This window comes from Streptomyces sp. NPDC097129, from assembly GCF_055668065.1.
Map to the genome: position 1 here is coordinate 1 of NZ_JBVOQE010000019.1, position 82,314 is coordinate 82,314.

Here is an 82,314-nt window from a genome sequence, read left to right on the forward strand (position 1 = left end):
TGAGTTCTCAAGGAACGGTCGCTTCCTTTGTACTCACCCTCTCGGGCTTTCCTCCGGGCTTCCCTTCGGTCTTGCGTTTCCGACTCTATCAGATCCTTTCGGATCCGATTTCCGGTCGGCGCCACCCCGCGCTAGCGGGATATTGGCACTGTCTCGGGGTTTTCGGCTTTCGCCGTCCGCCCTTTCGACATTCACTACGTTAGCTCATTCTCTCGGCGACTCATAATCGAGCCTCACGAGTTCGAATTCGGGTACGCGGACGCACCAGAATCGACCCCGCCGAGGGGCTGTAGCTAGGTAGTGGGTTGGCCGCTCCGGCTGCAGGCGATCGCCGTACCCGGTTCAGCGGCTCGGGCCACATTACGCACCTTCGCGTGCTGCGTCAACTGCGGCGCCGCCTCGGGACGTGCGCCCGGTACGGGCTCACCGTCGGGTCGTTGGCCACCCAGTAGCGCCAGGGGTGGACGTCGCCATTGCCACCCTCGCCGGCGACGCCGGTGCGGGGGCCGTTGCATACCTGGTCGGAAGGGATGGGCGTACCCGTCAGCATCCGCAGCGGGGTCTCGCCCTCCGCGCAGGCGTCCGTGCTGTCCAGGGCCCGGCCCACGTCCAGGGCCGTGGCGAGGCGGGCGGGGCCTTTGGCCAACTCCTTGTCGTTCTTGGCCGACAGGCGTCGGGTGCGGGCCAGTTCGGCGCCCTCGACGATCTCACCGGCGCGGAGCAGGACAGCGCCGGCTCGTCCCACAGGGCCGCACACCAGGTTCATGCAGTGCCACATGCCGTAGGTGAAGTAGACGTACACATGACCGGGCTCACCGAACATCACGCTGTTGCGGGCGGTCTGACCACGGTAGGCGTGGGAGCCGGGGTCGTTCGGGCCGTCGTAGGCCTCGACCTCCGTCAGGCGCAGGGCGATCGGGCCGTCCGGGGTGGTGCGGACGAGGACGCGGCCGAGGAGGTCGGGCGCTACCTCGAGGACGGGCCGGTCGAAGAAGGCGCGTGGCAGGGGCGTACGGTCGGGGCTCGCGATCATGCCCTCCGAGCGTACTGGAGTCGGCCGGTGCGGTGGGGTGGCCAGGGGGCGTGCGGCTTGCCAGGGTGAGGGCCCGGAACCGGTCCCGGCCGGATCGCGTTTGTAGGGATCAAGGACGCAGTCGCCGTCGTCGCAGTCGTATGTAGTTGTCGTATGTAGGTGAGGAGAGCCATGGCGTTCAAGAAGCTGCTCGCGAGCCTGGGGGCCGGCGGGGCCTCGGTCGAGACGGTGCTGACCGAGGTGAACGTGGTGCCGGGTGGCGTGGTCCAGGGTGAGGTGCGGATCCAGGGCGGGTCCGTCAGCCAGGACATCGAGGGTCTGTCGGTGGGGCTCCAGGCCAAGGTCGAGGTGGAGAGCGGCGACCAGGAGTACAAGCAGGACATCGAGTTCACCAAGGTGCGGCTCGGCGGCGCTTTCGAGCTGCAGGCGGGCGCCGTGCACGCGGTGCCGTTCGGGCTGGAGATCCCCTGGGAGACGCCGGTCACCATGATCGACGGGCAGGCGCTGCGCGGGATGCACATCGGGGTGACCACCGAGCTGGCGATCGCGCGGGCCGTGGACTCCGGCGACCTGGACCCGATCAACGTGCATCCGCTGCCGGCGCAGAAGGCGATCCTGGACGCGTTCATCCAGCTGGGCTTCCGCTTCAAGGACGCGGACATGGAGCGCGGCCACATCCGGGGTACGCGGCAGAAGCTGCCGTTCTACCAGGAGATCGAGTTCTACCCGCCGTCGCAGTACCGCGGTCTGAACCAGGTGGAGCTGAGCTTCGTCGCCGACGGACACGGCATGGACGTGGTTCTGGAGATGGACAAGAAGCCGGGTCTGTTCAGTGAGGGCAGCGACACCTACCGGTCCTTCCAGGTGGGTCTGAACGACTGGCAGGGGACCGACTGGGCGGCGTATCTCAACCAGTGGCTGTCCGAGGTCGGCTCCAAGCGGAACTGGTTCTAGGCTCGGAACGACTGAACGCAAGCGATCAGGAGGTACCGAGGTGACCGAGCTCAAGAGGCGGCCGCTCCCCCACGACTTCCATCCGCCCGTGGCGTCCTTCACGGTCACGAGTGAGGACGTCCAGGAGGGTGCCACTCTCAAGGACGCCCAGGTCTACGCGAAGGGCAACACCTCGCCGCAGCTGCGGTGGGAGGGCTTCCCGCCGGAGACCAAGAGCTTCGCCGTGACCTGCTACGACCCGGACGCCCCGACGGGCAGCGGGTTCTGGCACTGGTCAGTGTTCGACATCCCGGCCTCGGTCACCGAGCTGCCTGCGGGTGCGGGCAGCGGCAAGTTCGAGGGCCTGCCCGAGGGTGCGGTCCACGTGCGCAATGACTACGGCTCGAAGGACTTCGGCGGTGCCGCGCCGCCGCCCGGCGACGGACCGCACCGGTATGTGTTCACGGTGTACGCCGTGGACCAGGAGAAGCTCGGTCCGGATTCCGACGCCTCTCCTGCCGCCGTCGGCTTCAACCTGCGGTTCCACACGATCGGGCGGGCGCAGCTGATCGGTGAGTACGAGGAGCCCGCCCAAGCCTGACGTTCACGGAAGGTTTGCCCGCCTCTGGTCTTGGAAGTGATCGGAGGCGGGCATTTTTATTGCGTTGTCCATCTCGGCGCGCCCGTCCAGAGTTGATCCAAGCCCGCCGGGGGGTGGGCCGGTGCACACGGGAGGTGGGCTTGATGCGGGACACGCTCGTTCTGAACGCCAGCTTCGAACCGTTGTCGACGGTGACGCTGAACCGAGCCGTCGTTCTGGTGCTGCAGGACAAGGCGGTCGTCGAACAGGCCCATCCCGAGCTGCGTATGCGCGGTGCCGATGTGGACATACCCGCGCCCCGGGTGATCCGGTTGTGCCGGTACGTACGGGTGCCGTTCCGAAGACAAGCGCCGTGGTCGAGGCGGGGTGTGCTGGTGCGGGACCGGCACCGGTGCGGGTACTGCGGGCACAGGGCGACGACCGTGGACCACGTGGTGCCTCGGTCGCGCGGTGGGCAGGACACGTGGCTGAACACGGTGGCCGCGTGTGCGGAGGACAATCACCGCAAAGCGGACCGGACGCCGGAAGAGGCGGGGATGCGGTTGCTTCGGCAGCCGTTCGAGCCGACGCCGGCCGATGCGATGCTGCTGACGCTGGGGGCGGATGATTTTGCCGCTCTTCCCGGGTGGCTGGCCCGGGATGCGGCCTGACTCTTCGCCGTAGGGCTTTGTGTACGTTGCCGGCCGCGGGATTCGTCGTGGCTTGTCGCGCCCGCGCGGCGGCAGCCGCATGTCGACACGGCCCCGCGGCCCTGTAGGTGGGTGCGGGGAACGTTGCGTTTCCCGTGCTCTCAGTCGATCGACGGCTTTTCGCGGCGTTCCGAGCCGCCGCCGTTGCCCGAACCGCCGTTGCCCGAACCGCCGCCCATGGCGCCGAAGTTGCCCATCGCGCCGGAGAGGCCCTTGAGGGCGTCGCCGATTTCGCTGGGGACGATCCAGAGCTTGTTGGCGTCGCCCTCGGCGATCTTCGGGAGCATCTGCAGGTACTGGTAGGACAGCAGCTTCTGGTCGGGGTCGCCGGCGTGGATGGCCTCGAAGACCGTGCGGACGGCCTGGGCCTCGCCCTCCGCGCGCAGTGCGGCGGCCTTGGCCTCACCTTCGGCGCGCAGGATCTGGGACTGCTTCTCACCCTCGGCGCGCAGGATCTCGGACTGCCGGACACCTTCGGCCTGGAGGATCGCGGCGCGCTTGTCCCGGTCGGCGCGCATCTGCTTCTCCATCGAGTCCTGGATGGAGGTGGGCGGTTCGATCGCCTTGAGTTCGACGCGGTTGACGCGGATGCCCCACTTGCCGGTGGCCTCGTCGAGGACGCCGCGCAGGGCCGCGTTGATCTCCTCGCGGGAGGTGAGGGTGCGCTCCAGGTCCATGCCGCCGATGATGTTGCGCAGCGTGGTGACGGTGAGCTGTTCGATGGCCTGGATGTAGCTGGCGACCTCGTAGGTGGCCGCGCGGGCGTCGGTGACCTGGTAGTAGATGACCGTGTCGATGTTGACGACCAGGTTGTCCTGGGTGATCACCGGCTGCGGCGGGAAGGGGACGACCTGTTCGCGCAGGTCGATGCGGTTGCGGATGGTGTCGATGAACGGGACGACGATGTTGAGGCCCGCGTTCAGGGTCCGCGTGTAGCGGCCGAAGCGCTCCACGATGGCGGCGCTCGCCTGTGGAATGACCTGGATGGTCTTGATCAGGGCGATGAAGACCAACACCACCAGAATGATCAGGACGATGATGACCGGTTCCATCGTGGCTGCCCGTACCCTTCTCCGCCTCGGCGCTTTCGGAAGATCTTATGGCTGTTGAAGATCTTGCTGGTCGAGTCTGACAGACCGTCGGAGGGCTCGTGGGGTGTTCCGCCGAGTCCGTGCCGGGTCCTCGTCTGTCGCGTCGTACGAGGTCACATGACGATCGCGGTGGCCCCCTCGATGTCCACGACGTCCACCTCCTGGCCCACTTCGTAGGCGTGGTGGGTGTCGAGGGCGCGGGCCGACCAGATCTCCCCGGCGAGCTTGATACGGCCGCCCGAGCCGTCGACGCGTTCGAGGACGACGGCCTGCCGGCCCTTCAGGGCGTCGATGCCGGTGGCGAGTTGGGGGCGCTGGCGGCTGTGCCGGGCCGCGATGGGCCGGACGACCGCGATGAGGGCGACCGAGACGGCGAGGAAGACGAGCACCTGGACGACGACGCCGAGGCCGAAGCCCGCGGCGACCGCCGCGGCGACGGCGCCCACGGCGAGCATCCCGAACTCCGGCATCGCGGTGACCACGAGCGGGATTCCGAGCGCTGCCGCACCGACGAGCCACCACACCCATGCGTCGATGTCGTTCACACGGCAATCGTAGGGCCGCCGGTCCGGTTGCCGACAGGGCGCCGGGCGGGGCGCACGGGGTCAGGACAGGGGCAGGCCCTGGGCGGTCCAGCGGTCGCCGAGCCGCTCGACGACGAGCGGGAGGCCGAAGCACAGGGAGAGGTTGCGGGAGGTGAGTTCGAGCTCCAGCGGGCCGGCGGCGAGGACCTTGCCCTGGCGGATCATGAGGACGTGGCTGAAGCCGGGCGGGATCTCCTCGACGTGGTGCGTGACCATGATCATCGAGGGGGCGATCGGGTCGCGGGCCAGCCGGCCCAGACGGCGCACCAGGTCCTCGCGGCCGCCGAGGTCGAGGCCGGCCGCCGGCTCGTCGAGGAGCAGCAGTTCCGGGTCGGTCATCAGGGCGCGGGCGATGAGGGTGCGCTTGCGCTCGCCCTCGGAGAGGGTGCCGAAGCGGCGCTCGAGGTAGTCGCTCATGCCGAGGCGGTCGAGGAAGGCGCGGGCGCGCCGTTCGTCGATCTCGTCGTAGTCCTCGTTCCAGCTGGCGGTCATGCCGTAGGCGGCGGTGAGGACGGTCTGCAGGACGGTCTGGCGCTTGGGGAGCTTCTCGGCCATGGCGATGCCGGCCATGCCGATGCGGGGGCGCAGTTCGAAGACGTCGGTGCCGGGCTTGCCGAGGGTCTCGCCGAGGATGGTGGCGGTGCCCTTGCTGGGGTAGAGGTAGCTGGAGGCGACGTTGAGGAGGGTGGTCTTGCCGGCGCCGTTCGGGCCGAGGATGACCCAGCGCTCGCCTTCCTTGACCGACCAGGAGACCTGGTCCACCAGCGCCCGGTCCTCGCGGACCACGGATACGTCCTGAAGCTCCAGAACATCGCTCATGAGCGCGTTGTCTCCCCTTGCAGTGTGGCCGGTCTCGGCTCGCGTACGCCTGTGGCTCTGTTCGCCGCGCCGGTGGGCGCGGCCCTGAACGAATCTACGCCACCGGCCGGGCGAGCCGTTCCATCGGTCCGGTCCTTAGGGTGGGGGGCATGCTCGTGGAACCGCGCGCCGGCCGCCTTGCCGCCTGGGGAAATGCCCTTCTTGCCGGACTTGCCTCTCCGGATGACGCCGTGCTCGCCATCGTGGGCGAGGACGCGGTGCACCGGGTGGAGGGACTGCCGGGTGAGTCGGCTCCGGTCGGCCTCACGCTCGCGCTGGGACGGCTGCGGTCGCTGGGGGTGAGCGGGCTGCGCGTCGCGCTGCCGGCGCCGGGGCATCCGCTGGGACTGAGCGGTCCGCCGGAGTTCAACAAGCGGGCACTTCAGGCCGAGGAGGCGGTGGTCTGTCACGGGGGCGCGCTGGGTCTGGTGCCCGAGGTGTACGAGGCCGGGCCCGACGGTGATGTGCATGTGGAGGTCGTCTGGCACTGCCTGCCGGTGCGGGAGGCTCCGCCGGCCGATGTGCCGTCGCTGGGTGAGGCCGAGCGGGAGCTGGCGGAGGCGTTGCGGGAGGCGACGGCGGCGCTGACGCGGCTGGACGTCGCCGGGTCGGGGCCGGTCGCGCAGGCGGCGATCGACGCGTACCGGGCGCGGGCGGAGCGGGGGCGGGAGGTACTGGCGCCGGGGTATCCGCCGCGGGCGGTGCGGGTGCTGGAGCTGGCGCAGCGGGTGGCGATGCTGGTGTCGCTGGCGTCGGAGAAGGGGCACGGGGGTGCGGTGAGCGCCGGGGAGATGTTCGCGCGGGCGGAGGCGTTGCGGCCGGTGGAGCGGGTGGCCCGGCGGGCGCAGGTGGCCGCGTACAACGCGTATGTGGAGGAGCGGGAGCGGTGAGCCTGCGGCGCGGCTGGAGGGCGCGGTGAGCGTTCGCCCTTCCGCCCGGCGGTGCTGGGAGGTCGGCTCAGCGGGGTGCGTCGCCTGGTGACCGGTCTGCGTCGCGGGGCTGCCCCTGGCGGGGGGGCCTGCACGATCGCGGTGGCGTCGGTCCGGATGTGCGCCGGCCTCCCGGATGTGCCCGGGAGGCCGGCGAGGCACCGACGGTGGTCGGAGATGTCAGTGGTTCAGGCCGAGGTTGCCGAAGGCCGGGTTCAGCGCGCCGATGACGTTGACGCTGTTGCCGACGACGTTGACCGGCACGTGGACCGGGGCCTGGATGACGTTGCCCGAGACGACACCCGGCGAGCCCACGGCCTTGCCGTCGGCGTGCGCGCCCTCGGTGGCGGAGGCCATGCCCGCACCGGCGGCGATCAGTCCGCCGGCCACCATCGTCACGGCCGCTGCCTTCTTCAGGTTCTTCACTTTCAAAGCCCTCCTCGCGATTGCCGCGGCAGTCGCCGCAGCACGCACTGGAGAACGGCGGAGATCCACGACGGGATACGCCATCCGGGGGACATTCCCACGACGGTATGAATCTCAGTCCGGAAGGGAACCTTCCGAGTTGCCGATCATCCGTACAGACCATGACGAACGGCCCACAGCGCGGCCTGGGTGCGGTCCGCCAGGTCGAGTTTCATCAGGATGTTCGAGACGTGGGTCTTCACCGTCTTCTCGGACAGGACCAGCGCGCGGGCGATCTCGCGGTTGGAGCGGCCGTCCGCGATCAGACCGAGCACCTCACGCTCCCGCTCGGTGAGCGAACCGCCTCTGCCCTGCCCGGAGTTCGTCTCCTCCTGGGAGAGCAGCGCGGTGGCGACCTCGGGCTGGAGCAGCACGTGCCCGGCGTGCACGGAACGGATGGCGCCGGCCAGCGCGTCGGGGTCCACGTCCTTGTAGACGTACCCGGCGGCGCCTGCGCGCAGGGCCGGGACCACCGTGCGCTGTTCGGTGAAGCTGGTGACGATGAGCACGCGCGCGGGGTTGTCCAGCTCACGGAGCCTGCGCAGGGCCTCCACGCCGTCCATGCCGGGCATCTTGACGTCCATGAGGACGATGTCCGGCTTCAACTCCTCGGCGCGGGCGACGCCTTCGGCGCCGTCGGCGGCCTCCCCGACCACCTCGATGTCGTCCTGGACCTCCAGGAAGGTGCGCAGGCCCCGGCGGACGACCTGGTGGTCGTCGACGAGCAGCACCCTGATTGCGTCAGCCACCGGGGACCTCCATCTCGATCGTGGTGCCCTTGCCGGGCGCCGATTCCACGGTCAGCCTGCCGCCGACGCCGTCCGCCCGGTCGCGCATGGAGACCAGGCCGAGGTGGCGTCCGGCGCGGCGTATCGCCTTCGGGTCGAAGCCGGTGCCGTCGTCGGTGACGCGCAGGACGGCGCCGGGGCCGAGGCGGTCCAGGGTGACGTCGACGTGTTCGGCAGCGGCGTGCCGCAGCGCGTTGTGCAGGGCCTCCTGGGCGACGCGCAGCAGGGCCTCCTCCTGCGACGAGGGCAGGGCGCGGATGCCGCGGGCGGCGAAGGTCACGCGGGCGGAGTGGGCGCGGTCGAGGACCTGGATCTGGGTGCGCAGGGTGGCGACGAGGCCGTCCTCGTCGAGCGCCGCGGGGCGCAACTCGACGACGGCGGCGCGCAGTTCGTCCGCAGCCTCGGCAGCGAGGGCCGCCACCTGCTGCAGCTCGCCCTTGGCGCGGGCGGGGTCGCGGTCGACGAGGCGGGCGGCGGCCTGGGCGGTCAGGCGCAGGGAGAACAGCTTCTGGCTCACCGCGTCGTGCAATTCGTGGGCGAGGCGGGAGCGCTCCTCGGCGATGGTCAGCTCGCGGCTGCGTTCGTACAGGCGGGCGTTGGTCAGGGCGATCGCCGCGTGCTGGGCGAGGAGGGCGAGCAGTTCCTCGTCCTCCTCGGTGAAGCCGCACCGTCCCGCTGCCCTGGGGCAGTTCTTGTTGGCCAGGAACAGCGCTCCGATGACCTCGTCGCCGTCGCGGATGGGCAGGCCCAGGAAGTCGGCGAGCTCGGGGTGGGCGGAGGGCCAGCCCTCGAAGCGAGGGTCCTTGCGCACGTCGGCGAGGCGCTCGGGTCTGGCCTCCTGGAGCATCGACGCGAGGATGCCGTGCTGGCGCGGCAGCGGGCCGATGGCCTTCCACTGCTCCTCGCTGATGCCGTCGACGACGAACTGGGCGAACCCTCCGTGGTCGTCCGGGACGCCGAGGGCGGCGTACTGCGCGTCGAGCAGCTCGCGGGCCGAGGCGACGATCGTCTTCAGGACGTCGCGCACCTCGAGATGCCTGCTCATGGCCAGCAGCGCGGCGCTCACCGCGGCGAGGCCGGACCGGGGACCGTGACTCATGACCTCACGGTACCGGCGGGGCCGGACATCACGGATCCGACCAGTGGCGGCCGCCGCCTGGGACTCGGGACGTAGGCCCTGCCGGTTGGACCAGTCCGTCGTCAGGGGGCCTCCACGCGCGGGGACGCGGCCGACGGGAGGGGGAACTGCGCGAGCCGGACGGCCGACGGGCTACGCGTGCGCGTGCGGGGGCGCGCGCCTGCGGGTGCCTCCCTATGGCCGCTACGCGCATGCGGAGCGGGACCAGCCGCTCCTCGCCCACCACACCTCCGGCCCGTGCGAGGGCCCTCACACACTGCATTGCTGACGCAACTGGCCGTGAGACCGGCCGGCCGCCGGTGTGAGCCCGCGCATAGGGCCCACATCACGTACGAAGGGGATTAGGAGGACAAGCACCCCCACATGAACGGCACAGACAGTCCAGTCTGTCCCGTTTTGCCATTACCTGATCCACTACCTGGCTTCGTACGTCACACCTTTGCCACGCGATTTTGCGGCCGCTAAGAATTGCTTCGTCGCTCAGCGCCGCGGGCTCACCGTCCGCGGCGTTCGTGCGGGAAGTGCCCGTAGTCCCCCGCCGGACGTGAGCGACCTCCGCGCTATTCGAAGAGGTCCGTTACGCATGCCCAAGAACTTCTCCACCCGTCTCTATAGTCGCTCGCTGACCAAGCACCACAAGATCGCGGTCGCCGGTGTCGGCGTCCTCGGTGCCGCCGCGATCGCCATGTCCGCGGTGCCCAGCAGCGCCGAGACCAAGACGGCCGTCACCAGCGAGGCCGCAGCGCCCGCGAAGGTCGCCTACAGCACCGAGCAGATCAAGGACGTCAAGGCGAGCATCACCGACCAGCTCGCCAGCGCCGACCTCAAGGCGCAGCAGATCGCGGCCCAGAAGAAGGCCGAGGCCGCTCAGAAGGCCGCCGTCGCCAAGGCCGTCGCCGCGAAGAAGGCCGCTGCCGCCAAGGCGGCCGCCGCCGCCAAGAAGGCCGAGGCCGCCAAGAAGGCCGAGGCCGTCCGCAAGGCCAAGGAGGCCGCGAGCCGCGCCGCCAAGCGCCCCGCCCTGAAGCCGCACGTGGTCAAGAGCTACCCGAACAACCTCGACGGCTGGATCCGCCAGTCGCTCGACATCCTGAAGAAGCACAAGATCCCGGCCAGCTACTCCGGCATCCACCGCAACGTCATGCGGGAGTCCTCCGGCAACCCGATGGCCATCAACGACTGGGACATCAACGCCATCAACGGCATCCCGTCCAAGGGCCTGCTCCAGGTGATCCCGCCGACCTTCAAGGCGTACCACGTCCCCGGCACGTCCTGGAACATCTACGACCCGGTCGCCAACATCACCGCCGCCTGCAACTACGCGGCCGACCGCTACGGCTCGATGGACAACGTCAACAGCGCGTACTGAGGTCGGCGCGGACCTCTTCACGCACAGGCGACGTCTCGCGAAGACACGGATCTCGCGAGCACAGACGCCGAAGGGCGGCACCCTCCTGACGGGGTGCCGCCCTTCGGGGTCGTACGGCCTACTTGCGCATGACCTCCGGCTCGTGGCGGCGCAGGAAGCGCGCCACGAAGATGCCGCAGACCACGCCGAGCGCGATCAGCGCGACCATGTCCAGCCCCCAGGCGCCGACCGTGTGGTCCCACAGCGGGTCGGTCTCGCCCGCCTTCTCCGGCGGGCTGATCTTGTTGAAGTCCAGGGTGGCACCGGCGGCGGCCACCGCCCAGCGCGACGGCATCAGATACGAGAACTCGTTGACGCCGATCGAGCCGTGCAGGCTGAACAGGCACCCGGTGAACACCACCTGGATGATCGCGAACATCACCAGCAGCGGCATCGTCTTCTCCGCGGTCTTCACCAGCGAGGAGATGATCAGGCCGAACATCATCGAGGTGAAGCCCAGCGCCATGATCGGCAGGGACAGCTCGACCAGCGTGGCGCCGCCGAGGACCAGGCCCTTCTGGGGGATCTCCCGGCTGGCGAAGCCGATCACGCCGACCAGCAGGCCCTGGAACACGGTGATCAGGCCCAGCACGAAGACCTTCGACATCAGATACGCCGACCGGGACAGTCCGGTCGCGCGCTCCCGCTCGTAGATCACCCGTTCCTTGATCAGCTCACGGACGGAGTTGGCGGCGCCGGCGAAGCACGCGCCGACCGCGAGGATCAGCAGGACCGTGGTCGCGGTGCCGTTGGGGATGATCCGGCCGCTCTGCGGGTTGACCGGGTTGGGCAGCAGCCCGCGGTCGTGGTCGATGAGCAGGCTCACGGCGCCGAGGACGGCCGGCAGGATCACCATCAGCGCCAGGAAGCCGCGGTCGGAGACGATCACCGACATGTAGCGGCGCACGAGCGTGCCCCACTGCGACATCCAGCCCTGGGGCTTCGGCGGCTTCATCGCCTGCATCGGCGGGACCTGTACGGCCTGCGGGGCGACGGCGTCGAGGTCCGCGGCGTACATCTGGTAGTGCTGCGAGCCCTTCCAGCGGCCCGCCCAGTCGTAGTCGCGGTAGTTCTCGAAGGCGGAGAACACGTCGGCCCAGGTGTCGTAGCCGAAGAAGTTCAGCGCCTCCTCCGGCGGCCCGAAGTAGGCGACCGAGCCGCCCGGCGCCATCACCAGCAGCTTGTCGCAGATCGCCAGCTCGGCCACCGAGTGGGTGACGACGAGCACGGTGCGGCCGTCGTCGGCGAGGCCGCGCAGCAGCTGCATCACGTCGCGGTCCATGCCCGGGTCGAGGCCCGAGGTCGGCTCGTCCAGGAAGATCAGCGACGGCTTGGTCAACAGCTCCAGGGCGACCGAGACGCGCTTGCGCTGGCCGCCGGAGAGCGAGGTGACCTTCTTGTCCTTGTGGATGTCGAGCTTGAGCTCGCGCAGCACCTCGTCGATACGGGCGTTGCGCTCGGCGGTCGTGGTGTCGGCCGGGAAGCGCAGCTTGGCCGCGTACTTCAGGGCCTTCTTGACGGTCAGCTCCTTGTGCAGGATGTCGTCCTGCGGGACCAGACCGATGCGCTGGCGCAGCTCGGCGAACTGCTTGTACAGGTTGCGGTTGTCGTACAGCACCTCGCCCTGGTCGGCGGGGCGGTAGCCGGTCAGCGCCTTGAGCAGCGTGGACTTGCCGGAGCCGGACGGGCCGATGACCGCGATCAGCGACTTCTCCGGCACGCCGAACGAGACGTCCTTGAGGATCTGCTTGCCGCCGTCGACCGTGACGGTCAGGTGGCGGGCGGAGAAGGACACCTCGCCGGTGTCGACGAACTCCTCCAGCCGGTCGCCGACGATCCGGAACGTGGAGTGGCCGACGCCGACGATGTCGGTGGGGCCGAGCAGCTGCGAGCCGCCCTTGGGGATCGGCTGGCCGTTGACGTACGTGCCGTTGTGCGAGCCGAGGTCGCGGATCTCCATGCGCCCGTCGGGCGTGGCGTGGAACTCGGCGTGGTTCCGGGAGACCTGCAGGTCGGAGACGACCAGCTCGTTCTCCAGGGCACGGCCGATGCGCATCACGCGGCCGAGCGAGAACTGGTGGAAGGTGGTCGGGCTGCGGTCGCCGTACACCGGCGGCGCCCCCGCGACTCCGCCGGGCGTGTGCTGTGCCGGGCCCTGCTGCTGCGGGATGCCCGGGGCGGACTGCTGCTGCCAGTCGGCCTGCGGGGCCTGGGGCTGCGCGGCCTGCGGCTGGGGCGGCTGCTGCCAGTCGGCCTGCGGCGTCTGCGGGTGGCCCCAGGCCGGGTTGGCGGCCTGCGCGGCGTGCGGCTGCTGAGCCACCGCGGCGGCCGCGCCGGAGAGGTTCAGCAGCGGGCCGTCGGTGGCGTTGCCCAGGTTCACCGACGTGCCGGCGGCGAGTTCCACGTGGTGGATCCGCTGGCCCTGCACGAACGTGCCGTTGGTGCTGCCGTGGTCCTCGATCACCCAACTGCGGCCGTTGAAACTGACCGTGGCGTGGCGCCAGGAAACCCTGGCGTCGTCGAAGACGAGGTCGCCCTGCGGATCGCGTCCGAGGGTGTATGACCTGGACGGATCGAGCGTCCAGGTACGTCCGTTTGATTCCAGTACGAGTTCCGGCACTCCATGCCCCACTGAGTTGTCCCCCGAATTGCCCCCGTCGCGGGGAGTCTAGGGATGTCGAACATCGGGGGGAACTATTTCAGGAGCGGCCCCCTGACCGAAAGTCGGGCCTTGTGAAGACCGCGCACGAGCGTCTCGGCCGGTTCCGTTGACGGGGTGTGAACCGGGCCGGGAGTGGCAATCCCACGCGAGACAGACAAGCGTGGCAGAAGCCGCGGCGCGGATCGGGGGCCTGCCAGGGGGGCTCAGCTGCGAAGACCGGAGGCGCGAGGTGCTGCGCCGAAGTGCCCTGAGGCGGGGCCCTGTTGTCCGCGATCGCCGTCGCTCGGGGCGGGTGGTGCGGGTCCGCCCGTCCGGGATGCGTCCGCCTTGGGGGTCCACGGCGCCGAGGTCCCCACGGCCATCGAGATCACGCCACTGGGGGTGCCTGGTCGGCGCGTTGCCGCTGTCGTGGGTCTTCTTGCGGTCCTTGTTTCGTGGTCGACGTGACGCCGACGCTTCTCGGCGGGCTCGGCGGGCTCGGTAGGTTCGGCGGGCGGGCAGGTGTGGCTGCCGTGGCCGAAAGACCGGCGGTCGGCGTCCCGGCCCGGCGACGTGACGCCTCCGTCGCCGCACCGGCCGCTCCCCCGCCGCTCGGGTCCAGGAGATCTCGCCGGGCGGGGGCGTCCCGGGGGTGCGGGGAACCCGCGTCAGCGGTGGATGCAGCCTCGCGCGCCCGCGCACGCCCCTGCGCACGCCCCCGCGCGCCTGCTCCACGCTCCCGGGGTGGGGGCCCCACCGGCCCCCGCCGGCCCACGTCGGACTCCTCCCCTTCGGCCCGGTGTCACCTGGATGTCGTGCAGTGTTCCGTGTCCGCCAGGCGGACCTCGGGGGCGCGAGGCACTCGGTGCCGGATACGGTGGGAACACCATGAGTGCTTCGCAGACCTCGACTCCCGGGACTCCCGAGATCCCCGAGTCCTCGGACGTCCCCACCCTCCTCGTCAAGATCTTCGGCAAGGACCGGCCGGGCATCACGGCGGGACTCTTCGACACCCTCGCCGCCTACTCCGTCGACGTGGTCGACATCGAGCAGGTCGTCACCCGTGGCCGGATCGTGCTGTGCGCGCTCATGACCCAGCCCCCGCAGGGCCTGGAGGGCGACCTGCGGGCGACCGTGCACAGCTGGGCCGAGTCGATGAAGATGCAGGCCGAGATCATCTCCGGCCGCGGCGACAACCGTCCGCGCGGGCTCGGCCGCTCCCTGGTCACCGTGCTCGGCCACCCGCTCACCGCCGAGGCCACCGCCTCCATCGCCTCGAAGATCACCAAGGCGGGCGGCAACATCGACCGCATCTTCCGCCTGGCCAAGTACCCGGTGACCGCGGTGGAGTTCGCGGTCTCCGGCGTGGAGACCGAGCGGCTGCGGACCGCCCTGGTGACGGACGCGGCGGCACTCGGTGTCGATGTCGCGGTCGTCGCGGCGGGTTTGCACCGCCGGGCGCAGCGGCTCGTGGTGATGGACGTGGACTCGACGCTGATCCAGGACGAGGTGATCGAGCTCTTCGCCGCGCACGCCGGCTGCGAGGACCAGGTCGCCGAGGTGACCGCGGCCGCGATGCGCGGGGAACTGGACTTCGAACAGTCGCTGCACGCGCGCGTGGCGCTGCTGGAGGGCCTGGACGCGTCCGCGGTGGACAAGGTGCGCAGCGAGGTGCGGCTGACGCCGGGCGCGCGCACGCTGATCCGCACGCTGAAACGACTCGGCTACCAGGTCGGCGTGGTCTCGGGTGGTTTCACCCAGGTGACCGACGACCTCAAGGAGCGGCTGGGTCTCGACTTCGCGCAGGCCAACACGCTGGAGATCGTCGACGGCAGGCTGACCGGCCGGGTCACCGGCGAGATCGTCGACCGCGCGGGCAAGGCGCGGCTGCTGCGCCGGTTCGCCGCGGAGGCGGGCGTGCCGTTGTCGCAGACGGTGGCGATCGGTGACGGTGCCAACGACCTGGACATGCTGAACGCGGCCGGGCTGGGGGTCGCCTTCAATGCCAAGCCGGTGGTGCGGGAGGCGGCGCACACCGCGGTGAACGTGCCGTTCCTGGACACGGTGCTGTATCTGCTGGGGATCACCCGGGAAGAGGTCGAAGCGGCGGACACCGTCGCCGGGGAGTAGACCGAGGGACACCGTCGCCGGGGAGTGGGCCGGCGGACGCGTCAGGGGCCCGGCACCGCGAAGGTGCCGGGCCCCTGTGCGTCGGGGTGTGCGTCGAGGACGGGGTCCCGCGGGGGTGGGTCAGTCGGCGGGCGCCCAGTAGTCGGCCAGGGTGGCCACGCCCGGCTCCAGGGACTTCCAGGGGGCGTCGAAGGTGAGGGCGGCGAAGGCGGCGGCCGGGAATCCGCGCCGGCTCATGCTCGCGCGAGCGTCGTCCTCGGCCGCGCCGGCCAGGATCTCGGCGAGGCCCTGGACCCCTGGGTTGTGGCCGATGAGCAGCAGGCTGCGCACGTCGTCCGGGGTCTCGTTGAGCAGGGCGATCAGCTCGCCCGGGGACGCCTCGTAGATCCGCTCCTCGTAGACCGTTTTCGGCCGGTGCGGGAACTCGTGCGCGGCGAGCTTCCAGGTCTCGCGGGTGCGGGTCGACGTGGAGCACAGGGTCAGGTCGAAGGGGATGCCGGTGTCGGCCAGTCTGCGTCCGGCTTCGACGGCTTCCTTGCGGCCCCGGTCGGCGAGCGGCCGCTCGTGGTCGGGCACCTGTGGCCAGTCGGCTTTCGCATGCCGGAAGAGGACGATCCTGCGGGGTTCTGCGACGCTCATGCATCCCAGCTTCGCATGAAACAGGCCACGGGTCGCAGGGAGTTGACCGGCCTGCCCACCCTGGGATTCCTAGCGCGCGAGGAGCGCCCGCAGGTGCTGGAGCAGGTGGGTGAGGAGCGCCGGCTCGCCGGTGGCCGCCTGGGCGTCGGTGGGGTTCAGTATCAGCACGAACAGGGTGACGAAGGCGAGGGCGGGCAGGGCGAGGGCCCACCAGGGCAGCCGGGTCTGGACGCCGCCCGTGGTCGCCGGGTGGGGCGGGGTGTGCGAACGGGCCGGCATGAGTGCCTCCGCGGTCGTCGAGCGTGCCGTGAACGGTCGTGATCCGCCGTTCGGCGGCCACGTCTCGACGCTACGGAATCCGCGGACCGCGGCCCATCCGGTGATCCACCCACTTGACCCTGACCCTCGCCCCCTAGGGGATGGTGGGGACAGCCCCACCATCGGCCGGGGCGGGGTTCAGGGGGCGGCGATCGTCGCGATGACGGCGATGATCACGAAGATGGCGAGGAACGAGCCGAAGACGATGAGCATCTTCTTCTGGCCGTTCTGGGGGTTCGGCTCGAGCACGGGCATACCGTCAGTCTCGCACCCCGGCTCGGAACGCCCGGCTCCGGGGTCGGGGTCGGCCGGCGGGCGCGGTCACTCGGCGTTCAGGGTCACCTCCGGGCGGACGCCGTCACCGCGCGGCGGCCGCCTCCTCCTCCACCGTGCGGTCGCGCCCGGCGAGGAAGCCCACCGCCATCTGCGGCAGCATCAGGGCCGCCATCAGCGCGATCGGCACGCCCCAGCCGCCGCTGCTCTGGTACAGCACGCCGACGAGCAGCGGTCCGGGGATGGAGATCAGATAGCCGGTGCTCTGGGCGAACGCCGACAGCTGGGCCACGCCAGCGCCCGTCTTCGCGCGCATGCCGACCATGGTCAGGGCGAGCGGGAAGGAGCAGTTGGAGATGCCGAGCAGCACGGCCCAGGCCCAGGCGCCGGCCGCCGGCGCGAAGTACAGCCCGGCGTATCCGGCGAGGCCGCAGACGCCGAGGGCGAGCACGATGGAGCCCTGGTGGGGCAGCCGGGTGGCCAGTCGTGGGATGACGAAGGCGAGCGGCACGCCCATCACCATGGTGACGGCGAGGAGCAGGCCCGCGGTGCCGGCCGAGACCCCCGAGTCACGGAAGATCTGCGCCATCCAGCCCATCGTGATGTAGGCGGCGGTGGCCTGGAGGCCGAAGAAGACGGCGAGCGCCCAGGCGGTGCGGCTGCGGGTGATGCGCAGCACGGGCGCGGGCCCCTCGGCGGGTGCGCTCTCGCGCGGGGCCGGGGACACGCCGGGCTCGGTGGTGCCGCGTTCCCGCAGCACGGGCAGCCAGGGCAGTACGGCCGCGACGGCCAGGAAGGCCCACACGGAGAGGCCGGACTGCCAGCTGCCGCCCAGGGCGCGGGTCATCGGCACGGTCGCGGCGGCCGCGATGGAGGTGCCGAACGCGAGGAACATCGAGTACAGGCCGGTCATGGAACCCACCCGATCGGGGAACCAGCGCTTGACGATGACCGGCATGAGCACATTGCTGACGGCGATGCCCATCAGGGCGAGCGCGCTGGCCGCGAGGAAGCCGGCCGTGCTTCCGGTGTACGGCCGTATGACCAGGCCGGCGGCGATGGCGGCCATGCCCGCGCACACGACGGCGACGGGGCCGAAGCGGCGGGCGAGCCGGGGCGCCGTCACGCCGAAGACGGCGAAGCACAGCGGGGGCACGGAGGTGAGCAGGCCCGCCACGCTGCCGCTCATCCCGAGCCCGTCGCGGACCTCCTCCAGGAGGGCGCCGAGGCTGGTGATGGCCGGGCGGAGGTTGAGCGCGGACAGCATGATGCCGAGCACGACCAGGCGCGTCGCCCACGCGCGCGGGGTGGTACCGCCGGTTTTCCCGCCTGCCGCGGGCTGGGTCGGGGTCGTCATCGTCCGGGTTTCCTCACTAGCCATGCCGCCCATCATAGAATCATGGGATGATTGGTTGTCCATTTCCGGTCGGTCGGCCCCGGCCGCGCGCGTGCGAAGGTGTCCCATGCCCCTGAGCCATCCCCGACGCTCGGTGCTGTCCGAGCAGGTCATCGCCGAGCTGCGTGACCAGATCACCTCCGGCGAGTGGCCGGTCGGTTCGCGCATCCCGACCGAACCCGAGCTGGTCGAACAGCTCGGGGTGGCGCGCAACACCGTCCGTGAGGCCGTGCGCGCCCTCGCGCACAACGGCCTGCTGGACATCCGCCAGGGTTCCGGCACGTACGTGGTCGCGACCAGCGAGCTGGCCGGCGTGATGCACCGCCGGTTCGCCGGCGCCGATCCGCAGCACGTCGCCGAGCTGCGCTCCACGCTGGAGTCGAGCGCGGCCAGGCTGGCGGCGCACCGGTGCACGGAGAAGGACCTCAAGCAGCTGGACGCGCTGCTGCTGCGGCGCGAGGAGGCGTGGGAGTCGGGGGACGCGGAGGCGTTCGTGACGGCGGACGCCACCTTCCACCTCGCGGTGGTCTCGGCATCCCACAACGAGGTGCTGAAGGCGCTCTACGCCGACCTGGGCGAGGTGCTGCGCGACTGGCTGCGCGAGGACGTCGGCGGGCAGCTGACCCCGGAGACGCACATGGACCACCGGCGGCTGCTGGACGCGCTGCGCACGGGCGACGCCGAGACGGCCGCCGAGGAGGCCGCGAGCTACCCGTTCCTGTGCCGCCCGGGCCGGTTCACGCCGCCGGGCGGCTGACGGGCCCGCCCGCACACGTCGTGCCGCTCACGCCTTGTCGTGGCTGATCCACACCGCCTCGACCTCCTTCCAGCACCTCCCGGTCAGCCGGACGGTCGTGGCCGGTCCGGCGTCGACCGGGGCGGAGTCGGTGTCGATGTCCCACCATCGGGCGCACTCGATGTGCAGCGCGACGCGATCGGTGTCCACATAGGGGTTGTGGCACCAGGCGACGACCTCGGAGCCGTGGACGCTCGTGCGGCAGTCGGCGCCGAAGGGCTGTGGGGAGGCCGGGCGCGCCGCACGCGCGTGGGGCAGCGCGTCGTACGGGAGGCAGAGGACGACGGCGGCGGCGACGGTCACTGGGGCGAGGCTGCGGAACAGGCGCACAAGCAGACCTCCTCGGCCGTACGGCTGCGGGGCGGCGCCCTTCCAGCGTGCGTGGTGAGCGCCGCCCTCCGCCCGGCCGGTGAGCCGAACGGGTGACGCGGAAAGGGCCCGCACCCGGGGGGTGCGGGCCCTTCACGGACGGTCGTGACCGGGTCGGCCGTGATCAGGCGCCGATGGCGTGCAGACCGCCGTCCACGTGGACGATCTCGCCGGTGGTCTTCGGGAACCAGTCGCTCAGCAGGGCGACGATGCCGCGGCCGGCCGGCTCGGGGTCCTTCAGGTCCCACTCCAGCGGGGAGCGGCTGTCCCACACCGAGGCCAGCTCGCCGAAGCCCGGGATGGATTTGGCGGCCATGGAGCCGATCGGCCCGGCGGAGATGAGGTTGCAGCGGATGTTCTGCTTGCCCAGGTCGCGGGCGAGGTAGCGGCTGGTGGCCTCCAGGGCGGCCTTGGCCGGGCCCATCCAGTCGTACTGCGGCCAGGCGAAGGACGCGTCGAAGGTGAGGCCGACGACCGAGCCGCCGTTCTGCATCAGCGGCAGGCAGGCCATGGTCAGCGACTTCAGGGAGAACGCCGAGACGTGCATCGCGGTGGCGACGGACTCGAACGGCGTGTTCAGGAAGTTGCCGCCGAGCGCGTCCTGCGGGGCGAAGCCGATGGAGTGCACGACACCGTCGAGGCCGCCCAGCTCCTCGCCGACCAGGTCCGCCAGCCGGCCGAGGTGCTCGTCGTTGGTGACGTCGAGCTCGATGACCTTGGTGGGCTTGGGCAGCTTCCGGGCGATGCGCTCGGTCAGGGTGGGCCGCGGGAACGCGGTCAGGATGATCTCGGCGCCCTGCTCCTGCGCCAGCTTGGCCGCGTGGAAGGCGATGGAGGACTCCATCAGCACACCCGTGATCAGGATGCGCTTGCCCTCGAGAATTCCGCTCATGGTGATCAGTGACCCATTCCCAGTCCGCCGTCAACGGGAATGACGGCTCCAGTGATGTACGAGGCGTCGTCCGAGGCGAGGAACCGCACCGTCGCGGCGATCTCCTCCGGCTGCGCGTACCGGCCGAGCGGCACCTGCGCCACGATGCTCTGGCGCTGCTCGTCGGTGAGCGTCTTGGTCATGTCGGTGTCGACGAAACCGGGCGCGACGACGTTGAAGGTGATGTTGCGCGAACCCAGCTCACGGGCGAGGGAGCGCGCGAAGCCGACGAGGGCGGCCTTGGAGGCGGCGTAGTTGGCCTGCCCCGCTGAGCCGAGCAGCCCGACGACGGAGGAGATCAGGACGACCCGGCCCTTCTTGGCGCGCAGCATGCCGCGGTTGGCGCGCTTGACGACCCGGAAGGTGCCGGTGAGGTTGGTGTCGATGACCGAGGTGAAGTCCTCCTCGGACATGCGCATCAGGAGCTGGTCCTTGGTGATGCCGGCGTTGGCGATGAGCACCTCGACCGGACCGTGCTCGGCCTCGATCTCCTTGTAGGCCTGCTCCACCTGCTCGGGGTCGGTGATGTCGCACTTGACGGCGAGGCAGCCCAACGCGGTCAGAGCGGCCGGCGGCTCCCCCGAGCGGTACGTGATGGCGACCTTGTCGCCGGCGTCGGCGAACGCGCGGGCGATGGCGAGGCCGATGCCCCGGTTGCCTCCGGTGACGAGAACCGAGCGGCTCAACGGATCACCCTTTCGATTGCGGTCGGACACCCGCCCGAACAGCTGGAATGACAGGCGGCTTCCCGGAAAACCTATCGGTCCGCCCGGGCGCGCGGGCAATCGGGCACCAACAGCGGCATACGGCACTGACTGTGGGGTCCCTACAGAAAGCGGCGCACGTCAGCCGCAAACGTGTGGTCCGCGACCGGGCGGGCGCGACATGATCGGGGCAACGACAGGCCACGACGACAGGTCACGACGACAGGAGAGACCTCGGTGCCTCATACGATCGACGAAGCGTTCACGGCCCTGCCCCTACGCGCCCTCGCCGACGCCGCGCTCGCACGCGCGCGTGCGCTCGGCGCCGAGCATGCCGACTTCCGGCTGGAGCGGGTGCGCAGCGCCTCCTGGCGGCTGCGGGACGCCAGGCCGGCCGGGTCGTCGGACACCACCGACCTCGGGTACGCGGTGCGGGTCGTGCACGGCGGGACGTGGGGGTTCGCCTCGGGCGTGGACCTGACGATGGACGCCGCCGCCAAGGTCGCCTCCCAGGCGGTGGCCATGGCGAAGCTGTCCGCGCAGGTCATCAAGGCCGCAGGGTCGGACGAGCGGGTGGAGCTGGCCGGTGAGCCCGTGCACGCCGACAGGACGTGGATCTCGGCGTACGAGATCGATCCGTTCTCGGTGCCGGACGAGGAGAAGGCCGGGCTGCTGACCGAGTGGAGCCGGCGGCTGCTGGGCGCGGACGGGGTCGACCACGTCGACGCCTCGCTGCTCACCGTCCATGAGAACAAGTTCTACGCCGACACCGCGGGCACCGTGACCACACAGCAGCGGGTGCGGCTGCACCCCGTGCTCACGGCCGTGTCGGTGGACGACTCCAGCGGCGAGTTCGAGTCGATGCGCACACTCGCGCCGCCCGCGGGGCGCGGCTGGGAGTATCTGACCGGCACCGGCTGGGACTGGGACCGGGAGCTCGCCGAGATCCCGGAGCTGCTCGCGGAGAAGATGCGCGCGCCGAGCGTGGACCCGGGGCTGTACGACCTGGTCGTCGACCCGTCCAACCTGTGGCTGACCATCCACGAGTCCATCGGGCACGCCACCGAGCTGGACCGCGCCCTCGGCTACGAGGCCGCCTACGCCGGCACGTCCTTCGCCACCTTCGACCAGCTGGGCAAGTTGCGGTACGGCTCGGAGCTGATGAACGTCACCGGCGACCGCACCGCAGAGCACGGGCTCGCCACGATCGGCTACGACGACGAGGGCGTGGCCGCGCAGTCCTGGGACCTGGTGAAGGACGGCACGCTGGTGGGCTACCAGCTGGACCGGCGGATCGCGAGGCTCACCGGTTTCGAGCGGTCCAACGGATGCGCCTACGCCGACTCCCCCGCGCATGTGCCAGTGCAGCGCATGGCCAACGTGTCGCTCCAGCCGGACCCGGCCGGAATGTCCACGGAGGACCTCATCGGCTCCGTGGACCGCGGGATCTACGTCGTCGGGGACCGGTCCTGGTCGATCGACATGCAGCGGTACAACTTCCAGTTCACCGGTCAGCGGTTCTTCAGGATCGACAACGGGCGCATCACCGGGCAGCTGCGGGACGTCGCCTACCAGGCGACGACCACCGACTTCTGGGGCTCCATGGCGGCCGTCGGCGGCCCGCAGACGTACGTCCTCGGCGGCGCCTTCAACTGCGGGAAGGCCCAGCCGGGGCAGGTGGCGGCCGTTTCCCACGGCTGCCCGTCGGCCCTGTTCAAGGGCGTCAACATTCTCAACACCACCCAGGAGGCGGGTCGATGAGCGCCGCGACGAACAAGCCGCACGAGATCGTCGAGCGGGCCCTGGAGCTGTCCCGGGCGGACGGCTGTGTGGTGATCGCCGACGAGCAGTCCACCGCCAACCTGCGCTGGGCCGGGAACGCGCTCACCACCAACGGCGTCACGCGCGGGCGCACGCTCACCGTGATCGCGGCCGTCGACGGCAAGGAGGGCACGGCGTCCGGCGTGGTGTCCCGGTCCGCGGTGACCGCCGACGAGCTGGAGCCGCTGGTGCGGGCAGCCGAGGCCGCCGCGCGCGGTGCCGCGCCCGCCGAGGACGCGCAGCCGCTGGTCGCCGGGGTCCCGCAGTCCGCCGACTTCGCCGAGCCGCCCGCCGAGACCTCCTCGGCCGTCTTCGCGGACTTCGCTCCGGCGCTGGGCGAGGCGTTCGCACGCGCGCGTGCGGGGGGACGGGAGCTGTACGGCTTCGCCAACCACGAGCTGGTCTCGACGTACCTGGGCAGCTCGACGGGGCTGCGGCTGCGGCACGACCAGCCCACCGGCACGCTGGAGCTGAACGCCAAGTCGCCCGACCGCGCCCGCTCCGCCTGGGCGGGCCGCGCCACGCGGGACTTCAAGGACGTCGACCCGGCGGCGCTGGACGCCGAGCTGGCCGTACGTCTCGGGTGGGCCGAGCGGCGCGTGGAGCTGCCCGCCGGGCGGTACGAGACGCTGCTGCCGCCGACCGCCGTGGCGGATCTGCTGATCTACCAGCGGTGGTCGGCGTCGGCGCGGGACGCGGCCGAGGGCCGGACGGTGTTCTCCAAGCCGGGCGGCGGCACGCGCGTGGGCGACAGGCTCACCGATCTGCCGCTGACCCTGCGCAGCGACCCGCACGCGCCCGGCCTGGAGTCGGCGCCGTTCGTGATCGCGCACTCCTCGGGCGGGGACCAGTCGGTGTTCGACAACGGTCTGCCGGTCCAGGACACCGAGTGGATCAGCCAGGGTGAGCTCAGGCACCTGACCACCAGCCGGTACAGCTCGGGCCTGACCGGGCTGCCGGTCGCACCGGGCGCGGACAATCTGATCCTGTCCGGCGGCGAGGACCGCTGTCTGGACGAGATGGTCGCGAGCACCGAGCGCGGGCTGCTGCTGACCTGCCTGTGGTACATCCGCGAGGTGGATCCGGCGACGCTGCTGCTCACCGGTCTGACCCGGGACGGCGTCTACCTCGTGGAGAACGGTGAGGTGACCGGCGAGGTGAACAACTTCCGGTTCAACGAGTCGCCGGTGGGCCTGCTGGGGCGGGCCACCGAGGCCGGGCGCACGGAAAAGACGCTGCCGCGGGAGTGGAGCGACTGGTTCACTAGGGCGGCGATGCCCGCCCTGCGCGTGCCGGACTTCAACATGAGCTCGGTCAGCCAAGGCGTCTGAGGTGTCGGTGGTCCCCCATAGACTGGGGGGACCCGCCCCTTCGGGGCACTGTTTTTTCTTCGTTTTTCCTTCGTTCGAGGAGACATACGACCGTGACGGACATCGTCGACGAGCTGAAGTGGCGCGGGCTGTTCGCCCTGTCCACCGATGAGGACGCATTGCGCAAGGCTCTCGCGGACGGTCCGGTCACGTTCTATTGCGGCTTCGACCCGACCGCGCCGTCGCTGCACGTGGGACACCTCGTGCAGGTGCTCACCGTGCGCCGGCTCCAGCAGGCCGGGCACCGGCCGCTGGCGCTGGTCGGCGGCGCGACGGGCCTGATCGGCGACCCGCGCCCGACCGCCGAGCGCACGCTGAACGACCCGGAGACGGTCGCCGGCTGGGTGGACAAGCTGCGCGGCCAGATCGAGCCGTTCCTGTCCTTCGAGGGCGAGAACGCCGCGGTCATGGTGAACAACCTGGACTGGACCGCGGGCCTGTCCGCGATCGAGTTCCTGCGGGACATCGGCAAGCACTTCCGCGTCAACAAGATGCTGACGAAGGACTCCGTGGCCCGGCGTCTGGAGTCGGACCAGGGCATCAGCTACACCGAGTTCAGCTACCAGATCCTGCAGGGCATGGACTTCCTGCAGCTCTACCGGCGCTACGGCTGCACGCTCCAGCAGGGCGGCAGCGACCAGTGGGGCAACCTCACGGCCGGCCTGGACCTGATCCACCGGCTGGAGCCGGACGCCACGGCGCACGCGCTGGCGACGCCGCTGATGACCAAGGCGGACGGCACCAAGTTCGGCAAGACCGAGGGCGGCGCCGTCTGGCTGGACCCGGAGATGACGACGCCGTACGCGTTCTACCAGTTCTGGCTGAACGTGGACGACCGGGACATCTCCCGCTACCTGCGCATCCTGTCCTTCAAGTCCCGCGAGGAGCTGGAGGAGCTGGAGAAGCAGACCGAGGAGCGTCCGCAGGCCCGCGCGGCGCAGCGTGCGCTGGCCGAGGAGCTGACGACGCTGGTGCACGGCGCCGACCAGACGGCCGCGGTGATCGCCGCGTCCAAGGCGCTGTTCGGCCAGGGTGACCTCGCCGGTCTCGACGAGCGCACGCTGGCCGCGGCGCTCTCCGAGGTGCCGCACGTGCGGGTCACCGAGCTGTCCTCGGTGGTCGACCTGTTCGCCGAGGTCGGCCTGGTGGCCAGCAAGTCGGCCGGGCGGCGCACGGTCAAGGAGGGCGGCGCCTACGTGAACAACACCAAGGTCACCGCCGAGGACGCGGTCCCCTCCGAGGCGGACCTGATCCACGGGCGCTGGCTGGTGCTGCGGCGCGGCAAGAAGAACCTGGCCGCCGTCGAGGTCACCGGAGCATGAGCGCGGTGCCGGGCCCCGCATCCCTCCGGGGGTGCGGGGCCCGGCGCGTTCAGGCGCGCTGACGCTGCTTGCGGTTCCCCCACATGGCCATGTACGCCATGTCGCCGACGCCCACGATGACGATCGCGGCGACCAGCTGGAACACATGGCGCATCCAGTCGATGCCCGAGGTCGCGTCGACGCCCGCGGCGCGGGCCACGGCGTTGCCGACGATGGCGCCGAGCATGCCGAAGATGGTCGTCAGCCACAGGGGGCTGTGCTGCTTGCCCGGGATGATCGCCTTCGCGATCAGCCCCAGCACGAATCCCACGATGATCGCCCACAACCAGCCCATGGCTGCCTCCTCGTCCCGCTCGACGTGAGCACTACGACGAGTCTCGGGTCGTAGCGCGTACGGCGCATGCCGGGTACCGCCGTACGCGCTACGGCGCAGGTCGTACGCCCCCCACAGGACAGGGACCCGGTCTCGTGGGCGGCACGGGGGCGGCGTACCGTGGACGGTGTCCGGGATGTCCGGGGGAGTCCGAGCGGGCGGGTGGTGGAGTGTGATGCGGAAGCTGCAGCACGACGGCGGCAACACCCAGGTGTTCCGGATCACGGGGGCTCGCACGAGCCTGCAGGACGACGTGCGCGGCCGGCAGCGGCGCTATGTCATCTCGATGACGGTCCGCACCCTGTCGGTGATCCTCGCGGTCTCGCTGTGGAACGTGGAGCGTTACGTCGCGATCGCGGCGCTGGTCCTGGGCGCGGTGCTGCCGTACATCGCGGTGGTGGTCGCCAACGCGGGCCGGGAGAACGCTCCGGGGCTCCCCTCGACGTTCCTGACCACACCGGTCCGGCCGATGATCACGCCGCCGTCGGCCGAGGAGCCGTTCGGCCAGGGCTTCGCGGCACCGGGAGCGGAGCGCGCCGAGCACGCCGAGCGGACCGTCAAGGAGCCGCCCGAGCCGCAGGTGTGAGTGAGGTGCGCACCGGTTGTGCGTGGCCTGTGCGTGAAGCTCAAGAAAAGCTCAGATCAATCCTGTTGTTCCGCTGCCCTGCGACCTGTGGGTCGTGACATACTGCGTACGCGCTCCGCATCCCCCGTCGGAGCGACGGACCGACGCCGGGCAGCTCCCCCCGTGGCTGCTCGGCGTCGCCCTTTGTGCGCCTGTTTCTGTGAGACGAACCTGTGAGTGACGAGACCCCGATCTGTTCTGCCAAGGGCTGCCGCGCGGACGCCGTGTGGGTGCTGGCGTGGAACAACCCGAAGATCCACACGCCGGAGCGGCGCAAGACGTGGCTGGCGTGCGAGGAGCACCGGGAGCATCTCTCCCAGTTCCTCGGGGTGCGGGGTTTCCTCAAGGACGTCGTGAAGTTCGACGAGTGGCAGGCGCCCGAGGGCGCCTGAACCTGTCGCAGCTATCGAGCCCCCCGCCTAGCCCCCGATCGCCGACATCGGCCGGTCCGGCTGGACGAAGCTCGGGTCGTCCAGGCCCGCTCCCGCCTTCTTGCCCCACATCGCCAGGCGCCAGATGCGGGCCACCTCTTCGTCGGGGGCGCCCGAGCGCAGGGCTGCGCGCAGGTCCGTCTCCTCCGTCGCGAACAGGCAGGTGCGGACCTGGCCGTCGGCCGTGAGGCGGGTGCGGTCGCAGGCGGCGCAGAAGGGGCGGGTGACCGAGGCGATGACGCCGACCACATGCGGGCCGCCGTCGACGACCCAGCGCTCGGCCGGGGCCGAACCGCGCTTGTCCTGACCCTCGGCGGTCAGCTCGAAGCGGGTGCGCAGCGAGGTCAGGATGTCCCCGGCGGTGATCATGCCGTCGCGCTTCCAGCCGTGCTGGGCGTCCAGCGGCATCTGCTCGATGAACCGCAGCTCGTAGTCGTGCTCGATGGCCCAGGCGAGGAGGTCGGGGGCCTCGTCGCCGTTGAGACCCGGCATCAGCACCGTGTTGACCTTGACCGGGGTCAGGCCGGCGTCGCGGGCGGCGTCGAGGCCTTCGAGGACGTCCTTGTGGCGGTCGCGGCGGGTGAGGGTCTTGAAGACGTCGGGGCGCAGGGTGTCGAGGGAGACGTTGACCCGGTCCAGGCCGGCCGCCTTCAGGGCGGCGGCGGTGCGCTTGAGGCCGATGCCGTTGGTAGTCAGGGACATCTGCGGGCGCGGGGCGAGCGCGGCGACGCGCTCGACGATGCCGACCAGGCCGGGGCGCAGCAGCGGCTCGCCGCCGGTGAAGCGGACCTCGGTGATGCCGAGGGAGGTGACCGCGATGTCGATCAGGCGGACGATCTCGTCATCGGTGAGCAGGTCCGGTTTGGCCAGCCACTGCAGGCCCTCCTCGGGCATGCAGTAGGTGCACCGCAGGTTGCAGCGGTCGGTCAGCGAGACCCTCAGGTCGGTGGCCACCCGGCCGTAGGTGTCGATGAGCACGTGGGCCCCCTCCCTCGTCGCGGATCAGTCCTGTCACTGGTCCCCAGCTCACCAGTTCCGTCACTTGTGAGCCTACGTGACACCACTGACAGCGACACCAGCCCGATCCCACGACGTAAGACGCGGCCGTGTCGTAGATACCTACCAGGTGCCCACGTCACGGCCGCTCGGAGGATCTGCCGGGGGCGGCTCAGTGGGCTCCGGTGCCGGTCAGCGAGCGCACCTCCAGTTCGGCGTACTTGCCGGTGTCCGGGGTCTCCTTCGACAACAGGGTGCCCACCACGCCCAGCAGGAATCCGACCGGGATGGAGATCAGGCCGGGGTTCTCCAGCGGGAACCAGTGGAAGTCGACGTCCGGGAACATCGACGACGGCTTGCCGGAGACGACCGGGGAGAACAGCACCAGGCCGACCGCGGTGACCAGACCGCCGTAGATCGACCACAGGGCGCCGGCGGTGGTGAACCGCTTCCAGAACAGGCTGTAGAGGAGGGTCGGCAGGTTGGCGGAGGCGGCGACCGCGAAGGCGAGGGCGACCAGGCCGGCCACGTTGAGGTCGCGGGCGAGGGCGCCGAGGACGATGGAGACCGCTCCGATGCCGACGGTGGCCCAGCGGGCGGCGCCCAGTTCCTGCTTCTCGGTGGCCGCGCCCTTCTTGATGACGTTGGCGTAGATGTCGTGCGCGAAGGACGACGACGACGCCAGGGTCAGGCCCGCGACGACGGCGAGGATGGTGGCGAAGGCGACCGCCGAGATGGAGGCCAGCAGGATCGCGCCCCAGCTGGAGTCGGTGCCGCCGAGATGCAGGGCGAGCAGCGGGGCGGCGGTGTTGCCGGCCTTGTTGGAGGCGATGATCTCGTCCGGCTTGATGAGCGCGGCGGCGCCGAAGCCGAGGGCGAGGGTCATCAGGTAGAAGGCGCCGATCAGGCCGATGGCCCAGATGACGGACTTCCGGGCGGCCTTGGCGGTCGGGACGGTGTAGAAGCGGATCAGGATGTGCGGCAGGCCTGCGGTGCCGAGCACCAGGGCGATGCCGAGGGAGAGGAAGTCCAGCTTGGTGGTGCCGGTGGCGCCGTACTTCAGGCCGGGCTCCAGGAAGGCGGCGCCCTTGCCGCTGTTGTCCGCGGCCGAGCCGAGCAGGTCGGAGACGTTGAAGTGGAACTTCAGCAGCACCAGGAAGGTCAGCAGCACGGCGCCCGCGATGAGCAGGACCGCCTTGACCATCTGCACCCAGGTGGTGCCCTTCATCCCGCCGATCGTGACGTAGACGATCATCAGCAGGCCGACCAGGGCGACGATGCCGATCTTGCCGCCGTCGCTGGTGATGCCGAGCAGCAGCGACACGAGGACGCCGGCGCCGGCCATCTGGGCGAGCAGATAGAAGATCGACACAACGATGGTGGAGGCGCCGGCCGCCGTGCGCACCGGGCGCTGGCGCATCCGGTACGCGAGCACGTCGCCCATGGTGTAGCGGCCGGAGTTGCGCAGCGGCTCGGCGACCAGGAGCAGGGCGACCAGCCAGGCGACGAGGAAGCCGATGGAGTACAGGAAGCCGTCGTAGCCGAACAGGGCGATGGCGCCGGCGATGCCGAGGAAGGACGCGGCGGACATGTAGTCGCCGGAGACGGCGAGGCCGTTCTGGAAGCCGGTGAACTGCCGGCCGCCGGCGTAGAAGTCGGCGGCGTCCTTGGTCTGCCGGCCGGCCCAGACGGTGATGACGAGGGTCGCGGCGACGAAGACCGCGAACAGGGTGATGATCAGCGTCCGGTGTTCGCTCGCCTCGCCCGCGGCGAGCGGGGTCACGGCGGCGTGGGCGATCGCGGCTCTCATGTCCGGTCCTCCATACGGGACTTGATGGCCTGCGCCTTGGGGTCGAGCTTGGCGGCGGCGTGCCGGGCGTACCACCAGGCGATGAGGAACGTGGTGAGGAACTGGGCGAGGCCGAGGGCGAGGGCGACGTTGATGTTGCCGACGAGCCGGGTGCCCATGAAGTCGCCCGCGTAGTTGGACAGCAGGACGTACAGCAGGTACCAGGCGATGAACGCGACGGTGAGCGGGAAGGCGAAGGAGCGGTGGGAGCGGCGCAGTTCACCGAACTCCGCACTGGCCTGCATGTGGACGAACTCCTCTTGGGCGGGGAGCGCGGTGGGGGTCTGGGAGGGGGGTGGTGTCTCGGTGGCCACCTGGTTCTCCTCGCGTCGCGGACGGTTGCGGCCGGGGCTCCCGGCACTGCGGGGGCTCCCTGTACAACGGCACGGCGCCACGCGAGGACCGGTTCATTGCTCGCTTTTTCTTTCAGCAGCGTCGCCTTTTCTTTCAGCAGCATCGCCATAGGTCATTGCTGGCCGCCGAGGTGGCGGGATAGCTTCGGCCTGCGCCAACCGTCATGTACCTGCCCGAGGACCACCTGTGTCTCGGGCCGGTTTCGTTTCAGGATGATGTGGAGACCCCATGGCTCATCTGCGCTCCAGACGCCGACTCGCCCTCGCGGTGCCCGTCGTGCTGTCGCTGACCGCCTCCCTCGGCTTCCTGCCGTCGGTGGCGTCGGCGGCGCCGCACGCCGAGGCCACCGCACAGGCGAGCACGGCCGGAACGCTGGCGTACGTCGTCAACACGCGAACCGACCACCGCACGATCGAGTCGGTGCGCCGCGCGATCACCGCGCACGGCGGGAATGTCGTGGCGACGTACGCGCGCATAGGCGTCTTCGTCGTGCACTCCGCCAACCCGGACTTCGGCAAGGAGATACGCGCGGTGCGCGGCGTGCAGTCGGCGGGCGCCACACGCACGGTCCCGCTGAGCGCGGCGGGCACCACCGAAGAGGGCGCGGTCCAGTACCTGTCGAAGGCCGAGGCCGCGAAGGTCACGAAGGGCGCTTCGGCGGGCGAGGAGCCGCTGGAGGCCGACCAGTGGGACCTGCGCGCGATCGGCGCCGACAAGGCGGCGAAGACCGACCCGGGCAGCCGGAACGTCACGGTCGCGGTCATCGACACGGGCGTGGACGACACCCACCCCGACCTCGCCCCGAACTTCTCCCGGTCCCAGTCGGCCAACTGCGTCGGCGGTGTCGCGGACACCAGCGAGGGCGCGTGGCGGCCGTACAACCCGGCCGAGGACTACCACGGCACGCATGTCGCCGGTGAGATCGCCGCGGCCCGCAACGGCATCGGGGTGGCAGGTGTCGCGCCGGGCGTGAAGGTCGCCGGCATCAAGGTGAGCGACCCGAAGGACGGCCTGTTCTACCCGGAGAACGTGGTCTGCGCGTTCGTGTTCGCGGCCGACCACGGGGTGGAGATCACCAACAACAGCTACTACGTGGACCCGTGGCTGTACAACTGCATGGACGACCCCGACCAGCGGGCCATTGTTGACGCGGTCAACAGGGCCCAGCTGTACGCCCAGCGCAAGGGCACCCTCAACGTCGCCTCGGCGGGCAACTCCAACGACGACCTGGACTCCGACGCGCTGGTGGACGACTCCAGCCCGGACGACGCGACGCCGGTGACGCGGACGGTGAACCCGCACGAGTGCTTCGACGTGCCGACCCAGCTGCCCGGCGTGGTCACGGTGAGCGCGACCGGCGTCAAGGGCACCAAGTCGTACTACTCCAGCTACGGCCTGGGCGTGGTGGACGTGGCGGCGCCGGGCGGTGACAAGTACCAGATCCCGGACACCCCGTCGAAGAACGGCCGCATCCTGTCGACGATGCCGGGCAACCAGTACGGCTTCCTCCAGGGCACCTCGATGGCCTCCCCGCACGTGGCCGGTGTGGCCGCGCTGCTGAAGTCCACGCACCCGCACGCGACCCCCGCCCAGCTCCAGGCGCTGCTCAAGGCGCAGGCGGACAACCCGGGCTGCCCGGCCGGGCCGTACGACGGCGACGGGGACGGCGTGGTGGACGCGACCTGCGTGGGCGGCAAGCGTGTCAACGGCTTCTACGGCTTCGGCGTCGTCGACGCGCTGCGCGCGGTCAAGTGACCGGACCTCTCCGGCACTTCCGTACGGCCCCCTCGTCGCGCACGGCCCGCACGGCCCGCTCGTCCCGCTCGTCCCGCGAACGAACTGGAGACTCTCACACCATGACAGCGCCCCACCCGCGCCCCCGCCGTCTCGTGGCGATCCCCGCCGGCATGGCCCTGGCCACCGCCCTGGCGTTCCTGCCGAACGTCACCGCCTCCGCCGCGCCGCAGCACACGGCCGCCGTGGCCGCCGACTCGACCGCGCTGAGTTACGTCGTCAACGTCCCTCCGGGGCACGGCGTCTCGGCACGCGTGAAGCAGGCCATCACCAGGGCCGGCGGCACGATCGTGACGTCGTACGACCAGATCGGCGTGATCGTCGTCCACTCCGCGAACGCCGACTTCGCCAAGACCGTGCGCGAGGTGCCCGGTGTGCAGTCGGCGGGCGCCACGCGCACCGCGCCGCTGCCCGCCCAGTCCACCGGCGACATGGGCGCGCCGAAGGTGCTCACCGCCCAGGAGGTCGCCGCCGCGCAGGCCACCGCCGCGCAGACCGGCGCCGGGCAGGACCCGCTGGAGCCGTTGCAGTGGGATCTGCCGGCCATCAAGGCCGACAAGGCGCACGAGAAGACGCTGGGCAGCCGGGACGTCACCGTCGCGGTGATCGACACCGGGGTCGACGACACCCACCCGGACATCGCGCCCAACTTCGACCGGGCCGCGTCGGTCAACTGTGTGTCGGGCAAGCCGGACACGGCCGACGGCGCGTGGCGGCCGAGCGCGGCGGAGAGCCCGCACGGCACGCATGTGGCCGGGGAGATCGCCGCCGCGAAGAACGGCATCGGCATGACCGGGGTCGCGCCGGGCGTGAAGGTCGCCGGCATCAAGGTGGGCAACCCGGACGGCTTCTTCTACACGGAGGCGGTCGTCTGCGGTTTCGTCTGGGCGGCGGAGCACGGCGTCGACGTGACGAACAACAGCTATTACACCGACCCGTGGTACTTCAACTGCGCCGACGATCCGGACCAGAAGGCGCTGGTGGAGGCCGTCACGCGCGCGTCCCGGTACGCGGAGAAGAAGGGCGCGGTGAACGTCGCGGCGGCGGGCAACGAGAGCTACGACCTCGCGGCGGACCAGATCACCGACCCGGTCTCGCCGAACGACTCCACCCCGGGCGACCGGGTGATCGACCCGTCGAAGTGCTTCGACATCCCGACCCAGCTGCCCGGTGTGGTGACGGTGGCGGCGACGGGCGCGAAGGGGCTCAAGTCGTCCTTCTCCAACTACGGCCTGGGCGTGATCGACATAGCCGCCCCCGGCGGGGACTCGACCCGCTACCAGACCCCGGCGCCGCCGGCCACCAGCGGCCTGATCCTGGGCACGCTGCCCGGGGGCAAGTGGGGCTACATGGCCGGTACGTCGATGGCGACGCCGCATGTCGCGGGCGTGGCCGCGTTGATCAAGTCCACGCATCCGCACGCCTCGCCGGCCCTGGTCAAGGCGCTGCTGTACGCCGAGGCCGACGCCACGCCGTGCACGGACCCCTACGACATCGACGCCGACGGCAAGGTCGACGCGGTGTGCGAGGGCACGAAGAACCGGAACGGCTTCTACGGCTGGGGCATGGCGGACGCACTGGACGCCGTGACCAAGTAGGCGATCAAGAGGGCGGGGGTCAAGGCGACCCCGTCCAGATCCCGTCCAGTCCCTATCCATACGTTGATTCAGTCAATACTGCATAGTGCAGTCATGACTGACCTCATGTCCGCATGGTCCGCGCTGGGCGGCGACCCCGCCCTTCTCGCGCGGACGTCCACCGTGGTGCGGGAGGGCGCGCTGACGGCGCGCCTTCCCGTCCGGGAGCTGGCACGCGCGTGCGTCGGGGCGTGCGCGCTGGCCGCCGCCGAGCTGGCGGCGCGCCGGGCCGGGCTCCGGGAAGTGCCGGCCGTGCGGGTGGACGACGGCGCCGTGGCGGCCGCGTTCAGCAGCGAGCGGCTGCTGCTCGTCGACGGGCGGGCGCCGGTCTCGTTCGCGCCACTGTCCCGGCTGTGGCGCACGGCCGACGGCTGGGTGCGCACGCACGCCAACTACCCGCACCACCGCGCCCGGCTGCTCGCCGCGCTGGGCGGCGTCCCCGACGACGTGAGCGCCGTGGAGACCGTGCTCGCCGGACGCTCCGCCGCCGACGTCGAGGAGAGCGTGTACGCCGCCGGCGGGCTCGCCGTCGCCCTGCGCACCCCCGAGGAGTGGGCCCGCCATCCGCAGGCCGCCGCCCTCGCGAAGCTGCCCCTCGTCGGGCGGGAACGGCTGGACGACTCCCCCGCGCGCGTGCTCGCGCCGCTCACCGGCGACCCCCTGCTGCCCGCCGCCGGGCTGCGCGTGCTCGACCTCACCCGGGTCCTCGCCGGCCCCGTCGCCACCCGCACGCTCGCCCTGCTCGGCGCCGACGTGCTCCGCGTCGACGCCCCCTGGCTGCCCGAACTCGCCGACCAGCACGCCGACACCGGCCTCGGCAAGCGGTCGGCGCTGCTGGACCTGGCGGCCGACCGGGCGGCCTTCGAGGAGCTGCTCGCCGGTGCGGACGTCGTCGTCACGGGCTACCGGCCCGGCGCCCTCGACCGGTTCGGGCTCTCCCCGCGGGCGCTCGCCGCACGCCGGCCCGGGATCGTGGTGGCGCAGGTGTCGGCGTGGGGTGCGCACGGACCGTGGGCCGCGCGACGGGGCTTCGACAGCCTGGTGCAGGTCGCGACCGGCATCGCGGTCACCGAGGGTGCGGCCGGGCAGCCGGGCGCACTGCCCGCGCAGGCCCTCGACCACGGCACCGGGTATCTGCTCGCGGCGGCCGTGCTGCGGGCGGTGACGGAGCAGACGCGGGAGGGCGGCAGCCGGTGCGTCCGGCTGGCACTCGCGCGCACGGCGGGCTGGCTCACGGACGGCGTACCCGACACGCCGGCCGGGCCGCGTCAGACGTACGACGGGCCCGGGCCCTGGCTCACCGAGGCCGGCAGCGCGCTGGGCCGGCTGCGCTACGCGCGGCCCGCCGTGTCGTTCGCCGGCGGCCCCGCCGACTGGGCCCGGCCCTCCGGGCCGTGGGGCGCCGATCCCGCCCGCTGGAGGTGAGCGCACCGGCCGCGAGCGCACGGCGGCCGGACACGCGCGCGCGGGCCGCACGCCGTCCCGCACCCGGCTCTCCTCGACTTGCCCGGTTCTGTACGGCTGGTGAAGATCTTGAGGTGAGCTTGATACGACCGACCTCCGAGGTCGCCGACGCGGGCGGCTCCGAGCGGCGGACCGGCGCGGGCCGGGCCGCCGCCGTCCTCGTCCTGGTGGCGCTCGGGGCGCTGATACCGCTGCTGGGACCGTCCGCCGCGCTGCACGGCACCGGGGAGGCCGCGGCGCCCGGCGTGGCGGGCATCGCGCTCCTGCGCACCGTGCTGTTCGCGGCGCTGGCCGTTCCGGTGGGCGAGCTGTTCACCGGCCGGCTCGCCCGCCGGGTGCCCGGCGCGGCGGGGGTACGGCCGCGCCGCTGGGCGCCGTACGCCGCGGCCGCCGGTTTCGTCGCCGCGCTGGCGCTCGCCTCGGTGGTGGCCACCGGGAATCTGATCCCGCACGGACTCGACCAGATCGACGTGGGCGGCCTCTACCAGTCCCGGGACGGCAAGCTCGCCCTGCTGGAGGTGAACGCGTTCCTGGTGGCCGGGCTGTGCGCCCTGTCGGGGCGGCCCGGCAGCCAGGTGTGGCCGCTGGCCGCGGTGGTCGTCGCCGAGGCGCTGCGCGCCCACCCGGCGACCGAGCACACCGCGCTGCTCGGTTCCGCGCTCACCGTGGTGCATCTGACGTGCGCGGCGCTGTGGACGGGCGGTCTGCTGTCCGTGCTGCGCACGCTGCGCACCTGGGGCGGCGGTGCGGCCGGGGCGGCGCTGCTGGGGCTCTACGCGCGCGTGGCCGTCTTCCTGCTCGCCGCGATCACCGCGACCGGGGTGTGGAGTTCGCTGCGCCGCATGCCGCTGGGAACGATCGTGGAGCAGCTGACGGTGACGGCGTACGGGCGGACCCTGCTGGCCAAGGTGCTGCTCGTCGCCGTCGCCGTCGTGCTCGCCCTGGTGGCGCGGACGCGGCTGCGCCGGGCCGCCGACCCGCTGGCCGCGTGCGCGCCCGCGCGGGCGGAGGTCGTCGCGCTGGGAGCCGTCGTCGCGGTATCGGGGCTGCTGACCGCGCTGCCGCTGCCGATCCGCTGGTCCTAGCGGGTCCGTCGGTGACGATCACCTCCAGAGCCGGATGCCGGGCTCCCCGGACGGGGCCGCCTCGTCAGACGCCGGCCGCCCCCAGCAGCGCCCCCGCCGCGTAGGTCACGCCCATCGCCAGCGCGCCGCCCGCGACGTTGCGCAGCACTGCCCGGCCCGGGCGCGCGGCGCCGAGGCGGGCGCTGCTCCACCCGGTGAGCACCAGGGCGGCCAGGACGCAGACCACCGTGACCACGAGCCGCCAGCCGGCGGGCGGCAGCACGATGGCGAGCAGCGGCAGCAGCGCGCCCACGGTGAACGCGAAGAAGCTCGCCCACGCCGCGTGCCAGGGGTTGGTCAGCGCGTCGGGGTCGATGCCGAGCTCCACGCGCGCGTGCGCCCGCAGCGCGTCCCGTTCCGTCAGCTGCTGGGCGGCCTCCCGCGCCACCTCGTACGACAGCCCGCGTTCCTGGAGGAGTTGGGCCAGCTCCTCCAGCTCCGCCTCCGGCTGCTCCCTCAACTCCCGCTTCTCCAGGGCGAGGGCGGCCAGCTCGGAGTCCCGCTGGGTGGACACCGACACGTACTCGCCGGCCGCCATCGACATGGACCCGGCGAGCAGCCCGGCCAGGCCCGCCGTCAGCAGGGCCGCGCGGTCGTCGGTGGCTCCGGCCACGCCGACGACGAGACCGGCGGTCGACACGATGCCGTCGTTGGCGCCCAGTACCGCCGCCCGTAGCCAGTTCAGCCGCTCCCCGAGCGCGCCGCCGTGGGCTTCGTCATGGTTGGAGTCGGTCACCTCCGGAGCATGGCACCCGGCGCGGCGGCCGGGAACACCGACCCGCCGGGCCGTCGCGGAGGGCGAACGCGGAGAAAGCAGCGGCGTTTCGGAGGAAGAAGGGACGTATCGGGCATGCTGGTGGCGTGAATCGGCCTGGCCGGAGGCGGACCTGACGGACGGTGCTGTCAGTGGCGGCCCGTATCCTCAGGGACCATGCTCGAAGACCTCGCGACCGCAGTCTCCTCCCCCACCGAGTGGCCGGCCGCGTATCCCCTGGGATACGCGGTCGTTGACGTGGAGACCACCGGCCTGGCCCGCGACGACCGCATCATCTCCGCGGCCGTCTACCGGCTGGACGCGCGCGGCGAGGTCGAGGACCACTGGTACACGCTGGTCAACCCCGAGCGGGATCCGGGGCCGGTGTGGATCCACGGCCTGACGAGCGACGTCCTCGAAGGGGCGCCGCTGTTCCGGGAGGTCGCCGAGGAGTTCGCGGCAAGACTGGCCGGGCGGGTGCTGGTGGCGCACAACGCGGTCTTCGACTGGCAGATGATCGCGCGGGAGTACGCGCGCGCCGAGAGCGAGGCCCCGGTGCGGCAGCGGCTGTGCACCATCGCGCTGTCGAAGGAGCTGGGGCTGCCGCTGCCCAACCACAAGCTGGAGACGCTGGCCGCCCACTTCGGCGTCGTCCAGCAGCGGGCGCACCACGCACTGGACGACGCGCGCGTGCTGGCCGAGGCGTTCCGGCCGAGCCTCAAGGCCGCGGCGGCGAGCGGGGCGCGGCTCCCCTTGCAGGAGTGCCGCCCGCTGACGGAGTGGCGCGACGGACCCGCGCCGCTGATCGTGCGGCAGGCGGGCGGCTCCTCCGGTTACGGCTCCTCCGGCTTCGGCGGCTACGGATCGGGCAGTTGGCGCCCTTCCCGCAAAAGGCCCGCATGCCCCTATCCCAACCCGGGCCGGTACGAAGAGGGCAAAAGGCTCAAGCAGGGGATGCGGATCGCGTTTTCCGGGGACACGTCGACCGACCGCGAGCTGCTGGAGGACCGGGCGGTCGAGGCCGGGCTGCACGTGGCGACGAGCCTCTCCCGGCTGACCAGCCTGCTGGTCACGAACGACCCCGAGTCCGGCACGTCGAAGGTGGTCAAGGCCCGGCAGTACGGCACACCGGTGGTCGACGAGGCGGCGTTCGGCCAGCTGCTGAGCGACGTGGAGCCGGCGGACGGCGAGGGCCCGGCATAGGGCGAGGCGCCGAGGCACGGCGCGGGACGGCCGCACCGGGCAGGACGGCGCACGGCGGGACGGCCGCACCCGGCAGGACGGCCGTAGCGCGCCGTGCCCCGGAAGTCGCCCGGCGGGCGAGGGGACCCGTCCGCGCGGGCCCGCGACCCGCGCGGACGGGTGATTGCCGTGCGACTCGCCCGGCATCCGCTCGCCCGCGTCCGGCCGACGGCTCACCCTGTGGCCCATGGCGAGATGCGAAGTTTGCGGCAATGACTACGGAATGACCTTCGAGGTCCACGCCCAGGGCGCGGTGCACGTCTTCGACTGCTTCTCCTGCGCGATCCACCGCATGGCCCCCATCTGCGAACACTGCCGTGTCCAGATCATCGGCCAGGGCGTGGAGGTCGAGGGCCACTGGTTCTGCGGCGCCCACTGCGCCCGCGCGGAGGGAAAGGCGGGCATCATCGACCGGGTCTGACCGGGGCCGGAGCACCCCCGGAGCCCGCCCGCAGCACCGCGGACAGCACACCCCCTGTGCGAGCACCCCACGGCCCGAGTTGTACCGTCGTGGGGTGTACCGCTTCCTGTTGACCCGGCAATGGGTGATCCTCACGCTGGTCGCTCTGCTGCTCATCCCCACGATGATCAAGCTGGGCTTCTGGCAGATGCACCGCTACGAGGAGCGCAGCGCCCGCAACCAGCTGGTGACCGACGCCCTCAACTCCAAGCCGGTACCCGTGGAGCGGCTGACCTCCCCGGGGCACACCGTGACCACCAAGCAGCGCTACCGCAACGTGACCGCCACGGGGCATTTCGACGCCGGGCGCGAGGTCGTCGTGCGACGGCGGGTCGACGACTCCGGTGAGGTCGGGTTCCACGTCCTCACCCCCTTCGTCCTCACGGACGGCAAGGTCGTCCTGGTCAACCGGGGCTGGATCCCCGCCGACGCCCCGACCCAGACCGCGTTCCCGAACGTCCCTGCCCCGCCGAGCGGCCGGCTCACCGTCACCGGGCGGCTGATGCCCGACGAGACGACCGCGGCCAGCGGCATCAAGGAAGTCAAGGGACTGCCGGACCGGCAGATCATGCTGATCAACAGCGAGCAGCAGGCGCGGCGCCTGGGCGCGCAGGTGGTCGGCGGCTACCTCGCGCTGAGCGCACCGCAGCCCAAGGGCGGCAGCCCGGAGCTGATCGGCGGCAAGCCCGGCATGGAGGACTCCGCGCTGAACTACGCGTACGCGATCCAGTGGTGGCTGTTCTCCGCGTGCGTCCCCGTCGGCTGGGTCGTCATGGCCCGCCGCGAGATCCGGGAGCGGGCGCAGGCCGCGCAGGAGACGGCGCAGGAGACCGAGCCCGCCACGGTGTGACCCGACCGCAGTGTGACCTGTCCGCGGTGTGACCCGACCGCGGTGTGACCTGACGGGCACCTGCCCGTGGCGGCGGCCCTCACTCCCCCGGCGCACCCGCTGATTGCCCTGATCCCCGCGCGGGAACCCGGAACTGCGTGCACCCCCGCATCGAGGACTACGCCCTGATCGGCGACGAGCAGACCGCGGCCCTGGTGGGCCGTGACGGCTCGGTGGACTGGCTCTGCCTGCCCCGCTTCGACTCCGGCGCCTGTTTCGCCCGGCTCCTCGGCGACGAGGACAACGGCCACTGGCGCCTCGCGCCCCAGGGCGTCGACGGCCCCTGCACCCGCCGCGCCTACCGGCGCGACACCCTCGTCCTCGACACCGAGTGGGACACCCCCGACGGCCGCGTCCGCGTCACCGACCTGATGCCGCAGCGCGACCGCGCACCCGACCTGGTCCGTATCGTGGAGGGCCTGGAGGGCCGCGTCATGATGCGCAGCACGCTGCGGATCCGCTTCGACTACGGCTCGATCGTCCCGTGGATGCGCCGCTCCCGCGACCACCGGGTGGCCGTCGCCGGACCGGACTCGGTGTGGCTGCGCAGCGAGCCGTCCGTACGGACCTGGGGCGAGGACTTCGGCACCCACTCGGAGTTCACCGTCGGCAAGGGCGAGTCGGTCGCGTTCGTGCTGACCTGGCACCCCTCGCACGAGCCGCGCCCCCGGCAGATCGACCCGTACGAGGCACTGCGCGGCAGTGTGCGGGACTGGCGCAGCTGGGTGGCGCGGTGCCGTTACCACGGCCCGCACCGCGACGCCGTGGTCCGCTCGCTGATCACCCTCAAGGCGCTCACCTACGCCCCCACCGGCGGCATCGTCGCCGCGCCGACGACCTCGCTGCCGGAGGAGATCGGCGGCGTGCGCAACTGGGACTACCGCTACAGCTGGCTGCGCGACTCCACCCTCACCCTGGGCGCGCTGCTGACGGCCGGCTACCGGCGTGAGGCGGAGGAGTGGCGCAACTGGCTGCTGCGCGCCGTCGCGGGCGACCCGGCCGACCTGCAGATCATGTACGGGCTGGCGGGCGAGCGGCGGCTGCCGGAGGTGGAACTGCCGTGGCTGTCCGGCTTCGCCGGCTCCACGCCCGTACGCATCGGCAACGACGCGGTCAGACAGCTCCAGCTCGACGTGTACGGCGAGGTGATGGACTCCCTGTGGCTGGCCCGCTGCGCAGGGCTGTCCACCAAGCCGCACATGTGGGCGATCCAGCGGTCGCTGCTGGACTGGCTGCGGGACCAGTGGCGCCGGCCCGACGAGGGGCTGTGGGAGGTGCGCGGCGGACGCAAGCAGTTCGTCCACTCCAAGGTGATGGTGTGGGTGGCCGCCGACCGTGCCGTGCGCACGCTGGAAACGCACGCGTACCTCGACGGGGACCTCGACGGCTGGCGGGCGATGCGGGACGAGGTGCACCGCGAGGTGTGCGAGAAGGGCTTCGACAAGCAGCGCAACACCTTCACCCAGTACTACGGCTCCAAGGAGCTGGACGCCGCGCTGCTGCTCATCCCGCGCGTGGGTTTCCTGCCGCCGGACGATCCGCGCGTGCTCGGCACGATCGAGGCGATCCGCGAGGAGCTCGGCCACCACGGCTTCGTGCGCCGCTACACCACCGACGACGCCACCGTGGACGGGCTGCCCGGCGACGAGGGCACGTTCCTGGCGTGCTCGTTCTGGCTGGCGGACGCCCTGCACGCGAGCGGCCGTACGAAGGACGCGCGGGAGCTGTTCGAGCGCCTGGTGGGGGTGGCGAACGACGTGGGGCTGCTGTCCGAGGAGTACGACCCGGCCAGCGGCCGCCAGCTGGGCAATTTCCCGCAGGCGTTCAGCCACATCGGCCTGGTCTCCACCGCACTCGCCCTCTTCGGCGGGCAGGAGGCAGGATAGGGGCCATGGATCTTGGACTGAAGGACCGGGTGTACGTCGTCACGGGGGCCACGCGCGGGCTCGGCAACGCCACCGCGCGGGAGCTGGTCGCCGACGGTGCGAAGGTCGTCATCACCGGGCGGGACGAGAAGCGGGTCGCGGACGCGGCCGCCGAGCTGGGTGCGAACGCGGTCGGGGTGGCCGTGGACAACGCCGAGGCCGACGCGCCCCAGCGGCTCGTCGCCGCCGCGCGCGAACACTTCGGCGGCTTCCACGGCATGGTCGTCAGCGTCGGCGGGCCGCCGCCCGGCTTCGTCGCCGACAACACCGACGAGCAGTGGCGGGCGGCGTTCGACTCGGTGTTCCTGGGCGCGGTACGGCTGGCGCGGACCGCGGCGGCCGAGCTGGAGCAGGGCGGCGTCATCGGCTTCGTGCTGTCCGGGTCGGTGCACGAGCCGATCCCGGGGCTGACCATCTCCAACGGGCTGCGGCCGGGCCTGGCCGGGTTCGCCAAGTCCCTCTCCGACGAGCTGGGGCCGCGCGGCATCCGGGTCGTGGGGCTGCTGCCGGGCCGGATCGACACCGACCGGGTGCGGGAGCTGGACGCCCTGTCGGCCGACCCGGAGGCGACGCGGGCGGCGAGCGAGTCGCGCATCCCGCTGCGCCGCTACGGCGCCCCCGAGGAGTTCGGCCGCGCGGCGGCGTTCCTGCTCTCCCCGGCGGCCTCCTACGTCACGGGAGTGATGCTGCCCGTGGACGGCGGCACGCGACACGGGTTCTGACCCTCCGGCCGACCCCGGAATCGGCTGACTCGTCCGCGCGGGCCTTGAATCAGGACCCATTCCGCGCAGGACCCATTCCGCACCCGGCCGAAAATCAGCTGACCCCTCCGCACCGACCCGGACTCGGCTGACCCCTCCGCGCCGGCCCGGAGTCAGCTGACCCTCTCCGCCCCGTGTCTGACGCCCCGTAGCCGCACTTCCGTCGGCAGGGCCGTCAGGCCTGCCGCGTCGCGGGTGTGGGTGAGGGCGTGGTCGGTGAGGTGATGGAGAGCCGTCGCGGGGTCCACATGCGGTTCCAGGTGGACGCGGAGGTGCGCCGAGGGCGCGGTGCGGTGGCCCGTGAGACGGGCCTGCGCGCGGGCGACGCCGTCCAGCGTGGTCGCGTCGCCGGCGAGAACGTTCTCCAGGGCCCGGCCGCGCACCCGCGCCCCTTCGCCGTCGCCGGTGTCGACGAGGACCTCGGCGAGCCGGCGGCGGCGCAGGACCGCGGTGAGCCACCACAGGGCGAGCAGGAGCAGGACGGCGAGCGCGGCGATGACCGCCGGCCACCACCAGTCGGCGTCCCGCCAGTGGGTGCGTTCGGCGTCGCTGAGCAGCACGTCGTGGCGGTCGGCGTGGATCCACCAGGACGGCGGCGGCGCGCCCAGCCCCACGGCGAGGACCGCGCCGCCCAGTGCCAGGAGCACGAGCCCGGTCAGCGCGAGCAGTACCCGGTTGACGGTGGTGAGCATCCCCGTCACCCCTTCCGTCCGGGCCGCCGGACGCGCACGGCAAGGCGGGGCGGCCGGGCGAGGCCCAGTGCGGCCACCGCGTCGCCGAGCACCGCGTCCAGGTCGGCGTGCACGTCGTCCAGGTCACGGAAGTGCGACATCGCGCGGACGTCCGCTCTCCCGCGGCCCACCCGGACCCGCGCTGCCTGCACCCCGGCCACCTCCATCGCCCGGTCGCGCAGCACCAGGGCGGCCGCGTCCCGGGTCAGTCCGGCGCGCACGTCGGGGTGGGTGCGGCGCATCGGCAGCAAGGCTCGCAGGCCGGGCGTAAGGGCCAGCACGATCAGCCACAACCCGAGCACCGCGGCGACGCCCGCGCCGAGCAGGACCCAGACGTCGTCGAGCGGGCGCGTGGCGAGCTGCCGGGCGAGGAACCGGCGCCAGTGCATCGCCGGATGGCCGGCCCGCACGCTGCTGATGTCGTACAGGAAGATGCCGAAGCCGGCCACGAGCAGCACGGCGACGATGCCGGCCGGGATGCGGCGGGCCGACCAGAAGCGGCCCGCGCGGGAGTGCCCGCCCTCGTCGGGGGCGGGCGCGGGCTTCTCCAGCACGGGCGGTTGCCGGGTGGCCCCCTCGGGTTCACTCATGTCGTCCTCCCCTGGGCCGCGCCGTACGCGGGTGTGAGATGCAGCCGTTCGACGTGGACGGCGACCTCCGGAACGTCCATGCCCACCAGTGCGTTCACCCGCTCGGCGACATGGCGCCGCACCGCGCGGCAGCGGGCGCCGATGTCGGTGGGGTAGTCGAGTTCGAGGTGGACGCGCAGGCGCGCGGTGTTGTGGTGGACGACCACCGTGGCGTACGGGGTCGCGGCCTCCCCGGGCAGCGTGCCGACCGCTTCGCGCGCCGCCTGTGAGGCGACCTTGGCCACCACCCGGTCGGCGATCCGTGTCGCGCCGCGCTCGCCGGGCGGCACGGCGGCCCGGGAGCTGCGGAGCTCAGCGGCCCCACTGGTCACGGGCGTCACCGCCGCCGGTCGCTACGGCCACGGAAGAAGTCGCCGACCTCGAGGTCTCCCTCCAGGAACCGGCCGACCACGAAGCCGATGGCGCCCAGTGCCGCCACCAGCACGAAGGCGCCGAAGCCGCCGAAGTATCCGGCGAAGGCCAGTGCCATGCCGGCGATCATGCCGGCCACGGCCATGCTCATGCTGTGCTCCTCAGCTCGTCAGCCTGCTCGACGGCCCGCTCGGTCGCCGTCACTGGATACGGGGCTGCTCCGGCTCCTCGTCCTCCTCCTCGGGGAGCTTCACGTCGCTGACGGCGATGTTGACCTCGACGACCTCCAGGCCCGTCATCCGCTCGACAGCCGCGATGACGTTCTCCCGCACCTCGCGCGAGAGATCCGAGATCGACACGCCGTACTCGACGACGATCTCCAGATCGAGCGCCGTCTGCACCTCTCCGACCTCGGCCTTCACGCCCCGGGTCACGGACTTGGAGCCGCCCGGCACGCGGTCGCGCACGGCGCCGATGGTGCGGGACAGCCCGCTGCCCATCGCGTGCACGCCCGGCACGTCGCGGGCCGCGAGACCCGCGATCTTCTCGACGACGCCGTCCGCGATCGTCGTCTTGCCGCGGCTGCCGGGGTCGCCGCCACCGCGACGGGTGGTCTGCGGCTCCTTGTGGAGTTCGGACGCGCCCGTCCGGTTTCCGGCCGTCATGTCGCTCATCGCCGTGTCCTTCCGCATCGTCGTACTTCGACCACCGTAAGTGCGGTTCCGCGATCGCGCGCCCGTGATGCGGCAGGCTGGAGGAATGACAGCGGATCGGTGGACGCGGGACGTACGGCAACGGCTGGGCCTCGGCAGGCTGCTGCCGCTCGGCGAGGCGCTCGACGGCGCGTGGCTGGCGGAGGGCGCGGCGCGGGCGTTCCTCGCGCGGGCGGCGGTGGGCCTGCCGGGTGTGCTGCTGGGCGCGATGCGCATCGGGCCGGCCGATCCGGCGGACGTGGCGGAGCCGGTCGTACCGCCGCCGCCGAGTGCGCTGCCGCCGGGGCCCTTGCGGGTGACGGCGCAGGTGTCGGTGACGTCGGCCGAGCCGCTGCCGGTGACCGCGGAGCGGGTGCGCTCGCTGCTGGCGACGGCCGCGCGGGAGGGGCTGGGGCTGACGGTCTCCGAGGTGGACGTTCGCGTGGTCGACCTGCTGGACGAGGCCCCGGCACCGTGGCAGGCGGCGCCCGCGGACACGTCGAGCGCGAGCGCGCGGGCGACCGGCGGTGACCGGGCCGGGGCGGGCGGCGACACGGCGGACGTCGACGAGGCGCGTGCCGCCGCGGCGGCCCTCGCGGTGCCGGGCGTCGCCGGGCTCACCGGTTCGCTGGGCGGGCTGAGCCGTCCGGTGCACCTGTCGGAACGCGCGCAGGACGGCGCGGCCCTGCCGCACCGCCACGCGCGCGTGGAGATCGCCGTAGGCCCCGGCCACCGGCCCGTGGACGTGGCCCGGGCCGTCCGCGTGGCGGTGGCCCAGGCGCTGCCGGACCGCCCGACGGTGGCGGTCCTGGTCACAGAGGTCGGCTGACTCCCACCGCGACCGGCCCGGCCCACCCGGCGCGACTGCGGCAGGAACGGGTACGCCGACCGGGTGACGCGTCTCCGCAGCCGACCCCGATCACCCGGCCCGCGTCGTGCCGGCACCGGGTACGCCGGCCGGGTGAGGCGGCTCTGATCCTCGGCGCGCCGGATCAGGCGGCCGTGGCGGTAGCGGCGCGCCGGCCGGCTGCGGCGCCTTCGCAGCCGGTCCGACGCACTCGGCCGTGACAGGAGGCGGTGCACCGACCCCTCGGGGCGCCTCCGCGGCCCCGCCCGATCACCCGGCCGTCGTGGCGGGTACGCCGGTCGGGTGAGTCGCTTCCGCGGCCTGTACGGCGTTCGGGTGATGTGCCGGGGTCACTCGCCGAGGCCGGCCAGGTCGCGCAGGCGGCGGGCCTGGGCCTGGCGTTCGGCGGCGCGCTGTTCGTCGTAGGTGCGGTCGGCGGCGCCGCGCAGCAGGGCCTTGGTCTCGATGACCGCGTCCCGGGGCGCGGCGAGCAGGGCGGCGGCCAGGTCCTTGACGGCGCCCTCGAGCTGGTCGGCGGGCACGGCGAGGTTGGCCAGGCCGCAGGCCACCGCCTCCTCGGCCAGGACGAAGCGCCCGGTCGCGCAGATCTCCAGCGCGCGGGCGTAGCCGACCAGTCCGACGAGCGGATGCGTGCCCGTCAGGTCGGGGACCAGCCCGAGGCTGGTCTCGCGCATGGCGAACTGCACGTCGTCCGCGACGACGCGCAGGTCGCAGGCGAGAGCGAGCTGGAAGCCCGCCCCGATGGCATGGCCCTGGACGGCGGCGATGGAGACGATGTCATTGCGCCGCCACCAGGTGAACGCCTCCTGGAACGCGGCGATGACCGCGTCCAGGTCCGCGTCGCTGCTGCGGGCGAGGTCGACGAACGACTGCTCGCCCTCGATCCCCTCGGGCGTGAACATCTGCCGGTCGAGCCCGGCGGAGAAGGACTTGCCCTCACCGCGCAGCACGACCACCCGGACGGAGCCCGGCAGCCGCCGGCCGGCCTGGGCGAGCGTCCGCCACATGGCGGGGCTCTGCGCGTTGCGCTTGGCCGGAGCGGTCAGCGTCACCGTGGCGATCGCGCCGTCGACGGTGAGCCGTACGCCGTCCTGGTCGAGCAGGGGAACGAGTTCCGGGCCGGGCGTGGCCATGGGGCGCCTCCGATGCGTGCGGTCACGGGGATGCCCACGTGGGGCATCCGTCGGCCGGATGCCCGTGCGGGCATCCGTAAGTGACTGCACAGTAACCACCCGCCCGGCCGGTCGGCCGACCGGGTGGCCACCATCGGAGTCGAGGGGCCGCCCGGGGGATCAATCAGGCCGACTGGGCCTTCTTGCCCCGGGTTGCCCCACCGCGTCCGCGGAGCGTGACGCCCGACTCACTGAGCATGCGGTGCACGAAGCCATACGAGCGGCCGGTCTCCTCGGCCAACGCCCGGATGCTCGCACCGGCGTCGTACTTCTTCTTCAGGTCTGCCGCGAGCTTGTCGCGCGCGGCGCCGGTCACCCGGCTGCCCTTCTTCAGAGTCTCGGCCACCCGTGCCTCCTCAAGGGAAGTGCGCTCTGGTCTCCTCATGATCACCCCTCCGGCGCGGGTTGGCCACCCATTCGGCAAGGTCCGTGCGACACCGTCGTGACGACAGGAGCGCGTCCACACAATCGGAAGCAGCAATTCCGCGGGTCGGCGTCCAGAGGATCGAACGGGTCCGCCAGGGAAGCCGCAGGTCAGAGACGTAGGACGGCCGGCCCTCCGGGCAGGGAGGGCCGGCCGTCACATACGTGTATGACACACCTCGATACGAGGAGATCTCACACAGATGATGGATCACGGCTCGGCCGAATGATCCATACCGGTGGATCATCCATTCGATCAAGCCAGGGCGACGAGGTCCGCGTAGTCCGCGCCCCACAGGTCCTCGACGCCGTCCGGGAGCAGGATGATCCGCTCCGGCTGGAGCGCCTCCACCGCGCCTTCGTCGTGGGTGACCAGGACGACGGCGCCCTTGTAGGTGCGCAGCGCGCCGAGGATCTCCTCGCGGCTGGCGGGGTCGAGGTTGTTGGTGGGCTCGTCGAGCAGGAGGACGTTGGCCGAGGAGACCACCAGGGTGGCCAGGGCCAGCCGGGTCTTCTCGCCGCCGGAGAGCACGCCGGCCGGCTTGTCGACGTCGTCGCCGGAGAAGAGGAACGAGCCGAGCACCTTGCGCACCTCGACGAGGTCCAGGTCTGGCGCGGCGGAGCGCATGTTCTCCAGCACCGTGCGCTCCGGGTCGAGCGTCTCGTGCTCCTGCGCGTAGTAGCCGAGCTTGAGGCCGTGGCCGGGGACGACCTGGCCGGTGTCCGGCTGCTCCACGCCGCCCAGCAGACGCAGCAAGGTGGTCTTGCCGGCGCCGTTGAGGCCGAGGATGACGACCCGGGAGCCCTTGTCGATGGCGAGGTCGACGTCGGTGAAGATCTCCAGGGAGCCGTACGACTTCGACAGGCCCTCGGCCATCAGCGGGGTCTTGCCGCAGGGCGCGGGCTCCGGGAAGCGGAGCTTGGCCACCTTGTCCTGCGCGCGCACGCCTTCCAGCCCGGACAGCAGCCGCTCGGCGCGGCGGGCCATGTTCTGCGCGGCGACCGTCTTCGTCGCCTTGGCGCGCATCTTGTCGGCCTGCGCGTTGAGCGCGGCGGCCTTCTTCTCGGCGTTGGCCCGCTCGCGCTTGCGGCGCTTCTCGTCGGCCTCGCGCTGCTGCTGGTAGAGCTTCCAGCCCATGTTGTAGACGTCGATCGTGGAGCGGTTGGCGTCCAGGTAGAACACCTTGTTCACGACCGTCTCGACGAGGTCGACGTCGTGGCTGATGACGATGAAGCCGCCGCGGTAGGTCTTCAGGTAGTCCCGCAGCCAGATGATCGAGTCCGCGTCGAGGTGGTTCGTGGGCTCGTCGAGGAGGAGGGTGTCCGCGTCGGAGAACAGGATCCGGGCCAGCTCGATACGGCGGCGCTGACCGCCGGAGAGGGTGTGCAGCGGCTGGCCGAGCACCCGGTCGGGCAGGTTCAGCGCGGCGGCGATGGTGGCGGCCTCGGCCTCGGCGGCGTAACCGCCCTTGGTGAGGAACTCCGTCTCCTGGCGCTCGTACTGCCTGAGGGCCTTGTCGCGGGTGGCGCCCGAGCCGTTGGCGATGCGCTGCTCGTTGTCGCGCATCTTGCGGATCAGCACGTCGAGGCCGCGCGCGGACAGGATGCGGTCGCGGGCGAGGACGTCGAGGTCGCCGGTGCGCGGGTCCTGAGGGAGGTAGCCGACCTCGCCGGAACGGGCGACGTTGCCGGCGGCGGGCTGCCCCTCGCCGGCGAGGACCTTGGTGAGCGTCGTCTTGCCGGCGCCGTTGCGGCCGACGAGGCCGATGCGGTCGCCCTTGGTGACGCGGAAGGTGGCGTTCTCGAGGAGGATGCGGGCGCCGGCGCGCAGCTCGATACCGGAGGCGGAGATCACGGGGTCAGACTCCTGGGCGGTGGGGATTGACGGTGGACGGTGTGAAGGACGGTCCCGCCGTCTAATGCGCGAGGAGAATGGCCATGGGACCAGTCTAACGGCCCCGTGCAACTGCTTTTCCGGCCTGCGGTGGGGGCGGCCCGCGGTGTGAGGGCGACCCACGGTGGCGGGGGGCGACCCGCGGCGGGGGCCCGCGGTGGGGGGCGTACGTCCGCTGCGGGCGTGCGCCCCCCGGTGCGGGTCGTGCGCCCCCGGTGCGGTCAGCTGCCCCCGGTGTGCACCTGGAAGGCAGCGCGGCGCACGGCCTTGGCCAGGGCCGGGTCCGGGTGGGCGGCGGCCAGGGCGACCAGGACCTGCACGGTACGCGGGTGGCCGACGGCGCGGACCTCGTCGAGCAGGGCCGGCACGGTGGGCTGCAGGGCCGACTCCAGGTGCCGGACCAGCATCGGGGCCTCGCCGTGGTCGGCGACGGCGGCGGCGGTGTCGACCCACAGCCAGGTGGCCTCCTCGCGGGTGAGCACCTCGTGGGCGTCCTCGGGGTCCACCCCGTCGTGCTCGGCCAGCCACAGCAGGGCGTACGGCCGCAGCGTCGGCTCCTCGACGACGGCCCGGACGTCGGGCTCGGCCGGGGCGCCGACGACGCGCAGCGCCTCGAAGGCCAGGCCGCGCAGCAGGGCGTCGTCGCCGCGGGCGGCGGCGAGCAGCTCGGTGACGGCGTTGCCGACGGGACGGGCGGCGAGCCAGGCGCGGTACTCGGCGCGGGCGGCGTTCGGGCGCAGCTGGGCGCAGCCGCGCAGCATGTCCTCGGCGGACTGCTCGATGTTGCCGGCGGGGCTCTGCGCCGCGACGCAGATCTGCTCCAGCTTGACCCAGACCGCCCAGCTGCCGAGGGGGGTGAGCGTGGCGTGCCCGTCGCCGTAGGTGAGGGCGCCGACCGAGGCGAGGGCGCGCAGCGCCCAGTCCAGCAGCGGCGCCAGCTCGGCCTCGTCGACCGGTACGGCGGCGTCGGCGCCGGGCGCGGCGGCATCCCCGGGGACGGCGGACGCGCCGATGCGCGGCACCTCCGACGCGTAGGGGACCTCGCAGCGCTCGGTGCGCAGTTCGGTGACCCGCTGGCGGAGCAGGTCGAGGAGCTGTTCCACGGGGACGGGGCCGGCGGAGAGCTGGAGGAAGGAGAGGAGCTGGGGCATGGCCGAGACGACCTCGGCGACGGCCGCGGGCTCCTGGTCCCCGGGTTCGGGGTGGGCGAGCGACCAGGCGTCGAACAGGGCGACCCAGCCCCGCAGGACGGCGCTGTCGTCGCGGTCCCAGGCGCGCAGCCGCCAGCCGGGGCGGGCGCTGTCGCCGTGCACCTCGACGAGACCGGCGAGGCGGGCGATGTCCCAGTCGGCGCGGACCTGATCCACGGTCAGGCCCAGCTCGCGCGCGGCGCCTTCCGCGGTCGTGTCGGAGAGGGTGGCCTTGCCGTCGGCGGTGGCACCGGCCCGGCCGGGGCCGAGCGCGGCGTCGGCCCAGCGGGCGACGCGGGCGGCGGCGGCCAGCCCGGAACGAGCCATTCCGGCCAGCTCCGCGGGCGCCGGGGTGCCCTCGGGCGGGCGGGGCGCCCGCCGGCGCGGGCGCCTCTGGTTCACGGCTCTGGGGGCGGCGGCCAGGGGTCGGGGTCGGACGAGTCGAAGCCTGGAGTCGCGCGGGATACGGGACGTCACAGGTGCAGTCTTCCGGTTGACGGTCCGAAAACCCAAACGGAATGCCACGGCGGGCTTCGGCGGTGGGTGGCGGGCCTGCTCAGGACGGCCGGACCAGGCGTGATCAGGCCACTCGTACGCCCTTGAACGGACCCCAGAAACGGAATAAGCCCCACCGCCCCGGGGCCACTGCGACGGCGCGAACCGCCTGCACGTGCACGCCGGGCCCCGTCGCGTCGGCCACAGCTCCGCGCGGCGACACCAACGCCCCCGCACGTCACCCGCAGGCCCCGGGCGCCCGGGCCCGCCCGCGCGCCCGTCGGCGGCCGGACAGCGGCGGCACGGCTCGGAAACCGGTGGACGGCGGTGTCGGCGTCGCCACGCGAGACCGCCTGCGCAGGCCCCGCCGCGGCGACCACCGCGGCGCGAGTGACACCACGGGGCGTCTGCGCGCGGGACCGCCACTCCGCGAGGCGAGGCCGACACCCAGGCACGTCGCCGCGAGCCCGGGGCCAGGTCCCGACCGCGCATCCCCCGGCGGCCGGACAGCGGCGACACGGGCACTGCTCCGACGGCGACGGGTGGCCGAGGCGGCGGAGCACCACTCGCCTGGGGGCCACGCCACCTCGCCGAGCGGCGACAGGCCGTCGGGAGATCCCGGGCCTGCGGCGGCTCCGCCGGTCGCAAGGCGGCGTGCTCTGCCACGGGACGGGCGCCCACCGGCGATCCGCCCGACCGGCGCTGCAAGGCGCAGCGGGCTCGCCCGCGCGGGCGCCCGTCCCCGCGCATGGCAGCCGTTCGCCGGCGTGAGTCGGCAAGCCGCCCGGCAGGGGGCCACGCCGGCGTCAGTCGACGATCCGCCCCGACCGGTGCTGCAAGGCGCGGCGGCTCGCCCGCGCGGGCGCCCGTCCCGGCGCATGGCTGCCGTTGGCCGGCGTGAGGCGGCGAGCCGCTCGGCAGGGGAACCGTGACCGGCGGCGGGCCGGGCACGGGCTTCCGTGCCGGGGGCGGGGCCCCGGTGGCGGCCGTGTCGGCGCCGGATAGCGCCGTGCCCCCGTCGGGCGTCTCATCGCCACGCGGCGGGGTCACATCAGTGGGGTCATGAAGCGGCGGAGTGCTTCCTCGTAGGACTCGGGGTCGGCGTTCCACATCGCTCCGTGGGGAGCGTGGGCGACCGTGTGCAGGGCGACCAGGTCGGGGCGGCGTTCGGCGAAGCGGCGGGAGAAGCGCCAGGGGGCCACCGTGTCGCCGGGGCCGTGGACGATCAGCGTCGGCACCGACAGGCCGTCGGCGTCCGCGGTGATGGTGCCGTCGGCGGGGCCGTCCTGCAGTCCGGTGCGGCCCTGCGCGGCGCGCACCGCGAGCGGCAGCAGCGCGCCCGGTGTGCGCCGGGCCAGGGCGAGGGCGCGCAGTGTGGTCGGCCAGCTGAGCACCGGGGAGTCCAGCACGAGCCCGGAGACGTGCTCCCGCATGCCCGAGAGTTCGGCCGCGCGCAGCGCCATCGTGGCGCCGGTGGACCAGCCGTACAGGACGACCCGGCGGGCGCCATAGCGCACGGCGTAGCGGATCGCGGCGTCCACGTCGCGCCACTCGGTCTCGCCGAGGTGGTTCAGGCCGTCCGGGGGGCGGGGGGCGCCCAGGTCGCCGCGGTAGGCGAGGGCGAGCACGGGCAGGCGCAGCCGGTTCAGCATGCCCATGACGTTCAGGGGGAGCTCGCGGGTCGTGCCGAGACCGTGCACGGCGATCACCCACGTGTCCCGGGCGGCGGGCACGAACCAGGCGGGCAGGGAGCCGAGTTCCCCGGGCACGTCGACGTCGGCGTGTTCCAGGCCGATGGCGGCCCGGGGGTCGCCGACGTGGAGGTTGGCGGTGAGCCACACCTTGTCGCCTGGTTCCAGCGTCCCGTGGGTGACGCGTTCCAGGCGCCGTACGACGGTGTCCGCGGTGTGCTCGGCGGAGTCCAGGACCTGGCCGACGACCGCATGGCTGCCGTCGCCGGCGAGGCCGTACGTGCCGGGGCGCAGGGCGGCCAGGTCGCGGGTGAGCGCGATCCGGCCGGCGGCCGTGGCGTGGACGGTGAGCCGGGGCTCGGTCGGCAGCGGCCGGCCCGGGGGCGCCTTGAGCGCGGCGTCGCTGGCCAGTCGGCCGGCGACCACGGCCGCGGCCCCGGCACCCATCACGGCGGTGACGGCAGCGGCCGTCGCTTTGACAGTGCGCACGACATTCAGTTTCCCGGCGGTGTCCGTCCCAAGCCACCGGAAGCACATCCGGGGAACCGAGGGGGGCGACATCCGGGGAACCGAGCCGGGCGTCACGCGGGGGAAGGCCCCCGGCGGCCGGCCTCACGCGGCCGCCGTCACTCCCGCTGCCCGTAGCCCCGCAGCCGCTCCCCCACCTCCGTCAGCTGCTCCTCGCTCAGCAGGCTGGGGGCGAGGCCCGGGACGGAGGCCGCCGTGAGCCACAGGCGGCACATCCACTCCAGCTGGGCGGTGCGGTCGTAGGCCTGGTCGAGGGTGGCGCCGTAGGTGATCGTGCCGTGGTTCCGCAGGAGGCAGCCCGTGCGGCCGGCCAGGGCCCGCAGCATGTTCTCGGCCAGTTCCCTCGTGCCGTATGCCGCGTAGGGGGCGACCCGGACGGGGCCGCCGAGGGCCGCTGCCATGTAGTGGACGAGGGGGAGTTCCGGCACGAGCGTGGAGACCGCCGTGGCGTGGACGGCGTGCGTGTGCACCACGGCCCGGGCGTCCGTGGTGCGGTAGACGGCGAGGTGCATCGGCAGCTCGCTCGTCGGCACCAGCGTGCCGCGCACCTGGCGGCCGTCGAGGCCGACCGCCGTCAGGTCCCGCGGCCGCAGCCGGTCGTAGGGCACGCCCGACGGAGTGACCAGCACCAGGTCGCCGACGCGCACCGAGACGTTCCCGGAGGTGCCGACGACCAGCCCGTCGGCGACGGTCCGGCGCGCCGCGGCGACCAGATCCGCCCAGGCCCGGGCCTCCCGCTCGCCCGCGTCCCCCTCGCCCGCCTCCCGCTCGCCCGCCTCCCGATCGGCCGCCTCCCGATCGGGAGCCTGACGCTCACCGGCCGCCTCCCCCTCGCCGCCCGTCCGTCCGTCCTGCCGCTCCCGCCACTGCTCCGTCATGCCGCGATCCTGCCAGCCCGGGGTGACCGAAATCTCTTCCCCGGGCCCGCGAGCGGCCGCGACGGCCCGCGCCGGGCACGCGGGCCGTGTGCCGCCCGGGCCGGGGCGGTGGAACGGAGCAGCGGCCCCCTCTTTCCGACATCGGGACGCCCGGCTCAGTTCACCTTCCGTTCACCCGGGTTACCTACGTTCGACCCGCCAATGACTTCGAACGAATGCCTGGGTAAATGGAAAGCTTCTCGCTGATCCTCGCGATTGTGGTGGTCACTGCTCTCGCGTTCGATTTCACGAACGGTTTCCACGACACCGCCAACGCGATGGCCACCACCATCTCGACCGGCGCGCTGCGGCCCAAGATCGCCGTGGCCATGTCCGCCGCCCTCAACCTCGTGGGCGCCTTCCTCTCCGTGGAGGTCGCCAACACGATCTCCAAGGGTCTCGTCGACGAGAGCGGCATCCGTCCCGAGGTCATCTTCGCCGCCCTGGTCGGCGCGATCCTCTGGAACCTGCTGACCTGGCTCGTGGGCCTGCCCTCCAGCTCCTCGCACGCCCTCATGGGCGGTCTGATCGGCGCCACCGTCGCCTCGGCCGGCTTCGGCGCCGTCCACGGCGACGTGCTCGTCACCAAGGTGCTGCTGCCCGCGGTCGCCGCCCCCGTCGTGGCCGGCGTCGCGGCGATGGTCGCGACCCGCCTGTCGTACACGCTCGGCAAGAAGGCCGACGGCAAGGCCGCCGCGAAGGGCTACCGGGCCGGCCAGATCGCCTCCGCGGGCCTGGTCTCGCTCGCCCACGGCACCAACGACGCGCAGAAGACGATGGGCATCATCACCCTGGCCCTGGTCGCCGGCGGCGCCATCGCGCCCGACTCCGACCCGCCCACCTGGGTGATCCTCTCCGCCGGCCTGGCCATCGCGCTCGGCACCTACATCGGCGGCTGGCGCATCATCCGCACCATGGGCAAGGGCCTGACGGACATGCAGCCGCAGCAGGGCTTCGCCGCCCAGACCAGCGCGGCCACCGCCATCCTCGCCTCCTCCCACCTCGGCTTCTCGCTGTCCACCACGCACGTCGTCTCCGGCTCCGTGATGGGCGCGGGCGTGGGCCGCAAGGGCGGTGTGGTGCGCTGGTCGACCGCGACCCGGATGCTCGTCGCCTGGGTGCTGACCCTGCCGGCCGCCGCGCTGGTCGGCGCGCTCGCCGAGTACGTCACCGGCTTCGGCGCCTGGGGCACCGCGCTGGTCGCCGTCTTCCTGGTGGCCTCCAGCTTCGGCATCTGGAAGCTCTCCCGCCGCGAGGTGGTCGACCACACGAACGTCAACGCCGTGGAGGAGGAGCCGGCCGGCGTGGTCACCACCGCGATCGCCGCCGTGACCCCGCCCCCGGCGGCCGGCCCGGCCGGCACGGACGACCTGATGACCACCATCCCCTCCCCCGAGCAGCCGGCCACCGCGAACCCGGCCCCGGCCCCGGCCGCCTGACCGCCGCCACCGGGTACGAAGGAAGAGAAGCAGCATGAAGATCGACTGGGCGGCCCTCGGTTCCGTCTTCGGTGTCAGCCTCGGGGTCACCGTGGGCCTGGTGACCCTGTTCACCCTCGGCATCATGGGCCTGTCCCGCCGCGAGCGGGTCCAGGCCCAGGGCGGCTCGGCCGCCCTCACGCTCACCGGCGCGTACGCCTGCTTCGCGGCGTGCGCGGCGGCGGTGGCGTACGGCATCAGCCTGATCGTCGCCTGACCGGCCACACCACAAGGACGCGGGGTGCCACACCGGCACCCCGCGTTTTGCCGTGCGACCGGGCACGTCGCCGCCGTGCGACCGGGCACGTCGCCGCCGTGTCACCGGGCAGGTCGCCGCCGTGTGACCGGGCACGTCGCCGCCGTGTGACCGGGCAGGTCACCCCTGTGTGGGCCTGCCCACACTCCTCCGCCCCAGGTCAAGGGCAAGTTGACGGTCCCCGAACAGCCGTGGTGGACTGCCGGAGCCAAGTTTGCGGCGTGCAGGAGAGGAAGCCGGTGGAAGTCCGGCGCGGTCCCGCCACTGTCACCGGGGTGAGCAACCCCGGGAGCCAGGAACTCTCACCGCCGATCTCCTTCGAACCAGGGCGCGGACACCCTGAGTGAGGACAAGACGCCATGCGCGGCTGCCGGTTGAGGACCACGCCCATCAGCGACGCCCAGCCCGACCCCACGGCCGGCTGAGCCCGATGCGAGCCGAACGCGTCTTCGCGTACGGCGCCGCCGCCGGCCTCCTCGGCGACCTCCTCCTCGGTGATCCGCGCCGCGGGCACCCGGTCGCCGTGTTCGGACGGGCCGCGGGCGCCGTCGAGCGCGCCCTGTGGCGCGACCACCGCGGCTGGGGCGCCCTGCACACCGCCGTCTGCGCCGGTGGCGCCGCCGCCCTCGGGGCCGTCGCCGCCCGCTCCGTGCGCCGCTCCCCCGCCGCCTCGATCGCGCTGACCGCCGCCGCCACCTGGTCCGTGGTCGGCGGTACCTCCCTCGCGCGTGAGGCCCGCGCGATCGGGCGCGCGCTGGAAGCCGGGGACGTGGAGGCGGCGCGGGCCCGGCTGCCCCATCTGTGCGGCCGGGACCCGCAGGCGCTGGACGCCGACGGGATCGCCCGGGCCGTGGTCGAGTCGGTCGCCGAGAACACCTCCGACGCCGTCGTGGGCGCGCTGGTGTGGGGCGCCGTCGGCTCGGTGCCGGGGCTGCTCGGGTTCCGGGCCGTCAACACCCTGGACGCGATGGTCGGTCACAAGTCGCCGCGGCTGCGGCGCTTCGGCTGGGCCGCCGCCCGCCTCGACGACGTGGCCGGCTGGCCGGGCGCCCGGCTGACCGCCGTCCTCGCCGCGCTCACCGGCCCGGACCGGCGCGGCGCCGTACGGGCCTGGCGGGCGGACGCGGCGAAGCACCCGAGCCCCAACGCGGGCCCCGTGGAGGCCTCCTTCGCGGGCGCGCTCGGCGTGCGGCTGGGCGGCACCCTCTCCTACGGCGGGCGCGTCGAGCACCGGCCGGTGCTGAACGCGCAGGGACGCGCCGTCGGGACCCAGGACATCGCCCGGGCGGTACGGCTGTCCCGGCGCGTGAGCTGGCTTGCGCTCGGCGTGTGCGCGGGCGCACGCCTCATCGGGAAGGGGCGTGAACGATGAACGGTGGTCTCCTCGTCGCCGGCACCACCTCCGACGCGGGCAAGAGCGTCGTGACCGCCGGGATCTGCCGGTGGCTGGTGCGGCAGGGCGTGAAGGTGGCGCCCTTCAAGGCGCAGAACATGTCCCTCAACTCCTTCGTCACCCGCGAGGGCGCCGAGATCGGGCGGGCGCAGGCCATGCAGGCCCAGGCGTGCCGGACCGAGCCGACCGCGCTGATGAACCCGGTGCTGCTCAAGCCCGGTGGCGAGCAGAGCAGCCAGGTGGTGCTGCTGGGCAAGCCGGTGGGCGAGCTGAGCGCGCGCGGCTACCACGGCGGGCGGCAGCAGAAGCTGCTCGGCACGGTCCTGGAGTGCCTGGCCGAGTTGCGGGGCACGTATGACGCGGTGATCTGCGAGGGGGCGGGCTCACCGGCGGAGATCAATCTGCGCCGGACCGACATCGTGAACATGGGCATCGCGCGGGGTGCGCGGCTGCCCGTGCTCGTCGTCGGCGACATCGACCGCGGGGGCGTCTTCGCGTCCTTCTTCGGCACGCTCGCCCTGCTCTCGCCGGAGGACCAGGAGCTGGTCGCCGGGTTCCTGGTGAACAAGTTCCGCGGTGACGTCTCGCTGCTGGAGCCTGGCCTGGACATGCTGCACGGCCTCACCGGACGCCACACCTACGGCGTGCTGCCGTTCCGGCACGGGCTCGGCATCGACGAGGAGGACGGCCTGCGGGTGTCCCTGCGCGGCACCGTCCGCGAGTCGGCCGTCTCCCCGCCCGTCGGCGAGGACGTGCTGCGGGTCGCCGTCTGCGCGATCCCGCTGATGTCCAACTTCACCGACGTGGACGCGCTGGCCGCCGAACCGGGCGTCGTGGTGCGGTTCGTGGACCGGCCGGAGGAGCTGGCCGACGCGGATCTCGTGGTGGTGCCGGGCACGCGCGGGACCGTACGCGCTCTTCAGTGGCTGCGGGAGCGCGGACTTGCCGGCGCCCTGAAGCGCAGGGCCGCCGAAGGCCGCCCCGTCCTCGGCATCTGCGGCGGTTTCCAGGTCCTCGGCGAGCACATCGAGGACGACGTCGAGTCGCGCGCCGGCGCGGTCGACGGGCTCGGCGTCCTGCCCGTGCGCGTGCGGTTCGCCCGCGAGAAGACCCTGACCCGGCCGGCCGGGGAGGCCCTCGGCGAGCGGGTCGACGGGTACGAGATCCACCACGGGGTGGCTACGGTCGAGGGCGGCGACCCCTTCCTCGACGGCTGCCGCGTCGGCCAGACCTGGGGCACCCACTGGCACGGCTCGCTGGAGTCGGACGGCTTCCGCCGCGCCTTCCTGCGGGAGGTGGCCGCCGCCGCGGGCCGCCGGTTCGTGCCCGCGCCGGACACCTCCTTCGCCGCGCTGCGCGAGGAGCAGCTCGACCGGCTCGGCGACCTGATCGAACAGCACGCGGACACGGACGCGCTGTGGCGGCTCATCGAGTCCGGCGCGCCACAAGGACTGCCTTTCATTCCACCGGGAGCGCCCGCATGAGCACAGTGTTGTTGTTGTCGACCGCCGACACGGATCTCCTGGCGGCCCGGGCCTCCGGCGCGGACTACCGGATCGGCAACCCCACCCGCGTCGACGTCGCCGCCGAACTGCCGGGCCTGCTCGACGGCGCGGACCTCGCCGTCGTCCGCCTGCTCGGCGGCAAGCGGGCCTGGGAGGACGGCCTCGCCGCGCTGAAGGCGTCCGGCGTGCCGACCGTACTGCTGGGCGGCGAGGCCGTCCCGGACGCCGAGCTGATGGCCGAGTCGAGCGTGCCGGCCGGCGTGGTCGCTCAGGCGCTGCGCTACCTGGTCGAGGGCGGCCCGGCGAACCTGCTGGAGTTGTCGCGGTTCCTGTCGGACACCGTGCTGCTGACCGGTGAGGGCTTCGAGGAGCCGCACAAGATGCCGGAGTTCGGCGTCCACGGCTCGTACGCGCTGGAGGACGGGCGTCCGACCGTCGGGGTGCTCTTCTACCGCGCCCACGAACTGAGCGGCAACACCGCCTTCGTGGACACCCTGTGCGAGGCGATCGAGGCGCAGGGCGCCAACGCGCTGCCCGTGTACTGCGGTTCGCTGCGCGGCGCGGACGCCGGGCTGTACGAACTCCTGACGCGGGCCGACGCCCTGGTCGCCACCGTGCTCGCGGCCGGCGGCACGCACGCCTCGCAGGCGTCGGCGGGCGGCGACGAGGAGGCCTGGGACATCGGCGCGCTCGCCGACCTCGACGTCCCCGTGCTGCAGGGGCTCTGCCTGACCTCGTCGAAGAGCGCCTGGGAGGAGTCCGACGCGGCCCTGTCCCCCATGGACGCGGCGATGCAGGTGGCGATCCCGGAGTTCGACGGCCGGCTGATCACCGTGCCGTTCTCCTTCAAGGAGCAGGGCCCGGACGACGTCCCGGTGTACGTCGCCGACCTCGGGCGAGCGGCGCGGGTCGCCGGGATCGCTGTGCGGCACGCCCGGCTGAAGCACAAGCCGAACGCCGAGAAGAAGATCGCGCTGGTCTTCACCGCCTACCCGACCAAGCACTCCCGCGTCGGCAACGCGGTCGGTCTGGACACGCCCGCGTCGGCGGTGCGGGTGCTGGACGCGCTCCGCGACGCCGGATACGCGCTGACCGAGTACCCCTGCGGCGGCGACGAGCTGATCCACCGGCTCATCGCGGCCGGCGGTCACGACGTCGAATGGCTCACCGAGGAACAGCTGGCCGCCGCGCCCGCACGGGTGCCGCTGGCCGACTACCGGGCGTGGTTCGAGAAGCTGGACCCCGACCTCAGGGACGCCATGCTTCAGGCGTGGGGCGAGCCGCCGGGCAGCCTGTACGTCGACGGCGACGACATCGTGCTGGCCTCCCTGCAGTTCGGGAACGTCGTCGTGATGATCCAGCCGCCGCGCGGCTTCGGCGAGAACCCGATCGCGATCTACCACGATCCGGACATGCCGCCGTCCCACCACTACATGGCGGCCTACCGCTGGCTGGAGAACGGCTTCGGCGCGGACGCGATCGTGCACATGGGCAAGCACGGCACGATGGAGTGGCTGCCGGGCAAGGGACTCGGCCTGTCGGGCGGGTGCGCCCCGGACGCCGTCCTCGGCGACCTGCCGCTGATCTACCCGTTCATCGTCAACGACCCCGGCGAGGGCACCCAGGCCAAGCGGCGCGGTCACGCCACGGTGGTCGACCACCTCGTACCGCCGATGGCGCGCGCCGACACCTACGGCGACCTGGCGAAGCTGGAGCAGCTGCTCGACGAGTACGCGCTGGTGTCCGACCTGGACCCGGCGAAGGCGCCGGCCGTCCGCGCGCAGATCTGGACGCTGGTGAAGGCGGCCGAGCTGCACCACGACCTGCATGTGGACGAGCAGCCGGACGACGAGACGTTCGACGAGTTCGTCATGCACATCGACGGCTATCTGTGCGAGATCAAGGACGTGCAGATCCGCGACGGCCTGCACATCCTGGGCGGCGGGCCGGTCGCCGAACCGCGCGTCAACCTGGTGCTGGCCGTGCTGCGCGCGTCGCAGGTGTGGGGCGGGCAGGCGAACGCGCTGCCGGGTCTGCGGGCCGCGTTGGCCTCGTATTTCGGGCTGGTCGAGAAGGAGCTGCTGGCCGAGCCGGGCGCCGCGGTGAAGGCGCCGGTGGAGCTGACGGACCTGGTGGACGGCCCGGCGCGGACGGCCGCCGACGCGATCGACCTGCTGGAGCAGCTGTGCCGGCGGATCGCGGAGGGCATGGAGGCGCGGGCGTGGGACCGGGCGGCCGTGCCGGAGGTCCTGCGCGACGCGCTCGACGCCGAACTCCCCGATGCGACCGCCGTGCTGGAGTTCGCCTGTGACGAGGTCGTGCCGCGGCTCGCCCGTACGACCGACGAGATCGGGCACATCCTGAAGGCGCTGAACGGCGGGTACGTCCCGGCCGGGCCGTCCGGTTCGCCCACCCGCGGTCTGGTCAACGTGCTGCCGACCGGCCGGAACTTCTACTCGGTCGACCCCAAGGCGATCCCGTCGCGGCTGAGCTGGGAGGTCGGGCAGTCGCTCGCCGACTCCCTGGTGCAGCGCTACCTCCAGGACACGGGCGCGTACCCGCAGTCCGTCGGCCTCACGGTGTGGGGCACCTCGGCGATGCGCACGCAGGGAGACGACATCGCCGAGATCCTGGCGCTGCTGGGCTGCCGCCCCGTCTGGGACGACGCCTCGCGCCGCGTGACCGGCTTCGAGGTGGTGCCCCCGGAGGAGCTGGGCCGGCCGCGCATCGACGTCACGGTCCGTATCTCCGGCTTCTTCCGGGACGCGTTCCCGCACGTCGTGGGGCTGATCGACGACGCGGTCCGCACGGTGGCCGAGCTGGACGAGCCCGCCGAGCGCAACTACGTCCGGGCGCACGCCGACGAGGACACCGCGGAGCACGGCGACCGGCGCCGGGCCACGGCCCGTATCTTCGGCTCCAAGCCGGGCGCGTACGGCGCCGGTCTGCTGCCGCTGATCGACGCCCGCAACTGGCGCTCGGACGCCGACCTCGCCGAGGTGTACGCGGTGTGGGGCGGCTACGCCTACGGGCGCGGGCTCGACGGGCGGGCGGCGCGCGGCGACATGGAGACCGCGTTCAAGCGGATCGCCGTCGCCGCGAAGAACGTCGACACGCGTGAGCACGACCTGGTCGACGCGGACGACTACTTCCAGTACCACGGCGGCATGGTCGCCATGGTCCGCCATCTGACCGGCGCCAACCCCGAGGCGTACGTGGGCGATTCGGCGACCCCGGACCAGGTCAGGACGCGCACGCTGGGCGAGGAGACGCACCGGGTGTTCCGTGCCCGCGTGGTCAACCCGCGCTGGATGGCGGCCATGCGCCGGCACGGCTACAAGGGCGCCTTCGAGATGGCGGCGACCGTGGACTACCTGTTCGGGTACGACGCCACGGCCGGGGTCGTCGACGACTGGATGTACGAGAAGCTCAGCGCCGAGTACGTCTTCGACCCGGAGAACCGGGACTTCATGAAGAAGTCCAACCCGTGGGCGCTGCGGGGCATCACCGAACGACTGCTGGAGGCCGCCGACCGCGGCCTGTGGGCGGAGCCGGACGCGGACACGCTGGAGCGGCTGCGCGCCACCTATCTGGAGCTTGAAGGCGACCTGGAGGGCGACGAGAAGTGACCACCACCTTTCCCTTCACGGCCGTCGTCGGCCAGGACGATCTGCGGCTCGCGCTGCTGCTGAACGCCGTCTCGCCGGCGGTCGGCGGGGTGCTCGTGCGCGGCGAGAAGGGCACCGCGAAGTCGACGGCCGTACGCGCCCTGTCCGCGCTGCTGCCCGAGGTGGAGGTCGTCGCCGGGTGCCGGTTCTCCTGCGACCCGGCGGCCCCGGATCCGTCGTGCCCCGACGGTCCGCACGAGCCGGGCACGGGCGTCGCACGGCCCGCCCGCATGGTCGAACTGCCCGTCGGCGCCTCTGAGGACCGCCTCGTCGGCGCGCTCGACATCGAGCGGGCGCTCGCCGAGGGTGTGAAGGCGTTCGAGCCGGGCCTGCTGGCCGACGCGCACCGCGGCATCCTGTACGTCGACGAGGTCAACCTGCTCCACGACCACCTGGTCGACCTGCTGCTGGACGCGGCGGCGATGGGCGCCTCCTATGTGGAGCGCGAGGGCGTCTCCGTGCGCCACGCCTCGAAGTTCCTGCTGGTCGGCACGATGAACCCGGAGGAGGGCGAGCTGCGGCCGCAGCTGCTCGACCGGTTCGGGCTGACCGTGGAGGTCGCCGCCTCCCGGGAGCCCGACCAGCGGGTGGAGGTCGTCAAGCGGCGCCTGGCGTACGACGACGATCCGGCCGCCTTCGCCGCGCGGTGGGCCGAGGAGGAGACCGCCGTCCGGCAGCGGATCGCGGCGGCGCGGGCGCTGCTGCCGCAGGTGCGGCTGGGCGACGGGGCGCTGCGGCAGATCGCGGCGACCTGCGCGGCGTTCGAGGTGGACGGCATGCGCGCCGACATCGTGATGGCCCGTACGGCGACCGCGCTGGCGGCGTGGGCCGGGCGGACGGACGTGCTCGCGGAGGACGTGCGGCAGGCGGCGCTGCTGGCGCTGCCGCACCGGCGCCGCCGCAACCCCTTCGACGCGCCGGGGCTGGACGAGGACAAGCTGGACCAGACGCTGGAGGAGTTCTCCGGCGAGTCCCCCGACGACGATCCCGGCCCCGACGGGCCCGGTGGGGGCGGCGGGCAGCCGTCGCCGGACTCCGGCCCGCAGGGCGGCGACACCGGCGCGCGGCCCGAGGAGGGCGAGGGCGGCGAGCCGCAGCCGTCCGGCGCGGGTGCGGGTGAGCAGCAGGCGGCGCGCGCCTCGGAGCCCTTTCGCACCAAGGTGCTGAGCGTGCCGGGGCTCGGTGAGGGCGCCGCCGGGCGGCGTTCGCGGGCGCGCACCGAGCAGGGGCGCACCATCGGGGCGCGTCGCCCGCGGGGTGCGCTGACCAAGCTGCACCTGGCGGCGACCGTGCAGGCGGCCGCCCCGCACCAGCGGGCGCGGGGCCGGTCCGGGCCGGGGCTGGTGATCCGCCGGGACGATCTGCGGCAGGCGGCCCGCGAGGGGCGTGAGGGCAACCTCGTGCTGTTCGTGGTCGACGCCTCCGGGTCGATGGCGGCGCGGCAGCGGATGGGCGCCGTGAAGGGCGCCGTGCTGTCGCTGCTGCTGGACGCCTACCAGCGGCGCGACAAGGTGGGGCTCGTGACCTTCCGGGGCGCCGCCGCCGACGTGGCGCTGCCGCCGACGTCGTCCGTGGACGCGGCCGCCGCGCGCCTGGAGTCGCTGCCGACCGGGGGCCGTACGCCGCTGGCGGCCGGGCTGCTCAAGGCGCACGAGGTGCTGCGGGTGGAGCGGCTGCGGGACCCGGCGCGCCGGGCGCTGGTCGTGGTGGTGACCGACGGGCGGGCCACCGGCGGCCCCGAACCGGTCGCGCTGGCCGGCCGGGCGGCACGGCTGTTCGCGGCCGACTCGGTCGCCTCGGTGGTCGTGGACTGCGAGTCGGGGCCGGTGCGGCTCGGGCTGGCCGGGCAGCTCGCCGCCGAGCTGGGCGGCACGGCCGTCACGCTCGACGAGCTGCGGGCGGACTCGATCGCCGGGCTGGTGAAGGACGTGCAGGGGATTTCGAGGAGGGCCGCGTAATGCCGCAGGGACAGCCGAGTGTCGTACCGGACGACGGCCTGACGACCCGTCAGCGCCGCAACCGTCCGCTGGTCGTCGTGCACACCGGGGTCGGCAAGGGCAAGTCGACGGCCGCGTTCGGGCTGGCGCTGCGGGCCTGGAACCAGGGCTGGCCGATCGGGGTGTTCCAGTTCGTGAAGTCGGCGAAGTGGAAGGTCGGCGAGGAGAACGCGCTGCGCGTCCTCGGCGCCTCCGGCGAGGGCGGCGCCGTCGACTGGCACAAGATGGGCGAGGGCTGGTCGTGGGTCCAGCGCGACGCGCAGATGGACAACGAGGAGAAGGCCCGCGAGGGCTGGGAGCAGGTCAAGCGTGACCTGGCCGCCGAGACGTACCGGCTGTACGTGCTGGACGAGTTCGCGTACCCGATGCACTGGGGGTGGGTCGACACCGACGAGGTGATCGACGTGCTGCGGAACCGGCCGGGCACCCAGCATGTGGTGATCACCGGGCGGAACGCGCCGGAGAAGCTGGTGGACTTCGCCGACCTGGTCACCGACATGTCCAAGGTGAAGCATCCGATGGACGCCGGGCAGAAGGGCCAGAGGGGCATCGAGTGGTGATGTCCGTTCCCCGGCTGGTCGTCGCCGCGCCCTCATCGGGCAGCGGCAAGACCACCGTCGCCACGGGGCTGATGGCCGCGTTCGCCGCGCGGGGGCTTTCCGTGTCCCCGCACAAGGTGGGCCCGGACTACATCGACCCCGGGTATCACGCGCTGGCCACCGGGCGGCCGGGCCGCAACCTCGACGCGTATCTGTGCGGGCCGGAGCTTCTCGCTCCGCTGTTCCTGCACGGGGCGCGGGGCTGCGACCTGGCCGTGGTGGAGGGCGTGATGGGGCTGTACGACGGCGCCGCCGGGGAGGGTGAACTGGCGTCCACCGCGCAGGTCGCGAAGGTGCTGCGGGCGCCGGTGGTGCTGGTCGTGGACGCGTCGTCGCAGTCGCGGTCCGTGGCGGCTCTGGTGCACGGGTTCGCGTCCTGGGACCCCGAGGTGCGGGTCGGGGGCGTGATCCTGAACAAGGTCGGCTCCGAGCGGCACGAGTCCCTGCTGCGGGAGGCCCTGGATGCGGCCGGGGTGCCAGTGCTGGGCGTCCTGCGGCGGGCCGAACAGGTGTCGACGCCGTCGCGGCACCTGGGACTGGTGCCGGTCGCGGAGCGAGGCGCACAGGCCGTGGAGGCGGTCGCGGCGATGGGGGCGCAGGTGGCCGCCGGGTGCGACCTCCAGGCGCTGCTCGCGCTGGCTCACAGCGCCGGGGCGCTGACGGACGAACCGTGGCAGGCACCGGTCACCTCCGTGGCGGAGCGTCCCGTGGTCGCCGTCGCCGGAGGAGAGGCGTTCACCTTCTCCTACACCGAGCACGCCGAACTGCTCACCGCCGCCGGGGCCGACGTCGTCACCTTCGATCCGTTGCGGGACGAGCAACTCCCGGACGGGACGCGAGGACTGGTCGTCGGTGGCGGCTTCCCCGAGGTGTACGCCGGTGAGCTGTCCGCCAACGAGCCGCTGCGCAAGGCGATCGCGGACCTCGCCCGCTCCGGCGCTCCCGTCGCCGCCGAGTGCGCCGGGCTGCTCTATCTGTGCCGGGAGCTGGACGGGCAGCCGATGTGCGGGGTGCTGGACGCCACCGCCCGCATGACCGAGCGGCTCACCCTCGGCTACCGGGACGCGGTGGCCGTCGGCGACAGTGTGCTCGCGCCGGCCGGGACGCGGATGCGGGGGCACGAGTTCCACCGCACGGTCGTCGAGCCCGGCGCCGGCGCGGCTCCCGCCTGGGGAGTCCGCACTCCCGTGAAGCGGGTCGAAGGTTTCGTACAGGGCGGTGTGCACGCGAGCTATCTGCACACCCACTGGGCGTCCGCGCCCGGTGTCGCCCGTCGGTTCGTGGAGAGGTGCCGGACGTCATGAGCAGCAAGCTGATCGGGGTCGGAGTCGGTCCGGGCGATCCGGAACTGGTGACCGTCAAGGGCGTGAACGCGCTGCGCGCCGCCGATGTCGTCGTCGTGCCCGTGATGGACACCGGGGAACGCGGGCGGGCGGAGGCGACCGTGCTGCACTACGTGCCCGAGGAGAAGGTCCTGCGGGTCGTCTTCGCGCTGAACGAGCGCACGGACCGCTCGCGCCGGGAGGCGGCCTGGGACGCGGCCGGTGAGCGGGTCGCGGCACTGCTGCGGCAGCACGGCACGGTGGCCTTCGCGACGATCGGCGACCCCAACGTGTACTCCACGTTCACCTACCTCGCGCAGACGATCGCCGGGCTGGTGCCCGGCACGGTCGTGGAGACGGTGCCCGGCATCACCGCGATGCAGGACCTGGCGGCCCGCTCGGGCGCGGTGCTGACCGAGGGCACCGAGCCGCTGACGCTCGTGCCGGTGACCGCCGGTTCGGCGGTGCTGAAGGACGCGCTGAACGGCCCCGGCACGGTGGTGGCGTACAAGTTCGGGCGGCAGGCGGCCGAGGTCGCCGAGGTGCTGCGGGAGACCGGCCGGCTCGGTGACGCGGTGTGGGGTTCGGCGCTGGGCCTGCCGGAGGAGTCGATCCGGCCGGCGGGTGAGCTGGACGGCGCCCCGCTGCCGTATCTGTCGACGCTGATCGCGCCCGCGCGGCGGCACGGCGGCCGGGGCGGCAAGCTGTGAGACGCACCCCGGGACGCTCGCCGTCACCCGGTGAAACCCACCACCAGCCAGATGAACGCCGCGCCCGCGACCGTGCACAGCACGGTGGAGCCGGCGGGGTGTTCGTGGTGGGCCTCGGGCAGGATCTCGGCGGCGGCGAGGTAGAGCAGGACGCCGCCGAACAGGCCGAGATAGCCGCCGAGGACGTGCTCCGGGATGGCGAGGAACGCGGACGCGGCGGCTCCGGCGACGGGGGCGACGGCGTCCGCGAACAGCATCGCGTAGGCCTTGCGGCGGGCGTTGCCGTACAGGCTGGTCAGGGTGAAGGTGTTGAAGCCGTCCGCGAAGTCGTGGGCGATGACGGCGAGCGCGACGGCCGTGCCCATGGAGCCGCCGACCTGGAAGGACGCGCCGATCGCCACGCCGTCCATCAGGCTGTGGCCCACCATGGCCGCCGCGGCCGTCAGACCCACCTCGGGCGCCCGGTGATCGTGCTCGTCCCCTCCGTGGGAGGCGCGGCGGGCCGCCAGCAGGCGTTCCACCAGATGGGCGAGCAGGAAGCCGGCCACGAACAGCAGCAGGGCGGCGGGAACACCGTGGACTTCGGTGCCGGCCGCCTTCAGGGCCTCCGGCAGCAGGTCGAGGCCGACCACGCCGAGCATCAGCCCGCCCGCCAGGCCCAGCACCAGATGGCGGCGGTCGGTCACACGCTGTGCCGTCCAGCCGCCGGCCAGCGTCATCAGGAACGCGCCGAGCGCCACGAAGACCGCCATAGGCCCTTGCTATCCGATGCACCGGCGTGCGCGCACGTCCGGCAGCCGCCGACCCACTGAACCCGTACCGACTTGTGCCGTCTTGTAGGAGAGGACCGATTCCCATGGCCGATGCCCCCACCGGCAAGGTGACCTTCGTCGGTGCCGGCCCCGGCGCCGCCGATCTGCTGACGTTCCGTGCCGCCCGCGCCATCGCCGAGGCCGACGTCGTGATCTGGGCCGCGAGCCTGGTCCAGGCGGAGGCCCTCGAACACGCCCGCGAGGACGCCGAGATCCTGGACTCGGCGACGATGTCCCTGGAGGACGTCGTCGCCGTGTACCGACGTGCGTTCGACGAGGGACGGAAGGTGGCCCGGATCCACTCCGGCGACCCGGCGCTGTGGGGCGGCACGCAGGAGCAGCTGGACCGCTGCCGGGAGATCGGCATCGCCACCGAGGTCGTCCCCGGCGTGTCGTCGTTCTCGGCGGTGGCCGCGCTGGCCCAGCGGGAGCTGACGATCCCCGAGGTGGCGCAGTCGGTGGTGCTGACCCGGCTGGGCGGCGGCAAGACGCCGATGCCGCCCGGTGAGGAGGTCCGCGAGTTCGCCAGGCACGGCACCACCATGGCGGTGTTCCTGTCGGCGGCGCGCAGCGGGCAGCTGGTGCGGGAGCTGCTGGAGGGCGGCTATCCGACGACCACGCCGGTCGTCGTGGCGTACCAGGCGACCTGGCCGGAGGAGCTGATCGTGACGTGCACGATCGGCACGCTGGAGGAGACCGTCAAGGAGCACAAGCTCTGGAAGCACACCCTGTTCCTGGTCGGCCCGGCGCTCGACGCGCACGGCACCCGCTCGCACCTGTACCACCCGGGGCACTTCCACGGCTTCCGCAAGGCCGACCCCGAGGCCCGCAGGGCGCTGCGCGAGCGGGGTGCGAGCACGTGATCACGGTCGTGGGCGCGGGGACGGGCGAGCCGGCCGGCGCGGACGTCCTCGCGGGTGCGGAGCTCGTCGTGGGCGGGCGGCGGCATCTGGAGGCCGCCGGCCTGCCGCAGACCGCCGAGCGGCTCGTGCTCGGGCCGCTGGCCCCCGCCCTGGACACGATCGAGGAGTACGTGCGCACGGAGCGGCGGGTGGTGGTGCTGGCCTCCGGCGATCCGGGGTTCTTCGGGATCGTGCGGGTGCTGGCGCAGCGGTTCGGCGCGGACCGGCTCGACGTGCGGCCCGGGGTGTCGTCCGTGGCGGCGGCGTTCGCGCGGCTCGGGCTGCCCTGGGACGACGCGGTCGTCGTCAGCGCGCACGGCCGCGACCTGCGCACGGCCGTCAACGTGTGCCGGGCGCAGCCGAAGGTCGCGGTGCTGACCGGGCCGGGCGCGGGCCCCGCCGAGATCGGTGCCGCGCTGCGGGCGTACGACCGGACGCTGGTCGTGGCGACCGCGCTGGGCTCCCCCGGGGAACGGCTGGAGCGGGTGACGCCCGCCGAGGCGGCGGCCCGCGACTGGGGTACGGCGGTGAGCGTCGTCGTCAGCCTGGACGAGCGGCGGGCGCTCGGTGCGGTACGGACGCTCGCGGGGCGCGGGCCGGGGCCCGGAGGGTGGGCGCTCGCGGAAGAGGCGTTCGAACACCGGGACTCGATGATCACCAAGTTCGAGGTGCGGGCGCTGGCGCTGGCCCGGCTCGGGCCGCGCCCCGGCGACCTGGTGTGGGACGTCGGCGCCGGTTCCGGTTCGGTGGCCGTGGAGTGCGCGCGGCTCGGGGCCGCCGTCACCGCGGTGGAGAAGACCCTGGACGGTGTGGTGCGGATCCGCGCCAACGCGGCCGCGCACGGCGTCGACGTGCACGTGGTGCACGGGGCCGCGCCGACCGCGCTGTCCGATCTGGACGAGCCCGACGCGGTGTTCGTCGGCGGCGGCGGGCGGGAGCTGCCCGCCGTCGTCACGGCGTGCGCGCGGCGCGCCCGGCGCACGGTGGTGGTCGCGCTGGCCGCCCTGGACCGGGTGCCGGCGGCACGTGCGGCGCTGGCGGACGCCGGGTTCGGCGTCGACGGCGTGCTGCTGCAGTCGTCGCGGCTCGCGCCGCTGCCCGGGGACGTGACCCGGCTCGCGGCGGCCAATCCCGTTTTCCTGCTGTGGGGCGAGCGGCCCCCGGCATCTGCTGACGAAGGAGTTGCCCAGTGATCGGCCTCATTTCCGCCACCGCGGCGGGGGCGGCGGCGCGGGACCGGCTGGCCGCGGCGTGGCCGGAGCGCACCCGCGTGTACGACGGCGCTGTCGCGGACGCCGTGCGGCGGGCGTTCGCGGAGTGCGAGCAGCTGGTGTGCTTCCTGGCGGCCGGCGCGGTCGTCCGGCTGGTCGCGCCGCTGCTGGGCGACAAGGCGACCGACCCCGGTGTGGTCTGCGTCGACGAGGGCGGGCGGTTCGCGGTGCCGGTGCTCGGCGGGCACGGCGGCGGCGCCAACGACCTCGCCGCCGAGGTCGCCGAGGTGCTGGGCGCGGCGCCGGTGGTGACGACGGCGACGGACGCCGTCGGGCTGGCCGGCCTGGACACCCTGGGCCTGCCCGTCGAGGGGGCGGTCGCGGCCGTGTCGCGGGCGCTGCTGGACGGGGAGCCGGTCGCGCTGGAGGCGGAGGTGGCGTGGCCGCTGCCGCCGCTGCCGGTGGCCGAGCGGGGCGCGTACACGATCCGGGTGACCGACCGCGCGGTGAGCGCCGGGGAGCGCGAGGTGCTGCTGCGGCCGCCGACGCTGGTGGCCGGGGTGGGGGCGTCCAAGGGCGCCCCGGCGGACGAGGTGCTGGCGCTGGTGCAGGGCGCGTTGGCCGGGGCCGGGCTGTCCGTGCGGTCGCTGGCCGAGCTGGCCACCGTGGACGCCAAGGCGGGCGAGCCGGGCCTGGTCGAGGCCGCCGAACGGCTCGGCGTGCCGCTGGTGACGTACCCCGCCGGGGAGCTCGCGGCGGTGGAGGTGCCGAACCCGTCGGACGCGCCGCTGGCCGCCGTCGGCACACCGTCCGTGGCCGAGGCCGCCGCGCTCGCCCGCGGCGGCGAACTCCTCGTCCCCAAGCGGAAGTCGGAGCGTGCGGACGGCTCCCCCGCCATGGCGACCTGCGCCGTCGTACGGCGGCCGGGGCGCGGGCGGCTCGCGGTCGTCGGCCTCGGACCGGGCGCCCGCGACCTGCTCACCCCGCGCGCCAAGGCCGAACTGCGCCGCGCCTCCGTCCTCGTGGGCCTCGACCAGTACGTCGACCAGATCCGCGATCTGCTGCGCCCCGGCACCCGGATCCTGGAGTCCGGGCTCGGCGCCGAGGAGGAGCGGGCCCGTACCGCGGTGGCCGAGGCGCGGCGCGGGCAGGCCGTGGCGCTCATCGGCAGCGGTGACGCCGGGGTGTACGCGATGGCCTCGCCGGCGCTGGCCGAGGCGTCCGACGACATCGACGTGATCGGCGTGCCGGGCGTGACCGCGGCGCTCGCCGCCGGGGCGATCCTGGGCGCGCCGCTGGGCCACGACCATGTGTCGATCTCCCTGTCCGACCTGCACACGCCGTGGGAGGTCATCGAGCGGCGGGTGCGGGCCGCGGCCGAGGCGGACCTCGTGGTCACCTTCTACAACCCGCGTTCCCGGGGCCGCGACTGGCAGCTGCCGAAGGCGCTCGCCCTCCTCGCCGAGCACCGGGAGCCGGGGACGCCGGTCGGTGTCGTACGCAACGCCTCACGGCCGGACGAGTCCAGCCGGGTCACGGCGCTCGGCGAACTCGACCCGGCGACGGTCGACATGATGACGGTGGTGACCGTGGGCAACACCGCGACCCGGAACATCGCGGGGCGCATGGTGACCCCGCGCGGCTACCGCTGGCAGACCACCCAGGAGGGGGCCCGGTGAACCGTGTGGTCCACCCCATCGAGGAGGAGTCCTACCGGCGGCTGCGCGCCCGGCTGGACACCTCGCACTTCCCGCCGCTGACCCGGGCCGTGGTGGAGCGGGTCATCCACTCCGCCGCCGACCTGGAGTACGCCAGCGACCTCGTCCTGGCCGAGGACGACCTGGTGACGGCGCACGCCGCGCTGCACGCCGGGGCGCCGGTCGTCGTCGACGTCGAGATGGTCGGCGCCGGCATCACCCGCCGGGAGACCGTCTGCCGGCTGAAGGACGCCACCGCCGGCCCCGGGCTGACCCGTTCGGCGCACGGCATCCGGCTCGCCTACGAGCAGGTCGGGCCCGGCGCCCTCTGGGTGATCGGCAACGCGCCGACCGCGCTGGAGGAGCTGCTGACGCTGGACGCGGCCCCGGCGCTCGTCATCGGCCTGCCCGTCGGTTTCGTCGGCGCCGTCGAGTCCAAGGCCGCGCTGCGCGAGAGCGGGCTGCCCGCCGTGAGCAACGTGTCCGAGAAGGGCGGGTCGGCGGTCGCGTCCGCCGCCCTCAACGCCCTGCTGTACCACCCCCTTTCATCCGAGGAGACCGCGTGACCACCCCGCCCGCCCTGCTGATCGCCGGCCACGGCACCCGGGACGACGCCGGAGCCGAGGCGTTCCGCGACTTCGTCCGGGAACTGGGCCGCCGCCACCCCGCACTGCCCGTCGCGGGCGGCTTCATCGAACTGTCCCCGCCGCCGCTGGGCGAGGCCGTGGCCGAGCTGGTGGAGCGCGGTGTGCGCCGCTTCGCCGCCGTCCCGCTGATGCTGGTGTCCGCCGGGCACGCCAAGGGCGACATCCCGGCGGCGCTGTCCCGTGAGAAGGAGCGGCACCCCGGCATCACCTACACCTACGGGCGTCCGCTGGGCCCGCACCCCTCGCTGCTGAACGTGCTGGAGCGGCGCCTGGACGAGGTGCTGGACGGGGTGGACCGCTCCGAGGTGACCGTGCTGCTGGTCGGGCGCGGCTCGACCGACCCGGACGCCAACGCCGAGGTGTTCAAGGCGGCGCGGCTGCTGTGGGAGGGGCGCGGATACGGCGCTGTGGAGACGGCGTTCGTGTCGCTGGCGGCGCCGGACGTGCCGAGCGGGCTGGAGCGGTGCGCGAAGCTCGGCGCGCGGCGGATCGTCGTCCTGCCCTACTTCCTGTTCACGGGCATCCTGCCGGACCGGGTGCGCAGGCAGACCGAGGAGTGGGCGGCGGCGCACCCCGGGCTGGACGTGCGCTCGGCGGACGTCATCGGGCCGGAGCCGGAGCTGCTGGACCTGGTGATGGAGCGGTACGAGGAGGCCGTCAGGGGCGATCTGCGCATGAACTGCGACTCGTGCGTGTACCGGATCGCGCTGCCGGGCTTCGAGGACAAGGTGGGGCTGCCGCAGCAGCCGCACTTCCACCCGGACGACGACGGTCACCACCACCACGGGCACAGCCACGGGCACGGAGGGCACACGCACTCCCATGCGCACTGACGGGCACGACCTTCGCCACCACGGCGACGCGGAGGTGCGGGACGACGGGGCCGCCCTGGTCGACCTCGCGGTGAACGTCCGCGCGGACACGCCGCCGTCCTGGCTGCGGGAGCGGATCGCGCACTCGCTGTCCTCGCTCGCCGCCTACCCGGACGGGCGGGAGGCGCGGGCGGCGGTCGCGGCGCGGCACGGGCTGCCGGCCGAGCGGGTGCTGCTGACGGCCGGGGCGGCGGAGGCGTTCGTGCTGCTGGCGCGGGCGCTGAAGGCGAGCCGGCCGGTCGTGGTGCATCCGCAGTTCACGGAGCCGGAGGCGGCGCTGCGGGACGCGGGCCACAGCGTGGACCGGGTGCTGCTGCGGGAGTCGGACGGCTTCCGGCTGGATCCGGCGCTGGTCCCCGAGGACGCGGACCTGGTGGTGGTCGGCAACCCGACCAACCCGACGTCCGTCCTGCACCCGGCGGCCACCCTCGCCTCGCTGGCCCGCCCGGGGCGCGTCCTCGTGGTCGACGAGGCGTTCATGGACGCGGTGCCCGGTGAGCGCCAGGCGCTGGCCGGGCGGACCGACGTGCCCGGTCTGGTGGTGCTGCGCAGCCTGACCAAGACCTGGGGTCTGGCCGGGCTGCGCATCGGCTACGTCCTCGCCTCCCCCGAGACGATCGCCGGTCTGGAGCGGGCCCAGCCGCTGTGGCCGGTGTCCACCCCGGCGCTGGCGGCGGCGCGGGCCTGTATGGAGCCGGCGGCGCTTGACGAGGCGGCGCGGGCGGCGGAGGAGATCGCGGCGGACCGGGCGTATCTCGTCGCCGGGCTGGAGCGTCTGGGTGTGCGGGTGGTGACCCCGGCCGAGGGCCCGTTCGTCCTGATCCGCATCCCGGAGGCGGCGACGGTACGGCACCGGCTGCGCGCCCTCGGGTACGCGGTAAGGCGCGGGGACACCTTCCCGGGCCTCGGCGAGGACTGGCTCCGGCTGGCGGTACGGGACCGGGCGACGACGGACGGCTTCCTGCGGGCGCTGGCGTCGGCACCGGCGCCGTAGCGCGGATACGCCGGTGACGGCGGGTGGGCGCCTCCCCCGGCGGCGCCCACGTCACCTCACTGTGCCCCGGCCGGGCGTCAGGCCCGGCGGCGGGCCAGCGCGAACGCTCCCGCGCCCGCCGCGAGCAGGGCGACCGAGCCGCCCGCGATGTACGGCGTCAGCGAGCTGCCGCCGGTCTCCGCGAGGTCGGCCTGCGCGGGGGCGCCCTGCGGCTTGACGTCCGGGGCGGGCTCGGCGGCGGCCGGCTTCGGCGCGGGCGCGGCCGCCGGCGCCTCGCAGGTGGCCTTCGCCAGGGTCACCGTGCCGTTCACCTCGGCCACGTTGAGCTTCAGGGGGTTCACCGAGACCGTCAGTTCCAGGGCCGTGGCCGCCGCCGTGCGGGACGTCGTCTCACGTTTCGACAGGTCCAGGCGCACCTCGCCCACGCCCGGCACCTTCACCTCGGTCGTGCCGCCCGCCGTCAGCGTCACGCGCTTGCCGAGGACCGTCACCGCGCCCAGCACGTTCGACGTGGCCACCGGGGTCTTCCCGGCTTCGCAGGTCGCCTTGGACGTGACGTCCCCGACCTCGATCAGCGACAGCAGCGGCAGGCCGGGGACGTGCAGTCGGGCGTGGGCGAGGCGGGTGAGGCCCTCGGCCTTCCGCGCGGTCGCCGTCGCCTTCGCCGTGGCCACCTCCGCGCTGAGCACGCTGAACGGGCCGCCGTTGTTCACGCCGTCCAGGCGGACGGAGAGCGCGGTCCGCTGTGCGCTGCGCGGCGCCTGGACCTCGTTGAGGGAGACCGCGAGCGGGACGTTCACGGTCTTGTTGAGCAGGGACACGTCGAGGCCGGTGCGCAGGACCACGGCGCTCGCCCGGCCCTGGTCGCCGGTCGCGTGGGCCGGGCCCGCGCCCGCGAGGACCACGGGCGCGGCGGCCAGGGCCGTGGCGGCCGCGACGGCGGTCAGGCGTCGGCGGCGTGCGGGCATGCGGAAGGTGTTGCCGTTCAAGGGTGGGACCCCCAGAGAAGAAACGCTTCGGGACCCCGCAAGGATTACGGCTCGAACGCCCAGCGGTCAGCGTGGGAACAGGACTTCACCCCAAAGGGTGTTCGTCGCTCACGCCTTCGAATCCCGTGCCTCATGAGACTCCTCAGCTCACCACGTTCCCGTTGACCACGACCCGGTGCGGAGCGGCCAGCACCCGGACGTCCGCGCGCGGATCGCTGTCGTAGACGACGAGGTCGGCCGGGGCGCCCTCGTCGAGGCCGGGGCGGCCCAGCCAGGCACGGGCGCCCCAGGTCGTCGCGGAGAGCGCCTCGACCGGCGGGATGCCGGCCGTCACCAGCTCCGCGACCTCCGCGCCGACCAGCCCGTGCGGCAGCGACCCGCCGGCGTCGGTGCCGACGAACACCGGGACGCCGGCGTCGTAGGCGGCGCGCACGGTGTCATAGCGCCGCTCGTGCAGCCGGCGCAGGTGCGCCGACCAGCGCGGGAACTTGCTCTCGCCGCCGGCCGCGAGCTGCGGGAACGTGGCGATGTTGACCAGCGTCGGGACGATCGCCACCCCGCGTTCGGCGAACAGCGGGATGGTGTCCTCGGTCAGGCCGGTGGCGTGCTCGATGCAGTCGATGCCGGCTTCGACGAGGTCGCGCAGGGAGTCCTCGGCGAAGCAGTGGGCGGTGACGCGGGCGCCCAGGCGGTGGGCCTCGGCGATCGCCGCCTCGACCGCCTCGCGGGGCCAGCACGCCGACAGGTCGCCGAGGTCGCGGTCGATCCAGTCGCCGACCAGCTTCACCCAGCCGTCGCCGCGCCGCGCCTCCTGGGCGACGTACGCGACGAGGTCGTCCGGTTCGATCTCCCAGGCGTAGTTGCGGATGTAGCGGCGGGTGCGGGCGATGTGCCGGCCGGCGCGGATGATCTTCGGCAGGTCGTCGCGGTCGTCGATCCAGCGGGTGTCGGACGGCGAGCCCGCGTCGCGCAGCAGCAGGGCGCCGGCGTCCCGGTCGGTGAGGGCCTGCTTCTCGGCCGTCTCCGGCTCCACCGGGCCGTGCGCGTCGAGGCCGACGTGGCAGTGCGCGTCGACCAGGCCGGGCAGCGCCCAGCCCTCGACCGTGCGCACGTCACCGGCGCCGGCCGGGCGGTCGTAGGAGATCCGCCCGCCGACCACCCACAGCTCGTCCCGGACGTCGTCGGGTCCGGCGAGGACCCGCCCCTTCACGTGCAGCACCGCGCCATCGCTCATGCACGGCACTGTAATGAGCCGCAGCCCGGCGTTGAAGAGAGCCCCTACTCGCCCTGGCCCACCTGGTCGGACGTCTCCTCCTCCACCTCGGCCATCGCCGGGTCGAGGAGGCGGGAGAGGAAGTGGCGGGTGCGCTCGTGGCGGGGGTGGGTGATGACCTGCTCGGGGCTGCCGTCCTCGACGATCACGCCGCCGTCCATGAAGACGACCCGGTCGGCGACCTCGCGGGCGAAAGTCATCTCGTGGGTGACGACCATCATCGTCATGCCCTCCCGCGCGAGCCTGCGCATGACGGCGAGGACGTCGCCGACCAGCTCCGGGTCGAGCGCGGAGGTCGGCTCGTCGAACAGCATCACCTCGGGGCCCATGGCGAGCGCCCGCGCGATGGCGACGCGCTGCTGCTGGCCGCCGGAGAGGGAGGACGGGTAGGCGTCCGCCTTCTCGGACAGGCCGACGCGCTCCAGGTTCTGCGCGGCCACCCTCGCGGCCGTCGCCTTGTCCGTCCTGAGGACCCTGCGCTGCGGCAGCGTGAGGTTCTCGGTCACCGTCAGGTGCGGGAAGAGGTTGAACTGCTGGAACACCATGCCGATACGGCGGCGTACGGCGTCGATGTCGACGTCCGGGTCGGTGACCTCGGTGCCGCCCACGAAGACCTGGCCCTTGCCGGGCTCCTCGAGGAGGTTGACGCAGCGCAGCAGCGTGGACTTGCCGGAGCCGGAGGGGCCGATGACGCAGACGACCTCGCCCTGGCCGATCTCCAGGTCGATGCCGCGCAGCACCTCGTTGTCGCCGAAGGACTTGTGCAGGTCCCTGATCTCGATCTCGGGTCGGCTCACTTGACGGCCTCCTGGGCCTTGGCCTCCATGCGGCGCACGACGAAGCCGAGCGGGATCGTGATCAGCAGGTAGCACAGGCCGGCCACAAGGATCGGGGTGGAGTTGGCGGTCGTGCTGGCGAGGTCGCGCCCGTACTTGGACAGGTCGCGTTCCTCCAGCGTGACACCGAGGAAGAGGACGAGCGAGGAGTCCTTGAAGAGCAGGACGAGTTCGTTGGTCAGCGGCGGCAGGATGATCCGGAACGCCTGCGGGATGACCACGGAGATCATCGCGCGGGCGGGCGAGAAGCCCAGCGAACGGGCGGCCTCCATCTGCCCCTTGGGCACGGCCTGGATGCCGGCGCGGATGGTCTCCGCCATGTAGGCGGCGGCGACCAGTCCGAGCGCGATGGCGACCTTGCCGTACGTGCCGCCGACGATCTCGGTGCCGGGGAAGGCTAGCGGGACGGCGACACCGATGAAGATGAAGATCAGCAGGGCTGGCAGGCCGCGGAAGATCTCGATGTAGATGCCGGCGACCCAGCGGTAGGGGCCGACGGACGACAGCCGCATCAGCGCGATCAGCATGCCGAGCGCGAGTCCGACGACGAAGCCGGACACCGTGTACAGCACGGTGTTCTTCAGCGCGAGCGTGATGACGTCCGGGAACATCTGGCGCGCGATGCTGCCCTGCGCGAACTGGTTCTTCAGCCGCCCCCAGTCCGCCGTGACCGCGAGCGCGATCACGGCGGCGACGAAGACGGCGTACTGCGCGCCGCGTGAGACGCTGCGCTTCTGACGCCGGGTCAGGCCCTTCTTGCGAGGCTGGAGTTCGGTGTCCGTCGCGGTCATGAGGCGGCGGGCGAGGCGACGGAGGCGTCGTAGGGGCCGATCCACTGCTCGTACAGCTTCTTGTACGTGCCGTCGGCCTTGGCCTTCGCGATCGCCTTGTTGATGGCCTCGCGCAGCTTGGTGTTGCCCTTCTTGACGGTGAAGCCGTACTGCTCACCGGTCTTGAGGTTGTCGACGACCTTGAACTTGTCCGCGTTGGCCTTGTCCTTCAGCCAGCCCTGAACCACGGGGTAGTCGATGATGACGGCCTTGACCTGGCCGGTGCGCAGGCCGTTGATGACGGCGTCGGAGGACTCGAAGGAGACCGGGTCGAAGCCCTTGCTCTTGGCGTAGTCCTCGCCGGTGGTCTGCGCCTGGGCGCCCAGCTTGACGCCCTTGGCCTTGACGTCGGCGAGGGAGTTCACACCGCTGTTCTTGTCGACCAGGACGGCCTGGGTGGCGTCGAAGTAGGGGTCGGAGAAGTCGACGTTCTTCTTGCGCTCCGCGGTGATGGTCATGCCGGCCGCGGCCAGGTCGCACTTGCCGGCGTTGAGGAAGGCGCCGGTCTTGAAGTTCTCGAACGGGGTGTCGAGGATCTCCTGCTTCACGCCGAGGTCCTTGGCGACCAGGTCGATCAGGGACACGTCGAAGCCCTGCACCTTGCCGCCGATCTCCGACTGGAACGGCGGGTACGGCAGGTGGGTGCAGGTGGTCAGCTGCCCGGCCTTGACCAGCTCGACCCCGCCGGCGGCGGACTTGGAGCCGCCGCTGTTGGTGGAGGTGCACGCGGCCACGAGCATCAGCCCGGCCGTCGCGGTGGTGGCGGCCAGAACGCGGGTCCGGCGCCCGGGGAGCGTGTTCACGGGGGAGCCTCCTGTGTTGGAACTGAGAGTTCCGATTATAAGGAGAGGTTTGGGCCTCTCAAATCAAACCGATGGTTACGGGGCGGTCTCACCTTAGAAAGACGCGCCGGGCAACGGGGACCAACCCGCCCAAGACGCCGCGACGGGAGGAGCCTCGGGGGCGACGGTTACCCTCGACGACGGCTGTACCCCGTGAGTCGTACCCGTGAAGTGAAGAGAGCACCGCCGTGACCCACCCCTTCCTGGACCTCGCCCCGCTGAGCGCCGCCCGCTTCGCCTCCATCGAGGACCGGGTGGCCCGGCTGCTCTCCACCACGCAGGACGTGCTGATCATGCAGGGCGAGGCGCTGCTGCCGCTGGAGGGCGCGATCCGCGCGACCGCCGGGCCGGGCACGACCGCTCTGAACGTGATCACCGGGCCGTACGGGCAGACCTTCGGCGACTGGCTGCGGGACTGCGGGGCGCGCGTGATCGATCTGCCGGTGCCGTTCCGCACGGCGGTGAGCGCCGAGCAGATCCGTGAGGCCCTCGCCGAGCACCCGGAGATCGACTTCGTGTCGCTGGTGCACGCGGAGGCGGCGACCGGCAACACCAACCCGGTCGCCGAGGTCGGCCCGGTGGTGCGGGAGCACGGCGCGCTGTTCTACCTGGACGCGGTGGCCTCCGTCGGCGCCGAGCCGGTGCTGGTGGACGCGTGGGGCGTCGACCTGTGCGTCATCGGGGCGCAGAAGGCGATGGGCGGGCCGGCCGGGGTGTCGGCGGTGTCGGTGAGCGAGCGGGCATGGGCGCGGATGGCGGCCAACCCCGGGGCGCCGCGACGGTCGTACCTCTCCCTGCTGGACTGGAAGGAGCGCTGGCTCGACGGCGGCCGCCGGGCGCTGCCGCACGCGCCGGCGCAGCTGGAGATGCTGGCGCTGGAGGCATGCCTGGACCGCATCGAGGCGGACGGTATCGACGCGGTGACGGCCCGGCACGCGCGTGCCGCCGCGGCCACCCGCGCGGGCGCGGTGGCGCTGGGCGGCGGCCTGGAGCCGTATGTGGACCGGGCCGCGGAGGCGGCGCCGGTGGCCACGACACTGCGGGCGCCGTCCGGCGTGGACGCCTCGGAGCTGGTCGCCCGCGCCCTGGCGAGCGACCCGGCACTGCCGCTGGCCGCGGGCGGGGGCGCGCTGGCCAAGGAGATGATCCGCGTCAACCACTACGGCCCCGCCGCGACACCGGGCACGGTACGTGGCAGCCTGACGGCACTGGCGACGGCCATGACGGAGAGGTCCCTGAACGTCGACCTGCAGGCGGCCCTGCAAGCCGCGGACACCGCCTGGCACTGACGACGAAAGAGGTACGCGCCCGGCTGCGGGCGGGGGGTGAGCGGACGCGGGCAGGGGGTGAGCGGACGCCGGCCCGGTGTGAGCGGACGCGGGCCGGGGGTGAGCTGACGCGGGCCGGGGGTGAGCAGCCGCGGACCGGCGTGAGCGGACGCAGGCCGGGCGCGAGCTGACGCGGGCCGGGCGTGGACCGACGCAGGCGGAACGCGAGCCGAGACACGACGGGCCCGCGCGGACGCAGGGCAGGCGTGAGCCACCGCAAGCCGAGCCTGCGCGGCTCCGGGCCTGGCGTGAGCCGGCGCACGCCGGGCCTGCGCGGACGCAGCGCGGGCGCGGACCATCGCAAGCCGAACCTGAGCCAGCCCAGGCCGGACGCCAGCCACCGCAAGCCCGGCCGCCTGAGCACACCCGGGCCAGGCGCCAGCCACAGGCCCGGCGCGCGCGGACGCAGGGCGGGCGCGAGCCACCGCAGGCCGCGCGTGGACCGACGCAGGCCGAACGCGAGCCAAGACACGACGGGCCCGCGCGGGCGCAATGCAGGCGTGAGCCAGGCCTGCGCCGCCCCGGGTCGGGCGCGACCAGGCGCACGGCAGGCCTGCACGGACGCAGCGCGGGCGCAGGCCATAGCAAGCCGAACCTGAGCCAGCCCAGGCCGGACGCCAGCCACCGCAGCCCGGCCCCCTGAGCACACCCAGGCCGGGCGCCAACCGCCACAAGCCAGGCGCGCCCCGACACACCCCGGGCCTACCCGAACCTAGGCCGGGCGGGCGCGCCGACGCACTCCGGGCCCACGTGGACGCAGGCCGAGCGCGAGCCGAGACACGCCGGACCTGAGCCACCGCAGGGCCTGCCCCAGCCACCGCAAGCCCGGCCTGAGCACACCCAGGCTGCGCGCCAGCCCCCACAGCCACGCGCGAGCCGACGCACCCCGGGCCCACCCGGACGCACGCCGGGTCTGCGTGGACGTCGGCCGGGCGGGGCGGCCGCCGTGCCTCCGGTGCGGACGTGTCGGCGGAGGCCCGACCGTCGTACGGCGTGCCATGCTCGGGCCATGGCCAACGACGCGCATCAGACGCTGCCCGACGGTCGCCCCGTGCCGCTGCTGACCGGGGAGGAGCGGCCCATGCTGGAGAGCTGGCTCGCCTTCCACCGGGCCACGCTGGAGCTGAAGTGCGCGGGACTGAACGACGGGCAGGTGCGGCTGGCGGCGGCCGAGCCGTCCTCCATGACGCTGCTCGGGCTGGTGCAGCACCTGGCCGAGGTGGAGCGGAACTGGTTCCAGCGGGTGTTCGCGGGCCTCGACGTCCCGCCGGTCTTCGGCGAGGAGACCGGGTACGTCCTCGACCCCGACCGGGGGCTGGACGAGGCGCTGGCGATCTGGCGCCGCGAGGTGGCCCGTGGGCAGGAGCTGTGCGCCGGGCGCTCGCTGGAGGCCACCGGGCGCGTGGTGGACGGGCCGATGGCCGGGCTGGAGGTCTCCCTGCGCTGGGTGCTGATCCACATGATCGAGGAGTACGCCCGGCACAACGGCCACGCGGACATCCTGCGCGAACGCATCGACGGCGCGATCGGCGCCTGAATTAACACACACATCTATTTCAGGGAATTCCATTCCCTTATTTCAGCCCTATTCCCATGGGTAGCTTCCCGTCTTCTTCTGCCCGCTTCTCACGACCCTAAACGCAAAGATTTCGCGAACGTCGAGCGAGGTAATCCGGGCAGATCTCGCGGGGGTTACATGGCTGTGACGCGTTACACACCGCGTCCGTTTCACCACTTTCCTCCGGGTCAAATGCGGACATCACACCAGCAGGTCGCGTACCTGCCCGCGCCCGCGTGATAACACAGAACAAGCGCGCAGGAAACCCCCACCCTCCATGCATTTTTCAATTTCGCTCGGTAAATTCAATCCGCATGACCGCCGCACCAGCAGACCTGCTCATAGACCGCCCGTCGGTGGCCGACGGAGCCGCCCTGTGGCGTATCGCCCGGGACTCCGAGGCCCTCGACCTGAACTCCTCCTACAGCTACCTGCTGTGGTGCCGTGACTTCGCCGGCACCTCCGCAGTGGTGCGCCGGGAGGACGGGGAGCCGGTCGGTTTCATCACCGGGTACGTACGGCCCGAGCGGCCGCACACCCTACTCGTCTGGCAGGTGGCCGTCGACGCCGCGTACCGCGGCAAGGGCCTCGCCGCCGCGCTGCTCGACGGGCTGACCGCCCGGCTCGCCGCCGAGCACCGGATCACCGACGTCGAGACCACCATCAGCCCGGGCAACACCGCCTCCGAGCGGCTGTTCACCTCCTTCGCCGCCCGGCACGGCGCGCGGGTCGAACGGGAGGTCCTGTTCGACGCCGGACTGTTCCCGGACGGCCCGCACGACCCCGAAGTGCTGTACCGCATCGGCCCGTTGACCCTGACTTCCCACTGAGGAGCGATTCGTCGTGACCATCACCCAGCCCGACCTGAGCGTCTTCGAGACCGTGGAGTCCGAGGTGCGCAGCTACTGCCGTGGCTGGCCCACCGTCTTCGACCGCGCGCAGGGCAGCCGCATGTACGACGAGGACGGGCACCAGTACCTCGACTTCTTCGCCGGCGCCGGGTCACTGAACTACGGCCACAACAACCCCGTACTGAAACGGGCGCTGATCGACTACCTGATGCGGGACGGCGTCACGCACGGCCTGGACAT

At 72.8% G+C, this 82,314-nt stretch carries 78 protein-coding genes and 1 riboswitch; of the genes, 41 read left to right on the forward strand and 37 right to left on the reverse strand.

Features of this window, described 5'->3' with window-relative positions; translation table 11 throughout:
* Positions 1-382 precede the first annotated feature (382 nt).
* Positions 383-1,033, reverse strand: a complete 651-nt coding sequence (locus AC0B9F_RS35035) for a DNA-3-methyladenine glycosylase (RefSeq protein ID WP_472009421.1) — start codon at positions 1,031-1,033, stop codon at positions 383-385.
* A 171-nt stretch (positions 1,034-1,204) separates the two neighbouring features.
* On the opposite strand from AC0B9F_RS35035, the gene AC0B9F_RS35040 reads away from it, so the two are divergent.
* The 3 genes from AC0B9F_RS35040 to AC0B9F_RS35050 all read left to right on the forward strand — a co-directional run bounded on the left by AC0B9F_RS35040 (position 1,205) and on the right by AC0B9F_RS35050 (position 3,217).
* Positions 1,205-1,987 (forward strand): sporulation protein, encoded by a 783-nt coding sequence (locus AC0B9F_RS35040; protein ID WP_472009422.1) that lies wholly within the window; start codon positions 1,205-1,207, stop codon positions 1,985-1,987.
* Between the two features lie 40 nt (positions 1,988-2,027).
* A complete protein-coding gene (locus tag AC0B9F_RS35045; RefSeq protein ID WP_472009424.1) occupies positions 2,028-2,567 on the forward strand; it encodes a YbhB/YbcL family Raf kinase inhibitor-like protein in 540 nt (179 codons plus the stop codon).
* Between the two features lie 143 nt (positions 2,568-2,710).
* On the forward strand, positions 2,711-3,217 hold the full coding sequence (locus AC0B9F_RS35050; RefSeq protein ID WP_472009426.1) for an HNH endonuclease: 507 nt from the start codon (positions 2,711-2,713) through the stop codon (positions 3,215-3,217).
* Positions 3,218-3,357: 140 nt separating this feature from the next.
* On the opposite strand, the gene AC0B9F_RS35055 is transcribed toward AC0B9F_RS35050, so the two are convergent.
* The 3 genes from AC0B9F_RS35055 to AC0B9F_RS35065 all read right to left on the reverse strand — a co-directional run bounded on the left by AC0B9F_RS35055 (position 3,358) and on the right by AC0B9F_RS35065 (position 5,750).
* A complete protein-coding gene (locus AC0B9F_RS35055; RefSeq protein WP_472009427.1) occupies positions 3,358-4,308 on the reverse strand; it encodes an SPFH domain-containing protein in 951 nt (316 codons plus the stop codon).
* Positions 4,309-4,460: 152 nt separating this feature from the next.
* Positions 4,461-4,892 carry an NfeD family protein gene (locus AC0B9F_RS35060; RefSeq protein WP_472009429.1) on the reverse strand — a complete coding sequence of 144 codons (432 nt, stop codon included), beginning with the start codon at positions 4,890-4,892 and terminating at the stop codon, positions 4,461-4,463.
* 60 nt (positions 4,893-4,952) lie between these two features.
* Entirely contained in the window at positions 4,953-5,750 is a 798-nt protein-coding gene (locus AC0B9F_RS35065; RefSeq protein ID WP_472009431.1) for an ABC transporter ATP-binding protein, read from the reverse strand.
* A 149-nt stretch (positions 5,751-5,899) separates the two neighbouring features.
* On the opposite strand from AC0B9F_RS35065, the gene AC0B9F_RS35070 reads away from it, so the two are divergent.
* A complete protein-coding gene (locus AC0B9F_RS35070; RefSeq protein ID WP_472009432.1) occupies positions 5,900-6,679 on the forward strand; it encodes a hypothetical protein in 780 nt (259 codons plus the stop codon).
* Between the two features lie 219 nt (positions 6,680-6,898).
* On the opposite strand, the gene chpE is transcribed toward AC0B9F_RS35070, so the two are convergent.
* The 3 genes from chpE to AC0B9F_RS35085 form a co-directional block, all read right to left on the reverse strand.
* Positions 6,899-7,144, reverse strand: coding sequence for a chaplin ChpE (chpE, locus tag AC0B9F_RS35075; RefSeq protein ID WP_472009434.1), 246 nt, complete (start codon positions 7,142-7,144; stop codon positions 6,899-6,901).
* Positions 7,145-7,290: 146 nt separating this feature from the next.
* A complete protein-coding gene (locus AC0B9F_RS35080) occupies positions 7,291-7,932 on the reverse strand; it encodes a response regulator (RefSeq protein ID WP_472009435.1) in 642 nt (213 codons plus the stop codon).
* Complete coding sequence (locus tag AC0B9F_RS35085; RefSeq protein ID WP_472009437.1) at positions 7,925-9,070, reverse strand: GAF domain-containing sensor histidine kinase; 1,146 nt, start codon at positions 9,068-9,070, stop codon at positions 7,925-7,927. The genes AC0B9F_RS35080 and AC0B9F_RS35085 overlap by 8 nt, the downstream gene beginning before the upstream one ends.
* Positions 9,071-9,692: 622 nt before the next feature.
* On the opposite strand from AC0B9F_RS35085, the gene AC0B9F_RS35090 reads away from it, so the two are divergent.
* Positions 9,693-10,475, forward strand: a complete 783-nt coding sequence (locus AC0B9F_RS35090; protein ID WP_472009439.1) for a transglycosylase SLT domain-containing protein — start codon at positions 9,693-9,695, stop codon at positions 10,473-10,475.
* Between the two features lie 118 nt (positions 10,476-10,593).
* Here AC0B9F_RS35090 and AC0B9F_RS35095 read toward each other — a convergent pair whose 3' ends face one another.
* Positions 10,594-13,134 (reverse strand): ABC transporter ATP-binding protein/permease, encoded by a 2,541-nt coding sequence (locus AC0B9F_RS35095; protein WP_472009440.1) that lies wholly within the window; start codon positions 13,132-13,134, stop codon positions 10,594-10,596.
* 909 nt (positions 13,135-14,043) lie between these two features.
* On the opposite strand from AC0B9F_RS35095, the gene serB reads away from it, so the two are divergent.
* Complete coding sequence (gene serB / locus AC0B9F_RS35100; protein ID WP_472009442.1) at positions 14,044-15,285, forward strand: phosphoserine phosphatase SerB; 1,242 nt, start codon at positions 14,044-14,046, stop codon at positions 15,283-15,285.
* Positions 15,286-15,405: 120 nt separating this feature from the next.
* Here serB and AC0B9F_RS35105 read toward each other — a convergent pair whose 3' ends face one another.
* The 4 genes from AC0B9F_RS35105 to AC0B9F_RS35120 all read right to left on the reverse strand — a co-directional run bounded on the left by AC0B9F_RS35105 (position 15,406) and on the right by AC0B9F_RS35120 (position 17,908).
* Entirely contained in the window at positions 15,406-15,924 is a 519-nt protein-coding gene (locus AC0B9F_RS35105; protein ID WP_472009444.1) for a SixA phosphatase family protein, read from the reverse strand.
* Positions 15,925-15,993: 69 nt separating this feature from the next.
* On the reverse strand, positions 15,994-16,203 hold the full coding sequence (locus AC0B9F_RS35110; protein WP_472009446.1) for a hypothetical protein: 210 nt from the start codon (positions 16,201-16,203) through the stop codon (positions 15,994-15,996).
* Positions 16,204-16,380: 177 nt separating this feature from the next.
* Complete coding sequence (locus tag AC0B9F_RS35115; RefSeq protein ID WP_472009448.1) at positions 16,381-16,497, reverse strand: SGM_5486 family transporter-associated protein; 117 nt, start codon at positions 16,495-16,497, stop codon at positions 16,381-16,383.
* Positions 16,498-16,600: 103 nt separating this feature from the next.
* Complete coding sequence (locus tag AC0B9F_RS35120) at positions 16,601-17,908, reverse strand: CynX/NimT family MFS transporter (protein ID WP_472009449.1); 1,308 nt, start codon at positions 17,906-17,908, stop codon at positions 16,601-16,603.
* Positions 17,909-17,978: 70 nt separating this feature from the next.
* Here AC0B9F_RS35120 and AC0B9F_RS35125 point away from each other — a divergent pair, with 70 nt between their 5' ends.
* Complete coding sequence (locus tag AC0B9F_RS35125) at positions 17,979-18,668, forward strand: FadR/GntR family transcriptional regulator (protein WP_472009451.1); 690 nt, start codon at positions 17,979-17,981, stop codon at positions 18,666-18,668.
* 27 nt (positions 18,669-18,695) lie between these two features.
* On the opposite strand, the gene AC0B9F_RS35130 is transcribed toward AC0B9F_RS35125, so the two are convergent.
* The 3 genes from AC0B9F_RS35130 to fabG all read right to left on the reverse strand — a co-directional run bounded on the left by AC0B9F_RS35130 (position 18,696) and on the right by fabG (position 20,693).
* Complete coding sequence (locus tag AC0B9F_RS35130) at positions 18,696-19,037, reverse strand: hypothetical protein (protein WP_472009453.1); 342 nt, start codon at positions 19,035-19,037, stop codon at positions 18,696-18,698.
* 163 nt (positions 19,038-19,200) lie between these two features.
* Entirely contained in the window at positions 19,201-19,968 is a 768-nt protein-coding gene (gene fabI / locus AC0B9F_RS35135; protein WP_472009454.1) for an enoyl-ACP reductase FabI, read from the reverse strand.
* Positions 19,969-19,973: 5 nt separating this feature from the next.
* Positions 19,974-20,693 (reverse strand): 3-oxoacyl-[acyl-carrier-protein] reductase, encoded by a 720-nt coding sequence (fabG, locus tag AC0B9F_RS35140; protein WP_472009455.1) that lies wholly within the window; start codon positions 20,691-20,693, stop codon positions 19,974-19,976.
* A 255-nt stretch (positions 20,694-20,948) separates the two neighbouring features.
* On the opposite strand from fabG, the gene AC0B9F_RS35145 reads away from it, so the two are divergent.
* From AC0B9F_RS35145 to tyrS, 3 genes are all read left to right on the forward strand, one after another.
* Entirely contained in the window at positions 20,949-22,472 is a 1,524-nt protein-coding gene (locus AC0B9F_RS35145; protein ID WP_472009457.1) for a TldD/PmbA family protein, read from the forward strand.
* Positions 22,469-23,863, forward strand: a complete 1,395-nt coding sequence (locus AC0B9F_RS35150) for a metallopeptidase TldD-related protein (RefSeq protein WP_472009458.1) — start codon at positions 22,469-22,471, stop codon at positions 23,861-23,863. The genes AC0B9F_RS35145 and AC0B9F_RS35150 overlap by 4 nt, the downstream gene beginning before the upstream one ends.
* 92 nt (positions 23,864-23,955) lie before the next feature.
* Positions 23,956-25,224, forward strand: a complete 1,269-nt coding sequence (gene tyrS / locus AC0B9F_RS35155; RefSeq protein ID WP_472009460.1) for a tyrosine--tRNA ligase — start codon at positions 23,956-23,958, stop codon at positions 25,222-25,224.
* Between the two features lie 49 nt (positions 25,225-25,273).
* Here the strand turns inward: tyrS and AC0B9F_RS35160 are convergent, their stop codons facing one another.
* Positions 25,274-25,558, reverse strand: coding sequence for a GlsB/YeaQ/YmgE family stress response membrane protein (locus tag AC0B9F_RS35160; protein ID WP_472009462.1), 285 nt, complete (start codon positions 25,556-25,558; stop codon positions 25,274-25,276).
* A gap of 214 nt (positions 25,559-25,772) precedes the next feature.
* On the opposite strand from AC0B9F_RS35160, the gene AC0B9F_RS35165 reads away from it, so the two are divergent.
* Both AC0B9F_RS35165 and AC0B9F_RS35170 read left to right on the forward strand, forming a co-directional pair.
* Positions 25,773-26,183, forward strand: coding sequence for a DUF3099 domain-containing protein (locus tag AC0B9F_RS35165; RefSeq protein WP_472009464.1), 411 nt, complete (start codon positions 25,773-25,775; stop codon positions 26,181-26,183).
* Between the two features lie 212 nt (positions 26,184-26,395).
* Positions 26,396-26,614, forward strand: a complete 219-nt coding sequence (locus AC0B9F_RS35170) for a hypothetical protein (RefSeq protein WP_472009466.1) — start codon at positions 26,396-26,398, stop codon at positions 26,612-26,614.
* 27 nt (positions 26,615-26,641) lie between these two features.
* Here the strand turns inward: AC0B9F_RS35170 and moaA are convergent, their stop codons facing one another.
* The 3 genes from moaA to AC0B9F_RS35185 form a co-directional block, all read right to left on the reverse strand.
* Positions 26,642-27,631 (reverse strand): GTP 3',8-cyclase MoaA, encoded by a 990-nt coding sequence (moaA, locus tag AC0B9F_RS35175; protein ID WP_472009468.1) that lies wholly within the window; start codon positions 27,629-27,631, stop codon positions 26,642-26,644.
* Between the two features lie 190 nt (positions 27,632-27,821).
* Positions 27,822-29,459 (reverse strand): solute symporter family protein, encoded by a 1,638-nt coding sequence (locus AC0B9F_RS35180; protein WP_472009470.1) that lies wholly within the window; start codon positions 29,457-29,459, stop codon positions 27,822-27,824.
* Positions 29,456-29,812, reverse strand: a complete 357-nt coding sequence (locus tag AC0B9F_RS35185) for a DUF485 domain-containing protein (RefSeq protein ID WP_472009472.1) — start codon at positions 29,810-29,812, stop codon at positions 29,456-29,458. Before AC0B9F_RS35185 ends, AC0B9F_RS35180 begins: the two co-directional genes overlap by 4 nt.
* 268 nt (positions 29,813-30,080) lie before the next feature.
* Here AC0B9F_RS35185 and AC0B9F_RS35190 point away from each other — a divergent pair, with 268 nt between their 5' ends.
* The 4 genes from AC0B9F_RS35190 to AC0B9F_RS35205 all read left to right on the forward strand — a co-directional run bounded on the left by AC0B9F_RS35190 (position 30,081) and on the right by AC0B9F_RS35205 (position 35,832).
* Positions 30,081-31,607, forward strand: coding sequence for a S8 family serine peptidase (locus AC0B9F_RS35190; RefSeq protein WP_472009473.1), 1,527 nt, complete (start codon positions 30,081-30,083; stop codon positions 31,605-31,607).
* A 101-nt stretch (positions 31,608-31,708) separates the two neighbouring features.
* Complete coding sequence (locus AC0B9F_RS35195; RefSeq protein ID WP_472009475.1) at positions 31,709-33,244, forward strand: S8 family serine peptidase; 1,536 nt, start codon at positions 31,709-31,711, stop codon at positions 33,242-33,244.
* Between the two features lie 93 nt (positions 33,245-33,337).
* Positions 33,338-34,708, forward strand: coding sequence for a CoA transferase (locus tag AC0B9F_RS35200; RefSeq protein ID WP_472009476.1), 1,371 nt, complete (start codon positions 33,338-33,340; stop codon positions 34,706-34,708).
* 113 nt (positions 34,709-34,821) lie between these two features.
* Positions 34,822-35,832 (forward strand): CopD family protein, encoded by a 1,011-nt coding sequence (locus tag AC0B9F_RS35205; RefSeq protein ID WP_472009477.1) that lies wholly within the window; start codon positions 34,822-34,824, stop codon positions 35,830-35,832.
* A gap of 64 nt (positions 35,833-35,896) precedes the next feature.
* Here the strand turns inward: AC0B9F_RS35205 and AC0B9F_RS35210 are convergent, their stop codons facing one another.
* Positions 35,897-36,607, reverse strand: coding sequence for a VIT1/CCC1 transporter family protein (locus AC0B9F_RS35210; protein ID WP_472009478.1), 711 nt, complete (start codon positions 36,605-36,607; stop codon positions 35,897-35,899).
* Between the two features lie 195 nt (positions 36,608-36,802).
* Between AC0B9F_RS35210 and AC0B9F_RS35215 the strand changes: the two genes are divergently transcribed.
* From AC0B9F_RS35215 to AC0B9F_RS35235, 5 genes are all read left to right on the forward strand, one after another.
* On the forward strand, positions 36,803-37,828 hold the full coding sequence (locus tag AC0B9F_RS35215) for a DEDDh family exonuclease (RefSeq protein WP_472009480.1): 1,026 nt from the start codon (positions 36,803-36,805) through the stop codon (positions 37,826-37,828).
* A gap of 226 nt (positions 37,829-38,054) precedes the next feature.
* Positions 38,055-38,288 (forward strand): hypothetical protein, encoded by a 234-nt coding sequence (locus AC0B9F_RS35220; RefSeq protein ID WP_472009482.1) that lies wholly within the window; start codon positions 38,055-38,057, stop codon positions 38,286-38,288.
* 94 nt (positions 38,289-38,382) lie between these two features.
* Complete coding sequence (locus tag AC0B9F_RS35225) at positions 38,383-39,177, forward strand: SURF1 family cytochrome oxidase biogenesis protein (RefSeq protein WP_472009484.1); 795 nt, start codon at positions 38,383-38,385, stop codon at positions 39,175-39,177.
* Between the two features lie 137 nt (positions 39,178-39,314).
* Positions 39,315-41,102 carry a glycoside hydrolase family 15 protein gene (locus AC0B9F_RS35230; protein ID WP_472009486.1) on the forward strand — a complete coding sequence of 596 codons (1,788 nt, stop codon included), beginning with the start codon at positions 39,315-39,317 and terminating at the stop codon, positions 41,100-41,102.
* 5 nt (positions 41,103-41,107) lie between these two features.
* The gene (locus AC0B9F_RS35235) at positions 41,108-41,863 is read left to right on the forward strand and encodes an SDR family oxidoreductase (RefSeq protein ID WP_472009488.1); all 756 of its coding nucleotides are present in this window, start codon (positions 41,108-41,110) and stop codon (positions 41,861-41,863) included.
* Between the two features lie 152 nt (positions 41,864-42,015).
* On the opposite strand, the gene amaP is transcribed toward AC0B9F_RS35235, so the two are convergent.
* The 5 genes from amaP to AC0B9F_RS35260 are packed head-to-tail and all read right to left on the reverse strand — an operon-like array spanning position 42,016 to position 44,308.
* A complete protein-coding gene (gene amaP / locus AC0B9F_RS35240) occupies positions 42,016-42,594 on the reverse strand; it encodes an alkaline shock response membrane anchor protein AmaP (RefSeq protein WP_472009490.1) in 579 nt (192 codons plus the stop codon).
* A 5-nt stretch (positions 42,595-42,599) separates the two neighbouring features.
* Positions 42,600-43,223, reverse strand: coding sequence for a DUF6286 domain-containing protein (locus AC0B9F_RS35245; protein WP_472009492.1), 624 nt, complete (start codon positions 43,221-43,223; stop codon positions 42,600-42,602).
* Positions 43,220-43,603: an Asp23/Gls24 family envelope stress response protein gene (locus AC0B9F_RS35250; protein ID WP_472009494.1), complete on the reverse strand. Its 384-nt coding sequence runs from the start codon at positions 43,601-43,603 to the stop codon at positions 43,220-43,222. Before AC0B9F_RS35250 ends, AC0B9F_RS35245 begins: the two co-directional genes overlap by 4 nt.
* Positions 43,600-43,785: a hypothetical protein gene (locus AC0B9F_RS35255; RefSeq protein ID WP_472009496.1), complete on the reverse strand. Its 186-nt coding sequence runs from the start codon at positions 43,783-43,785 to the stop codon at positions 43,600-43,602. Before AC0B9F_RS35255 ends, AC0B9F_RS35250 begins: the two co-directional genes overlap by 4 nt.
* Positions 43,786-43,834: 49 nt before the next feature.
* Positions 43,835-44,308: an Asp23/Gls24 family envelope stress response protein gene (locus AC0B9F_RS35260; RefSeq protein WP_472009498.1), complete on the reverse strand. Its 474-nt coding sequence runs from the start codon at positions 44,306-44,308 to the stop codon at positions 43,835-43,837.
* Positions 44,309-44,393: 85 nt separating this feature from the next.
* Between AC0B9F_RS35260 and AC0B9F_RS35265 the strand changes: the two genes are divergently transcribed.
* Positions 44,394-45,155, forward strand: coding sequence for a nucleopolyhedrovirus P10 family protein (locus AC0B9F_RS35265; protein WP_472009500.1), 762 nt, complete (start codon positions 44,394-44,396; stop codon positions 45,153-45,155).
* Between the two features lie 368 nt (positions 45,156-45,523).
* Here AC0B9F_RS35265 and AC0B9F_RS35270 read toward each other — a convergent pair whose 3' ends face one another.
* The 6 genes from AC0B9F_RS35270 to AC0B9F_RS35295 all read right to left on the reverse strand — a co-directional run bounded on the left by AC0B9F_RS35270 (position 45,524) and on the right by AC0B9F_RS35295 (position 53,465).
* On the reverse strand, positions 45,524-46,327 hold the full coding sequence (locus AC0B9F_RS35270; RefSeq protein ID WP_472009502.1) for an enoyl-CoA hydratase/isomerase family protein: 804 nt from the start codon (positions 46,325-46,327) through the stop codon (positions 45,524-45,526).
* A 163-nt stretch (positions 46,328-46,490) separates the two neighbouring features.
* A complete protein-coding gene (locus tag AC0B9F_RS35275; RefSeq protein WP_043499642.1) occupies positions 46,491-46,712 on the reverse strand; it encodes a helix-turn-helix domain-containing protein in 222 nt (73 codons plus the stop codon).
* 333 nt (positions 46,713-47,045) lie between these two features.
* The gene (locus AC0B9F_RS35280; protein WP_472009504.1) at positions 47,046-48,644 is read right to left on the reverse strand and encodes an ABC-F family ATP-binding cassette domain-containing protein; all 1,599 of its coding nucleotides are present in this window, start codon (positions 48,642-48,644) and stop codon (positions 47,046-47,048) included.
* 260 nt (positions 48,645-48,904) lie between these two features.
* Positions 48,905-50,350: a hypothetical protein gene (locus tag AC0B9F_RS35285; protein WP_472009506.1), complete on the reverse strand. Its 1,446-nt coding sequence runs from the start codon at positions 50,348-50,350 to the stop codon at positions 48,905-48,907.
* Positions 50,351-51,414: 1,064 nt separating this feature from the next.
* The gene (locus AC0B9F_RS35290; RefSeq protein WP_472009508.1) at positions 51,415-52,548 is read right to left on the reverse strand and encodes an alpha/beta hydrolase; all 1,134 of its coding nucleotides are present in this window, start codon (positions 52,546-52,548) and stop codon (positions 51,415-51,417) included.
* 137 nt (positions 52,549-52,685) lie between these two features.
* Complete coding sequence (locus AC0B9F_RS35295) at positions 52,686-53,465, reverse strand: class II aldolase/adducin family protein (protein WP_472009510.1); 780 nt, start codon at positions 53,463-53,465, stop codon at positions 52,686-52,688.
* Between the two features lie 227 nt (positions 53,466-53,692).
* Here AC0B9F_RS35295 and AC0B9F_RS35300 point away from each other — a divergent pair, with 227 nt between their 5' ends.
* The 9 genes from AC0B9F_RS35300 (at position 53,693) to cobI (ending at position 66,432) form a co-directional block, all read left to right on the forward strand.
* The gene (locus tag AC0B9F_RS35300; RefSeq protein WP_472009512.1) at positions 53,693-54,943 is read left to right on the forward strand and encodes an inorganic phosphate transporter; all 1,251 of its coding nucleotides are present in this window, start codon (positions 53,693-53,695) and stop codon (positions 54,941-54,943) included.
* Positions 54,944-54,977: 34 nt separating this feature from the next.
* Positions 54,978-55,199, forward strand: a complete 222-nt coding sequence (locus AC0B9F_RS35305) for a hypothetical protein (protein WP_472009514.1) — start codon at positions 54,978-54,980, stop codon at positions 55,197-55,199.
* Between the two features lie 197 nt (positions 55,200-55,396).
* Positions 55,397-55,562: riboswitch (cobalamin riboswitch) on the forward strand.
* A 106-nt stretch (positions 55,563-55,668) separates the two neighbouring features.
* Positions 55,669-56,610: a cobalamin biosynthesis protein gene (locus AC0B9F_RS35310; protein WP_472009516.1), complete on the forward strand. Its 942-nt coding sequence runs from the start codon at positions 55,669-55,671 to the stop codon at positions 56,608-56,610.
* Entirely contained in the window at positions 56,607-58,115 is a 1,509-nt protein-coding gene (locus tag AC0B9F_RS35315; protein WP_472009518.1) for a cobyric acid synthase, read from the forward strand. Before AC0B9F_RS35310 ends, AC0B9F_RS35315 begins: the two co-directional genes overlap by 4 nt.
* Positions 58,112-61,765 carry a cobaltochelatase subunit CobN gene (gene cobN, locus AC0B9F_RS35320; protein ID WP_472009520.1) on the forward strand — a complete coding sequence of 1,218 codons (3,654 nt, stop codon included), beginning with the start codon at positions 58,112-58,114 and terminating at the stop codon, positions 61,763-61,765. Before AC0B9F_RS35315 ends, cobN begins: the two co-directional genes overlap by 4 nt.
* On the forward strand, positions 61,762-63,762 hold the full coding sequence (locus AC0B9F_RS35325; RefSeq protein ID WP_472009522.1) for a putative cobaltochelatase: 2,001 nt from the start codon (positions 61,762-61,764) through the stop codon (positions 63,760-63,762). Before cobN ends, AC0B9F_RS35325 begins: the two co-directional genes overlap by 4 nt.
* Positions 63,762-64,361, forward strand: coding sequence for a cob(I)yrinic acid a,c-diamide adenosyltransferase (gene cobO, locus AC0B9F_RS35330; RefSeq protein WP_472009524.1), 600 nt, complete (start codon positions 63,762-63,764; stop codon positions 64,359-64,361). Before AC0B9F_RS35325 ends, cobO begins: the two co-directional genes overlap by 1 nt.
* Positions 64,355-65,704 carry a cobyrinate a,c-diamide synthase gene (locus tag AC0B9F_RS35335; protein ID WP_472009526.1) on the forward strand — a complete coding sequence of 450 codons (1,350 nt, stop codon included), beginning with the start codon at positions 64,355-64,357 and terminating at the stop codon, positions 65,702-65,704. Before cobO ends, AC0B9F_RS35335 begins: the two co-directional genes overlap by 7 nt.
* Positions 65,701-66,432, forward strand: a complete 732-nt coding sequence (gene cobI / locus AC0B9F_RS35340) for a precorrin-2 C(20)-methyltransferase (protein ID WP_472009528.1) — start codon at positions 65,701-65,703, stop codon at positions 66,430-66,432. Before AC0B9F_RS35335 ends, cobI begins: the two co-directional genes overlap by 4 nt.
* 23 nt (positions 66,433-66,455) lie before the next feature.
* On the opposite strand, the gene AC0B9F_RS35345 is transcribed toward cobI, so the two are convergent.
* Positions 66,456-67,184, reverse strand: coding sequence for a ZIP family metal transporter (locus AC0B9F_RS35345; protein ID WP_472009530.1), 729 nt, complete (start codon positions 67,182-67,184; stop codon positions 66,456-66,458).
* A 104-nt stretch (positions 67,185-67,288) separates the two neighbouring features.
* Here AC0B9F_RS35345 and cobM point away from each other — a divergent pair, with 104 nt between their 5' ends.
* Genes cobM through cobC form a run of 6 tightly spaced genes read left to right on the forward strand, consistent with a single transcriptional unit; the run spans position 67,289 to position 73,567 of the window.
* On the forward strand, positions 67,289-68,107 hold the full coding sequence (gene cobM, locus AC0B9F_RS35350) for a precorrin-4 C(11)-methyltransferase (protein ID WP_472009531.1): 819 nt from the start codon (positions 67,289-67,291) through the stop codon (positions 68,105-68,107).
* Positions 68,104-69,339 carry a precorrin-6y C5,15-methyltransferase (decarboxylating) subunit CbiE gene (cbiE, locus tag AC0B9F_RS35355; protein WP_472009533.1) on the forward strand — a complete coding sequence of 412 codons (1,236 nt, stop codon included), beginning with the start codon at positions 68,104-68,106 and terminating at the stop codon, positions 69,337-69,339. Before cobM ends, cbiE begins: the two co-directional genes overlap by 4 nt.
* Positions 69,336-71,036 (forward strand): precorrin-3B C(17)-methyltransferase, encoded by a 1,701-nt coding sequence (cobJ, locus tag AC0B9F_RS35360; RefSeq protein ID WP_472009535.1) that lies wholly within the window; start codon positions 69,336-69,338, stop codon positions 71,034-71,036. The genes cbiE and cobJ overlap by 4 nt, the downstream gene beginning before the upstream one ends.
* Complete coding sequence (locus tag AC0B9F_RS35365; RefSeq protein ID WP_472009537.1) at positions 71,033-71,620, forward strand: precorrin-8X methylmutase; 588 nt, start codon at positions 71,033-71,035, stop codon at positions 71,618-71,620. Before cobJ ends, AC0B9F_RS35365 begins: the two co-directional genes overlap by 4 nt.
* Positions 71,617-72,534, forward strand: a complete 918-nt coding sequence (locus AC0B9F_RS35370; protein ID WP_472009539.1) for a sirohydrochlorin chelatase — start codon at positions 71,617-71,619, stop codon at positions 72,532-72,534. Before AC0B9F_RS35365 ends, AC0B9F_RS35370 begins: the two co-directional genes overlap by 4 nt.
* Positions 72,524-73,567 carry an Rv2231c family pyridoxal phosphate-dependent protein CobC gene (gene cobC / locus AC0B9F_RS35375; RefSeq protein ID WP_472009541.1) on the forward strand — a complete coding sequence of 348 codons (1,044 nt, stop codon included), beginning with the start codon at positions 72,524-72,526 and terminating at the stop codon, positions 73,565-73,567. The genes AC0B9F_RS35370 and cobC overlap by 11 nt, the downstream gene beginning before the upstream one ends.
* Before the next feature lie 77 nt (positions 73,568-73,644).
* On the opposite strand, the gene AC0B9F_RS35380 is transcribed toward cobC, so the two are convergent.
* The 5 genes from AC0B9F_RS35380 to AC0B9F_RS35400 all read right to left on the reverse strand — a co-directional run bounded on the left by AC0B9F_RS35380 (position 73,645) and on the right by AC0B9F_RS35400 (position 78,298).
* Complete coding sequence (locus AC0B9F_RS35380) at positions 73,645-74,556, reverse strand: SCO1860 family LAETG-anchored protein (RefSeq protein ID WP_472009543.1); 912 nt, start codon at positions 74,554-74,556, stop codon at positions 73,645-73,647.
* A gap of 142 nt (positions 74,557-74,698) precedes the next feature.
* Positions 74,699-75,790, reverse strand: coding sequence for an amidohydrolase family protein (locus AC0B9F_RS35385; protein ID WP_472009545.1), 1,092 nt, complete (start codon positions 75,788-75,790; stop codon positions 74,699-74,701).
* Between the two features lie 44 nt (positions 75,791-75,834).
* Positions 75,835-76,626 carry an amino acid ABC transporter ATP-binding protein gene (locus tag AC0B9F_RS35390; RefSeq protein ID WP_472009547.1) on the reverse strand — a complete coding sequence of 264 codons (792 nt, stop codon included), beginning with the start codon at positions 76,624-76,626 and terminating at the stop codon, positions 75,835-75,837.
* Positions 76,623-77,456, reverse strand: coding sequence for an amino acid ABC transporter permease (locus AC0B9F_RS35395; RefSeq protein WP_472009548.1), 834 nt, complete (start codon positions 77,454-77,456; stop codon positions 76,623-76,625). The genes AC0B9F_RS35390 and AC0B9F_RS35395 overlap by 4 nt, the downstream gene beginning before the upstream one ends.
* Complete coding sequence (locus AC0B9F_RS35400) at positions 77,453-78,298, reverse strand: transporter substrate-binding domain-containing protein (RefSeq protein WP_472009550.1); 846 nt, start codon at positions 78,296-78,298, stop codon at positions 77,453-77,455. Before AC0B9F_RS35400 ends, AC0B9F_RS35395 begins: the two co-directional genes overlap by 4 nt.
* Positions 78,299-78,525: 227 nt before the next feature.
* Here AC0B9F_RS35400 and AC0B9F_RS35405 point away from each other — a divergent pair, with 227 nt between their 5' ends.
* From AC0B9F_RS35405 to AC0B9F_RS35420, 4 genes are all read left to right on the forward strand, one after another.
* Positions 78,526-79,626 carry a pyridoxal-phosphate-dependent aminotransferase family protein gene (locus tag AC0B9F_RS35405; RefSeq protein WP_472009552.1) on the forward strand — a complete coding sequence of 367 codons (1,101 nt, stop codon included), beginning with the start codon at positions 78,526-78,528 and terminating at the stop codon, positions 79,624-79,626.
* A gap of 1,048 nt (positions 79,627-80,674) precedes the next feature.
* Entirely contained in the window at positions 80,675-81,202 is a 528-nt protein-coding gene (locus AC0B9F_RS35410) for a DinB family protein (protein ID WP_472009554.1), read from the forward strand.
* A 335-nt stretch (positions 81,203-81,537) separates the two neighbouring features.
* Complete coding sequence (ectA, locus tag AC0B9F_RS35415; protein ID WP_472009556.1) at positions 81,538-82,053, forward strand: diaminobutyrate acetyltransferase; 516 nt, start codon at positions 81,538-81,540, stop codon at positions 82,051-82,053.
* Between the two features lie 13 nt (positions 82,054-82,066).
* The coding region (locus AC0B9F_RS35420) for an aminotransferase class III-fold pyridoxal phosphate-dependent enzyme (protein ID WP_472009558.1) at positions 82,067-82,314 on the forward strand (248 nt) is incomplete at its 3' end.

Coding starts and splice junctions, on each gene's coding strand:
- AC0B9F_RS35190 (WP_472009473.1), top strand. CDS start 30,081: ATGGCTCATCTGCGCTCCAGACGCCGACTCGCCCTCGCGGTGCCCGTC.
- AC0B9F_RS35255 (WP_472009496.1), bottom strand. CDS start 43,785: ATGAGCATGGCCGTGGCCGGCATGATCGCCGGCATGGCACTGGCCTTC.
- AC0B9F_RS35195 (WP_472009475.1), top strand. CDS start 31,709: ATGACAGCGCCCCACCCGCGCCCCCGCCGTCTCGTGGCGATCCCCGCC.
- AC0B9F_RS35295 (WP_472009510.1), bottom strand. CDS start 53,465: ATGACGGAGCAGTGGCGGGAGCGGCAGGACGGACGGACGGGCGGCGAG.
- AC0B9F_RS35245 (WP_472009492.1), bottom strand. CDS start 43,223: ATGAGTGAACCCGAGGGGGCCACCCGGCAACCGCCCGTGCTGGAGAAG.
- AC0B9F_RS35410 (WP_472009554.1), top strand. CDS start 80,675: ATGGCCAACGACGCGCATCAGACGCTGCCCGACGGTCGCCCCGTGCCG.
- cobM (WP_472009531.1), top strand. CDS start 67,289: ATGGCCGATGCCCCCACCGGCAAGGTGACCTTCGTCGGTGCCGGCCCC.
- AC0B9F_RS35310 (WP_472009516.1), top strand. CDS start 55,669: ATGCGAGCCGAACGCGTCTTCGCGTACGGCGCCGCCGCCGGCCTCCTC.
- AC0B9F_RS35180 (WP_472009470.1), bottom strand. CDS start 29,459: ATGAGAGCCGCGATCGCCCACGCCGCCGTGACCCCGCTCGCCGCGGGC.
- AC0B9F_RS35215 (WP_472009480.1), top strand. CDS start 36,803: ATGCTCGAAGACCTCGCGACCGCAGTCTCCTCCCCCACCGAGTGGCCG.
- AC0B9F_RS35305 (WP_472009514.1), top strand. CDS start 54,978: ATGAAGATCGACTGGGCGGCCCTCGGTTCCGTCTTCGGTGTCAGCCTC.
- AC0B9F_RS35385 (WP_472009545.1), bottom strand. CDS start 75,790: ATGAGCGATGGCGCGGTGCTGCACGTGAAGGGGCGGGTCCTCGCCGGA.
- cobI (WP_472009528.1), top strand. CDS start 65,701: ATGAGCAGCAAGCTGATCGGGGTCGGAGTCGGTCCGGGCGATCCGGAA.
- AC0B9F_RS35260 (WP_472009498.1), bottom strand. CDS start 44,308: ATGAGCGACATGACGGCCGGAAACCGGACGGGCGCGTCCGAACTCCAC.
- AC0B9F_RS35090 (WP_472009439.1), top strand. CDS start 9,693: ATGCCCAAGAACTTCTCCACCCGTCTCTATAGTCGCTCGCTGACCAAG.
- AC0B9F_RS35220 (WP_472009482.1), top strand. CDS start 38,055: ATGGCGAGATGCGAAGTTTGCGGCAATGACTACGGAATGACCTTCGAG.
- AC0B9F_RS35345 (WP_472009530.1), bottom strand. CDS start 67,184: ATGGCGGTCTTCGTGGCGCTCGGCGCGTTCCTGATGACGCTGGCCGGC.
- AC0B9F_RS35040 (WP_472009422.1), top strand. CDS start 1,205: ATGGCGTTCAAGAAGCTGCTCGCGAGCCTGGGGGCCGGCGGGGCCTCG.
- AC0B9F_RS35160 (WP_472009462.1), bottom strand. CDS start 25,558: ATGGGCTGGTTGTGGGCGATCATCGTGGGATTCGTGCTGGGGCTGATC.
- cobO (WP_472009524.1), top strand. CDS start 63,762: ATGCCGCAGGGACAGCCGAGTGTCGTACCGGACGACGGCCTGACGACC.
- AC0B9F_RS35315 (WP_472009518.1), top strand. CDS start 56,607: ATGAACGGTGGTCTCCTCGTCGCCGGCACCACCTCCGACGCGGGCAAG.
- AC0B9F_RS35200 (WP_472009476.1), top strand. CDS start 33,338: ATGACTGACCTCATGTCCGCATGGTCCGCGCTGGGCGGCGACCCCGCC.
- AC0B9F_RS35085 (WP_472009437.1), bottom strand. CDS start 9,070: ATGAGTCACGGTCCCCGGTCCGGCCTCGCCGCGGTGAGCGCCGCGCTG.
- AC0B9F_RS35395 (WP_472009548.1), bottom strand. CDS start 77,456: ATGACCGCGACGGACACCGAACTCCAGCCTCGCAAGAAGGGCCTGACC.
- AC0B9F_RS35050 (WP_472009426.1), top strand. CDS start 2,711: ATGCGGGACACGCTCGTTCTGAACGCCAGCTTCGAACCGTTGTCGACG.
- serB (WP_472009442.1), top strand. CDS start 14,044: ATGAGTGCTTCGCAGACCTCGACTCCCGGGACTCCCGAGATCCCCGAG.
- AC0B9F_RS35065 (WP_472009431.1), bottom strand. CDS start 5,750: ATGAGCGATGTTCTGGAGCTTCAGGACGTATCCGTGGTCCGCGAGGAC.
- AC0B9F_RS35120 (WP_472009449.1), bottom strand. CDS start 17,908: ATGATGGGCGGCATGGCTAGTGAGGAAACCCGGACGATGACGACCCCG.
- ectA (WP_472009556.1), top strand. CDS start 81,538: ATGACCGCCGCACCAGCAGACCTGCTCATAGACCGCCCGTCGGTGGCC.
- AC0B9F_RS35235 (WP_472009488.1), top strand. CDS start 41,108: ATGGATCTTGGACTGAAGGACCGGGTGTACGTCGTCACGGGGGCCACG.
- AC0B9F_RS35270 (WP_472009502.1), bottom strand. CDS start 46,327: ATGGCCACGCCCGGCCCGGAACTCGTTCCCCTGCTCGACCAGGACGGC.
- cobN (WP_472009520.1), top strand. CDS start 58,112: ATGAGCACAGTGTTGTTGTTGTCGACCGCCGACACGGATCTCCTGGCG.
- AC0B9F_RS35165 (WP_472009464.1), top strand. CDS start 25,773: ATGCGGAAGCTGCAGCACGACGGCGGCAACACCCAGGTGTTCCGGATC.
- AC0B9F_RS35150 (WP_472009458.1), top strand. CDS start 22,469: ATGAGCGCCGCGACGAACAAGCCGCACGAGATCGTCGAGCGGGCCCTG.
- AC0B9F_RS35105 (WP_472009444.1), bottom strand. CDS start 15,924: ATGAGCGTCGCAGAACCCCGCAGGATCGTCCTCTTCCGGCATGCGAAA.
- AC0B9F_RS35110 (WP_472009446.1), bottom strand. CDS start 16,203: ATGCCGGCCCGTTCGCACACCCCGCCCCACCCGGCGACCACGGGCGGC.
- AC0B9F_RS35055 (WP_472009427.1), bottom strand. CDS start 4,308: ATGGAACCGGTCATCATCGTCCTGATCATTCTGGTGGTGTTGGTCTTC.
- amaP (WP_472009490.1), bottom strand. CDS start 42,594: ATGCTCACCACCGTCAACCGGGTACTGCTCGCGCTGACCGGGCTCGTG.
- AC0B9F_RS35125 (WP_472009451.1), top strand. CDS start 17,979: ATGCCCCTGAGCCATCCCCGACGCTCGGTGCTGTCCGAGCAGGTCATC.
- AC0B9F_RS35265 (WP_472009500.1), top strand. CDS start 44,394: ATGACAGCGGATCGGTGGACGCGGGACGTACGGCAACGGCTGGGCCTC.
- cobC (WP_472009541.1), top strand. CDS start 72,524: ATGCGCACTGACGGGCACGACCTTCGCCACCACGGCGACGCGGAGGTG.
- AC0B9F_RS35035 (WP_472009421.1), bottom strand. CDS start 1,033: ATGATCGCGAGCCCCGACCGTACGCCCCTGCCACGCGCCTTCTTCGAC.
- fabI (WP_472009454.1), bottom strand. CDS start 19,968: ATGAGCGGAATTCTCGAGGGCAAGCGCATCCTGATCACGGGTGTGCTG.
- AC0B9F_RS35115 (WP_472009448.1), bottom strand. CDS start 16,497: ATGCCCGTGCTCGAGCCGAACCCCCAGAACGGCCAGAAGAAGATGCTC.
- AC0B9F_RS35070 (WP_472009432.1), top strand. CDS start 5,900: ATGCTCGTGGAACCGCGCGCCGGCCGCCTTGCCGCCTGGGGAAATGCC.
- AC0B9F_RS35300 (WP_472009512.1), top strand. CDS start 53,693: ATGGAAAGCTTCTCGCTGATCCTCGCGATTGTGGTGGTCACTGCTCTC.